The following is a 103,483-nucleotide window of genomic DNA, read 5'->3' on the forward strand; positions in this document are numbered from 1 at the left end:
GAGAGTGCGCTGGGCGACATGCCGATCCGCGGCAACTTCGGCGTGCGCGCGGTCCAGACGCGCGTGACTTCGAACGGGCTGCGCAGCGACCTCCAGGTCATCAACAACCCCGACGGCTCGATCCGCCTCGTCGACAGCGGCGTGTTCGATACGGTCACCATCAAGAGCAAATCGACCCGCCTGCTGCCCAGCATCAACGCGATCTTCGAACTGAAGCCCGATCTGCTGCTGCGCCTTGCCGGTTACCGCGCGATGTCGCGGCCCGCACCCAGCGCGCTCGGCGCAGGGCGGACGATCCAGCTGGAGGACGGCACCAACTTTTCCTCGGTCGCCGATGCGATCAGCCTCATCACCGCCAACGGCTCTCCGCGTCTGAAACCGCTGATGTCGTGGAACGCCGACGCCTCGCTCGAATACTATCTCAACAAGGACTCGCTGTTCTCGGCCACGGTATACTACAAGCAGTTCACCGGCGGCTTCATTCCGGTGGTGCTGAACGAAGATTACGCGATCGGCGGGCAGAACTATTCGATCCCCGTCGTCCAGACCCAGAACAGCAGCCGCAAGAGCCGGGTCTACGGCCTGGAAGTGACGCTGGCGAACCGCTTTTCCTGGTTGCCCGCGCCATTCGACGGGCTAGGCGGCAAGGTCAGCTACAACTACGCCAACTCGAACTTCAGGAACGAGGATATCCGCCTCGGCGCTCTCTACGATCCGGAAACCGGAGATACGACGCCGGGGATGATCCCGGCTGCGAACCTTTCGGGCTATTCCAGGCACGTGGTCTCGGGGCAACTGTACTATTCGCTCGGCAAGCTGAACCTTTCGGCGATCTACAACTATCGTTCGAAGTATTATCAGGACTTCGTCGGCGGGAATTCGCAGCTGCGCTACGTCCGCGGAAACCAGACGCTGGACCTGCGTGCCTCATACGACGTCACGCCCAACGTCCAGCTGCAGTTCCAGGCGGTGAACGTGTTCGACGAACCGAAGATCACCGACATGCCGGTTCAGGGCAGCATCCGGCAGTATCACTACTACGGTTCGCGCTACTTTCTGGGCGTGCGCGCCAAAATCTGATGGCGTAAATGGAAGGGCTGCAGGATTGGTCAGGCAATTGCCTAGCTTTGGCATGGAAGCTATGAGGCAGGCGTGACAACGAGAGAGAAGAATCGCCATGGCTGACAGGTTGTTCCAGGGCATTGCCGACCAGATCGTGGCCCTGATCGACGAAGGCGTATTCCCCCCCGGCACCCGCCTGCCCGGAGAGCGCGAATTGGCCGAGCGGTTCAACGTCAGCCGCGTGACCATCCGCGAGGCCGCGATTGCGCTGCAGGCGATCGGCGTGCTGCGGATCAAGACCGGCTCGGGCATCTACGTAACCGAGCGGGCCAACCGTGCCGACGACGTCCTGCCCGCCGTCAGCGCGCTGGAACTGACTGAGGCGCGCGCTTTGTTCGAGTCCGAGGCGGCGGCGCTTGCGGCCCCGGTGATCTCGACCGAGACGCTGGCGAAGCTGGACGAACTGCTCGCAGCGATGGCGGTGGAGCAGGACGATGTGCGCTCCACAGAGATCGACCGGGAATTCCACATGACGATCGCCTCGGCATCGGGCAATGGGGCGATCACGCATGTCATCCGCACCTTGTGGCGGCTGCGCACCGAATTGCCCGAAGTGCGCCACACGCACGAAAGCGTCTGCCATCATGACGGCATGACCCGGCAGGATGAGCACGCCGCCGTCGTCGAGGCGCTGCGCCGCCACGATCCGCAGGGCGCCCGCGTGGCGATGCGCCAGCACTTCCAGCGCCTGCTCGGCTCGATGCTGGACGCGACCGAGGAACACGCAATCTCGGAACTGCGCCGCAAGTCGCAGGAAAGCCGCGAACGCTTCCTGATGAGCGCCAAGATCGGCTGATAAAGCGGGCATATCGTCGCGTTCGACGAAGTACGGTGTGGTGCGCTGGACATGGTGGTCGGCAGCCGGCGGCAAATGTTGCGGCGGGTGCGCCTCCCCGGAGGATCGCGTGGCGATGCTGGCGCGTCGGCCGTCCGGCCCATTGGGTGACAGGGCAAGCGCGGTATTCAGCGCCGTCGGGATCGATAACGCGCATGTGGGCTGCAATCCCGGTTGCATGGGCCTCCAATTGTTGAGAGTGGAGCGGGCTTGAGGCCCTCGTCGATCAATTACGATCGTGCAGGCAACCTTCAGGGCGGATTAGTTGGGCTTCTGCATGTTGAAGACGGGTAGCTCGGCAGGATCAGAGCCGTCGCTCCTCAATGAACCGGAAGGCGTGGCGCGCTGCAACGACGCTCGCCTGAACGCCGGCGAGGATCATCCGGAACTCTTCAGGCGTCATACGCAACAAGTGCGGGGCGACGGCAATCGCGAGCGGACCAAGCCCGCGCATCCGCTGAGCCAAGGTCGAGAGCGGGCGCATTGGCCAGACCGGCGATGCAGCAAGGCGGAGGCCCAGAGCGTTCATGGCTGGCGCTTCGTGCTTGGCGACACCGGCAGCGCGCCGACGAGAGCGACACCAAGCAGGATCACCGCAAATATGAAGCCGATCGCATCAACCTCGAAAATCGCCGGCTGACCTTTGGTGTTCGTTCGCCATGGAGCGACCAACTCGCGATACTCCAGATTCAGATACGTCACGACCGGCCTCCTTTTCGAACGTCATCGCGAAAGGGCGATCTCGTTCTTGTTGAAGGGAATTTGGCGCACGGTTGGGGTGGCGACTAGACAGCCAGACTGCGTTGCGGGGTAGCTGAAAGTGGAACACCTTCGGGCCGATGCTGGGGTGCCAGCGATCGGAACCCGGCGTGGCGTGATCGGCGTGACTGTGGCTGATGCCAGATGGCATCAGCCACAGTCACTCACTGGGTTCACGCCGCCTTCAACTGGCCGGCTCTCGCTGGCGCTTGCGCGACCTCGGTCGATCCTTCGCCCTCCCGTAGAAGAGCTCGAGCTGTGTCGACGAGCACCAGCCATGCGCCCGCCAGCAGGGCAACATCCTTGAGCACCAGACGGCCCGCGCCAGATAGGTAGGGGAAGCCATGCTGGGCATCGCCTAAAGCCGCCACCCAGGCTTCAGGTGTGGTGAACAAGAACGATAGGGTCACGAACGGAGTGGCAAAGGCCAGGCCCGCACCAATCAGACCGGCCCTTCGCGAGAGCAGGCCTGCAAGCGTAAGGCCGCCAATGATAAGCTCAAGCGTGCCAAGGCCGGTTGAGAAGCCATAGGTGTTATTGGCGGTCTGCCAGGCGCGCTCGACAGGCTTCAATTCGCCCTCGTACGTGAAGTGCGCCTTATACTCTGCCGGGTGTTCATAGAAGAACGACATGACCGGGCTGTTGGCGACGAACGGCGTGATGCTGTCCGCCTCGTAGGGCACGAACTTCAGCGCTCCGATCCAAAGGAAGATGACCGCGATGGCGATCTTCATCGCGCCGATGCCGAGCCGGTTCGAGCGCGGGGCGGCGACGGCCGTAAGGGCGCTGCGAATGATGGCGTTCATGGCTCTATCCTTTCGGTCAGGCGACAGCGAACGCGTCGAGCGTCCGGGTCGAATAGACCAGCGCTGCGCCGGCATTGATGGCGGTGGCCACGCCGAGAGCCTCGGCAAGTTCGCCCTCGGTGACGCCGAGTTTCCTGGCTTCCGCGGCGTGAACGGTGATACAGCCGTCGCAACGCAGGCTGATCGCGACAGCAAGCGCGATCAGTTCCCGGGTCTTCGCATCTAGATGGCCGGTCTTGCCGCCAGCGCCACTTAGAGCCGCGTAGCCCTTGACGGTGTCGGGGCTAAGCTTGGCGATCTCGCCGACGCCGGCGACGACCTGGCCGCGATAGGTGTTCCAATCGAGCATAGACATTTTAGGTTCCTTCTTCGTGTTGATGGAGCCTATCTGGGTCGGAAATCCCTCTGGCGGCATGGCCACGCGGCGCATAGTCATGTCCAGGCGGATCAAAGGAGCGGCAAGGTGTCGGAGGAAGCGGCTGAACTGCTGCAGGCAATGGTGCCGCTGCTGCGGATTCGGCCTGAGATTGAGGATTTCTGCCGTTTTGGCGGCTCCTGGGCGTCTGCGCATGAGCCACGCGGCCCCGGATGGGCACAATTTCATATCGTCACGCGGGGCACTTGCGTGCTTGAGCGCCCCGGCCTTGGCGAACTGACGCTTGAAGCGGGTGACATCCTGCTGCTGCCGCACGGGGACAGTCACGTTGTGCGCAGCAAGGTAAGGGGCGTTTTGCGGCCGATCGCCAGCGACTACCGTAACGGTGTGCGCGACAAAGCCACGGTCGGCGTGGAGGCGGATACCGAGCTGCTCTGCGGGCGATTGCTGTTCGACGCGGGGGACGGCAATCCGCTGCTTGCAGCGCTGCCCGACGAGATCGTGATCCGGACGGCGGGTGAGCCGCTGATGGAGCGGTTTCGTCGGCTGCTGACCGACATTCGCGACGAGCTGGACGGGGCGTTGGCGGGTTCCACCATGATCGCGGCCGACTTTGCCCGTGCGCTGTTCGTGATGATGTTGCGCGACTACCTTGCGCAGTCGCCGGGCGGGGATGCGAAGCTGTCGTTACTGCGCGACCGGACGACGGCGAGAGTGGTACTGGCGATGTTGTCGGACCTCACACGCAACTGGTCGCTTGACGAGCTGGCGGCGATCGGCGTGACCTCGCGCGCCACGTTGGTACGCTGCTTTCGTCAGCATAGCGGGCAGGCGCCAGGGGAGTTTCTATCAGACCTGCGGCTCGCCGTTGCGCGTCAGCGCCTGGCCGGTACGACGGACTCCGTAGCGCAGATTGCCGCGGAAGTAGGCTATGGGTCGGAAGGCGCGTTAAGCAAGGCGATCCTGAGACGATATGGTGTACGGCCGGGGGCCATGCGTGTGGCAGAAGCGACTGCATAGCGCACCAGCCAATCCAGGTAGGTGCTATTTCGCCATGCGCAGAAAGGGTGTGTAGAAGGTCACGTCGAAGCCTTCAACCGATGCGCGAAGAGTGGAATCGGCGTGGGTCAAAACATCCGCTCGCATGTCGCCGATCGCGAGCATGGCAGCGACATTTTCTCCCATGTTGGCCAAGTGCTCGAGCCGCGCTTCGAGGCTGACAAACTCTTCGTAGAAGACCGCTTCGGAACCATCACCGCTCACGAAAATATCGAAACGAACGGTGCCGGTATCTTTTTCCCGGGTCAGCCGGATCATGTCCTCGGCGATGCGCTTGAACTCCTCGCTCTTACCGCGGTGAATGGCGAAGCGGACTACGGCCTGGAAGCGGTTCATGCCGACATTCCCTCCTGCTGGGCCTTCAGGGTCGGGAAGTCCGTGTAGCCCGCTTCGGGGCCTTCGGGCTGGTTACCAAAGAAGACGCCATGGTCGGCCGAATTGAGCGGCGCGTCCGAGAGCACACGTTCGATGAAGTCCGGATTGGCAAGCATGTGGGCGCCGTAGGACTCAAGGTCGGCCAGCCCTGACGCAATGTCCTTGCCGATATCTTCCCGGGGCCGTGCGGGACGGTTGAGGATGATCGCCCGGTTCCAGATCCTGCGGAAGTCATGCAGGATTTCGTCTGCGCCGTAATGGACGATGTGGATGTAGGCGAGGCCGAGCTTGTCCAGTTCGGCTACCAGATAGCGGAACAGGTCCGGCCCTTCAGGGCCGACGTTCAGGCCGAAGCCAGCGAAGCCGGGCGAGAGCCTGATGCCGGTCCGGTCGGCACCGATGCCGGCGATGACGGCCTGGGCGACCTCGATCGCGAAGCGAGCGCGGTTTTCGATCGATCCGCCGTAACGATCGGTGCGCGTGTTGGCGCTGCTCGCAAGGAATTGATGGATAAGGTAGGCAACCCCGTGGATCTCGACGCCATCGGCCCCGGACTCGATCGCGCGCCCGGCGCTGTATGCATAATCCGCGACCGTTGCAGCCACTTCCTCGGTCGTCAGAGCGCGGGGGACCGGAATGTCCTTCATGCCGCCCAGTGTATAGATTTGTTCACCCGGTGCGATTGCGGAGGGCGCAACCCCTTGCCGGTGATGTGGCGTATTGTCGGGATGCGACATGCGCCCCGCGTGCATGAGCTGATGGAAGACATGGCCGCCACGGGCATGAATGGCTTCATTCACCTCGTGCCATCCTGCAACATGGGCATCGGTGTAGATGCCGGGGGTCATGGGATAGCCCTGTCCATCGTCGGACGGCTGCGTTCCTTCGGTGATCGTAAGGCCCACGCCTGCGCGCTGGCCGTAATATGTAGCGGCAAGCGGTCCCGGCGTACCGTCCGCGTTCGCGCGGGCGCGGGTCATCGGCGCCATGACGAAGCGGTTCTGAAGCTCAATCCTTCCGAGCGTGAACGGGGAATGGATGTCGGTCATCGAGGTAATTCCATCATCTTGCGTACGAACAACGGCTCGGCCCGCGCAGATGGCTTACCGTCTGCGCGGGGCTGCTCAGAAGGGCAGCGGGCTGTCGATCTTCACGAGGTCATGGGCGATGAGCGGACCGCCGGGGGACTGGAACAGGCGGCTGCCATGTTCCACGTCGCCCAGGTCCAGACCGAAGAAACCGAGCTGATCGATCAGTCTGGCAACCTCGGCCTTCGCACCCTGGTCGTCGCCGGCATAGAAAAGGACACGTCGCCCGCCATCCGCGTCTGGAGCCTTCTCCAGATTCATGAAGAAGTGGTGGTTGAACGCCTTCACGACGCGGGCGCCTGGCGCCCACTCCTGAACGATCGCGGTGGAGGCACGCCCGCCGATATCGATCGGCGGCAGCGGCGGCTTCTGCATGTTGTTGTTGGTGTCGATGAGAATGCGACCGTTCCAGTCAAGCCCTGCAAGTGCGCTCTGCAGCTTGGGCCAGTTCACGGACACGAACACGATGTCCTTGGCCGCCGCTTCCTCGCGGGTGCCTGCCGTGATAGACGGTCCCGCCCTGGCGACGAGGTCTGCGAGCGTTTCCGGGCCGCGGCTGTTGGCGATCGTTGCCGGGATGCCTTTGGCGCCAAGACGCTGGGCGATGGCCCCGCCGATCATTCCGGTGCCGATGATTCCAATGGTTGCCATAAGTATCTCCAAGTTCATGTTACAAAGAGGGAAGCAGCCAGCGCCGGGGGCAGACCCTGGCTGTGGTGTGGGTAGGTCGAGGGGCCGCTAAAAGGAGGAAGCCCGGTTCAGCCGCGGTAGATGGGGGTCGAACCGGATGCGCGCTGGCGGTCGCCGAGCGAGAAAAGCTGATCCTTGAGCACCTGGATGTTGCGCTCGCCCGTTGCCAGTCCTTCGGCCGTGGCATGCACCGAGTAGTAGCCAAGGTGCAGGTCGTGCGGCGACGGGATTGCCGAACCGAGGACGAACGTCGCCCCGTCCGGCCCACTCTGCAACGCGATCACCCCATCCTCTTCGGAGAAGATCAGCAATTCGCCAGTGGAGGCAGATGCAGGGCCCACTAGGCTGCCCTTCGACAGAGCCAGCCAACTGACGGTGTGTCCGGTGGGCGGCGCGTAGTCCCATCGCTGACCCGGGGCCAGGGTCACGAGCAGGTAATTGATGCCTGCCGGAGCCCTGACCGGACTGGTGACACCGCCATGCGTACCGACGATGACATGGGCCGGACCGACCTGATGCATGTCGGACGCTTCGACATATTGGCTATCGACCGGAGCCAGCTCCAGCTCGGCGGGCAGCGACAACCAGAGCTGGAAACCATGAATGCGCTCGGACTTGCCGGAGGACAGTTCCTTACCGTGCCAGACACCGCCACCCGCGCGCATCCATTCAACGCCGCCGTAGCCGATATAGCCCGAACCGGCCTCGGGATCGTCGAAGTGCACGTCGCCACGGGTGAAGACGGTGACGGTGCCGATGCCGGAATGGGGATGCATGCCGCCTGCGGACGCGAATTCGCTCATCACGCCGCCGAAGCTGTCGAGGAACACGAATGGCTTGAGTTGTTCGCCCAGATCGCTTGGGCTCATGAGGCGGAACACCTCGCCATGACCGCGGCCTGCGGTGCGGTAAATGACTTCCCGACCGCTGGGGGCGATGGCCGTGCTCTTGGCTGCGCGAGTGACGTCGATGGTGGACACGAGCTTTCTCCTCCGGAGCGCCAACGCGGGCACCCCGTTATGATGTTACGATGAAGGTCGAGATTGTGCGGTCAGGCCGCTTCGGTGCGAGCGGCCATGGTGGCTTTGGCCCACCACGCCAGCTCGTCGAGGGCAGTGGCAGCGGACGGCAGGAGATTCCGCTCGATCGTCTCGATCGGCTGGTTGCCGACAGCCGGGAAGACCGTGAAGAAGTCGCTACCACCGATATGCACGGCCGTACGGGTTGAAACCATGTGCATTTCGATGCCGATGAGGCGCAGATGCTCGATCGCGCGGGCCGCGCCCACGCCGCCATAGCCGATCGCGGTGAAGGGCTTGTGGCTCCATTCCGTGTAGGCATGGTCGAGCGCATTCTTGAGCGCGCCAGTGAGCGAGTGATTATATTCGGCGACCACGAAGATGAAGCCGTCGAAGCGGGCGAGGGTCTGCTGCCAGCGGACCGCTTCCGGGCTCTGGCTCGGCACGAAGGCGCTTGATGCAACCTCGTCGAAGAAGGGCAGGTTGAAATCGCGCAGGTCGATCAACTCGACATCCAGATCCTCACGGGCCTGGGCCTGCTTGAGCATCCATTGTGCGGGCATATCGGCGAAACGCGCAACGCGCGTGGAGCCGATGATGAGGGCGATCCTGGGCTTGGCGGTGGCAGTCGACATGGGATGTTCCTTCGCTTTGTGGGGGACAGTGCCGGGGCAATCTCGTTCTTGCTGAAGGCAATCTGGCGCACCGAAAGAGTCGCCACTAGACAGCCAGATCGTTCTGCGGGGTCGCACTTTGAGGAACACTTGGCGCGGCGAATGCTCCAGAAGACGTAACAAAGCCGGGCACACGGAACCGCGTGCCCGGCTTGAAGCGCCGACTTGCGAGTGGGGAGTTAGGCGTTGGCGAGCCCGTTCGGGTAGGCGTGGCGGCTACTCAGATACGCGTCCAGGCTGAAGGCGCCGGCGCCGAAGCTGACGATCTGCAGCAGCCCGCCTGTCATCATCACGTTCTTGAAGAAGTGGACGAAGGTATTCTGATCGGCAAGATTGCTGTGGAAGTAGAAGGCCGTGACGATCGAAAAGATGGCGAGCAGGGCGGCGGCGGGGCGAACCTTGTAGCCAACGACCAGCAGCGCACCACCGACGATCTCGAGTGCAATCGCGCCGATCGCGGCAAGAGGAGGAACCGGCAGGCCGACCGCGCCGATCATGGCGACCGTCGCGCCAAAAGTTGTAGCCTTGCCGAGACCGAAGAGAATGAACGGAAGACCGATCAGAACCCGACCAGCGAAAGGGGCATAACGAACGTCATTCATGAGACATCTCCTGTTTGCAGCAGGATGATTGGTCATCCGCTCGGCCTGGAGATGCGGCAACCCCTGGCTCGCCACTAGACACCGAAGATGCTACCCGGTGTCGCGATTGAAGGAACACCCAGCGACGGCAGGGACGTCGTTGCCGCCGACGGGAGAAGGGCGTGGAAATCGAGGATCTCAGGATGTTCGTCGAGGTCGCGGATGCGGGTGGGATCAACTCCGCAGCGCGTCGGCTTGGGCTGGCGAAGTCGATCGTCAGCCGCCGCTTGCTGCGGCTCGAACAGGAGTTGGGCGCAGAGCTTTTGGCCCGCACGACACGCGGCGCCGTGCTCACTGAAGCGGGCCTGTCGTTCCGAGACCAGGCAGCCGACATCTGCGCAAAGATCGACGCGGCACGGGAGGAAATGTCCCCCAACGGCGACCTCCGTGGGTTGTTGCGGATTGCGGGACCGGCATCGGTCGGCGCGTTCTTCGCCACAGCGCTGGCAGATTTTGCCCGCAGGCACCCGGCCTTGAATGTCCACACCCGCTTTTCCGATCAATATGTCGATCTTGCGGCCGAAGGTTTCGACTGCGCCATTCGGGTCGGCTACATGCCGGATTCCAATCTCATCGCACGCAAGATTGGATCGCTTCCAATGCGGCTCTATGCCAGCCCCGCCTACATCGCGGAGGATGGCGCGCCGCAGTACCCCAGCGATATCCTGAAGCATTCAGCGGTCACTGCCGGCACCGGCACTTGGGTATTCAGCGATGGCGATCAAAGCTTCACCGTGCATCCGCAGGGCAGGTTCAAGGCAGACAACGCCTATGTCCTCGCCGAAGCAGCGGCTGCGGGCCTCGGTGTCCTTGCCATGGGGGAGATGATTGCTGGACCCTATGTCGAGGCAGGGAAGCTCGTTCCCATCATGACGGGATTCACGTTGCCGGACGTCGGCATTTTCATCGTGCGGCCTCCAAGCCAGCATGTGCCGCGCAAGGTTCGTGTGCTGACCGACCTGCTTGCAGAGAGGTTCTCGGGCGGGCACCCGTAATATCGTTGTCACTGGCCCCTACCTCGTCCCCCGGAGCTTCGGGCACCTCATCCGATTTCGTATCCATACATGGATATTTACATTCCATACACTTTCTCTTATGTATGGGTCATCAGAAGCGACTCGGGTGGCATACGATGGCCGAGATCAAAGATGACGGTAAACTTGCGTGGATCCTGCGGAGCGGCTGGAAAGGCTGCTGCCCGCGCTGCGGCAAAGGGCGGATGTTCGCTTCCTGGCTGAAGATCGCCCCTGAATGTGGTGAATGCGGCCTCGATTATCGGTTCGCCAGTCCGGATGACGGGCCAGCCTTTTTTTCCCTGTGCATCGTTGCCTTTCCGCTGACTTTTCTGGTGGTCTGGTTCCAGGTGGCAGTAGAGCCGCCGATGTGGGTGCACCTGTTCACCTCGGTTCCGCTCATGATGGCAGGGTGCCTGTTGCCGCTACGTCCGATCAAGGGCTGGCTTGTCGCCTCGCAATACGTCAACCGCGCGCAGGAAGCCGGGACGGAGAAGCTCTGGGCCCGGCTTCACAATCAGGCGTCTGGCAACGCATTCGGCGACTGATGAGTAATCCCACTCTCGTCAAAGCGCGTCAGGTCGCTGCGGCGCATTTCCAAGATGCGGGCCGGGACGATCTGGCGCGTATGATCCTTGCCGGGGATCTGGACGATCTTCCCGAGCTAGCGATCGCATCTCGTGCGTTGCGCGATCTTGCCCCCATGATCGAGCGGTTCGAACGTGCCCTTGCCGCCTATGCCGACGAAGATTTTTGGGGCGATGGCGAATGCTACTCTGCGCTTGCTTTCCACGACCAGGGCAAGATAGCGCGGGCAGCGCTCTCGGGCGAAGACATCCTCGTTTATACTGCAGGCTAAACAGTCCATTTCCACTCTGTATGGACGCAGAGTAACTTCGTCTGTACGGAAAGATCCATGCAAAGCTGGATACCGGACATCTCGGGCAGTCAAAGCCCCAAATATCTCGCCATCGCGGAGGCGCTGCTGCGAGATGTGGAGGCGAGTAAACTGGTCCCTGGAATGAGATTACCGCCGCAGCGGACGCTGGCTGACGCGCTCGGCGTAGATCTTACGACCATCACCCGGGCTTATGGGGAAGCGCAGCGCCTTGGTCTTATCGAAAGTGATGGGCGCCGTGGCAGCTTCGTGCGGGAGCGGCGCACTTCGGAAATCAGACCGCAACGCGTCGATTCCGGGATGAATGCGCCGCCGGAGCTTGCCGGGGGGCTTCTTTCGGCTGAATTCCGGCGATCAACAGACCAACTGCTCGGCGCCAGCGACGCGCTCGCTCTTCAATATCAGCCGCGCGGTGGGATGCCGGCAGCGCGGGAGGCGGGCGCGCGTCTTCTCTCCGGGCGGGGCATGGACTGCTTGGATGACAGCATAGTCGTCACCGCTGGGGGGCAGCATGCGCTGCATGCGATCTTCAGCGCAGAACTCCGGCCAGGCGATGTCCTGGCCGTGCCGCCATTCGTCTACCCGGGCCTTCTTGCACTGGCGCGCCGGTTTGGCGTTGCTTTGCGCGTGCTGCCGCTTGAGCGAGACGGGATTGATCCTGAGGCGCTCGACGATTTGTGCAAGCACCAACCGGTCCGCGGCCTCTATCTGGTGCCGACCAACGATAATCCCACAACGGTGACGACGAGCCTCGCCAAGCGGCAGGCGATCGCGCAGGTCGCGGAAAGGCATGGTCTGCTCATCATCGAGGACGACGCTTACGGCTTCCTGCCGGACGATCCGCTGCCACCGATCGCGTCCATGGCAGCAGAGCGTACCTGGCACATCGCAAGCGTATCGAAAATTCTTTCGCCGGGGCTGCGGGTGGCCTGGTTGCGTGCGCCGGGAGTAGCTCAGGCTTGGCGCCTGGCAGCCGACCTTCACGAAACCGCCGTCATGGCTCCCCCGCTCAACGCGGCGATTGTAAGCCAATGGGTGAACAATGCGCTGTTCCCGCGGCTTGTCGATGAAGTGCGACGTGAAGCCCACTGGCGGCAGCAGCTTGTTGCCAGGATCCTACCGCCTTCTGCCTTCTGGTCTCAGCAGCACGGCTACCATCTGTGGGTGCCTCTCGAGACGAAGGAAGACGAGAGGCAGGTTGCGGACGCCCTGCAACCTCACGGTCTCTCCGTGATCGGCAGTTCCGCCTTCGCGGCGGTATCCGAAGACCCTGCAGCAGCTGTACGGGTTTCGTTGGGCGGCACGCTTGAGCGCGACCAGTTGGGACGTGCTCTCCGGCTCTTGGGCGCGCTCCTGGAAGCAGGCGGCACGCAGAAGATGTCGATAGTCTGATCCCTCAAGGGCGATGCTTTCGGGGCTGCTCCAGGCGGCGCGTCGTTGCCGCTAGTTCAGCAGCCGGTTTTCGCGCAGCCGGGAGACGGCCAGGTCGACGAACGCGCGAACTTTGGCGGGCGCGTGACGACCTTCGGGGTAGAGGACATGGATGGGGAGCGGCGGCTCCTCATGATCTGCCAGAACGATCTGGAGATCGCCGGCGATCAGCGCCGGGCCGATCTGGTAATGAACGACCCGCGTCAGCCCCCAGCCTTTCTTCGCCGTGGCGATCGCGGCTTCGTTGGTATTGCATTGAAGGGTTGCGTCGATCGTCACCCGCTGGTCACCTGCGAAGCGCCATTCGGGAGAAGCCCAGGCGCTCGTAGAGGCAGCGACACGATGGCCTTTCAGGTCCGCCGGCGTGCAGGGCACACCATGCTTCTCGAAATAGGCGGGCGAGCCGCATATGACCCGGCGCACCGAACCGACTTTGATCGCGGTGAAGCCGGAATCCGGCAGGTGCCCGATGCGGACTGCGACATCGACGCCTTCCTCGACGATGTTGACGGGGCGATCGACGAAAAACGTCCTGCCGCTCATGGTGGGGTAGGTGTCGAGATATTCGGTCATGACCGGAAGCACATACATCTGGCCGAACATCGCCGATGCAGTGACGGCAAGCGTCCCCGCAGGCGTCGCATAAGAGCCTGCTGCGGCGGCCTCGGCCTCGGCAATATCGGCGAGAATGCGCCGGCAATCGTCGAAGTAGCGGGTGCCGGCCTCGGTCATCTTCACCGACCGAGTGGTGCGGACGAACAGGCGCGCGCCGATCAGATCCTCGAGCGATGCCACGGCGCGGGTCACGGCTGGCGCGCTCATGTGCATGAGACGCGCCGTTTCCGCGAAGCTTTCCGTTTCTGCCACTTTCGCGAAAATCCGCATTGCTTGCCATCGATCCATCCGCGACCTCTTCTCGCACCGTATTTCAGATCATCTGCATCAAGGTTGCCGCGTCATCGGCCAGTCCCTCCCGCAGCATGTGACCGTAGTAATCGCAATCCTGACCGTTCAACCTCAGCCTGTCGAGAAATCCTGCAAGGATGGTTGCAATGGACCGCAGTACGGAGGTCGGCGTCGGTCGGGCGGAGAGTGTGGGCGCAATACTAGCCATGACCGTTCGCCTCCCCAGCGGACGCATGGGCAACCGCGATGCCTTCGATCTCCCGGTAAGCCTCTTCATCGAAGCCGGCCTGTATTGCGCGCGCCCGGACTTCGCGATAGTCGCTGCGCTTGACGGCAAGAGCCAATTCAAGGGCTCGGGCGCCGCGCACGTCGAAGCTCCGCCCGGCACGCGCGGCGTCGATCTCTGCCCCGCACAGGCCGATCTCTGTGGCGGCATCGGCCTGCTGGCGGATCAGCGCGGGCGCGCCGCGCTCGCCCGCTAGAGCAATCTCGATCAACAGGCGCGTTCGCGGGTCGAGTTTGGAGATTTGCATTGTGGAATCCTCGGGCGGGGACGACGTTAGACGCACCTGCGCGGACTAGAAGCCGAAATCGCTGAGACCGGGGTGGTCGTCGGGACGTCGGCCAAGCGGCCAGCGAAACTTGCGATCTTCCTCGCGGATCAGATGCTCGTTGATGCTGGCGTGGCGGTGCGCCATCAGGCCGTCCTCTGCGAACTCCCAGTTTTCGTTGCCAAAGGCGCGGAACCACTGACCACCGTCGTCGCGATATTCATAGGCATAGCGGACGGCGATCCGGTTGCCGGTAAAGGCCCACAGCTCCTTGATGAGGCGGTAGTCCAGCTCCTTGTTCCACTTGCGAGTGAGAAACGCCTGCGCTTCCTCGCGGTTGGTGGCGAACTCGACGCGGTTACGCCAGCGCGTGTCGAGGGTATAGGCAAGAGCCACTTTCGCCGGATCGCGGCTGTTCCAGCCATCCTCGGCCAAACGCACCTTCTTTATGGCACTTTCGTGCGTGAACGGGGGTAAAGGGGGGCGGCTCATGGGGAAATCCTCTCTGGCATGCTATTGGAACAGGGGGGCGGGCGGCCGGGGGGGGGCAGTGGCCGCCCGCCGCTACGTCAGGCTGCTAGGCGATCGACCCGGGGGAAGTCGATCTCCGTACCAAGCGCCTCGTTGACGTAGTTCGTGAAGGTGTTGAGCGCGACGTGCGCAATGATCTCGAGGATTTCGGCGTCGCTGTAACCGGCGGCGCGGACCTTCTCGACCTCGGACGGTGCAACCGAACCGCGCGCTGCGGTCAGTGCCTGGGCGAACACCACGGCGGCGGCGGCCTTGGGGTCGCTCGACGTGCCCGCACGTGCGGCGGCGATCTCGGCGTCATCGAGCTTGGCGAAGCGCGAACCGGTGAAGGTGTGAGCCGACAGGCAATAATCGCAGCCATTGGCTTCTGCCATCGTCAGCGCGAGACGCTCGCGCGTTGCGACGGACAGCTTGCCCTTGCCGAGCGCTCCCTGAAAACCGGCGAGCGCGTTGAGCGCAACCGGGCTGGTCGCAACCAGCCGGAAGATGTTCGGCACGGCGCCGAGCTGCTTCTGGACGGTTTCGAGGATGGGACGCGATGCCTCGGGTGCATCGTCGATCGTGGCGGGGGTCGGGATCAGGGACATGCTATTCAACTCCTGGAAGGCGGGATGCCTTCGATAAGTGGAAGATGGGGCATTGCCGGGCGGGTATGAATGTCGAAAAGCCGGAAGGGATTGTTCCACTTGATGATGTAAATGCCGCAGCGAACACCCCGATCATGTAGCTTTGCCCATCCTCTCGTCCTCTCGTTCTCGATCGCAGGCATCTGACTTACAGGATCGTGACAGGAGCGGGGTAATACACGCCAGCCCGGTTCACGGCGCTTGCCCGCTCACAGCTCCAGTTGGATGCGATCTTCTTCGGCCGACTGCTGCTCGGCGGGTACCGCGCTGCAGATCAGCACCTCATCATCGGCGAGGCTCACGCCCGGCTGGCGGATGTGGGTGACGGCCCCGCGCAAGAGCCTGGTCTTGCAGGTTCCGCATGTGCCTTCACGGCAACTGAATTCAGGCGACAAGCCCCGTGCCTCGGCAAGATCCAGAAGCGTGCCCGACTTCGGCGTCCAGCGCGCCTCCTTGGCAGATCCCATGAAAGCGACGGCCACCGGCTTCGTCGAGACAGGCCGCATCGGCGCCTGCGCGGACGCCCCAATATCGGGTGTACGAACCAGGGAAGACGGGCCGAACGCTTCGGCGTGAATGCGGGCGTCGGCGATGTTCAGCGCGCGCAGGCCGTCATAGAGGCTCTGGGTGAAGGCCGCGGGGCCGCACAGATAGAAATCATAATCGTTGAATGGCAGGAAGCGGGTTAGCAAGGCCATGTCGATCCGGCCGGCGGCTTCGTAATCAATGCCTTCAGCGGCATTCGTGATGTCGCTGAGCACCCGGACGACCTTCACGGCATCGAAGGAGTTTTCAGCCAGCGTTGCCAACTCGGAGCCGAACGGGCGTTCCGCCCTGGTCCGGGCAGCATGGAAAAGGTATGTCGGGCGGACCCGCTGTTTGCGGACGCCCTCGTAGACGACGTGGCGCAGCATCGCGAGCATCGGCGTGATGCCGACCCCGCCCGCGAGCAATACCGCAGGGCGCGTGGCACGCGCGTCGATTGTGAAGTTGCCGGCGGGCGCGCGCGCCTCGATCACGTCGCCGACGGCGATGCTATCATGCAGATAGCGTGAGACGGCACCTTCGCGCTTGATGCTGAGGCGATAGAACCCGTCGGAGGGGGCGGCGGACAGTGTGTAGGTCCGGATGACCGGCTTGTCGTCACCGGGTAGCGTCACGCGGATCGGAAGATGCTGTCCCGCTTCATGAGGCAGCAGGCCTGCGCCGTCATCGGGCTGCAGGTGAAAGGATCGGATCGAACTGCTCTCGTCCACGACCTTCGTCACCTTCAGCGAACGCCACCGGCTCGACAGCTCGGCCGCGCGGAGGCGATTGGCGGCTTCGTCCCAATCCCCGGTCATCAGCGAACTGGGCGACCAGGGCTCCGCTTGCATGGCCCAGCGCAGGGCGAGCGCGCCGCATCGGCGCACGATCGTCTCCGCGTTGAACGTCCAGAGCCGCTCCGTGCCCTGAAATGCAGCGATCTCGGGACTGTCGAAGATCACTTCGGCTGTGCCCGTCATCTGGAGCACGTCGCCGCTCGCGTAATCAACGAACAGCAATCCGGCTTTGCCATTGAGCAGGATGTTGCCGAGCGTGTTGAAGAACAGGTTGCCGTCGAAATCGGGAATGGTGAGCGTGCCATCGTCGGCGATGCGGACGAACCCGGCCTTGCCGCCGCGATGCGAGACATCGACCTGCCGACGGTCGTCGCGTTCGGCGTAGGAGGCGACGAAGAAGCTGTCTGCGCCCCCGATCATGGCCCGGGCGCGAGCATCAAGCGCGGTCAGCGCCTCTACGTCGCCGAGATAGGGCGTGCCGGGATCGCGGGCGTAGCTGAAATCGCGAAGCTGAATGTAGCGCGGGCAATTGCCGAAACTCTGATCGACGTCGATCCGGAAACCGTTTGTGGCCTCGCCCACGACACCGTTCATGCGGTTTCGCCGGCGCGTGTGCATCTCGATGCCGAGCAGCCCGATCGGCTTGCCCGGTGCGATCCCGGAAGCGGCGGGATCGGTCGGGTCCGCAGTGGCGCCGATCCTGAGCGTGGTTGCATCAGGCGAGCTGATGAACCCGGAGCCTCCCTCCAGAAACGTCGCCCAGGGTGCGCCCGCCTCATCGACGCTGCCGAGCACGATGAACGGGAGCTTCGCGTAAAACTCGCGGTGCTGATCGGGCATGTAGTCACGGATGACTCGCTGACCGACCGACGCCATGCGCTCTGCGACGCCGACCTTCTCCTGGATGAAGCGCTCGCCCTCATGCCAGACAGGGAGCTTTGTAAAGTTTGACGTCATCGTTTTCGTGCCTCTGCTGGGGGCTGGCGGGCGCGCCATGGCGGAGCGCCCGCTGTCGGCGGCGATTACGCCGTCAGGCCGACTGGAGTCTTGGCGAAGGGCACGAAGCCCGGCAGCGCTTCGACCCGGCGCAGGAAGGCGTTCACGTTCGGGTAGCCCGAAAGATCGACATTGCCCTCCGGCGCACGTGCGACATAGCTGTAGATGGCGACGTCGGCGATCGTGGGCTGCGAGCCGACCAGCCAGTCAGCCTCTTCCAGACTAGCTTCCAGACGGCCGAGCAGGGTATGAGCGCGAGCGATCACTTCGTCTGCGTTGAACCTGGCGCCGAACACCGTGATGAGCCGGGCTGCCGCCGGGCCATAGGCAACCTCGCCCGCAGCAACCGAAAGCCAGCGCTGAACGGCAGCGGCCCCGCGCGGATCTTCGGGAAGCCAGTCCGTGCGGCCGGCCTTCTTGGCGAGGTAGACGAGGATGGCGTTCGAGTCCGCAATGACCGTGCCGTCATCTTCCAGCACGGGGACCTGACCGAACGGATTGAGAGCGAGAAACGCAGGCTGCTTGTGCGCGCCGGCCTTGAGGTCGACTTCGACCAGCTCATGGGGAACGTCGAGCAGCGAGGCGAGCAGCACGGCGCGGTGCGAGTGGCCCGACAGAGGGTGATGATGAAGTTTCATGGCGAGATCCTGCTTGATGGTCGGGTCCATTCCCGATCCGCAGCGCCATTGTGTCTCGATACTAAACCGACGATAACGACACGCCTGTGCACTTCATTGTTCCGCGCAATGTAATGATGAGCGCCATCGCGCTCGTCACCATATTCTCGGCACGGCAGGCGAGAATTCATTAATTATGTGCGAGGCAGATGCCGCAGGTGTAAGCTCCGATGAGGGCGTTCGCAAGCGAGTCGAACAGGGCAACGATTTGCCTCCGGGAAGCATTCCATCCCTCAGGCAACAGGAGCCTACGTCCATTGGGAGAGAACTACCTCAGCGCAGACGATATGATCGTTACCGACCGATTGCGCGAAAGGGTTGGCCGTGCGCCGGACCACGCGACGGAAAATCGCGTTCTCGAAGCATTGGCAAAAGAGCTGGCGGAGCATCCGGAGAACCTGCTTCAGAAGCTGGCTGAGACGATTGTCGACCTGGGTATTGGCGATTCTGCTGGCATCAGCATCGAAGAGATGGCGCAAATCCGGCAGTTCCGATGGGTAGCGCTTGCCGGTGTCTGGGGCCATCTGCGCGGCAGCACCATCCCCTTCGACGCCAGCCCTTGTGGATTGGCGGTCCGGCGCGATGAACTGCTGCTGATCGAAAGCCCGGAGAGATTCTTTGCGGAAGCGCAGGTCCATCCCCTTATCCACGAAGGGCTCTTGTTGCCGTTCCATATAGACGGCCGGCCAGTCGGCACGCTCTGGGTGAACGCGCATAACCCGACACGAAAGTTCGACGCGGAGGACGCCCGACTGCTCAAGAGCCTTGCCCGCTTCGCCGCGGCAGGCTTCCGGACTGTGCAGGCGCTGAACGAAGCACAAGCGGGCAAGGACCAACTCGAGCAGCGCGTTGCAATGCAGGTCGCCGAGCTACAGGCCAGCGAGGAGAAGTACCGGACGCTCTTTGAGAATATGGGCCAGGGCTATGTTCTGGGGCAGGTGATCCGTGACGAGAACGGCCGGGCAATGGATCTGCGCTATCTGGAATTGAACCCCGCCTTCGAGCGCTTGTCGGGCATACCCGTGGTGCAGGCGCAAGGACGCACGGTTCGCGAGGTGTACGGGGGGGTGGAGCCCGAGTGGCTCGAAGTGGCCGATCGCGTGGCGCGCCTGAAAATCCCCGAGCGGGTCGAGTACGAGATTGGCGCAATCGGGCGCTGGTTCCAGACGCACTTCTACCCCGCTGAGGGCGACCGCTACCTTGGGCTCTACGAAGACGTGACGGACCGCAAGCGAGCCGAAGCGGCGTTGCGCGAGAATGGGGAGAGACAGGCGTTCCTGCTCAAGCTGAGCGACGCTTTGCGCCCGCTGGAAGATCCGGTCGAAGTGCAGGCCGTTGCATCGGCCCTGTTGGGAGAACATCTGGGCGTGTCGCTCGCTTACTACGTCGCATACGATGCGGCCAGGCGTGAAGCGACCATAGAGCGCAGCTATGCCGCCAACGGCGCATCGAGCGTGGTTGGACGCTACCGCCACGAGCAACTCTCGACAGTGCTCGATTATATGGAGGAACACGACGAGTGGATTGTGGCCGATGTAGCCGAGGTTGCGCTGCCTCAGGGTGAGCGCGAAATCCTGATCGAGCGCAAAGTCATCGCCTGGATTCAGGCCGTGATCCGCAAGCAGGGCGATCTGCGCGCAGTGTTCTGTGTCGGACAGGATCGGCCGCGCCTTTGGACCAAAGCGGAGGTCGCCCTCGTCACCGAAACAGCCGAGCGCACCTGGGCGGCAGTCGAACGGGCCCGGGCCGAGGCAACGCTGCGTGAGCGCGAGGCCGATCTCACACGAGTGCAACGGATCGGTGAAGTGGGCGGACTTGATATCGATGTCGCTCATGGCCTGCGCAGCATTCGCTCACCCGAGTATCTACGCCTTCATGGATTGCCTCAGGACAGCCGTGAAGAAAGCCACGCAGATTGGCTGGCGAGGCTGCACCCCGAAGATCGCGACGATGCCGAGGGGGCCCTTTTCGCAGCAATGGAAGGAGCTGCCTCCAGCTACGACAGCGAGTATCGCATCGTCCGCCCATCGGACGGAGCGGTACGCTGGATCCACGCGCGCGCCGATATCGAGCGCAATGCAAGCGGCAAGGCAGTGCGGCTGGTGGGTGCGCACACCGACGTGACAGAGCATAAGCAATCGACCGAGGCCCTGCGGGAAAGCGAAGCGCGCCTGGCAGCCGCCTTTCAAAGCGTCCCTGTGGGGGTTGCCGTAATCGACATGTCGGGCCGCGCCCTTCTGTCGAACGCCGAGTATCGTCGCTTTCTGCCCAACGGCATCATGCCGTTGCGCGACGCGCAGAATGTCGCGCGGTGGCAAGCCTGGGATGAGCAGGGCAGGTCAATAGAGCCCAACGATTGGCCAAGCGCCCGGGCATTGCGAGGCGAGACTGTCGTGCCCGGTCAGGAGATGCTGTTCACCGGCGACGACGGACGTGCAATCTGGACTAACGTGGCCACAGCCCCTACGCGCAACAGCGACGGCAACGTGACCGGCATTGTATCCGTGATCAGTGACATCGACTTGGCCAAACGGGCGCAGGACGCGCTGGGCGAAAGTGCGGAGCGGCTGAGCCTGGCAATTGAAATCGGCGCGCTGGCGAGCTGGGACTGGGATTTGCGGTCGGATGAAGTGAAATGGAACGATCGCCATTTTCTCACCCAGGGCTACTCTCCCGGCGAGGTGACTCCCAGCTTCGAAGCCTGGTCCGCACGCGTACATCCGGAGGACCGCGCCGAAACGATCGCGCTGATCCATCGAGCGCGTGATCACAGAGAGACCTATGTCCATGATTTCCGCTCGCTGCATCCCGATGGCGAAATCCGCTGGTGCTCGGCACGGGGAAGCTTCTTCTATGACGACCGCGGCGCACCTTGTCGCATGATCGGCGTGATGGAGGATATCACCGATCGCAAGCTGGCTGAGGATGCGATCAGGGACAGTGAGGAACGGTTCCGGCAGTTTGCTCAGGCATCGTCGGCTGCCCTCTGGATCCGCCATGCTGACACGCTCAAAATGGAATATGTCAGCCCGGCCGTCGCCAGAATCTATGGCGTCGAGCCCGATACCTTCCTTGGTGATGTGAAGAAATGGGCAGCCACGATAGTGCCCGAGGATCGCAGCGCTGCTCTCGAACATATCGAGCAGGCTCGGCATGGTGACGCGGTCGTGCACGAATTCCGCATTCAACGTCCTTCCGACGGCGCCTTCCGCTGGATACGCAATACTGACTTTCCCCTAGCTGGAAACGGCCATGTCACCCGCATCGGCGGCATCGCCGAGGATATCACCGATGCGAAACTGGCGGTCGAGCATCAAGGTGTGCTGCTTGCCGAACTTCAGCACCGCGTGCGAAACATCATGGCGATCCTGCGGTCGATCGCCGCGCGGACAGCCGATGGCGCGGGCAGCGTCGAAGAATACGCGCAGCTGATCGCCGGGCGGCTGAACACCTTCGCGCGGGTTCAGGCTCTTCTTACACGAGCCGCCAATGTCGGCGTGGGGATGGAGACCATCGTCAACGACGAACTACGAGCCCTTGCGGCACATAGGGATCAGTTCGAAGCACATGGTCCCGACGTGGAACTGGCTCCCAAGGCGGCCGAAACGATGACGCTGGCGGTGCATGAGCTTGCCACCAACGCGCTGAAATATGGCGCGCTCTCGGTTCCGGATGGGAAGGTGCTCGTCCGCTGGGAAATCGTGGTCCGGCATGGCCACCAGTGGCTCAGCTTCGATTGGAACGAGAGCGGCGCACCTGCGCCACTGCCATCTGCCAGGCCCCGGCGCGCAGGTTTCGGCAGCGAGCTGATTGAGGCCAGGATTCCCTATGAACTGAAAGGTCGGGGCAAGGTACGGATCGAGGAAGGTGGCGCGCAGTGTCACCTCGAATTTCCCTTGCAGGAAGGCGCCAGCATCCTTGAAACCGGGGCGCCGCAACCAACGACCGTATTTGGTGGAGCCATCGACATGACCAGGCAAGCTGATCTGACCGGCCAACGCATCCTCATCGTGGAGGATGACTATTATCTTGCGTCGGACTCCGCACGGGCCCTCCGAGGAGCAGGTGCGGAGGTCATAGGTCCTTGCCCGACTGAAGCGGCAGCTCGTGTCGAGATGGCCGCCACGGAGCCGACCTGTGCCATACTCGACATCAATTTGAGAGGTGGTAGATCTTTCGACCTGGCCGGCGACTTCATGCGCGACGATGTGCCCTTCCTGTTCATCGCGGGCTACGACCAGGAGGTGATCCCTGACCGGTTTGAAGGGATCACCCGTTTGCAGAAGCCTGTCGAGTTCAGACACATCGTCGAAGCGCTCATCGATACGCTTGCCTTAAGGCGTTAGAAGCTCACGGCTACCCTCGGATGGCCGCCGGCCGCATCTCGCCGACTGACGCCAAACTCATGGCGAGATGCGATGAGTTAATCAGTGCGCGCCGTTAAGGGCAGGTTGGTCAGCCAGCGCGGCGAGGATTGGCGCGCTTTCGGTGCGAACCAGCCAGTCCGGGCTGACATCGATGAAGAGAACTCGTGCGTCCTGGTCAAGAACCAGAACAGCAGGTTTGTCGATCTCGTAGCTGTCGGTGCCCAAAGTCGCGCCTATCCAGTCGGCACCAGGCGTGACCGTCGGCTGGTCTTCAGGAAAAAAGGTGATGCCCAGCTTTCGGGCAAGGGCGTATCCCGGATCGCCAGCGACGGTGAACGTCAGGCCATGGCGGGAAATCAATCCACGATCGACCGGCAACTGCGCGCTTACGGCCACCAGTCGTACGCCGCGACGGGTCAGTTCTGGCAGGAGGGTTTCCTGGTAGTAAGGCAAAGCGATGTTGCAGGCCGGGCACCCTCCGAAGCGAAAGAACACCAGCACGGCCGGACCATCGTTCAAAATCTGCTCGAGCGTAAGATCGCGCCCATCCTGATCGACAAGCGTGAAAGGCGCGATCTTGTTACCTATCGCAGGCAGCGCTGTTGCATCGTGGCGTTCGGCGAGCAGGCGACGCTGGGCGGCGTTACGTTCGAGCTGTTCTGGACTCCAGGTGCGTTCGCGTTCTGCCTGCAGAGAGGCGAAGCGGTCTTTCAGGCTTGCAGTCATGATGATGGCCTCGTTTTGCTGGCGATGACCTGCAGCCTAGAAAAGCAGTGCGGCTCCTTCCAACGAGAAGCCCTCGTGATTGCTTGAGATTATCGAATAAGCCAGCCAACGGCTTAGGCGGGAAGCGCTTCCACCACGTCGCGCGCTAGGCTTGCAAGCTGACCGGCCGGTCCATCCAGCCCGGGAGCGGTGTGCAGGACGCACGCTATCTGCGGCAGCGCGGGTAGCCTGACATCCGCCAAAGGTTCATCGCGCAGGAACAGGCCGGTTCGGCAAGTGATGCCAAGCCCGGCGTCAACGGCTGCGCGCAATGTCGTGAGGTTGGGCGTCTCGACAGTGATTCGATAAGGCAGGCCGGCATCTTCCAGCGCGCGCATCGCGGCTTCCCGAAAGCGACAGGGCGTCTCCAGCACGGCAAGGGGAATGGTGGGCAGGCCAGCCAGTTCTTCCTTGCCGAACCAGGACATCGGCGCGACAGTGATCGCGTTGGAGTCGCTCGGTGCGCCGAAGCCAAGGACGATATCGAGCTGGCGACGATCCAGCAGTTCGAGCAGTTCGGCAGTACCAGCGATGCGCGAATAAAGTTCTGCCTCAGGGTGCAACTCTGCGAACTGCGCAAGAAGGCCGGTAAGCAGGAGTTCGGCAAAGTCCTGCACCATGCCGATCCGCGCTGGTCCCGTGAACTGTCCTGCGGTGACTGCGGCAACCGCTTCGTCATGCAAGGCAAGCACCTTGCGGGAATAGTCCAGCATCAGCTCGCCGTGCGGGGTCAGTGTCAACCTTCGCCCGTCGCGGCGGAACAGCGATTGCTGGAGCAACTCTTCGAGTCTCTTTATCTGGAGGCTCAGCGCCGATTGACTTACGAAGACTTGCTCCGAAGCATGAAGCATCGATCCGGTCTCGACGATTGCCACGAAGCTGCGCAGGAGGTTTGTTGGAAGATTCACGGGCATCGGCACGCCTTTGGCACGAGAGGCAGGAGGTTCCCGCGTCTATGCACCGCTCGGAATCATCAATCAAAATAGCAGAGAGATCAGCATTCAAAGTATTTCTGTTGATGGACAAACAGGGGCTGTGCAAGGCTGCGATTTGCCGCATTTGCGCCACGCATGGCCCTGAGAATGAGCGTTTCGCCGGGCTTGTATTAGCGTAGCTTATAGGCGACCCAAACTTTCTCCATTGAATCGGTAGACATATCGATGTCATCTTGGTCACGTCGCCAATACCGGCGGCAAACCAGGATGGCCTATGTCCCGATTTGCCCTGATCGCCCGAAAACTCGGTGGTGCCCGCTGGCTTTCGCCTCTTCTGCTGTTGGCGGTACTTGAGTTCGGATCGCGGTCCGGGCTGATTCCCGAACGTACGCTTGCCGCCCCCTCGCAGGTGATCGCCACGCTCTGGGCGATGGTCCTGTCTGGCGAACTGGCAGACAATCTTTTCGTATCCTTCCTGCGCATTCTCTTCGGATTGACGATCGGCATCACTGTGGGTGTCGTGCTTGGGCTCGTGGCAGGCCTGTCCCGTCAGGGTGAGGTCGCCGTTGACCCCATCATGCAGATCAAGCGCACGATACCGACGCTGGCGCTGACGCCGCTGTTCATCGTGTGGTTCGGCATCGGCGAGACGCCTAAGGTGGCGCTGATCGCTTTCGCCTCGATCTTCCCGGTCTACCTCAACCTGTATGGCGGTATCCGCGGCACCGACCTTCGACTGCTTGAAGGGGCGCGCAGTCTTGGCCTCAGCCGCGCCGCGCAGATCTGGCACGTCATCCTGCCGGGCGCTTTGCCGCAGCTTCTGGTCGGGCTTCGCTATTCCCTGTCAGTTGCCGTGCTGGTTCTGGTCGTGGCCGAACAGATCAACGCAACAGCTGGGCTCGGCTATCTCATCAACAACGCTCGCGATTTCATGCGCACCGACATCATCCTGGTGTGTCTGATGGTCTATGCCGTGCTTGGCCTCGCTGCCGATGGACTTGTGCGTGCGATCGAAAATCGCGCGCTCGCCTGGCGCCCCGCTATCGTCGCTCAGTAACTCTGCACCCTCACGGAAAGGATTCTGCCGTGGACGCTCGTCTGACCGAGTTCACCTCTCCCGCCTCGCCTGAGAAGACCGTTCCCGCGGTTGTCAGCCTGCGCGACTTCACCCGCAGTTTCGGCGACAACACGATCATCGCCGGGCTCGACCTGGAAATCGGTGCGGGCGAGTTCGTGATCCTGCTGGGCCGTTCCGGCTCTGGAAAGACCACGTTGCTGCGCACGCTCGCCGGTCTGGATCCCGTCGCGGGGCAGGACGTCGTGATCCCGAGATCCCGCGCAGTCGTGTTTCAGGATGCGCGCCTGCTGCCCTGGAAGAAGGTCTGGCGCAACGTCGCGCTTGGACTCAAAACCGGCGACCCACGGGGCGCGGCGGAGCAGGCGCTGCAGGAAGTCGGCCTTGGCCATCGCATAGAGGCCTGGCCGCTTACCCTCTCAGGCGGAGAGGCGCAGCGCGTCGCGCTGGCCCGCGCACTGGTGCGCGAACCACAGCTGCTTCTACTTGACGAGCCCTTCGCTGCACTCGACGCGCTCACGCGTCTGCGAATGCACGAACTGGTCCTCTCGCTATGGCGCCGCCATCGCCCTGCGGTGCTGATGGTGACGCATGATGTTGATGAAGCGATCGCACTCGCGGACCGTGTCGTTCTGCTGGACGGGGGGAAGATTGTCGCTCAGGAGAGGATAACCGCCCCGCGCGGCCCGGAACGAACGACGATTGCCGCGCCGTTGCGCAAGCGTCTGCTTGATGCCCTGGGCGGAGTTATCGTCGAACCGGCAGGCGAAATCGTCGCCTTGCACGCAGGACACGCGGGACACCGCCCGTGAACGCGCTTTCCCAAATTGCACCTTCATCGACCGGGTTTTCAGGCGATCTTTCGCCGCTGCGGCGTTTCGTCGGCGACCTTGCGGTGCTGCTCGACGGGACCGGCGATCTTGACGCGATCCTTGATCGCGGTGGCGCCTTGCTGGCGCGGCTTGTCGAACGTGATGGCTGGCTACCCGATGCCTACTCCGCGCCGCACCCTGACCGTTACCAGCAGTATCTTTTGCACTGCGATAGCCTTCAGCGTTTCAGTGTGGTCTCGTTCGTCTGGGGGCCGGGGCAGACAACGCCGATCCACGATCACCGCGTCTGGGGTCTTGTAGGCGTGCTGCGCGGTGCCGAGACGGTGGAGAGCTTCCAGCACCGCGAGCACGACGGCGCGCTGTTGCCGCACGGTCCGGCCCGGCAATTGCTCGAGACCGAAGTAGAGGCGATCGACCCGCGCGTTGGCGACATTCATCGCGTCTCGAATGCCTATGCCGACCGTACATCCATCTCCATCCACGTTTATGGCGGCAATATCGGCGCGGTGGAACGGGCTACTTACCGCGATACCGGCGAAGAGCGACCTTTCATTTCCGGCTATGCCAACACCACGCTCCCCAACCTTTGGGATCTTTCGAGGACAGTATGACCGTTACCCCTTACGCCGTTCGCAGTGCCCTGCTTTCCCGCCGTGAGATTGTCCTGCTCGACGTGCGCGACGAGGCGCCATTCGCGGCTGGACACCCTCTTTTCGCGGCTCAACTGCCGCTTGGGCGGATTGCCGTCGAGGCCGAATGGCGCCTGCCGCGCAAGGACGTTCAGGTCGTCGTCTACGACGATGGCGAGGGGCTGGCAGCCTTTGCGGTGGAGGAACTGCGCGGGCTGGGGTTCACGCAGGTCGAACTGCTCGAAGGCGGGCTGCAGGGCTGGCGCGATGCCGGGTACGAACTGTTCGAGGATGTCAATTCCTACTCCAAGGCGTTCGGCGAACTGGTGGAACACCGGCGCGGCACGCCCTCGCTTCCGGCGGAAGACGTGCAGGCCCTGATTGACGAGAAGGCGGACATCGCCATTCTCGACGCGCGCCGGTTCGACGAATACGCGACCATGAGCATTCCCGGCGGGCGCAGTGTGCCCGGCGCGGAACTGGTTCTGCGCGCACCTGTCGCCGCGCCCGATCCGGACACCACGATCATCGTCAACTGCGCGGGCCGCACCCGCAGTCTCATCGGCGCCCAGTCGCTGATCAATGCCGGGCTGCCCAACCGCGTTTTCGCGCTGCGCAATGGCACGATTGGCTGGACTCTGGCTGGTCAACAACTCGAACATGGGCGTCAGGAAAGCATTGAAGTCGGTGGCGATGTGGACGCTGCCCGCACCCGCGCCCGAGAGGTCGCCTACCGTGCGGGGGTGCGGCGCATCGATCTTGCCCAGCTGGCCGAGCTGAAGGCGGAAACGCACCGCACGCTCTACTGCTTCGATGTCCGCCAGCCCGACGTCTATGCCGCCGGCCATCTTCCGGGATTTCGTAACGCACCCGGTGGCCAGCTGGTGCAGGAGACCGACCATTTCGCCCCGGTTCGCGGTGCGCGCATCGTCCTTTCCGACGACCTTGGACCACGCGCGGACATGACTGCCTCGTGGCTTGCACAACTGGGCTGGGAAGTTCTCGTGCTCGAAACCGAGTTCTCCGGCCAGCTTGAAACAGGCACCGACGGCGCGCCGCCGCCGCGTGGGCCGGAGGGTCGGTACAAGCGTCCTTATGAGGGCACCGACAATCCTCGGGCCGCGATGGAGGCCTATCTCGAATGGGAATATGGCCTCGTCGCCCAGTTGGAGCGCGACGGTACCCACGGCTTCTTCGTCATCTGATTGCCCATATACCGGAGTGCTCCGCAATGACCGTCAAATTCATCGGCTACATCGGCTTCAACGACACCTCTGAGATCCACAATGCCAGCCGTTCGCGTGTGCTTGATCGCGAATATGTGGACGCTGCTGCGATCGAGCAGGAGAAGGGCGGCTTCGACCGCGTACTGATCCCGTTCGGCTCGGCCTCTCCCGAAAGCCAGATCGTGGCAGCCCATGTAGCGGCCATCACCAGCAAGCTGGGCTTTCTGGTGGCGCACCGCCCCGGTTTCACTCAGCCCACCCTTGCCGCGCGACAGCTGGCGACGCTCGATCAGCTATCCGGTGGCCGCGTTGCCGTCCACATCATCACTGGCGGCGCCGACGAAGAGATGGCGCGTGACGGTGATGTTCACAGTCTGAAGGCCGAACGGTACTTGCGCAGCGATGAATATATCGGGGTGCTCCGCCGGGAATGGACCGAGGCCAAGCCGTTCGACCACTCGGGCCGCTTCTTCGAGGCACGCGGCGCTTTCAGTGCAATCAAGCCCGACAACCTGCCGGTGTTCTTCGGCGGTTCCTCGCCCGAGGCCATTGAAGTCGCCGGTCGCCACGCCGATGTCTATGCGCTGTGGGGCGAGACTCTGGAGCAGGTCGGCGAGGCAGTCCGAACCGTGCGCCACGCCGCTGCGCAACACGGTCGCGATCCCGGCTTTTCGCTTTCCCTGCGCCCGGTCATCGCCGACACGGAAGAAGCCGCCTGGAAGAAGGCCGATGCCATCGTGGAGCAGGTGCGCGCCAACCGTGAGGCGGCCGGGCTGCCGATTTCCGGTCATCGCCCGCCCAACGCGGGTTCGCTTCGCCTTCTGGAAACTGCGGCATCAGGGCGCCGGGACTCGCGTCTGTGGACGGGTGTCGCGGCATTGACCGGCGCGGCAGGTAACTCCACCGGTCTGGTCGGCACGCCCGAGCAGGTCGCGGACGCGATGCTGGAGTATTATGACCTGGGCATCGACCACTTCCTGATCCGTGGCTTCGAGCCGCTAGCCGATGCCATCGACTATGGTCGAGAGCTGTTGCCGCTGGTGCGCGCGAAAGTTGCACAGCGCGATGAGCGCAAGGTTGCACTCGCCGGGTAAATCAGTGCCCGCTCTTTACCTTTCGCGGCGCCACCTCCGACCACTTTCAGGAGGCGGGCGCCAGTAGGTCATGGCGGGCGCTGTCAATCCATTCGCAGAACTCACGCAGGTATCAGTCCTTCGCGTTAGTCTGGCCTCGGTTGGCCGCATAGCCTGAGCCTCGAAATAGGAGGAATTGAAATGGCAGACAGACAGCTCAAGCTCGGCTTCATCCTGCACGGCGTCGGGCCCGGCTGGGATGACTGGCGCCACCCCGAAGCGCAGGTCGATGCCAGCACCAGCCTGCCGTTCTATGTCCGCCAGGCGCAGGCGGCGGAGCGCGGCAAGTTCGACTATCTGTTCGTGGCCGACAGCGTATCGATCAACGCGCGCTCCTCGCCGCATTACCTCAACCGGTTCGAGCCACTGACGATCCTGTCAGCGGTGGCAGCGGTGACCGAACGCATCGGCCTCGTGGCGACGGCGACCGTCAGTTACACTGAGCCGTTCAACCTCGCCCGCCAGCTGGCTTCGCTCGATCATCTGAGCAGTGGGCGTGCGGGCTGGAACGTGGTGACCTCGTGGCTGGCCGGCAGCGCCGCCAACTTTGGCAAGGCGGAGCATCTGGGCCACGCCGAACGCTATCGTCTGGCGGACGAATACCTCGACGTCATCAAGGGCCTGTGGGATAGCTGGGAAGACGATGCGCTCGTACGTGACAAGGCCAGCGGGCAGTTCCTCGATGCCGACAAACTGCACGAACTGAACCACAAGGGCGAGTTCCTTTCGGTCAAGGGGCCGCTCAACATCTCGCGCTCGCCGCAGGGGCAGCCGGTGATCTTCCAGGCAGGTTCTTCTGAAGACGGGCGCACTTTCGCTGCGCGTCATGCCGAAGCAATCTTCACCCATCAGGAAGACCTTGCCGAGGGTCAGGCGTTCTATGCCGATCTCAAGGCGCGGGCCCGTGGCTTCGGGCGCGATCCGGAGAAGCTGTTCATCCTGCCCGGCGCACGCCCGGTGGTCGGCTCGACCGAAGAGGAGGCAGAGCGTCGGTACGAGGAACTGGCGGGGCTCGTCAGCCTGGAAAACGCGCTGCGCGCGCTTGGCCGTTCGTTCAACGACCACAACTTCAGCGTTTACGATCCTGACGGGGCCTTTCCCGCGCACGTCGCGGAGGAAGGGCGCAAGAGCAATCAGAGCGCATCCGAGAAGGTGCTGAAGGCGGCGGGTGAGGGGCTTACTCTCGGTCAGATCGCGCTGCGCTTCGCCACCCCGCGCGGCGGCTTTGTCGGCACGCCCGAGCAGTTGGCCGACCGGTTCCAGCTTTGGCTCGAAGGCCGGGGCTCCGACGGTTTCAACCTGTTTGAATCGTTGCCCGGCCAGTTGGAGCTCTTCGTAGACGAAGTCGTGCCGATCCTGCAGCGGCGTGGGATCTACAAGCAGGACTACGCCGGCACGACTTTCCGTGAGAGCTTCGGCCTCGACGTTCCCGTCAACCGTTACACCGCAGCCCGGCTCGACCGTTCGGCGGCCTGATCAGAGAAAAGAGGAGAAGGACAATGGCCACTTCCGCATCCACTTTCGAAGTCTCCAACGCCGGTCTCGTCATCCGTCCCGTGCAGCCGACGATCGGCGCCGAGATCGAGGGCGTCGATCTGTCCAGGCCCCTGACCGACGACTTGCGCGATGCGATCCGGGCGGCCGTGCTCAAGTGGAAAGTCGTGTTCTTTCGCGACCAGTCGCTTGATGACGCCAGTCAGGCGGCGTTCGCCGCCAACTTCGGCCCACTCTACACCCATCCCACTACCCGGCATGACGCGGCGAACAAGGAAGTCCATGCCATCGCGGCCCAGCATGACCGCGAATACGAAAAGAAGCTGGGCTACAAACTGAAGCCCGGTGAAGCCTATCACACGGACACCAGCTGGCGGCTCGTCCCCACCTGGGGTGCGGTGCTGCGTGACGTCAATCTGCCGGAAGTGGGCGGTGACACGCTTTGGGTGGATGCCAACCTTGCCTATGAGACGCTGCCGCAGGATTTGAAGGACAGGCTTGAGGGTAAGTACGTCACGCATAACTTCGTGCCGTCGCTGGAACTGTCGGGCCACGAATATCCCATCGTCGCGCACAAGATCGTGCGCACGCATCGCGAGACCGGGCAGAAGATCCTCTGGGTCAATTTCCAGCAGCAGCCGCAGATCCTGGGGCTGGAGCTTTCGGAAAGCCGCGAGTTGCTGGACGAAGTGCTGCGCCAGTACAAACGGCCTGATCTTCAGGCTCGGTTCTCGTGGCGGCCGGGCACCGTCGCCTTCTGGGACAACCGTTCGACCGTGCATTTTGCGGTGCGTAACTACGGCGACTTCCCGCGCGAACTCCATCGCATTCTCATCGCGGATGAACCGCTCTGGACGGACCTTTGACATATGATTGACAGACGTGGCCTGCTGGCAGGTCTTGCTGCTACCGCCGCCCTGGCCGCCTGCGGCCGGGGCGCAGGTTCCGGGAACACGCTGCGCGTGGGCAGCCAGAAGGGCGGTACGAAGTCGCTGATGCTGGCGTCAGGTGCGCTTGACGGAGCGCCGTATTCGATCGAATGGTCCGAGTTTCCGGCAGCCCAGAACCTGCTCGAAGCCATCGGAAGCGGTGCAGTCGACGTAGGGCTTGCCGGCGACGCGCCATTCCAGTTCGCGTACCAGGCGGGCAGTCCGATCAAGGCGGTGGGTGCGCAGACGACGCAGAAGAAACTGCCGGGAGCGTTGGCCCTGCTCGTACCGGCCGGCTCACCGATACAAGGCCCCAGCGGGCTTCGTGGCAAACGTATCGCCACGACGCGCGGGAGCGTGGGCCATTACCTGCTGCTTCGCGCGATGCAGGCGGGGAAGCTTGGCACCGGCGATGTAAAGACCGTGTTTCTTTCCCCCAGCGACGCGCGTGCAGCCATGCAGGCACGATCGGTGGACGGCTGGTCTACCTGGCAACCGTATGTTGCCAGCGCATTGGCCGAGGGTGATCGCATCGCCATCGATGGGCGCGATTATAGTGCCGGCTACGGTTTCGATGTGGCGTATGACGGCGCTATCCGCGACAAACGGGCGTTGCTTTCCGATTTTCTGAAGCGTGAGGGGCAGGCAATCGCATGGGCAAGCAAGAACGTGGATGCCTATGCTGACGTGCTTGCGAAGGAAACGGGCCTGCCGCTACCAATCGCGCAGGAGTTCGTGCGCACCAACCAGCGGGTGCCTGTTCCAATTGATCGCGAAGTGATCGAACGGCAGGCGTTAGTGCTCGATACCTTCCGGCAATTCGGTGAAGTGAAGGCCGACCGGCCGCTTAAGGATGCCTTTGTCCTGAAAGTCTGAGGCACCCGGAACCGCGACCATCGCTCTTTGCTGACCCCGCCAGTGCCTGACTGGCGGGGTTTTTGTTTGCCACTGGAAAGCGGGGCTACGGTCAAGAAAAACTTGAGGACGCATAAGTGATACCAATTTCTACTGATTAAGTAGACATGCAATGTGGAGGGCAAGACCACACTCTCAGGGGCTCCATATTCCGTGAAAATCGCTCTCTCCGTCGCGCTCTTCGCCGGCACTTCCGTCCTGCCATTTGCTGCTGCGCACGCTGACGAAGCAGCTCCTGCCGATGCTGCAGAAGCCGATAATGCCATCATCGTTACCGGAGCGCGTGGTCACACCCAGCGCTCGGTGGCTGATAGTCCGGTTCCCGTCGATGTCATCGGCCCGGCAGAGCTGAAGTCCACCGGTCGCACCGGCCTCAAGGAAATCCTGGGGAACATCATACCCTCACTGACGATGCCAGCACTGGGCGGCGGCGGCACCTCGGCCAGTGTTCGCCCGATCGCGATCCGCGGCCTTTCAGGCGACTACGTGCTCGTGCTGGTCAACGGCAAACGTCGCCATACCACTTCCCTGATCAATAACCTTTCGCGCGTATCGGGTGGCTCCACCCCGGTCGATATCGACCTGATCGCGACCAGTGGGGTGGGCCGCATAGAGGTTCTGCGCGATGGTGCGGCAGCGCAGTACGGTTCGGATGCGATCTCGGGCGTCATCAACATCATCCTCGACAACACGGCACAAGGCGGTGACGTGTCGATCACCGGTGGCCAGCAGTACAAGGGTGGTGGCGAACTGTATCAGGTCGCCGGATCCTATGGCGCGGGGCTTGGTGATGGCGGCTTTGTGCGCCTTGCCGTGGAAGCGAAATACCATGACCGCGCCCGTTCGGTCGCTGAAGAGATCCCTTATGTCTATCCGCTGGTGAATGGTCAGCCCGACCCACGAGAAGCGAGCGCCGACCATTTGCTGGCAGGTGGCTATGGTCGCTCCAATCGCGATAAGATCGTCAACACGAGCTACAATGCAGAACTGCCGGTCGGCGACGATACCACGCTCTATTCGTTTTCGACGCTGAGCTATCGCAACATCGCGGATGCCCGCGGCGCTTACACTGCTGCTGCTACGGGATATGGCGGGCAGGCGACCGGCTCTGCATCGTCGGTGCTTCCGCAGATATATCCGGCGGGATTTCAGGCCTATCGCCGCATCTGGGAATGGGACTGGCAAGCTGCAGTGGGCCTGCGCACCAAGCTGGGTGAATGGGCGCTCGACGTATCCACCAGCTACGGACGCGATGCCGTGAAGCTGGGGGCAGAGAACGCGCTCAACCCCTCTCTGGGACCGACCAGCCCGACATCTTTCTTCATGGGCCGGCAGAAGCAGGACCTTTGGGTCAACAATGTCGATGTCAGTCGGGAATTCGACGTCGGTTTCGCCAAGCCGCTCAATGTTGCGTTTGGCGTCGAGCATCGGTGGGAGCGGTTCCAGAACATCGCCGGCGAGCCGGACAGCTATCGGGATGGAGGCTATGTCATTCCGGTTGATGGCACACCGTTCGGCCAACTCTATGGCGGGCGTTCCCCATCGCCCGGGCTGGTGTCTTTCACAGGCACGTCGCCTGCAGACGAGACCAGCATCAGCCGTAACAACGTCGCCGCTTATCTGGATCTGGCGGCGGATGTCACCAAGGGCTGGTTCATTGGCCTGGCTGGCCGCTTCGAGCACTATTCGGACAGCGCCGGAAACACCTTTGCCGCCAAGGCATCCACCCGACTTGAGCTGGCGCCCGGACTGGCGCTGCGCGGTGGCGTCAACACCGGTTTTCGTGCGCCATCCTTGGCGCAGACCGGCTTCTCGACGACCCAGAACACCGTCACGATCATCGGCAACGACCGGGTGAATACGATTTCCAAATTCCTGCCCGTAAATTCGGTGGCGGCGCAGGCGCTGGGGGCAAAACCTCTCAAGCCGGAAAAGTCCCTGAACTTCACCGGAGGGCTGACTTACGAAAACGGCCCGCTTCGTCTGACGGTCGATGCGTATCAGATCAGCATTGACGACCGGATCGTGAAAACGGAGTTTCTGGGTACGGCGTCCAACGGCGGGGCTGCAATCGCGGCGATTCTTCAGGCTAACGGCGTCGACGACGTAGACAGCGCCCAGTTCTTCACCAACGCCATCGACACCCGTACCCGCGGCATCGATGTGGTGGGCGAGTATTCGCTGGATACAGATTCCCTGGGCACTTTCCGGTTGAGTGCGGCCTACAGCTACAATCGAACGAAAATACAGAAGGTGATCGACAACCCTGCCGAACTTAGCAGTCTCAACGTCACGCTGTTCGGACGCCAGGCTCAGCGCGACCTGGTGGTCGCGCTGCCGCGTAGCAAGGTGGTTCTGACAACCAACTGGTCAAGCGGCCCGGTGAGGGCGCTGGTACGTGCGACGCGCTTTGGCGGATATACAGAATCCAGCAACGTAGCCGCGTCTGACCGGACGTTCGGGGCCAAGTGGATTGCCGATGCCGAAGTCGGATACCAACTGACGCCTGCGCTGGACCTGGCGGTAGGAGCGAACAATCTGTTCGATGCACACCCTGATCGCAACGGCCTGATCGCGTGGGATGGATCGGGGGCATATGGCAGCTTTGCTCCGTTCGGTTTGAACGGCGGGTTCTACTACGCCCGTGTCGGCTTCAAGTTCTAAAGGAGACGACAGAGTGCATCTTGCGCTTTTTCTATCGCTGTCAGGATCGCATCTGGCCGGCTGGAGGCATCCGCTGGCCGAACATGGCAATCCGTTCGACGTGTCAAACTACACCCGGATTGCGCAAGCGGCAGAGAGCGCCAAGCTCGACATGGTGTTTGTTGCGGACAAGCTCGCGATCGACGACATCTATGGCAGTTCTTTCGAGGCTGCCGTAAAGCTGCGTCCGGCGATCCATGTCGAGCCGATCACGCTCTTGTCCGCCCTTGCCATGACAACCGAACGCATCGGTCTGGGTGCAACCATATCGACCAGTTATTCGGAGCCCTACCACGCTGCGCGCATGTTCGCGTCCATAGATCACTTCAGCAGGGGCAGGTCGGCATGGAATGCCGTCACATCGGTTAACGATGGAGAAGCGCGCAACTTCGGCCGATCGGAACACTTCGGCCATGCCGAACGCTACGAACGCGCTGCGGAGTTTATCGACGTTGTTCGTCTTCTCTGGGACACCTGGAGCGAGGACGCGATCATCGCGGACAAGGCCGCGGCGCGCTACGCCGATGCTTCGGGTGTTCATTACGCGGACTACGAAGGTAAATGGTTCAAGGTAAAAGGGCCGCTGGGCGCGGTACGACCGCCTCAGGGTCATCCGGTACTGATCCAGGCCGGTGTATCGGGTGCTTTTCAGGCTTTGGCGGCTGAGAATGCCGAAGTCATCTTCCCGGTACAGTCCACGTTGGCAAAGGCACAGACCTTTTACGCAGATTTCAAGGCGCAAGTCGCGGCGGCGGGTCGATCTCCGGATGCCGTGAAGGTGTTGCCTGGCGTAGTTCCCATCATTGCCGACAGCGATGACGAAGCGCGGGAACTGGAAGCGGAACTGGATGCACTCATTGTTCCCGAGACGGGACTGAGCTTCATGTCCGGCAGCATGAACTACGACCTTTCGGTCCATCCGATCGACGACCCGGTGCCCGACATTCGCGATCGGATACGCGGCAGCAAAGGGCGGTTCGAAGTCGTCCTGAAAAATGCAATGGAGCAGGGCCTGACCTTGGGCGATCTGGGGCGCAGTTACGCCAAGGGGCTTGCGTTTGCCAAATTCGTAGGGTCGCCATCGACTGTCGCTGACATGATGGAAGAATGGATCGGGGCGCGCGGGGCAGATGGCTTTGTCGTCATGCCGCCTTACATGCCAGGAGGCGCCGAGCGGTTTTTGCAGGGGGTGGTTCCTGAGCTGCAACGGCGCGGTCTGTTTCGTTCAGAATACTCTGGTCGGACGCTTCGCGACCATCTTGAACTGGCACACCCGGACAATCGCTTCGAAGCGGCGCGGCGATTGCGTATAGGATGATGATCTTTCCGCGATCCGTCCATAAAAAGAAGTGCCCGGATTGCGCACGGACTGCGCTGCCTCAGTAGCTGTAGCGCAACTGGGCCGCTTCCCCGGCGGCAAGCGATCGTGACCATGTGGTGATGCCGTCCGTCTGCGGCAGATTTTTGTCCTGCGCGATGATCTTCTGTCCGGGCGAGCCTATCGGAATTTCTACCGCCACAGGGAAGCGGCTGGCATTGGAAATGGTCAGCAGCCTTTCCTTTTGCGTCAGCGGCTTTTGGGTCACCAGGACTTGCGTGCTTGTCCCGGCGGAGAGGCGGAAGGTTTCTCCCTCCGCCCGGTCAGTCAGCGTGCCCAGGCCCAGAAGCTGTCGCCCTGCTGGTCCCTGCGCATAGAGCGCGGTTGTGCCTTGGGGCAGGGCGAGGCCAAGACCTGCTGCGCTTTCGTTTCGCAAGACCACCACGATGGTGGTCGGCGCGCCGTTCAGCATCTGCCATGGGGAAACGGCCCGGCGATAGCGGCGCTCGAACGGGATGTGCCCGCGTGCCAGCAGCGCGACCTGCTTTTGCGCGCGCGGCGCAACGGTAACCCGTTCCGGTACGCGATAGAGTTTCAGGTCGCCCAGATCCTCGGGCGGAGGCGGCGGAGGTGGGGGCGGCGGTGGCGGCGGAGGGGCCATGGCCAACGGCGCTGGTGCCCCCTCGAACTGCCGGTGCGCCGAGACGATGATCTCCTGCTGCGGCGCCCTTTGCGCGACGAGGTCGGATGTGGTCGTTCCAAGGGGGAAGCAAGAGAGGCGCAGGCGCGCGATCGCGGCCTGCATCTGCGGCGTTGCGACGCGGTTGAGGCGGCCGGCGACGGCATTCACTTCGGCCTGGGCAAACGCCTGCCCGTTGCCGTTCGCCAGCGTCAGCCACGCAAACAGGTCCAGGCTGCGGCCATCACCGGCCTGTGTCGCCACATAGCTCGCGCGCCAGTCGAAGCCGGAGGCAAGGTAGCTGAGCCGCACCGTCACCGTACGGGCAGAGGGACTGTCGGTCGTCACACTCAGCACCGGTTTGCTCGACAGGCCGGCGGGTACGCCGCCGAATGCCAGCTTCTCGGGCAAGCCGGAGCATCGCAGCGCCTCGATACCGCTGGCGGTGCGAAGAATCACGCCCTGTGGTGGGCCAGCGACGATCGTGGCTTCCTCTCTGGTCGTGCGGCCGGTCGCCTTGTCCGTGCGGGTGATCGTCACCTCGCGGCCCAGCGTTCCATCGACCAGCGAAGCAGGCGAGAGCAAACGCGCATCGCGGTTCTTCTCGATCGTGCCGCCGGGCAGCCCCTCGATCACCGCGCTGACTGGAACGATGCCTTCGGCGACGCCCTCGAACCGAAGCTCTGCGCGGCCGCGTGGCAGGCGGACCTTACGGGTTTCGGTGATCATCGCGAAGCCGCGCGGGTTTGCCCGGTCGATCTCGCCCCGGGCGTAGGCTGCGCGATAGACAGTCAGTGCGACCCGTGCTGGACCGGCAGAGACGACGGTCCGCGTATCCTGTGCCATGCCCGCCGATGGTACGATCCCGGCTGCAAGGACGACGGCGAGCTGGAGCCGGGTCATCAGTAACGGGAGTCGAACGTGGCGGTGACCACTGCTTCCCCGTTTGCCGGAACCGGCACCAGCCACACGGCGGTGCCGGCATCGCGGCGCTCGCTCTTGCGGTTCTCTTCGGTGATCCGCGTATCGTTCCAGTCGAGTCCGCCCTGTACCAGTTCCACCGTCACGCCGCGCGCACGCGCGTTGGTCAGGCGATAGCGCATCTGGGTGCGCCAGCGGTTGGGGTTGATACGCGTTCGGGCGACCAGGACGGGCTGCACCTTCACATCGAAGGCATCGCCGGTCGGCAGGGCGATGGTGGAACCCTGTGGCGTGTGGCCGATGGTATTTTCGCCGGTGAACTGCGGTTGCCCGCGCGTGTCCCGGATGTATACGCGCACGGTTCCTGCGGGAAGGGCATCGCCAAGGCCACCCGCGCCCGAGTTGGCGAAGCTGAGGACGCTTTGTGCACTGCGCGCCTCATCCGCGCTGGCGAGCCAGCCGTTCTCGAAGCGATAGCCCGAACTGGCGGTGACGCCTTTCACGTCCAGGAAGCTGACCTGCTTGGTCTGCTTGTCCGCGATCGTTGTCCGCTCCGCCAGGGGGTAGAGGTAGAAGTCGCCGAGTTGTTCGCGCGAGGCGCTTTCGGTGCCGGGGCTGGTACGCGTAATGCGGCGCGGTTGCGGCATGTACATCTCCCCGTCACTGGAGCTTCCGACATCCCCCGCGACCAGCAGAGTCTTCGCATTGGAAAAGGTCGTGCCGCTGCTGTTCTGCAGCGTCACCCAGCCCTGAACGTCGATCTTTCCGGTCTTGTCATCGAACAGCGCCACGTAGTCCGCGTTCCAGCGCAGACCGCCCGTGAGGTAAGACAGCGTAGCCGGTCGCGATCTCGATTGCGCACTGGCCAGCGTGACCGAGAGTGTCGGGCGCGCCCTCAGGGATTCAGGCACCCGATCGAACACGGCGCGAACCGGAAGCCCATCATCGCGCAGCACTTCGATGCGCCCTCCGATATCGAGCACGACGCCGCCGTTCACCGCCAGCACGCGCGCTCGTTCGCGTGTCTCGGCGCCGGTGGCGGGATTGGTGCGGATCAGGGTGATCGTTTCCCCGACCGCTTTTTCCATCAAGCTGGAAGGGGAGAGCAGGTCGTAATCGAAGTTCTGTTCCACGATTGCCGCATCGGCCACGGCAAGCGAAACCGTCGCAGGACGGATCTGGGCGCTGACGTCGGGAAAGTCCTGACGCACGCGCCCGTTGCCCAGGTTCAGGGTACGAATGTCCTGCACCAGCGCCACGTCGCCGTTATAGATGGTGATCGACAGGTCGCCCTGTGCGTTCGGCGTCGTGGGAATGGGCGCTTCCTGCGCCGCGAGTGGGGCGGCAACACAGGTAAGCAAGGATGCCCAGCCAAAGTACCTCTTACGCACCGACTTCCCCTTCGTCTTCGCATTCCGAAGTCGCACAGTGTCGAAGTCGGATTGAAAAGACCAGTAGGTCAGCAAGATTTCGGAACGATTTGAAAGGGGCGGTCGGACGTGCCGACATCGGGAGGGACTTGCGTTGATCGAAGGTCTCGGGCCAGATTGTCGTGAAACATCCGGCGTGACTGACGGGAGACTTGGATTTGGCTATTTCATCCGGAACAGTCGCGCGATGCTGCGCAGTCTTCATGATATCGCTATGCCTCGCCCGACCGGCTTCTGCGCAGACCGGCTCCGATACCGCATCATCATCGGGCGCCGCGTCCGTGGCGGGCGAATACGTGCATTCGCAAATGGAACTGGTGTCGGGGATACGGCTCAACGACGACGGGACGTTCGAATATGCCCTGACGGTCGGCTCGCTCGACGAGCGCGCGAAGGGGCGCTGGAAGCAGGCGGGTGACCATGTCGAACTGACCAGCGATCCGCGCCCTATCGCGCCGACCATCGTTGCCGGGCCCATTGCCGATGCTCCCGGTGAGCCTTTTGCGCTGAGGGTCGTGGCTCCAAACGGAGCCGACGTGCCGGGCGTCGATTTCCGGATCGATTTCGACAGTGGCGAGCCGTTGGAGGATTACACCAATGGCACCGCATGGCAGCTTTCTGCAGACGAAACGCGTGCCCCGCGTTTCGTGACCTTCGCGATGCCGAGCTATCGTCTGCGATCCGAGCGATTGCCGCTCGATGCGCGGGCAGGGAGTGTGGCAACGTTCAACTTGATACCCAACGACTTTGGGGTTGCCGACCTGACCGGTGTGGTCGCGGAAATTTCGGCGGAGGGGCTGACCCTGCATCGCCCGGAGGGCACGATGCTCTTCCGCAGATTGTCCGGTGCGCGGGATTAGCCGGCGGAAGGCCGTCAGAATTGCTCTGAACATGTCTGTCATAGATCGCCCCAAAGAAACTACGGAGCAATCGGTGGAAGATCGAAGTTGCTCGACGAGAGAAGGGCGGAAACTAGAAAACTCGCTCGCCGCGTGTCTGGCGCGCCTTGAGGGCCGCTATGCTTGTGTTGTCGAGCACCATGGACATCTGATCGCGGACGTCCAGCATGAGGTCGCGGATGCGGCATGCGGCTTCGTCCGGGCAATCCGCGCAAGCCTTGTAGGCGGTGCGGCTGGTGCAGGCGATAGGCGCGAAAGAGCCTTCGAGGACGCGGATCACCTGGCCCACGCTAATCCGTTCAGCCGGTCGGGCCAGCACATAGCCGCCGCCGCGCCCCTTCTTGCCGTTGACGAAGCCCGCCCGGCTCAGTTCCAGAAGAATGACGTCAAGGAACTTGCGCGGAATGGTGTTGGTGACGGCGATGTCGTTCGCCAGCAGCGGGCCCTCCGCGCCGGTGAGATACATCAGGGCCTTGAGCCCGTATTTGGACTTGTTGGAAAGCATGGAACCCCGTTGACGCGGCGTTCCATAGTGCTCCGGGCGCGTAAGTGCAATTGCGGGGCTGGCTGTGCGGCTCAGGCGTTCCCGGCCAATTGATAGGCAATGACGAGGTAGAGGCTGGCCGTCCTGCCGCCGAGGTTGCGGTAGCTGTGCGGCACATCTGCCTGAAACTGGACCCAGTCTCCGGTGCGCAGCCGGCGAGGGGGCTCCTTTCCAATTACGAGCTCAACGTGCCCCCGATGGACCGTCAGCGTTTCAAAGGTGCCGGGCGGGTGCGCCTCGAACTGCTGGCAGCTGCCCGACGCCATGTCTATTCCATACAGCTCGAAGGGTTTGCCGCACTGAAAGGGTGACAGCGCGCGGGAGACATAGGCACCGTCCGGCGATAGCAACCGGGGCTCGTGCCCGGCCCGCGACAGGGCGAATTCGGGGGTGTAGCCGTAGGCGACGAGCGATCCCGGCCGTACGTCGAGAGCATTGGCGATCTTCCACAGGAGATCTATCGAGGGCTGCCATTCGCCATCAATGATCCGGACGAGCCCATCGGCATCCAGCCCGGTACGTGCAGCAAGGGCATCGATGTCAAGTGCGCGGCGCTGCATGTGATGGGCGATCCGACGCCCGACCGGGACCGGGAGCGCTGCCATTTCGTTGGGCAAGGATGGCTTTTGCTGACGGGCACTCATCGGTCGGCTCCGGAAGATTGTCGTGGCGCAGTGAACGCCACGACAAGAGAACATATTGTCTATTTTAGAAGTAGACAATTAATCTTGACCCTGTGCAAGCCTCGCTTCAGCGCACGCCAACGGCTTCCAGCGTGGTACGCATCTGCACCGGATAACGCGATCCTACCGTGGTTCCGATCGGGAATGCTTCGTTCAGTTCGGCCAGTGTCGCGGCATCGAGGACGAGGTCGTTGGCATCGAGGTTGGCCTCAAGGTTGGCGATGCGGCGCGTCCCCGGGATAGGTACCACGTCGCGCGAGAGCAGCCATGCGAGGCTGACCTGTGCCACGGTCCAACCAAGGCGCTGCGCGACACCTTCGATTACGGTGAACCGGAGGCTGTTGGCCTGCAGCGCATCCGCCTGGACGGGGGGGCAGGTGGCGGCGGTCGTTCTCTTCTGTCGGGCGGCTGCCCGCCAGGAATCCGCGGCCGAGCGGGCTGTAAGCGACGAAAGCGATGCCCAGTTCGCGCGTCGTTGCAAGGATATCCTCCTCCACCGTACGCTCCCAGATCGAATATTCGCTTTGCAGCGCGGCGATCGGGTGCACTGCATGCGCACGGCGGATCACGTCGGAGGGCGCTTCCGACAGGCCGATGGCGCCGATCTTACCTTCATCCTTCAGGCGGACGAGTTCGCCCACGGTATCCTCGATCGGGACGAGCGGATCGACGCGGTGGAGGTAGTACAGGTCGATATGGTCAGTGCGCAGGCGCTTCAGGCTCTCCTCGATGCGGCGGCGGGCATAGGCCGGCTCTCCATTGACGTGACGGCTCTCCGGATCGTCGCCGAACCGCAGGCCGAACTTTGTGGCGAGCACAACTTCGTCGCGTTTTCCTTCGAGCGCGCGAGCGACGAGTTCCTCGTTATGGCCCTGACCATATACGTTGGCGGTGTCGATAAGGGTGACGCCAAGATCCAGAGCACGGTGGATCGTGCGGATCGAATCCTCATCCTCTGCCTGACCATAGCTGTGCGAAAGGCCCATGCAGCCGTAGCCTTGCTTGCCGATTACGCTGCGGGAAAATGCAGTCATTACCGTTTCTCCTTGAAAACCGGAAATCTCAGATTTCGTCGAACGATGCGTAATTGTGGCGGTGCAGGTCGGCGTAGAGGCCGCCGCGCTCAAGCAGTTCCTGGGGCGATCCCTGTTCGAGTATCGCGCCGTCCCTGAGGACGACGATGCGGTCGGCATCCTTTACCGTGGCCAGGCGGTGGGCGATAAGCACACTGGTGCGCCCGCGCATGAGGACGCGCAGCGCCTGCTGGATCTGCGCCTCGACAAAGCTGTCGATACTGGCGGTGGCTTCGTCGAGTATGAGCACGGCGGGATCCGCCACTAGGGCGCGGGCGAAGCTTATGAGCTGGCGTTGGCCGACCGAGATGTTCTGGCCCCGCTGGTCGAGCATCGTTGCGTAGCCGTTGGGCAGCGCCTCGATGAAGTCGTGTGCCTGCACGGCTCTGGCCGCGCGCACGATGTCCTCGTGGCTGACATCCGGCGTCGTGAAGCGGATGTTCTCCTCAATGGTGCCGGTGAACAGGAACGGTTCCTGCAACACCATGACCACCTTTCGAGCGATGGACTGCTGGCGGACGTTGCGCACGTCCTGTCCGCCGATCACCACGGCGCCCTGCCATACATCGTAGAGGCGGCAGATGAGCGCGGCGATGCTGCTCTTGCCGGAGCCTGTCGGGCCGACCAGCGCGACCACCTCGTGCGGGGCGATGTCGAGCGAGAAGTCCCTGAGGATAGGTTGCCCGGCGCGATAGCCGAAGGTCACCTGGCGCAGTGAGATCGACGGCTCCTTCGCCTCCAGCGGCGGTGCGAACGGTTGCTCGGATATCTCCACCGGCACGTCGAGCACTTCGAAGATGCGGTGCGCCGCCGTCGTAGCGCGCTGGGCGGCGGTGTACTGCTGGGCGAGCGTGCGCACCGGTTCGAAGAAACGCTGCACGTAGAAGATGAAGGCGACCATGACGCCGATGTCGGTCCCTCCGCCGAGCGCCAACCACGCGCCACCGAGCGCGACGATGGCAAGGGCGATTCCGGTCAGGGTGTCGATCGTTGGCACCATGATCTGCGCCATCCACGCGGCGGTGACCTGCGCATCCCGGTTGTCGGTGGCCTTGCGGTTGAAATCGGCCAGGTTGATCGCCTCGCGCCGCGCAGCCTGAACGACGCGCACGCCGTTGATGTTCTCTGCCAGGGCACCGTTCACGATCGAAGATGAATCGCGTGCGGCAGTGAACACGACCCGCGCCCGTGGCAGCCAGAGGGCTCTGACGCCCAGCAGCACGGGCACCAGCAGCAGCGTAAGCAGCGCCAGTCGCCACTCCAGCGCGAAGAGCACGCCAACGATGCCGACCAGCAGCGCCATATCGCCCACGGCGGGCACCGACGTCTCGAAGAACTCCTGCAGCGCATTCACGTCGCCCTGCAGACGCGACATGATGCGGCCGACGTGGCTGCGGTCCATGAAGCTCTGCGAGACGCGCTGAAGATGCTCGAACATCGCGCGTCGCAAGTCGAAAATGATGCGCTGGGCGAGACGCGCGGCGGTGACGTCGGACCAGTAGTTCGTCAGGCTGTTGAGCACGATCACTGCTGCGAATGCGGTGACGATGGATGATAGCGCCCAGCTGCCCGCCTGCCCGGTCAGGCTGTCCACTGCGGCTTTGATGAGCAGTGGGATCGCCAACTGCGCGCCGACGAAGAGCAGGATCGTCGCGAGCGCAGCCAGCGCCAGACGCCGGTGCGGGCGGATGACCGGGCCGAGGCGTTCGACGACGCCCGAGGTGATCGGCACGAACATTTCGTCGCGCTCCTCGCGAGCCGCGATCCGGTCGGGGTCTGTGGCGGTGATCGCGTTCATGCGTCGATCTCCTCGCGACTGCGGTCGCTTCCGGCATCGGGCGCGCTTGTCTGGAGCTTGTGCAGGGTGGCATAGTAACTTCCGGCATCGAGCAACTGCGCATGCGTCCCGCGCTCGATGATGCGGCCTTCGTCGAGCACGATGATCTCGTCCGCGTGCATGAGGGAGGAAAGGCGGTGCGAGATGATGATCGTCGCCTTGTCGCCGGTTGCTGCACGCAGGGCGTGGCGCAGGCGGTGTTCGGTCGCGGCGTCGACGGCGGAAGTCGCATCGTCGAACACCAGCACGGCGGCGTCGGGCAGCAGGCCGCGGGCGATCGAAGCGCGCTGGCGCTGGCCCCCCGAAAGGCGCGACCCACGCTCGCCGATACCGGTGCGATATCCGGCGGGCAGGTTCTCGACATGGTCATGCAACTGCGCCGTCCTCGCCGCTGCGCGCACGTCGGTACGGCGGCTTTCCGGCTCGGCATAGGCGATGTTGCGCTCGACGCTGTCGTCGAACAGGAACACGTCTTGCGCCACCAGAGCGACAGTGGTGCGCAGCGATTCGAGCGTGACCGCGCACACGTCCTGTCCATCGACGAGAACCCGGCCTTCCTGCGGATCGTAGAACCGCACGGCTAGGTGGGCGAGGGTGGTCTTGCCCGCTCCGGCGGGGCCGACCACGCCAAGTGTGCGCCCCGGCCCGACCGCGAAACTCACGCCCCGCAGTGCCCACGGCGCATCGTCGGCATAGCGGAACGAAACGTTATCGAAGCGCAGTTCGCCGTTACCCCGTGCCAGCGCCCTCGTGCCGGGTGCGTCGGCGATGACCGGCTCCCGGTCGAGAATCTCGAACAGGCGTGCGCCGGATGAAACCGCTCGCGCGGCGGCGTTCATTATCATGCTGGTCTGGCGCACCGGCATCTGCAGGATGGTCATGAAGGCGAGGAACTCGGCAAGTTGCCCGATGGTGATGGCGCCTGCCGCGATGCGATGGGAACCCAGCCACAGCACCAGCAGCATCGCCGAATAATACGCGCCGTTGATCTGCGACATCGACCGTGAGCGGATGCGGATGCGCTGGTTGGCGTAGGCCAGCGCCGCGTTTCCCGCCCGGTCGAACGCCGCCATCTGGTGCGCGCGCGCAGGAAAGGCACGCACCACACGGGCGCCTTGCAGGTTCTCCTCCATGACAAGGGTCAGTACTGCCATGCGCTCCTGCAACCGTGTCCAGGCGAGGCGAAGGCGCAGGCCCATGCGTCCGGCAAGGAGCGCGACCAGCGGCAGGAACAGCAACGTCACCGAGGCAAGCACCGGATCGCGGTCGAACAGCAGCCAGCCGCCTACGCCTGCCAGCAGGACGAGTTGCACGATCCGCTGCAGCCCGAGTTCAAGGAACCCGCGCACGCCCTCCAGATCGAGCATCCCGCGTGTAATGAGGTCGCCCGAGTGAATGCGGTCATGGAAAGCGAAGTCGAGGCGCTGGAGCTTCTCGAAGAACGCAAGGCGCAAATCGCGGCCCACGCTCTGCCCGACGACTTCGGCATTGTAGCCTGCGGTCATCTGCAGAACGCCGCGCAAGGCGCTGGCGCCGATCAGCAGCGCGGCGGTCCCGGCAACGGGAGTGAGAGGTTCAGTGCCTGCGCCTTGGCGGCCAACGATCTCGACCGTCTGGTCCACGGCGCGACCCAGCAAGCGTGGCAGCGCAAGGTTCGCCAGTGCGGCTCCCAGACATGCGCTCATCGCAACGGTAAAGCGCCAGCGGTAACGCAGCGTCTGCGCCACGACCCGCTTAAGGATCGCCGGCGCGCGCACCTTGTCGATCCCGAGCGCGACGATCGCCTCGCCCGCCGACCAGTTCTGCGGCTGCTCATCTTTCACTGTCGATCCTGCCCCTGCTGCATGGAGTCATTGATTGATAAAGTCGGATTATGCGCCTTGTAAAGGCACACAGAGAACTTGTCGGCGTGCCTGGGCAGTCAATTAACATGAATTAAATCAACAAGATAAAGAAGCTATGCTGTCGACACAGTCCGTCATGCTAGATTCTCTATCAAATCAGTAAGGAATCATTTATTGATCAAGACGGTAGGGATATGGCCCTTTGAATGCGGCCGCAGACCCCACCACCGGATGCTGGCAGACATCAGGTTCCAAGGGGGGCAGTTTGCTCATGTCGTTCAAGTTCCGATCCAGTTTTCCCAGATCAGCAGTTACCGTCAGATTGACCCATGCTGCGTCCGCACTGGCGCTAGCCGTCGCATGGACGAACGGCGTCCACGCGGAGGAAGCGGCCGTCGCTGCGCCCGCCGCTGCCGACGATGCGGATCCGGCCGGCACCATCGTTGTTACCGGCTCCAGCACGATCGATGCCGCTCGCAAGCAGATTTCCGAGATTCCTGGCGGCGCGGGTATCGTCGACCAGACCGAGGTTGAGAAGGGCCGTGTCCTGACCAACCAGGACGTGCTGGCATTCCAGCCGGGCGTCTTCGCGCAGTCTGCCGGTGGCGCCGATGGTCTGAAGATATCGATCCGCGGTTCCGCCGTGAACCGTGGCACCAACTTCTTCCGCACCGGCATCCTGTTCCAGTTCGACGGACTGCCCGTCACCGGGCCGGGCGGCACGCCTTACGAACTGTTCGAGCCGCTTGGCCTCAAGTACACCGAGGTGCTGCGCGGCGCGAACGGGTTCGATCAGGGATCGTCGTACCTTGGCGGCGCGATCAACTACGTCACCAAGACAGGCCGCGATGACGCAAGGCTGCTGGAGGCACGGGTCGAAGGCGGCTCGTTCGGCTACCAGAAAGGCCAGCTCGCCAGCGGCGGGCAGTACGGCAACGTCGATTACTACGTCAGCGCCACCTACTCGCACCGCGAAGGGTTTCAGCAGCAGTCCGAAGGGCGCAGCTTCGGCGTGCTGGGCAACATCGGCATCCAGCTGACCCCGGATATCGAGACGCGCTTCTACGTCCGTTATCGCGAGACGGCGAACGAGACACCTGGTTCGCTGACCCGTGCGGAGATCAGCAACAATCCTAGCACGGCCGAACCGGCCAACGTGGCGCGAGATGCCAAGCGCATTCAACCCGGCTCATGGTGGATCGCGAACAAGACGACCTTCACGCTGGGAGACGACTCAAACCTGTCGGTCGGCTTCGTCTATCACGATTATCCCATCGACATCCGCAGCCAGAACATCGCCAAATGGGGCTACACGACGCTGAGCGGCGTGATCGACTATACCCGCAGCGACACCCTGTTCGGCCGCGACAGCGTGACGCGGATCGGCCTGCTGACCTCCGACAATGTCAGGGCCTGGCAGAAGACCTACAACCGCTACACCGTGGACCCCGCGACGGGCGGCCCGCACGTATCGAGGACCACGGCAGGCACGTTGCTGCGCACGGCGCATTACGACGGTGCCGACCGCAACCTGCACATCAACAACACGTCGGAGCCGGCGCCCGGCCTGAAGCTGACGCTGGGCGGCGCGCTGCTGAACATCTACCGCGCCACAAAGGTCGTCTATCCGGCGACATACGAGACGGCGGTGGGATCAGGGATCTTCCTGCCAACTGAGCCTTACAGCCGTAACAGCTGGGACTATACCGTCCGTTCGGGCCTGCAATACGCGGTGACGCCGGACATTCAGCTCTACGGCAACTTCAGCCGATCGGTGGAGCCCGCGAACGACTGGTCGCACCTCAGCACGGCGGCGGGCACCTTCATCAGCGGTCCGGCGATCACGCAGCCGGTGCGCGGGCTTGCGCTCAAGGACCAGACTGCCTGGACCGGAGAGATCGGCGCCCGCGGTACGTCGCCGATCTTCGGCAACTGGGAAATCAGCGCCTACCGCGCCTGGGTGAAGAACGAACTGCTCTCGGTGGTCATCCAGCAGACCCCGGTGCTGATCACCGCCGAATCCAACGCCAGCCCGACGATCCACCAGGGCATCGAGGCAGGCTTCGAAACGACGCTGTGGCGCGCTTCCCGCGATCCGGGCACGAACATCTCCACCCGGCATGCCTATACCTACAGCGACTTCCACTTTCGCAACGATGCGCAGTGGGACAAGAACACGCTGCCCAGCCTGCCGCCGCATTTCTACCAGGGCGAGTTGAGCTTCAATCACTCCTCGGGCTTCTACGTTTCGGGAGATGTGCAGGCGTCCAGTGCCTATTACGTGGATTACGCGAATAGCTTCAAGACGCGCAGCTACGTGATCTTTGGCGGGACGCTGGGTTACGCGCCAAAGGATGCGGACTGGAGCGCGTTCATCGACTTCCGCAACATCGGCGACAAGGGCTACGTTGCGGCCGTATCGCCGGTCTACAACGCGGCGGGTCTCGATGGGCGCCGCTCCAACCCGGGCGACGGGTTCTCCATCATCGGCGGCATTTCCGTGAAGCTGGGCCGATGATCGTGGGCGGCGCATCCCGCATCATCCTGACGGGTGCTCTTGCCGGCGCCATTGCGGGATGCGCCGCGCCGCCTCGGGCGGCACACCAGGATGCCGGATTCGCGCTGTCGCAGGGTGACTACCGGGAAACCGATCACCCCGCGAAACCGGGGCAGCGCGACGGCATCCTGCGTGTCTCGGCGGCGGCCGACACTGGCACGCTCGATCTTCATTCGATCTCGCACGGCAACGCCCAGTGGCTGGGACGACTGATCTTCGACAATCTCATATATCTCGACGACAAGGGCTTACCGAGCCCATGGCTGGCACAAAGCTGGGATGTGTCGCCGGACGGCAGGACTTACACCTTCCATCTGCGCAAGGGCGTTACGTTCAGCGACGGTGCCCCGTTCGACGCCGAGGCGGTGCGCCTGAACCTTGAGCACATGCGCGACCCGGCAACCAAGTCACCGCTCGCCGCAGCCTACATTGCTCCATACGAACGCGGTCGGGCGATTGATCGCTATACCTTCCAGGCCACTCTGCGCGCGCCTTATGCGCCGTTCCTCAACGTGCTGGCGCAAAGCTGGCTAGCAATGATCTCGCCCAAGCAGATTCGCGAAGCGCCCAAGACCATCGCCTCGAACCCGATCGGTTCCGGCCCCTTCATGGTCGAGACCTATCGCCGCCAGCAGGGCATCCGCCTCGTTCGCCGCGCGAATTACGATTGGGCCCCGGCTTTCATCGGTCATGCCGGGGCTGCCTATGTCGGGCGGATCGACGTGGATTTCGTGCCTGAAGGACTGATCCGGTATACCGCGCTGGCATCCGGGCAATACGACCTCACCATGGATGCGCCGCCGCAGAATGCCGCTGCGATCCGGGCGGACAGCAGCCTCGTACTCGATAATCGGGTGCGGACGGGGATCATCTCGCGCGCGGTGAACTTCAACGTCGATCGCGCGCCTTTCGATGACATTCGCGTGCGGCAGGCTCTGGCCTTCGCGGTGGGGCGCAACGGAATCGCGAAGGCCAACGGCTTTGGAGAGTTCCGCCCCAAGACGGATTTCCTGGCGTCGAACACTGCAGATTACGATCCCGGCGCAGCGGGCCGGCTGCGGCAGGATATCGTGCGCGCCGGACGCCTGCTGGATGAGGCCGGCTGGATCGGGCGCGATGCACAAGGGTATCGGACCAAGGCAGGCCGGCGCCTGGGCGCGGATATCCTCATCACCGAATCCGGCATGCTCAGTTCCGTCATCGTCGCGCTTCAGGCCGATGCACGGGCGGTCGGCTTCGATTTCCGGATCGTCCAGTTGACCCTGCCCATGCTGACCAAGCGGCGCATGGCGAACGACTATCAGGCGCTTGCCGGCGGCGTATGGCACACGAACACGCCCGATGCGCTTTACATCAATTACCAGGGCACAGAGGTCGCCTCGAAGAAGCGGATCGGCCAGAACGTGTCGCGCCTGCGCGATCCGCAGATCGACGCCTGGCTGGAAGCCGCGCGCGAGAGCCAGGATCCCGCCGAACGCCGCCATCTTTATGCACTTGCCCAGCGGCGGCTGGTCTGGCTCGCACCCGGCATACCCCTCTATGAGAACCACACGATCACCGCTCACCGACGTGCGGTTCATGGCGTCCTCTACGACACTTCGCACAACACGCCGGTTCTGACGGCCGCCTGGGTGGAGGGCCGGTCGTGAGCCGCGCCGTCCTTCTGGGGGCGCTGCTGCTGACGGGCTGCGCGCCCGCTGCCACGCCGCAGGCCGATCCGGCGCGGGCGTCGTCGGGCCAGGCCTTCACGTACGATCGCAGCGATTACGTGGAAACCGAAAGCGGCCGTCCCGGCGGCACGCTGCGTATTTCGACAGCCAGCGATACCGGTACGCTCGATCTCCAGACCATCGCGGCGACCAACCCGAAGTGGCTGGGGCGGCTAATGTTCGACAACCTCGTCTACCTTGACCACAAGGGGAACATCACGCCCTGGCTGGCGGAAAGCTGGGACATCTCGCAGGACGGGAAGACTTACACCTTCCATCTGCGTCACGATGTTACCTTCAGCGACGGTACGCCCTTCGACGCCGAAGCCGTGCGCGCCAACCTCGACCGCGTGCGCGATCCGAAGACGCGCGCGGCGATGACCACCGCCTACATCGCGCCCTACCAGAGTGGGCGCGTGGTCGATCGATACACTTTCGAGGCGCGGCTGTCCGAGCCCTACACGCCGTTCCTGAACGTTCTGGCCCAGAGCTGGCTAGGGATGCTCTCGCCCGCAGTGTTGAAGAAATCACCTGCGGAGATCGCCAGCCATCCGATCGGTTCCGGCCCTTACGTCGTCACCAGCTATCGGCGCCAGGAGGGCATCGTCTTTACCAAGCGCCCCGATTACGCATGGGCACCTGAGTTCCTGCGGCACAAGGGCCCGGCCTATATCGATCGGATCGAGGTGGGCTTCGTGCCCGAAGCGCTGATCCGTTACGTGTCGCTGGCTTCGGGCCAGTACCAGCTGACCATCGATGCGCCGCCGCAGAATGCGCGGGACATCAGGGCCAATCCGGAACTGGTGCTGGGCAACCGCGTGAACCTCGGCAATCCGACGCGCGCGATCACCTTCAACGTATCACGCGCACCGTTCGACGATACCGTCGTGCGGCAGGCCTTCGCCCTCGCCATCGACCGCACGGGGATCGCGCGGATGAGTGGCTTCGGCGAGTTCGCGCCGACCGGGGCCTTCCTGTCCGCCAACACGCCTTACGCCGATCTCGGCGTGCGGGCAGGGGGGGCGGACCTCGAGCGGGCCGGACGCCTGCTAGACCGCGCCGGATGGACGGGCCGCGACGAAGACGGCTACCGCACCCGTGGAGCCGACCGGCTGGAGGCCACGGTCCTGCTGACCGAGGCGGCAATGCTGAGCCCTGTCGTCGTTGCCCTGCAGGCCGATGTGAAGCGGATCGGCTTCAAGCTCGACATAGAACAGGTCACGACGCCGCAACTGACCGACCGGCGCAAGCGCAACGCCTATCAGGCGCTGGGCCCCGGCTACTGGCACACCAATACGCCGGACGGGCTGTTCATCGTCTACCACGGCAAGCAGATCAGCACGCCGGCTTTCATCGGCCAGAACACGGCGATGCTGCACGATGCGCAGCTGGATGTGCTGCTTTCGGCCGCCCGTGCGAACAGCGATCCGGCTGAACTGGCGCGGCTTTATGCCGCTGCGCAGAGACGGCTTGCCACGCTGATGCCTGCGGTGCCGCTCTACGAGAACCACACGCTCATCGCCTACCGCCGCTCGCTGCGCGGCATGGTCTACGACACATCCCACAACATGCCGTTCCTGACGACGGCCTGGCTCGCGGAGAGCAGCTCATGAACTTGCCCCGTTTCCTTGCCGGCCGCCTGTTCACCGGCGCCATTGTGCTGTGGGGAGCGGCGACGCTGACCTTCATCATGATGCATCTGACCAGCGGGGATACCGCAATCGCTATCCTTGGCGGCCCGGATGCCATGCCCACGGCGGAACAGATCGCCGCCGTGCGGGCTGAGTACGGCCTCGATCGTCCCTTCCTCGTCCAGTACGGCGACTGGCTCTGGCGATTGCTGCATGGCGATCTCGGCCAGTCCTATCGCCTTCGCATCCCGGTGAGCGAAGCGATCGGCGACCAGATCTGGCCGACCCTGCAACTGGGCCTGACATCTGCAGTATTGGCGTTCGTTCTCGCGATCGCGTCGGCCACGCTGACCGTTCGCCGCAAGCAAGGCTGGATCGGTACGCTGGCCTCGGTCGGTGAACTGGTACTTGTCGCCATGCCGGTCTTTGTCATCGGCATCGCGCTGCTGCTTGTCTTCGCGTTCTATTTTCCCGTGCTGCCGGTGGCGAATGCTCCGGGGCTGGCCGGGCTGGTGCTTCCGGCGCTGACGCTGGCCCTGCCGATGGCCGCGACGCTGGCGCAGGTGCTGCGTCAGGAACTGGAAGACGTCCTTGAGCAGCCGTTCATCCTTACCGCCCGAGCGCGGGGTCTATCTGACCTCGGCACCCGTTTCGGCCATGCTTTGCGCCATGCGCTGATGCCGGTCATCACGCTGTCGGGCTTCTTCCTGGCTGCGCTGATCGCGGGGGCGGCGATCACGGAGTCGCTGTTCTCCCGTCCCGGTGTCGGCCGCCTGCTGGTGGATGCCTCGAACACGACCGACGTTCCCGTGGTCATCGGCATCACCATCATCAGCGCCCTTTTCTACGTCATCGCCAGCATCGCCGTCGATCTTGTCGGCGCCGTCGTCGACCCGCGCACGGTCGCCCGCTGATCCCTCAAGAACTCTCGCAAGAACAGGTGAAACTCATGAGTGTCGTCGAACTGCGCAAGCCCGAAGTCAGGAACGCACCGTCCATCGAACCGCCCGTCTGGGAAGATCTTGCTGCCCGCTTCCGGCCGATCTTCGCGCGCATCGCCGAGGGCGCCGTCACCCGAGAGATCGAACGCCGCCTGCCGCACGAAGAAGTGAACTGGCTGCGCGAGGCGGGCTTCGGCGCTGTCCGCATCCCCATTACCGAGGGCGGCAGTGGCGCGACCATCGCCCAACTGTTCCGCCTGCTGGTGGAACTGGGCGAGGCGGATTCCAACCTTGTCCAGATCCTGCGCGCGCACTTCGCCTTCGTGGAAATCCGCCTCAACGATGACGAGCAGCCGGAGGTACGGCGTACCTGGTTCGAGCGCATCGTCGCGGGGGCTCTCGTCGGCGCGGCCATGGCGGAGCGGACCAGCGCCACCGAGACCACGCTCGAACTCGTCCGTGAGGACGATCACTACCGGCTGAACGGGCGCAAGTACTACTGCACCGGCACCCTCTACGCCGACTGGGTTTCCGCCGCCGCCAGGGATGGTGAGGCGCGTGTCAGTGTCCTCGTCCCGACCGATGCCGAAGGCGTCACCCGCATCGACGACTGGGATGGCTTCGGCCAGCGGCTGACTGGCAGCGGCTCGACCGTGTTCGACAATGTTCGGGTAGAGGAGGCGCAAATCCTGCGCCGCTTCAACCCGGGCGAATTCCGTGCCGACAGCTACATCACCGCCTTCTACCAGCAATTCCATCTATCCGCTCTTACCGGCATCGCGCGGGCCGTGAAGCGGGATGCGATCGCTTTCGTCCAGGCGAAGACGCGCACTTTCGGCGTTCCGGGCAACAGCGATCCGCGTAACGACCCGCTCGTCCAGCGGGTCGTCGGCAAGATCGCCAGCCATGTCTTCGCTGCCGAAGCCATCGTCGATAGCGTCTCCGCCGCCCTCGATGCCGCCTATGCCAGCTATCTTGCGGGCGCGCCGGACGACGACCTTTTCCTGGAGGCAGACCGTCGTGCCTATCAGGGCCAGCAGGTTCTGGTCCATTCGGTGCCGGAGATCGCCGCGCTGCTCTTCGAGGTCGGCGGATCGTCTGCCACGCAGGAAAGCCGCCGCCTCGATCGGCACTGGCGCAATGCGCGGACCCTCGGCTCACACAACCCCGCGATCCTGCGCGAGAAGGTGCTGGGCGATCATTTCCTCAACGGTACTGATTTCCGCAAGCAATGGGCCGAGCAGTGGAACCCGGCCAAGCCGGAGGATTCCGACGCTGAGGCTACCCCTGAAACAACCGCCGTCGGCGCGGCCTGAATGGGAGACGGGTCATGAGCAAGTCGCCACGGCAGATGAGTATCGGCATGAACATCCTCGGGCATGGCGGCCATGGTGCCGCGTGGCGGCTGGGTGAGGTCGATCCCCGCGCCTGCATGGACGTGAGCTATTACCAGAACATCGCGCGCATCTCGGAACGGGGGACGCTCGATGCGATCTTCCTCGCAGATGGTCCGGCGCTCGGCGGCGATGTCGCCAGCCAGCCCGCCGGGCGGCTGGAGCCGACTGTCCTGCTGACTGCCGTGGCGCTGGCGACCACACATATCGGCGTGATCGCGACCTGCTCAAGCTCATACAACAGCCCGTTCAACCTAGCACGGCGGTTGCAGTCGATGGACCACATCAGCGGTGGCCGTGCCGCCTGGAACGTCGTCACCAACGCAGGCGATGCCGCGGCCCAGAATTTCGGGCTTACGGGCGCCCCCGTTCATGCGGACCGGTATGGACGGGCGGACGAGTTCGTTGATGTCGTACTCAAGCTGTGGGACAGCTGGGAGGACGACGCGATTGTCGCAGATCGTGAGGATGGCCGTTTCGCCGATCCGTCCAAGGTCCACCGCATCGACCATGAAGGCACGCATTTCCGCGTGAGCGGGCCGTTGAACGTGTCACGTTCGCCTCAGGGCCGCCCCGTCGTGGTTCAGGCAGGATCGTCCGAAGGCGGCAAGGCGCTGGGGTCGCGCTGGGCGGATGCGATCTTCACCACGCAGACGACGCTTCCGGATGGCATTGCGTTCTACAACGAGATGAAGGCCCGCGCACGCACCTGGGGTCGTAATCCCGAGCATCTCAAGATCATGCCCGGCCTGTCCACCGTGATCGGCAGCACCGAGGAAGAGGCACAACGTCGCTGCGATGCGCTTGATGCCTATCAGGGCGAAAGCGGCCTTGCCGGACAGATCGCACAGCGGATCGGCGTGCCGGTGTCGGACCTGGATCTTGATGCCCCGCTGCCGTTCGAGAAGCTTGGGAACGTGGTCGATTACGAGCGCGGGTCGCACGGTTTCTTCGAGGCGCAGGTGAACCTCGCCCGGCGCGAGGACCTGACGGTGCGCCAGCTCTCACGCCGCATCCGCAGCGGTCACCGGCTTGTCGTGGGCAGCCCGGAACAGGTGGCCGACACGCTGGAGGAGTGGTTTCGTGCCGGCGCGGCAGACGGCTTCAACCTGATGCCGGACATGTTCCCCTCCGGCGCCGAGATTTTCGTCGACGAGGTCGTGCCGATCCTGCGCAAGCGCGGCCTGTTCCGTCACGAGTACACCGGGACCACACTGCGCCACCATCTTGGCCTGCCGCACCCGGACAATCGCTACGCAAGCCCCGCGCGCGAAGCAGCGCTCGCATCCTGACCGGACTGGAAGGAGCACGATCATGACGCCACCAGCAGCTACCGCCGCTCTCGCCCATACCCATTTCACGCCCGATGGGACGACCATCTGGCTGCCGCCTCGCACTGGGCAAACCGCGCCGGAGGCAACCGCGCTGGTACAGCGGCTGAAAGCCGTTCATCCCTCGCTTGCACTGGCCGCGGTTTTCACCGTGCTGCTCGCAATCGCTGCTCTTGCGCCCGGGCTGCTGACTTCGGTGGATCCGCAGGCTGCCGACGCGAACCTCGCCTTCCTGCCTCCCGACGCGCAGCACTGGCTTGGAACGGACGAGAATGGTCGCGACGTGCTGGTGCGACTGATACATGGCACCGGGGCGTCGCTTGGCCTCGGGGTCGCGGCGATGGCGATTTCGCTCGGGATCGGGATCGTCGTTGGTCTTTTCGGCGGGCTTGGTGGCAAAGTGACGGACTCCGCGTCGATGCGCTTTGCAGACGTCATGGCGGCGCTACCCAGCATCCTCTTCGCGCTGCTCGTCATCACGCTCTGGGGACAGAGCACGACCAACGTGATCGTCGCCATCGGCATCGCCACGATGCCGCGCTACGCCCGATTGGTGCGCACGACCACGCGCACGATCCGCAATGCGCCGTTCGTGGAGGCGGCGACCACGCTCGGCCTGCGCCGCGCGACGATCGTGTGGAGGCACATCCTGCCGAATGCGGTGAAGCCCGCGCTGCTGCTGGCGGTGATCGGCATAGGTGACAAGATTGCCTTTGCCGCGGCGCTGAGCTTCCTCGGCTTCGGCGCGCCGCCGCCCGCGCCGGAATGGGGCGCGATGCTGGCGGTGGGACGCAATTTCGTGTCCGTCGCGCCCTGGCTCGTCGCGGCGCCTGCGATCCTCGTGACGCTTACGGTTCTGGCCGTTTCCGCCATCGGGCGCGAGGTCATCCGCCGTGGGGAGGGCAAGACGGCATGAATGCGCTGACGCCTTTCACAGAGACCCCGCTTGTCGACATACGCGACCTGACGGTGCGCTTCACCGAGACCGGACCGGCGCGGGTCAGCGGCATCTCTCTGTCGATCCGGCGAGGCGAGTGCGTCGCGCTGGTGGGTGAGTCCGGTTCCGGCAAGAGCGTCACCGCGCGGACCATCATCGGGCAGACCGGCCCGGGAGCACGGATTTCCGCCGACGCTGTCCGCTTCGACGGTCAGGATACCAGCTCCTTCACCGAGACCGACTGGCGACAGGTACGTGGGGATCGCATCGGTTTCGTGATGCAGGACGCGCTGGGATCGCTCGATCCGCTGCGGACCATCGGGCAGGAGGTGGGCGAGCCGCTGCGGTTGCACACCTCGCTCGGCCGCCGGGCGCGGCAGGAGAAGGTGCTCGACCTGCTGCGTTCGGTGGGCGTGCCGGAGCCGGAATTGCGCGTTTTGCAGCGGCCTTCGCAGCTTTCCGGCGGGCAGCGGCAGCGGGCGTTGATCGCTTCGGCGATTGCGTGCGATCCTGAACTGCTGATTGCGGACGAGCCGACCACGGCGCTTGATGCGAGGGTTCAGGCGCAGGTCGTGCGGTTGCTGGAGACATTGCGAAGGCCCGATCGGGCGATGCTGATCGTCAGTCACGACCTGGCCGTGGTGGCTCGCCTGGCTGACAGAATTATCGTTATGAACCATGGTCATATCGTGGAGGAGGGGCCTGCTGCGCGCATCCTTTCCGCGCCCGATCATCCCTATACCCGCGAGCTTCTGGCAGCGGCGCGGGCGTTGCATGCTAGTTCGCGGGGCGTGGTTCCGCTGCGTTTGGTGCGGCCGCCGGAGGGTGAGCCTATCGTGGAAACTCGCCGCATTTCAAAGAGTTTTGTTGGGCCTGACAAACGTTCTCGCGCCGCTGTGAATGACGTTTCGTTCACCCTGCGAAGCGGAGAAACGCTTGGGGTGGTGGGAGAATCCGGTTCGGGCAAGACCACGCTGACGCGGCTGGTGCTGGGGCTGGAGCAGCCCGACGCAGGCGAGGTGCGGCTGCGGGGAAAGCGCTGGCGCGACCTTTCCGGGGCCGAGCGCCGCACCCAGCGCAAGAAAATTCAGGTTGTTTTTCAAGATCCCCTGGCCAGCTTCGACCCTCGCTACACTGTCCGCCGGGTGCTGGAGGAGGCCATTGCGGTGGCCGGTACTGAACGGGATCTGGACCGCGCAGAGCGTGCCAGAGAGCTGCTTGAACTGGTCCAGCTCGACACTTCGGTGCTCGACAGGCGGCCCATCGAGCTGTCGGGCGGGCAACGCCAGCGCGTGGCCATCGCCCGCGCCCTTGCTCCCAAGCCCGATGTGCTCGTCTGCGACGAACCCGTTTCCGCGCTCGACGTCTATGTCCAGGCGCAAGTGCTCGACCTGCTGGCCGATCTGAAAGAGCGGCTCCGCCTGTCCTGCCTGTTCATTTCGCACGACCTTGGCGTGGTGCGCCGCATTGCCGACCGTGTGCTGGTGATGAAGGACGGCGTCGCCGTCGAGCAAGGGGGCGTCGAGGAGGTCTTCGCCCGTCCCGCCCATCCTTACACCCGCGCGCTCATCGACGCGGTGCTTCCCGTCGATCCCAACCGGAGCCTTGAACATGCCTGAACCCAGGAAGCTGCACGTCAACCTGTTCGAGATGAACTGCGTCAGCCACATCGTCCACGGCCTGTGGCATCTTGAGGGCAACAACCGCCACCGCTTCAACGACATCGAATACTGGACCGAGGTCGCCCAGCTGTGCGAGCACGGCGCGTTCGATGCGATCTTCCTGGCCGACGTGGTGGGTGCCTACGACCGCTTCCGCGGTGGCCCCGAAACCTCGTTGATCGAGGGGCTGCAGATTCCCAACAACGACCCGCTGCTGGTGATCCCGGCGATGGCGGCGGTCACGAAGAACCTCGGCTTCGGCGTCACCTTCTCCACCACGTACGAGCCGCCCTTCGCCTTCGCGCGGCGGATGAGCACGCTGGACCACCTTACGAAAGGCCGGGTTGGCTGGAACATCGTCACCTCGTACCTCAAGAACGCGGCCGAGAACTTCGGCCACGCCGAAGAGGTCGCGCACGATCACCGCTACGAGATCGCCGACGAATACCTCGACGTGCTCTACAAGCTGTGGGAAGGATCGTGGGACGACGACGCGGTGATCCAGGACCGCGACAATCGCATCTATACCGACCCTGCCAAGGTTCGCTACATCCACCACAAGGGCGAGCATTTTCGCGTCGCCGGGCCGCACCTGTCGCAGCCGTCGCGTCAGCGTACCCCGGTGCTGTTCCAGGCGACCGGATCGCCGGCGGGCATGGAGTTCGCCGGGCGTCACGCCGAGGTCGTCTTCACCGGCGGCCTCACCACCGAGCAGGTGCGCCGCAACATCGCCAACATGCGCGCCCGAGCCGCCGCGCACGGGCGCGATCCGGCCTCTATCCGGTTCATCGTGCAGGCCGGCGTGATCGCCGGGCGCAGCGACCTTGAGGTGACGCAGAAACTGGAGCGCTATCGCCGCAACCTGTCGGTGCAGGGCCGCCTTGCGCATGCCCAGTCGGCGATCGACTATCTGGCGTTCCCGCGTGACGCGCGGGTGGCCGACATCGCCGCCACCGACCACCGCTGGAACCATCAGATCGACCGCAGCAAGCCCGACCAGACGGTGGGCGACGTGATCGACAACCTGTCCGGCTTCAACGAAGATCGCTTCTTCGTGGCGGGTACGCCGACGGTGGTCGCCGACGAGATCGAGCGCTGGCTGGATGTCGACGGGATCGACGGCATCAACCTGCGCCAGTACCACAGCTTCGACACCGCGCGCGATTTCATCGAACTGGTCGTGCCCGAACTGCGCAGCCGTGGCCGCTACCGCGAAAGCTACGCCGGGGGCGAGACCCTGCGCGAGCGCCTGTTCGGCGCCGGTCCGCGTCTTCCCGCCGAGCACTTCGGCACCCGCTACCGCGACCCCGCAAACCTGCGCGTTCCGCCCGAGCCGCTGCGCTTCGACGCGCTGGCCAAGGCGGACGCGGCCTGACACTCCTCACATAGACGGACGACACGACATGAGCCTCAAGTTCCACTGGTTCCTTCCCACCTATGGCGACAGCCGCTTCATCGTCGGCGGCGGTCACGGCGTGCCTGCGGGCGTCGCCGGGGGCGCACGCCCGGCGACCATCTCCTACCTCGGCCAGATCGCCCGCAGCGCCGAGCAGATCGGCTTCGAGGCCGCGCTCACCCCGACCGGGGCCTGGTGCGAGGATGCCTGGCTGATGACCGCAATGCTGAACGAGGTAAGCGATCACCTGAAGTTCCTCGTCGCCTTCCGCCCCGGCATCATGTCGCCTACGCTGGGCGCGCAGATGGCCTCTACCTTCCAGAACGCGTCGAAGGGACGCCTGCTGCTCAACATCGTGGTCGGTGGCGAGGATCACGAGCAGCGCGCCTATGGCGACTTCCTCGGCAAGGACGACCGTTACGCCCGCGCTGACAAGTGGCTGCAGGTGGTGCGCCGCCTTTGGGCCGGGGAAGAAGTGACCTACAAGGGGCAGCACGTCCACGTCGAGGGCGCGCATATCCCGCGCCTGCCCGATCCGATCCCGCCGTTCTACTTCGGCGGTTCCTCGGCGGCGGCGGGTGCGGTCGCGGCGCGGCACAGCGACGTCTACCTGACCTGGGGCGAACCGCTGGAAGCGGTGGCGAAGAAGGTGGAATGGATCCGCGGCCTCGCTGCCGAGCAGGGGCGCAAGGTGCGCTTCGGCATTCGCCTTCACGTCATCGCCCGCGATACGTCGGAGGCGGCGTGGGCGGAGGCGCAGCGGCTGCTGGACGCGATCGAACCGGAGACGATTGCCAACGTCCAGTCAGGCCTCTCGCGCAGCCAGTCGGAAGGGCAGAAGCGGATGCTTGCGCTCCACGGCGGCAGCAAGGACAACCTGCTGGTCGGTCCCAACCTGTGGGCGGGCGTCGGCCTGGTGCGCGGCGGCGCGGGCACCGCGCTGGTCGGCAGCCACACCGAGATCGCCGAGCGGATCAAGGAATATGCATCAGTGGGCATCGAGGAATTCGTGCTCTCGGGCGTGCCGCACCTGGAGGAAGCCTACTGGTTCGGCGAGGGCGTGCTGCCCGTGCTCCAGCGCGAGGGCCTGTGGCAGCATCCACGTGGAACGGTGAGCACGGCATCGGCGAACGTGCCCTTCGCACCCGTAGCGAAGCCTGACCTCAAGATCGCGGCGGAGTGACGATGGCGACGGCAATCCAGAGGCAATCGGCTGACAGGCAGGCGGCGCGCGTTATCGCTTCCGACGCGGAGGCGCTGGACGTTGCGCGGCAACTCGCGCGGCGGCTGGCGGAAGGCGCCTCGGAGCGGGATCGTCTGCGCACGATTCCCTTCGAACCGCTCGACTGGCTATCGGATGCAGGGCTGTTCGGCATCACCGTGCCGCGCGAGCATGGCGGCGCGGACGTATCGTTCGAGACGCTGGTGAAGGTGTTCCAGATCCTGTCGGCGGGGGATGCGGCGGTTGGGCAGTTGCCGCAGAACCACTTCGTCTTCGTTGATGCGATCAGGCAGGACGGGACGCGGGAGCAGAAGGCGTTCTTCTTTGCTGAACTGCTGGCAGGCGCGCGCTTCGGCAATGCGCAGGCGGAGCGGGGCGGTTCCTCGGCGCTAGACCTCAAGACCCGACTGACGCGGGGGACTGACGGCGGTCTGCGGCTGAACGGGCGGAAGTTCTACTGCACCGGGGCGCTGACGGCGCACTGGATCCCGGTGGCGGCGCTGGACGAGGCGGAGCGGCTCGTTCTCGTCTATGTGCGGCGCGATGCGCCCGGAGTCACGGTGGAGGCGGACTGGAATGCGATGGGCCAGCGCACGACCTACAGCGGCACCACCGTGCTGGATGACGTGGCGGTTGAACCCTCGCAGGTCGTGGAGCACTGGCGCCTGTTCGAGCGGCCGAGCCTGTTCCATAGCCTTGGCGCGCTGCTCCACGCCGCGATCGACGTGGGCATTGCGCAGGACGCCCTGGCTGAAGCGGTTGGCGTGATCCGTGGGCGCGGGCGGCCAAGGCTGGGTGCGCCGGTGGCTTCGGCCAGCGAAGACCCGCTGCTGTTGCACCGGCTGGGGCAGCTCTCTACCCGCTACCATGCCTCCGAAGCGCTGCTGGAGCGGGCCTCGCGCAAGCTCGATGCGGCGAATGCGGACCTGACGGCGGAAACCGCCGCGCTGGCGGCGGTCGCCGTGGCCGAGGCCAAGGCTTTTGCCGAGGACGTCTCGGTGGAGATCGGCAACGACGTCTTCGCCCTGATCGGCAGCGCGAGCACGGACGAGGGGCTCAACCTCAACCGCCACTGGCGCAATGCCCGCACACATACCGTCCACGATGCCAACCAGTGGCGCTATCACGCCTCGGGCAACTGGCTGCTCAATGGCGTGGCGCCGGGCAAGCCGGTGCGCAGAGCGGCAGATTGGCAGGAACAGCGACAACTTTGAGCGCCACTTTAAGACTGCAGAGCGTCAGTTGGAAGCGATGGCGGTCCTTTGAAAACTGCTGGCGTCTTCGTAGTAAACGGTTGGCGCTTTTAATCTCGAAAGCGGACCGTCTGTAACTCGGCAGGAAAAATCCTCTGCGGATGTTCGCTATGAGCCGGATTGGAAACTCCAGCATCCATGCCGAGACGGACAAAAATGGCTGGAAGAGGCTGTTTCTGGATGATGTGAACTGTGGCTCGGGCCCTTAATGCGCAGCCAAATTACGTTACGTGAGAGCTGCTCCAGTTCCACCTGACAAGCCGACTTTGCCATGATAGTCATGGCTGATGTTCGCGCAACTTCTGACACCTCCTTACATTCCTTTCACATTTTCGTTTTTGATCATGGTTGGAATTGGTTTGATTGAGGTCGTCGGGCTAGGGCTGGGCCATCTCGACCTCGATGGGGATGGACCACCCGATGCCGGGGACAGTGTTCTTGCCTGGCTCGGGTTGGGTGGTGAGCTTCCTGTCCTGATTTGGCTCACATCTTTGCTGGGGTGCTTCACGGTGACTGGCCTTGCGGCTCAACAAACCATGACTGCACTTTCTGGTGCGCCACTTCATCCAGGCCCTGCAGCCGCCGCGGCGTTGCTCATCGGCACGGTGCTGAACACCTCTGCAGCGAACGGGCTGGCCCGTGTCATGCCGAGGTTCGAGTCGACGGTTGTGTCCACTGACGATCTGCTGAGGCGGCGCGGCACGGTCCTCGAAGGCACAGCTCGACGCGGGTTTCCTGCCCGGGCAAAAGTAATAGATCATCATGGACAGGCTCATTTCGTAATGCTTGAGCCGCACGAGGACGACGACACCATCGGTACCGGCGAGTCGGCGCTTCTCGTACGTCGCGAAGGCAAGCTATTCTTTGCGATGGCGGACCGGCCCACATCCTTGAATCCAATCTGAGTTCATATTCTGCGCACATTCTCCGGGGGAATTTCATTGTGCCTGCATCACTTCTGAACATCCTGATCTACGCTGGCATCGTCCTTGTCGCACTTGTCGTAATCGGGATCATCCTGACCCGTCTCTATCGGCGCGCCACCAAGGACGTCGCGCTCATCCGAACCGGATTTGGGGGCGAGAAGGTCGTCCTGAACGGTGGCATCATGGTCATTCCGGTGCTGCACGAACTTATGCAGGTACGCCTGACGACGGTGAAGCTTGAGGTGTCGCGCCTCAACAAGGACGCGCTGATCACGCTGGACAAATTGCGCGTCGACGTGATCGGTCTGTTTCACATCAAGGTGAAACCGGATGCGCAATCGATCGCCGCTGCCGCGCAGACACTGGGCGATTCAGTCAACAGCGCCGATGCCGTAAAATCCCTGCTCGACGGCAAGCTGGTTTCAGCGCTCCGGTCGGTTGCCGCGACGATGACCATGGAGCATCTGCACGCCAATCGCGCCGATTTCATTCAGAAGGTGCAGGAAGCGCTGATGACCGACCTCGATATGAACGGGTTCCAGCTCGAATCGGTCAGCATCACCCATTTCGATCAGACCGCGTTCGAACACTTCAACGAGAACAACGCCTTCGATGCGGAAGGCCTGACCGTACTCACGCGCACGATCGAGGAACGCAAGAAAATCCGCAACGACATCGTTGCGACGAACCGCGTCGAGATCGAACAGCGAAACTTGGAGGCGAACAACCAGTCGCTCGAGATCGCTCAGGCTGCCGAACAGGCGCGTCTGACCCAGGAGCAGACGCTGGCCGCTCGCCGCGCCGAACAGGCAACCGCGATCGCGACAGCCGAGGCCGAGCAGACCCGGCTTGCCGAGATCGCGCGGATTACGGCGGAACAGGCACAGACCGTAGCGCAGACGGAAGCGGACAAAGTCATCCAGACTGCCACCATCGCGCGCGACGGCGCCGTTCAGACAGCGGCCATCGAGCGCGACCGCACGATTGAGATCGCCCGTATCACCACCGCCGTGCAGACAGCACAGAAGTCGGAGGAAGAATCGACGGCGACGGCCGCTGCAAATGAGGCTCGCGCGCTTGCCGTAAAGGCTGAAGAAAGCGTCGCCACAGCCAAGGCGACCGAAATCGCCAATCGCAACAAGAACGTTGCGGTGATCGCCGCTACTCAGCGCGCACAAGAGGATGCCGTCGGCATCACCGTGGCGGCTTCGGCGGAGAAGGAAGCGGCTGAAGCGCGGGCGAGCGCTCTCCGGACGGAGGCGACCGCCGAGGCCGATGCAGAGAAGGCACGGGCTCAGGGTCGCCAGGCGGCCTTCGAAGTTGATGCAGCGGGTCAGGCCGCGATCAACGAAGCGACCAATTTGCTCAACGACGCGCAAACCGCTCTGCTGCTTCGCAAGGCAATGCTGGAGGCCCTGCCTTCAATAATCACGGCCGCAAGCAAGCCCATGGAAAATATCGACCGGATCAGCATCGTCGATGCGCGAGGGCTTCATGGAAATGGCATTGCGGAAGGCACAAGTGTTGGTGGGCGTGAGAACCTTGCTGATGCAGCCGTTGCCGCGGCGCTTCGCTACCGGGTAGGCGGACCGCTCATTGATGGTCTGATGGCGGAGCTCGGAATGAACGGCGAATCCCTGAACGGTATACTGGCTGGCGGTAGCGCCACGCCTGCGTCGGCGGCGGAAGACCGATCCTCGAGCTCGGAAACACCGCCTACGTCAGAGCACCCTTAGGTGGAAGACGTCCGAACATTGGCGGACGGTGGCCAATGGCGGGTTTCGACACGAGCCATAGCCCACAACTCGAACTGAGCTGCGTCGATCGTTCGCTACTCCCGCCAACCTGCCGGTCCGCACCTGGGGACCGGCAATCGTCTCTTGAGCAGCCGCAAGGGTGAGGCCGTGATAGAGATATGGCTTGAGGCATTCCTGCCACAAAATTCGGGGTAACCGAACGGTAGCTTTCAATCATAGCTGCAGAGGCCAGGCACGGCACGCTGTCAGCCGTCCAGTCGATTTCGTAGGCCGCAGGCACCGGCCTTGGCGCCTTCGCGGGCGATCCTCGTCACTCGGATCGTAGGTTATCCAGGCCATGCTGCTGTCGAATTTGGCGATCCGGCCATTGTCACGTCGCGCGGTTACGGCATCGACTTCCTTCTGTTCGACCCGCAGGCCCCTGACCTGTCATCGAGGTGAACCTCAGTGTTCGGCTGACGGATGAACACTGCGCCTACGGCAACGCGGCCCGTTTGCGGCCCGGTGCAGCGGTAGTCGTGACGGCGCCGGGGCGCCGCGACGAGGCTACTATCCGGTTCCTCTCGCCGGTGCTTGATCTCGAAACCCTCTTGATTCCGGCAATAGCCACGCTCGATAACCAGGAGGGCCGGTGGCGCGTGGGAGAGACGGTGAACGCTGAAGTGGCGCTGCCGTTGGAGGTACGGGCAAAGGCCATTTTGGTTCCGCAAGGCCGCCATCCAAACCATCGATAGGCGGCCAGCCGTCTTCGTGTGTACGGCGAAAGGGAGATAATGTCCTCGTCACGCGCGGCCTCAAGGGCGGAGAGCGGATCGCCGCGACCGGGTCTTTCATGCTCAAGGCCGAACTCGGCAAAGGCGAGGCGGAGCACAAGCGTTGAGCCATGGTCAATGCCATCGTTTCCTTTTCTGTCGCGCGGTGCTGGCTGGTGCTGCTGCTGACCCTCATCGCCTGCCTTGTCGGCTGCTGGTCGCTCAAGCGCCTGCCGATCGGCGCGGTTCCAGACGTCACCAACAATCAGGTCCAGGTCAATGTAAGCGCGCCTGCGCTCTCGCTCGAACAGGTCGAAAGCCAGGTGGCCTTCCCCATCGAGACGGCCCTTTCGGGTATTCAGGGGCTTGAACATACAAGGTCGCTCAGCCGCAACGGCTTTGCCCCAGGTCACCGCCGTCTTCACGGATGCCACCGATATCTACTTCGCGCCAGCAGGTGAACGAACGGCTGGCGACGCTCGACGGCACTCTGCCCGAGGGCGTCGCGCCCGAGATGGGGCCGATCGCCACGGGCCTAGGCGAAGTCTACATGTGGCCCGTGCGCCTCGATCACCGCGCGGACGACCGCCATGGTTTTCATCGTCGGCCCCGTCAGCTCTGAAACCTGACGTTGGACAGCTTCGGAAACACATGTGTTCGAGCGTGCACAGCCATTGGCCCTCGTGTTTTCATTGCGCCAGGTTTTGCGTTGGGCAGCTAGAACGTTGGCTGTGGCTTCCTTGAAGGTGGAGAAGCCTTCAGCCTTCCGCCGCTCGAAGACGGGATTGAGGCCGAGTTTTACCCAGCTGCAGATTCCTCGGGCACGGTCGTGGGTCCGGGCAAGAGAAACCTTCGCAGCGCTTTCAATTCCAAAGTCAGGACTGTTGCTGTGCTTCTGGACCCGGCACACCCAGTTCTTGCTGCCACCGGGTAATAGTCCATCACCATCGCCAAGCCGGTTCGGCTTGGTGGCATTCCTAACAGCGGTCGCAGAGAGCTTACCCATCCAATATTTATCCCGTACTTTATACTACACGACAAATCGGTTGCGGGCGAACAGGGGCAGATGCGGGTGGACGCGAATCACCCGAAAGACCTGATTTTTCAGAGCCTTATCGGATGGTCGCGAATGTGCCTGGATGAGCCGGTGGCGGAGACGCCGACCTTACCACCTTTCAGTATATCGTTCTGAAATTGAACATAAAAGATAATACTGAAATATTCAATACCACACCTTATCCCACGCGCATCAATATATCGCGCCTGAAACCTGTAAATACATTGTCATTATTCCGCGTCTTTGTCCATACCTATCCTTCGTTGTGCAGCAGTGATTGTTGACGAGACGTCAACACTATCGAACAAACCATGTCGTTCAGCGATGCCGCTGCAAACGCCCGCTTCCAGCAACAGCTGCCGTTGCCGAGCGAGCGGAAATGGGACAAAACTGATGGGGTGGACGCCCCCCGACAGCCTTTATGGCAAAGTGGAGGTGTTGAAGCACCACTGAGGAGGCGTCCGTGTCACAGGTTACCACAATCGGTCTGGATATCGCCAAGAACGTTTTCCATGCGCATGGCGCTGACGAGCGAGGTGCGATGGTTTTCAGTCGGAGGCTGACGAGAGGCAAACTACTCGAGTTCTTCGCCGGTCAGCCAGCCTGTGTGGTGGCGCTTGAAGCGTGCGGTGGCGCCCATCATTGGGCGCGTCAGCTGCAGACAATGGGGCACGATGTGCGGCTGATCCCGCCATCTTACGTGAAGCCATTCGTGAAGCGGAACAAGAACGATGCGATTGATGCTGAAGCGATTGCCGAGGCTGCGCAGCGCCCAGGCATGCGCTTCGTGGCGGTGAAGAGCGAAGAGCAACAGGCCGCAGGACTCGTGTTCCGCACACGTGACCTAGCGGTGCGGCAGCGCACTCAGCTGATCAACGCCATCCGCGGGCACCTAGCGGAGTATGGTTGGGTAGCACCGCGCGGCACAGCGCATATGACAATGCTCGCCGACCTGCTCGAGGATGAGGAAATGACTTCAAGTCTGCCTGCAGCGGCACGGCCTATGTTCAAGCTGATGGTCGACATGCTGGCCGATCTCGACAAGCAGGTTGCCGTGCTGGACCGTGAGATCGCACGGCGTGCTAAGGAGGATGAAGCGGCTAGGCGGCTAATGACCATTCCGGGGATCGGTCCTATTGCGGCGACCGCCATCATCGCACTGGCCCCGCCGGTCGAGACGTTCCGTAAGGGCCGCGACTTCGCGGCTTGGCTTGGCCTCGCCCCCCGTCAGCACTCGACCGGCGGCAAACAGCGGCTTGGCAGCATATCGAAGATGGGCGAGCGGACGATCAGACGACTACTGATCATCGGCGGCAGCTCAATGGTACGCCAGGCATGCCGGTTTGGCGCGCCTGCCGGCTCGTGGCTTGAGCGGATGCTGGCGCGCAAGCCGCGCATGCTCGTCTCGGTAGCGCTCGCCAACAAGATGGCGCGCATGGTCTGGGCGCTGCTCACCAAGAATGAAGATTACAGAGCTCCGACAGCTGTCGCGGCGTAAGCCAAGACTGCGGTCAGAGGCGTCGGGGACGTAGGCGGTCGAAGGAGGGTATGGCACAACAGTCGGCGAGACGGGGCTGGAAGAACCAGGGAATGGCAGAGCGCTAGCCAAGCGCGTAAAACTGTAATGGATCCAGTCCGCGAACTCCCATACTGGCCCGCAGCTTATGGCGCTGCTCATCGAGGCCGGACAGATGACAGCATCCGACTACGTGCCAACATACCCCGATTTACTGCTTGCATTCGAAGGGGCGTCCACAGATGCCGTTCGCGAGCCGCGCCGGGAATAGCAGGTCCCTATCCAACACCTGCCATTCTTGGAGCACGGCTGATCGTTCCCGGAACCCGTAAGAAGGGCCGATTGCCGACCGTCCGGTTCAGCGCACGATTTCGAGAATAGCTGCCATTCACGCACTGTGGGCTGCTGACCAAAACGGCCTTTGCAGTTTTGGGAAAACAATTTCGATTCTGCAACGCCAAGGTAAATCATTGGTTGTGCCACATGGAAAGCGTGCGCTTACCGCCAATTACATTTCTCGATCTGAAAGAATTGAATGCCGACTTTTCTCGTTGCGCAAAGTGAGCTTCCGGAAGGTAATTGCTCACGTGGCTGGCAAAAAGAGGTTGCGCGGTCTGGCAATGCCTGATTCACCCTGTGTATGCCGCCGCCACCCCTTCATGTCCTGAGCGAAGCCGAGAAGAACGAACTTCTGCTCGCACAGCACGATATGATCGAGCGTATGGCAGCGCGGATTTCCGAACTGGAGGAACTGGTCGGCAAGCCGCGCAAGACGTCGAAGAATTCCCATGTGCCGCCCTCGAAGGATGATTTCGGCAAGGGTGGCGGCAAGGGCCGCAAGGCAAAGGCGGGCAAGCGCCCTTCTCGTGAAGGCAGGCATCGCCCACTTGCAGAAACGCCGGACAAGATCGAGCGGGTCATTGCTGCTGCCTTCGGCCATTGCGGAGGCGACGTTTCCGGCCAGACCCAGCGGTGCCGGCATCGTTACGATCATATCGCCCTGCCGCCGATCCGTCCGATCGTGACCCGGGTGGAACTGCTGGGTGGGCGCTGCCGGGGATGCGGGCATCGCTACCGTGCGCAGGCTCCTGCCGGCATGGAGCCGGGAACCCCGTTTGGACCGGGCGTCCGCTCCTTGCTCGCCTATCTGCACCACAGCCATCACGTCAGTTTCGAGCGCCTGTCGCGCATTGCATCGGAGGTGTTCGGCCTGAGCATATCACAGGGCGCCATCGCCAATGCCTTTCGGCGCATGGAAGCCGGCATGGCATCGGCGACCCGCGCGATCACCGACAAACTGCTGACCGCACGGGTCATCGCATCCGACGAGACCACCACCCGTACCAACGGCATCATCCACTGGCAGTGGGTCTTCCTCTCGAAGGACGCCGTCCTGCACAGGATCGCCCGGCGCCGGGCGCGCAGTGTTGCCGAGGAGGTTCTGGGCGGTCATCAGCCCGATGTGTGGATCTCGGACCGCTATGCCGGACAGCAGGAACTGGGCAAGGAGCACCAGGTCTGCCTCGCTCATGTCCTGCGCGACGTTCAATATGTCATCGACTGCGGTGACCGGGCCTTTGCCCCGAAGGTCCGCGATCATCTGCGCTGGGCCATCCGCATCGGAAAGCGACGAAGCAGCCTGAAGGATGCGACCCTGGCCGCCTACTGTGCCAGGGCCGACACCGGGCTGACCCGCCTCATGCGGATGCCGATCGCGCATCCCGCAGGCAAGATCCTGCTCAAACAGATCAAGGCCTGGCGGGGCAAGTTCTTCGTCTTCCTCACCAACCGCGACGTCCCTGTGACCCACAACATATCCGAGCGTGAGATCCGCCCCTCGGTCGTGTTCCGCAAGGTCACGAATGGCTTTCGGTCCGACTGGGGCGCCCAGATCCACGCCGGCTATCGATCCGTAACCGGCACCGCACGCCTGCAGGGAAAGTCAGCCCTTCAGGCCGTGCGCGAACTCGTCGAGGGCAGATTCGCCGTCGCCTGAGCATGCCACGCTTGGCCAACCCCGTGAGCAATTACCGCTGGGTTATCTCGCATTCTTGGGAGAACGGCTTGACGAAATATAAAAGCGCTTATACATTGTGATTATGACGACACCATCTCCGACGTTAGGCACCCTCATGAGGCACCTGCTCGAACTCCTCGATCGAGACGTCGAAGCGGCGTATAAGACCTCAGGCCTGACCTGGCGGCCGCGTTATACACCGGTCTTGCGCTTGCTGATGGCCGATGGAGAAGCGTCGATCAGGTCGATGTCACGCAGGATCGCTATTTCCCATTCGGCGGTGAGCCAGACCGTGTCGCAGATGGCGCGAGACGGTCTTGTCGAACTGCGTCCGGGCAGCGATGCGCGTGAGCGCATTGTGGCACTTACCGACAAGGCGAGGGACATGATCCCGGCGCTGAAGCGTCAATGGGCGGCAACCAATGCCGCAGCCGACGAACTGGATGCCGAACTTACGGCGCCGTTGTCCAGGATTGCTGCCGAGGCGATCGACGCCCTGACGCAGCGTCCGTTCGGAGAACGGATCAGAGCGGCAGCCCTGTCCCCAGAGGTCTAAGCCCCAACCCTAATCTACACCCCTAGCGGAGTTACTCATGCGCTTGAACCTCGTTTCAGCCGTAACCTTGGCGCTCGCCTTCACTACGGCCAGCAGCAATGCCTCTGCCCAGATTCGGACGCCGGGGTCCGACGCGCGCGTGCCGCAAGCTTTGTCGTCGGCGCAGCGGGACGCCGTCATTGCGGCGATCGGCACGGCGTTTCGCACCTCCTACGTCTTCCCGGAGAAGGTGCCTGCCATCGCCGCCAAGCTGGACCGCGCCAGAAAGGCTGGGCGCTATACGGTGACGAACCCGAACGAGTTTGCCGGCCTGATTACCGCCGATCTGCGCGAGGCGAGCCATGACGGTCATGCTTTCCTTGCCTACGATCCCGCCCGTTTCGCCGCCGCGAGCGCGGTTCCCGCCGGAGCACCGGCGCAAGATCTTGCCGACTTCGACACAGCCGTTGCCCGCCGAGACCATTACGGCCTGGCCGAACAGCGCATTCTGGCCGGCAACGTCCGCTATCTGAAGATCGCCGGGTTCGAGTGGGTAAGCGACGAGACCGGTAAAGCCTATGACGACGCGATGCGGTTCCTCAAGGGCGGCGACGCCGTCATCATCGACTTGCGCGGCAATGGCGGCGGATCGTCCGAGGCTGTGCAATATCTGGTCAGCCATTTCCTGAAGGCGGGAACGCTGGAGATCACCTTCCTGGAGGCCGGGCACGATCCCGTACAGACGCGCGTGCTCGACAATCTCCCCGCCGGACGCATGATCGGCAAGCCGCTCTACGTGCTCGTCGATCAGGGCTCCGCCTCGGCTGCGGAGTCGTTCGCCTACGATGTCCAGCAGTTCAAGCTGGGCCAGCTCGTTGGCGCGACCACAGCCGGTGCCGCCAACAATAATGCCTTCGTGCCGATCGCGCCGGGCTTCATGCTCAGCGTCTCGATGGGCCGGCCCGTCCACGCCGTCAGCAAGACCAATTGGGAGGGCATCGGCGTGGCGCCCGATGTCGCTGCGGTCCCGGCGCAGGCCTTGGACCAGGCCCATCTACTCGCTGTGCAGGCGCTTCGGGCGTCACCGGCCTCTGCGGAGATCGCCGGCGATTATGCTTGGGCGCTTCCAGATATCGAGGCGCGCCTTCACCCCGTTGGCCTTCCGGCCGCAGCCGCTACCGCTCCGGGCACTTATGGCAAATATGTCGTGACGCGCGACACCACCGGCCTCTGGATCGCGCGTCCAGGTCACCCGCTCTGGCCCGCGCCGCGGCGGTTGACGCCGCTGAACGGCGATGGGCTGTTCGCAGTCGACGGCATCGATATCCTGCGGGTCGCCATCAAGCCGGACACGCTCGAACTGTTGTGGAAGGGCGAGGAAACTCCGCGCGTACTGAAGCGCGTCTGATCGACGGCAGCAGCCATTATCGACGTTACGACAGGGGGCCAGAGTGCTGGAATTGAAAGACGTCGCCAAGCGCTATGGCGGCAAGCGTATATTGGAGGATGTCAGTCACGGTTTCTCGCCGGGCCTCACCCTGCTTACCGGCCAGAGCGGCGCCGGCAAGTCGACGCTACTGCGCCTCATTGCAACGGCGGAGCGCCCGAGCAGTGGCGACATTGTCTGGAATGACGTGTCCATCCGCCGGACCATGCGCGCAGTGCGCAGCACGCTCGGCTACGCGCCGCAGGCCGTCGATTTGCCGGACGACCTCACTGCGCGTGAGTTCGCGCTGCACATGGCGGCGTTGAAGGGCTTGGAGCTTAAGGCCGCAGGACAACAGTTCGCGGCGATCTGCAAGAGCGTCGGGTTGCTCGCTGACGTCGACAGCCGCATCGGCACCTTCTCGGGCGGGATGCGACGGCGGCTGATCTTCGCGCAGGCGATGCTTGGCGCACCGCGCCTGCTGGCGCTCGACGAACCGACATCCGAGCTCGACAGCGACACCGCGCGAGGGGTGATCGAGGTCGTCCGCGAGCGGGCTCGGCACGCCGTCGTCGTGATGACCACGCATCTGGTCGATGAACTGGTGCCGTATGCGGCTTGCGTGCTGAACGTGGAGGCGGGATCGATCCGCGCGATGCCGGGCGGATCGGCATGAGCGGCACGGCTTTAGGCGTTGTGCGTTCCGCGTTTGCGACGTCGCTTGCCCGCTATTCTCGTAGCTGGGGCATCTGGGCACTGATGCTCTTGGCGCCGATCGCCGCACGATTATGGATCGGCGGCAAGGGCGATGCCCATGCAACGATTGCGATCAACGACAAGGCACCATTGATGACGTCCGCCATGCTCGGCGTGTCGCTCGGCGTCGTCGTTTCAACCCTCTTGCTGCCGATCGCTTTCGTCTACTTACGGTCGAGTGTCACCCGCCGCCAGCCTTGGCAGGTCGAAGAGACGACCGCGGCGCCTCGGGTGGCGATCACGGCTGGACGTTTCCTCGCGGATATCGTGGTGATGCTTGCAGCGCTGCTCGCCCTGACGATGGCAGGGGGCGTGATCGGTGTTATAGCCGAATCCCTGCGTGGATTTCATCCGCTCGACCTGATCTTCGGACTGTGGGTGATCGCGGGCCCCGCGCTGATCGTCGTCGCCGCCTTCCGCAGCGTGTGCGACGCTCTTCCCGGCACGCGCCGTGCGCTCGGTGAGATACTCTGCCTCGCCCTATGGGTAACGGTGCTGGCAGCACCGGCCGCGAATACCGGCACGCAGCCGGGGTTCGTGGCGAGCCTTGAGGACATGGCTGGCTTTACGGCCCCCCTGACCGCATCACTGCCCGCGAGGCCCCATGACGTGCGGATCGGAGGCGGTCCGGCGACCAACGGCGTCATTGCGCTCGACGTCACCGCCGGGCTGATGTCCGACGGCTATCTCGCTTCCCGCCTCGTCTGGGTAGGGATTGCGCTTGCCATGGTGCTGGTCGCGGGTGTCGTCTATCGACCGCATCGTCTCCGCAACCGGCCTGGGATCTTGAAGCAGAGGCGATGGTCCGCGCGGGCATCATCAATACGCCTCGACATCGACATCATGGCAGCACCGGCCCGGCTGGTGCTCCACCCCTTCCTCGGGCTGGTGGTGGCCGAGTTCCGCCTTATCGGTTCGGGGCATTTGTGGCGGGCGGCGGCAGTGCTGGTCGCGATCGCCGGTACGGTGGTAGATTATCGGTATGCGGCCAGCCCTGCCGTGCTGCTGTTGCTGATCTTCGGGTTGACGGCTCAAGCTGCGCGCGCCGAACAGCCACGGCTGATTCACCTGACGTCCACGACGATGCTTGGCGTCTGGGCGCGACGCATGGCCTTCGTTCTCGCCGGAACGGGATGGGTCGTAGTGATCGGCCTACCTGCGATCGCGCGCGCGCTCGTCAGTGGCTCGGCGGGACCGCTTCACCTCGCATTGAGTACCGGAGCTGCGGCTGCTCTTGTTGCAGCAGTGTTGGCATCGGTGACCCGTAGTGCTTTCGCGCCCCGCCTCATGCTGTTGCTCGCTTGGTATGTCTGGCTTTCTACATGATAGCAGTAAAAACTCGTGGGTATGTCGCCACTTAAAACGGTCCGTGCGGTTCGCTTCGCATCCCGCGGGCACGACTGACTTTGGAAATTCCTCGCATTCCCAGTTCTGATCCCTTGTCAGACGAACTGAGAGACTGACCCCCTGCCGAATCTGAGAACTGCCCCCCTTCGGCTGAAGAGGGAAAGACAGATGACAAAAGGGATTTCAGAGTTTCCCGCACAGACGTTGGCTGTGCAGGTAGAAGATATGCTTCAACCCGACGAGGTGGCAGCGATGGTGCGGCTGCATGAGCTTGGCTGGGGAGCGAAGCGGCTCGCAAAGGAGTTTGGTTGTGCCCGTAACACGGTGCGCCGCTATCTTCGCGCGGGTGGCGCGGTGCCGTTTGCGAAGCCGCAGCGTAAAACGGCGTTCGATGGGCTCGACGACTGGCTGCGGGAGCGCTTCTTCCGGCATGGCGGCAACGCCGATGTCATAAGGCAGGAACTGGCGAGCGAACATGGTGTCGTGATCGGCCTGCGCTCAGTAGAGCTTCGGGTTCAGCGCTGGCGGCGAGAACTGAGAGCACAGAAGAGGGCGACGGTGCGCTTTGAGACACCGCCCGGCCATCAGCTGCAGATCGACTTCGGTGAATCCCGGGTGTGAATCGGTGACGAGCGTGTGCACGTCCATCTATTCGTGGCGACACTGGGGTATTCGCGCCGGATGCACATCCAGGCCTCGCTGCGAGAGCGGCAGGTGGATTGGTTCGCAGGAATGGAAGGGGCGTTCCTGCGGTTCGGTGGCGTTCCGGCTTAAGTCCTGGTCGACAATGCCAAGGCGCTGGTCGAACATCATGATGCGGCGACACGGGAGGTGCGGTTCAATGCCCGTCTCCATGCCTTTGCGCGCTATTGGGGCTTCTCGCCGCGAGCCTGCGCTCCATACCGAGCGCGAACCAAAGGCAAGGATGAGCGAGGCGTCGGATATGTGAAGCGTAATGCAGTAGCTAGTCGCCGCTTTGTGAGCTGGGGCGCCTTCGTTGCGCATCTCGATCAATGGAACCGCGAGATTGCCGACGTGCGCGTGCACGGGACCACGGGCGAACTGCCGCTCGTTCGCTTCGCCGATGAGGCCGACGTGCTTCGTCCGCTCGGTGGCCGTGCTCCGTTTGGGCAGCTGCGTGACCTGATCCGCAAGGTCCGACCCGACTGTGCCATTGACCTCGACACTAACAGCTACTCGGTTCCTTGGCGTCTGGTCGGCGAAACGGTCCAGGTCGTGGTCCTCGCCGGCCGGGTTATCGTGCGCCACGCTGGCGAGGTTATAGCTGACCATCCCATCTGCGAGGGGCGCCGGCAAAGGGTCATGGACCGGACACATCTGGCGGGCCTGGTTGGCACTGGCCCCTTGCGTGCCGCGACGTCACCGCCAATGCCATCGCCAGCGTTGCTGCGTCCGCTTTCTGAATACGAGGCTGTGGTTGGAGGAGGTTGGTGATGACGGCCATCGATCATGAGACGCTGGTAGCGATGCTGGACCGCCTCAAGCTCTCGGCGATCCGGGATCAGCTCGACACACTGCTCGACGAGGCGGCACGCTCGAAAATGACCCTGCGCGAGGCACTGGCATTCTTCGTGTCCCGGGAGATTGCGCGACGCGATGAGCGGCGTATCTCCATGGCAAGCAAGCTTGCCCAGTTCCCGTTCGTGCGCGAGATCGACGGCTTCGAGTTCGATGCCCAGCCCTCGCTCGATCCCAGCCAGATCCGAGAGCTCGTGACCTGTCGCTGGATCGCCCATGGCGACACGACCTTGTTCCTGGGCCCTCCGGGAACAGGCAAGACGCACTTGGCGGTGGCATTGGGCAGGGAAGCGATCCGGCAGAACTACTCGGTCCAGTTCGTTACCGCAGCGACGCTGGTCGCCATGCTGGCGAAGGCGCATGGCGATGGAACGCTCAACAAGCAGCTGACGCTGCTGGCACGGCCCAAGCTGCTGATCATCGACGAACTCGGCTATCTGCCCTTCGAGGCCAATGCCGCGCATCTTTTCTTCCAGCTGGTATCGCGCCGCTACGAAAAGGGTGCGATCCTGATCACCTCCAACCGGTCGGTTGGGGAATGGGGCGGCGTCTTCGGCGATCCGGTGGTGGCCACGGCGATCCTGGACCGGCTGCTTCACCACTCCGCCGTGATCACCATCCGCGGCGATAGCTACCGACTTCGCGAAAAGCGTAGGTCCGGCCTTCTGCAGAAGGCCGGACCTACGCTTGAGAACACCGAAACCACCGCGCCGTGACCGGGGGGTCAGTTCCTCAGTTCGACGAAGGGGTCAAACCTTCGGTTCGGTTGACATCCCTTTCGGGACATTCGCAATTGGCAGCACTCAACCGAACCCGCCGCTCGGCGCGGGCGCTGCGGATGACAGGATTGTCCCAGGCTCTGCCTACCGCAGTCGACCAACTTACGCCGTTGCAGTGCGGCCGCTGGAACGTCTGGTGACACTGGAACCGGTCCTTCGCCCGTTGGACGGCTGCCGGTCGGCTACGCGCCCATCCACGCCGTTAAATCATGAAACCGGCGCGCCCATAAGCGGTCAGTCCGCTCGCGACCGGAGCTTAAAACTTCCTGCCTGCCGCTGTCGCTTATGGGAACGTCGGGTTAAACCGAAACCGGTCATCCTGAGAGCAGCGCAAGCTGCCGCTGCTTTGATCGAAATTGGGAACGATCCGGAACGGCGGCTTCAAGAGAACTAGCGCGAGATGAGAGACATTTCACCCCGCACGCTCATCTCCTCTCCCTTTGGAGTGCCATACTGGCAAATCTTCAATTGTTCCTGCTAGTCCTCATTTAAGGGCAGGAATCCGCCATTAGTATAGATGAACGGCCGGCTGCCGCGAGTGCCATGCTTAATGAACGATTTGTGTGATGGGGGGTTACACAGCTAGGCGATCTTCGCCTTGGAGCGTGATATATGGCATTTATCGAAGCGAAAGACGGCACCAGCTTGCATGTTAAAGACATGGGGCACGGCAAGCCTGTAGTCCTGATTCATGGCTGGCCCCTCACGGGTGACATGTTCGAATATCAGACCCTCGCTCTTCTGGAGAGCGGATATCGCGTCATCACCTATGACCGCCGCGGCTTTGGTCAGTCGGGGCATGGAGCCACGGGCTACGACTATGATACATTCGCTGACGATCTAGCTGCGGTGCTCGACAATCTGGATCTCAACGGCGTCACGCTCGTGGGTTTCTCGATGGGGGGCGGCGAGATCGCACGGTATCTGACCCGCTATGGATCGGCTCGCATCGCCAAAGCCGCCTTGGTCAGCAGTGTTGTTCCGTATCTGCTCAAGAGTGACGATAATCCAGATGGCGTTGATGGTGGTGTGTTTGACACGATGAAGGCACAAGTCCGCGAGGACCGGTTCGCCTTCCTGCAGGACTTCGCCAAGCAGTTTTATGGCGTCGGCTTTATCTCTAGCCCAGTCAGTGAAGGAGTTCTCGATTGGAGTTTCCTGCTCGGCTCAATGGCAAGCCCGAAAGCCACCGTCGAATGCATCGACGCCTTTGGCCGTACGGACTTCCGCCCGGACCTTGCGTCCTTCACGATACCCACGTTGATCATTCATGGCACAGCCGACAAAACGGTCCCTATCGAACCTGCAGGTAAGGCGGCCGCTGCTGGCATCCCCGGCGCCCATTTCATCGAGTATGAAGGGGAACCGCATGGCCTCTTTGCGACTGCGCCGGCCAGGTTGAACGACGACCTTATCGGCTTCATCGGGTAATCATCATGCCGGGTTTCGCTACGAGACCCGGCTACCATTTACTAATAAGTGCGACCACGCGACTCGTTCTACCGTGCCAGCAGCAACGCGCCCATTCAAGCCTTTCAATGGAGAAATCAGCGCGCCTATAAGCAGACATTCTGATTATCCGCGAGGCTGGGACAAAACTGCCAGTAGACACAGCTACAGGTACCGTCCGGTTATTCAAAGTGCGGCCAATCAACACCGAGACGCTGGCGGAAAGACCTATAGTCCACGCTTCGCTCTTTCGTCCGCCAACCGAAGCACATTGCGGCCATCTTGCTTCGCTATGTACAGCGCGTCATCAGCACGCTTGAGAAGGGAGTCGAACGTCTCGCCCAAACTTGCCTGCGCAACGCCAAGGCTTATGGTCACCCGGGGATTTACTCCTCCATCCTCGATAGCCGATCTGACGCGCTCCGCCACATTCGCGGCAATCTCCAAATCTGCTCGCGGCAGGATTATGACAAACTCCTCGCCACCGATCCGTCCAAGTAAATCCTCCGATCGCAGGTGCGCCATTGCGTCCGAAGCAACGCGTCGCAGAACCTCATCGCCGCTTTGATGGCCAAGTGTATCGTTGATAGCTTTGAAGTTATCAATGTCGAATATGACAACACAGAGGGGATCCCCCTTGCTGTGAAACCTGAAAATCTGCCCTTGTAGAAAGGACGTTGCCTTGCGACGATTGGCGATCCCCGTCAGTTGATCCGTCTCAGCCAAGGCCTTTGCCGTCCGGGCGGATCTTTCAGCCGTGGCCAATGCATGGCTGAGAGCGTTTTCGCGATCGACTTGCTCCGTTATGTCCTTGATGATCCCAAAAAGTGACGGTTCTTCAGCATTGCCGTCCTGGATCACTTCCCCTCGGCAGAAAACGTGTCTGACTTCTCCATGCGGTCGAACGACTCTCGCCTGGAACGAAAACTCCCTCTTCTTTTTCATGGCCACTTGAATGTTGAATGCGACTAATGCCCGGTCGTCTTCATGATAGGCATCGATCGCTTGTTGAAGATTGGGCGCCACGTTCGTTGGCAGACCGTAAATCTGGTACACACCACGGGACCAGTTCAAAACATCGGCTTTCGTGTCAAGAAACCAATGTCCGACATGGGCCGATCGCTCAGCCATCTCGAGCAGGCGCTTGCTCTCGGCCAAACTGTCAGAAATCCCGGCGCGGGCTTTCAATATGGCTGCAACAGGAATGGTCGATGCGAATATGCTGAGGTAGTAAAACTGGATGAAGATCAATTTGTCGAAATGACTGCCTTCAATGAGCGCAAAAGGTCCACGCTCATGATAATCCGCAGCCGAACCTACGATTGTTATAATGAAAACCGAAAAGACCGCACCCAGTGATCCCAATCTTATTGTCGTGAATATGGCGGCGATCGCGGGGACAAATAGAACGGGATATTTATTTTGGAGGAAACAAACGGCAGATGTTAGCGCGACACCAAAGAGTGGCGCAGCCACTCTGTCGAAGTCCGCTCCGAAAATCCGCCCCTGTCTGCGGATAAAAGCGCTATGCGACAGCAAAATTATAGGGGTTATGATCAATATTCCAAGGAGGTCTACCATCACCCAGGAACACAGATAGACAAGCCTTTCGTTCGACTGGAACGCACAGCCGATAATGCCGCTTATGAGTGTTGAAATAATAGCCGCACCGCAAAACAAACGAAGGCTCGCCGGATCGGATATGACGATGGGCAGCGCCTTTCTGGCGCGCAGAAGATACGCTGCAACCAGCGGCTCAATCATATTGGCCACCGTCAATCCAAGCGATACAGCCCACGTATTGCCGTCATTGTGATTGAATATCAGGCTGGCGACCGCCGCCGCACCTACATGCGGCCAGATGCGGCCTGACAAGTTCAGCAAAACAACTGCCAGCAAGACACCGCTCGGCGGCCATATCGTGACGAACGATGATCCACTTTTTGTCAGCAATTCGGATAGATACGCGGCAAGGTAGTAAGCTAGTCCGGTCATCGCCGAAAGCGACGTAGAGCGAAGCATGGCAAAAGCGCGGATCGCGGAAAAGCGCATTGACGGGTTCTAACCCCAAGCGATTAAAGCTTGGTAAGCCAAAAGCAGTTACACGTTTCTTGTTCCTCGGCTCCCTTTCGATCCCCCGCCTGCCATCCATTTCGCTGACTGCACAGCGAAGTGCAGCCCCGCGAAAGCTGCTGAACCGTGCGCCATGGTCGCACCATGGGTACGCATCCGGCGAAGGCCCTCTATCGCTGATCGGTGCGTCCTGAGAGGTTAGCCATGTGGCACCGGCAGCTTACCCTGGCTGGACTGGCGTGCTGGGCGCGTGAAGATCTGGGCACCACTTTCGTCAGGCGAACAGTGCGCGGTGCTTTCTCCCGCGGGCGACCTTGCCAACGGCCTGGTGCTGCCGGGCCTGTGGTCCGACGCAAACCCCGCCCCCTCTTCCGATCCTCATCTGTTCCTGATCGAGTTCAATAACGGCGCGCAAATCTCCTATCACTTCGCCACGGGCAAGCTGACCATCACCTTGCCCGCTGGCGGCGCCGCTGACGTCTCCGCGCCCGGCGGCCTGACGATCAACGCTGACGTCACGATCAATGGCAACGTCATGATTGAGGGCGAGGCCGACGCCTCGCAAGACGTCGTCGGCGGCGGCATCAGCCTCAAGGGCCACAAGCACACCGGTATTCAGGCGGGCGGCGCGCAAAGCGGAGGGCCGGTCTGATGGCTGGCATGTCCCGCATCGACGGCACCGCGCTCGATGGCGTCGAACATATCGCGCAGTCCGTCCGCGACATACTTGGAAAACCTCGCGTTGACCTGCCGTGCCTTCCCGGTCCCGATCTTGTCGACAGCGGTCCTCATGTTGTCGAAGATGCCGCGCTGGGGCACGCCGCCCAGCACCCGGAACGCCTGCGTGAGCGCGTCGAACAGCATCTCATGGGTCTGGAGCAGATAGGCTCGCACAATGAAGGCGCGGCTACGCGCCAGCTAGGTATGGGCAACCTGCAGCTTCGTGGGCTTGCCGCCCAGCACGGCATAATCCTCGCTCCAGTCGAACTGGAACGCCTCGCCAGGCTGGAAAACCAGAGGCACGAATGTCCCACGCCCACTGATCTGAAGCTCATACTGCAGTTCGGTTCGCCATCGTCGGGCAAAAGCCGCAACCCGGTTATAAGAGCCATCATATCCCAGCTCTACCAGATCGGCGTGCAACTGCTTGGCGGTCCGCTTCTGTTTGCGGGACTTCTTGGACTACACCCGCAGCCAAGCAGTCAGCTTGTCCGCGAAGGGATCGAGTTTGCTCGGCCGGACCGGAACCTTGAAGCTGGGCTCAACCGCGTCGGAACGAAGATACTTACGGATGGTGTTGCGGGACAGGCCGGTCCGGCGCTTGATCTCCCGAATGGTGATCTTCTGCCGGAAATGCCAACGGCGGATCACACTGAGTAAGTCCATGTCGATCACTCCACGACCCTCCGACTGGCAGCCGGAAGGGAGGAAAACATGGGTCAATTCTCAATGGTAATTTATACGCCCCCCGGGTCACTTCTCAGCGGCAATCAACAATCTTCCCGGCGGTGCTTCAGCGGTTGCGAGAGAAGGTCGAGATCATACGCGATCTGGTCTGCATCGAGGAAATCGACCTGAACCATCCTAACGCATGGGAGCGCCTGACCGCTGCTGCCAACAAGAACGAACCTGACGACCAGCTGCAGCTGGCGCTTACGCAGCTGTGATCAAGAGGTTTGCCATCAGGCCCTGGCCCGGGGTGCTGATGACGGTGGGTGCGGTAATCCGCACGCCGCACCCACATTTTTGTACAGAAAAGACGGGGAGATAACAAAACTTTCCGCTCGGCACGGGCGATGTCCATCGCTACCCCACTACCCATGGTATATGTAAATCAGCTCAAGAAAGTCGAGTTTCGTCGGCACGAGTATCTAGCGAAGGCGAATCAGGTCCAGCAGCAGATCATTCGCGTGGAGGAGGGCTGGGCATTCCAGTATGCGGAGGCTTCCCCTGGCGTCAGGCAGATCACCGCTTTCTACCTTCCTGGCGAGTATTGCGAGCCGGAAGTATTCTTGTCGGGAAAATCGGTTCTGCCTATCAAGGCCATTACCCGTGTCGTCGCTTCCGTCATTCCCTTAAGCGGCGCCCACGGGAAAGGGGGCGCTGACGTCACTGACATGCTCCGCGCTGTCCTCGAGAACAGCCGGCGGCAGACTTCGCTGATCGTTTCACTGGGACGCCGCAGCGCAGCAGAGCGGTTATGCTATCTCACTTTGAACTTGTACAACCGAATGCAAGAGGCAGATAAGGTAATTGATAACCGCTGCAACTTCCCTCTGACGCAGCAGGAAATCGCAGACGCGACGGGGATGACATCCGTTCACGTTAATCGTGTTCTGCACGAATTGGGCGGGCGAGGAATCATCAGTGTGACTGATAAAACGCTTATGGTGATGGATTTGGACGCCCTGAAGAACAAAGCTGGGCGCCTCTGACCGTTGTCAGCCTACAGACTATCCATCCTTTATCGGCGAGCAAGGTCGCGCCTTGTTTGTGTGTTGTTGTGCATGACAAAACTGTCCCCTTAGCCACCCGCGGCGAGCGCGGCGACTTGCAGGGGTTTGCCGCGCTCGCGACGAACTTAGCCTAGCTGAGTTGGTACGATAAAAGGTTCATGCGTAGATTGATGGTCCTGCTTCTCGGGCTCCCATAGCGGCGCAAGCTCAAACCATCGCCGCCAGCCATCTACCGTTCGCTCCCAAGCCTGACTGCAGTTGGCGCAGAGATACTGCCGAAATTGGCCGGAAGGAGTAACCCTGGTGCTCGCGATCATGCAATCGTGAGGTGCATCTTCCCGCGGAGCGCCGTCATGGTGGCAGCAGTATTCGCAAAACCACGGATGCACTGACATAGCCACCTTTCTCCAGTTCCATTGCCTGATGGGAATCAATGTCATTCGTCACATTCGGTTCCTCAAATGTGGATACGCTTCGAGGAACTGCATAGGCGCGGGGGAGTGGCATCCGGCCGGCGAAACGAAGGCTCGCCAGTGAGGTGTCGCAGCTCCATTTTCCTTAGTTGCCCATTACGTAAACCACGGATAAGTACTGAGCGTGCCAGGCCGAGGTTCCACCAGTCACTCGGCTTGGCACTTTCATCCATATTTTCAGCGGCAGCTGGTCCTGATGAAGCGTCGGTTTTTGGATCGATGAGACCAAGGGCACGAGCGCAGCGCTGGTCGAAAAAAAGGGCTGACCCTAAAATCAGCCCTTCTGAAAGTTTGGGAGAGGATGCCCAAAGGGCACCTCTCAAATGCACCCATTTCCGTCGCTACAGCAAGCGCGAAGAACGCTGCCCCGGTGCTCTCATTTTTGCACCGCCCTATCAGGCAGCGAACACAGTGACCCCTTTCACTTTTTTAACTCGCCTGCACCCCGCTGCCGTTTAGGCTCAAGGTGAAAGACAAGAAGGGGAGGCGAATTGTTTCATCTGCAACCCATTACCGAACAAGATGTGTTAGATGCATTTGAAGCATCAGCGGTGATGACCTTCCCGCAGGACGAGAGCGGGCTCGCCGCATTATACAATTTCATATTGGAGAAGAAGCTAATCGATAGCGTGCCGAGCGAGCCACGGTTCACGATAAGTCGTTCGGACAAAAATCGTAGGCATTCCCGTCCGTTCGTAGAACCGACATAGCCTCATGCCGGCGGCATGCAGCCGATCGCTCCAGCCTTTTAAGGCGCTGTTGTAGCGGGCGTGCGCAGCGGGATCGGTTAGGATTTCCGGCCTCGGCCTTGGCTTTTCCTCCATCACCGCCGCGACGTCGTTCGGGTAAGGATAACCGCCAGTGGTCTCGCATCCTGACAAAGCCAGTCCGTTAACAAACGTTAAAGCTTTTAGTGCGATGGTCAACTTACCGCGCAGGTAAGCTGAGCTACCTGCGGTACCCGGTCGTGTCAGGCCAACTTGTGACCCCCTGTCTTTCGTTGGCCTGACACTCAATGGCATTTTTTTGATATGCTTGGACCTTCGCCAGTTCGGCGGCGCTTTAGGCTTGGCGCAGCCGTTCACAGTTCAGCGCGATCGTGGTCGGCGGCAGCGTGGCGCGCTGCTGAGGCGGCTTCGCCTGCTCAGACGCTGCGGCTTTGGCGATCTCCGTCTCACGCGCTTTGCTGGCGATAGTGCCTTGCATGGCGTCGTCGGAACGCTCTTCGGCGCTGCGTCCTCCTGCGTCGGCTGTCTCAGCCTGCTGCTTCTTGCGAATCACCCATGCGCCTCGCATCCAGGATCTGCCGGACCGGTATAAGTCGCCGCTGCGCGAGCGCGTGCTGACCATGGACGAGATGGTGCGAATCGCCTGGTACGCCAGCCACAACAAGGCGCTGTTCCAATTCGTCGCGCTGCAATTCGCCACGGCTGACTGTCACCTCCCGTCGTTAGATGGCCTGACATTGATCGGCACTACTCTTGATACGCGGGCGTCGTCGCGAGCTGGGCGGCGGTGTACGCCGTCCGCAGTCGTTGGCGGTTCAGCACAATGGTGGTCGGTGGTAGCGTGGCATTCGCCTCGGGCGGCTGCGCTGCTTCATATGCGGCCGCCTTCGCAATCAGTGTTTCGCGCGCCTGGCTGGCGATCATGTCTTAAAAGGCCTCGTCAGCCCGCGCCTCAGCGCTGCGCTTTGGCGCGTCGGCTGTCGTGGCTTGGTGCCTCACCTGTTCTACGCGCACGGCGTCGGCGCCCTCACCATCGAGCCGATTTTTCCAAGCCCGACATCCAGCGGTAAGTAGGATGCTCATGCACACGACCGCCGCGAAGGCCAACAGGGCATATGCTACAGGCTTGCCGAATCGCTCCTGCATCAAGCCGCCCTGCAAGCGTGAGGAGGAATGTTTCGATCATGGCTTGCCCTTCACCGGCCCTGAGCGGTCGGCTTGGTTCTTCTAGCCTTTGAGGAAGCCCTCAGCCGAGGGAGATGAAGTCCTCGAGCTGCTCGCTGTCCTGGCGGCCGCTGGCGCAGTCACCAAAAGTACCGCAATCGACAGCACCTACATCATAGCCCAGCGCTCAGCATTTGGCGGGGAAGGGGCGGGCAGACCCAGGCGATCGGTCATTCCTGTGCGACGGGCTCATTTCTGTGCCATCCGTGGGTGGGTCGCTGCAGCCGAGTCCGCGCGATGACATTGAGGTCGAAATTGGTGGAGCTGTGACCCGGATCGGGCAGGCAGCCCGAACCTGACCTCATCGTGACCATCACCCAAGCTCTTCAAAAGGCTGCTACGTGATGCTCGGAATCGGCCCGGGCGCCAGGGTTGTCGCGCCAGAGAAGTGAATCACCTCATGTCGTCAGAGGACGCGAGTCTCTTATAACGTTCATCTTTTATTCACCTGTCCAAATTGCGCCTTCTGCCGGCGTGGCGTGCTATGAAAACCTAGTCATGCGAAGCAGCTGCTTGAATCCAGTTTTGTTCGACATGACATCAACTGCCATACACTGCGCCAAATTAACATCAGTCAAGCGGGACCGCGGCGGTATCGGCGGCAACCTTTGAGTAAAGGGCTACGCACCGGTCCAGCCAGCGGTCTCGAGTAAAGAGACGTGCCACCCGATCACGCGGCACTGTACGTGAGATCCCCATTGCCATGTCGATTGCCGCTGCCAGCCCCATGATGTCACCCGCCGTTGAGAAGGCACCTGCCTCACCGATAACCTCTCGCGCAGCGCCCATGTCGAACGCTGCGACGGGCAAGCCGCACGCCATTGCTTCGGCCGCCGCGAGGCCGAAGGGCTCGTCCCAGCAAGGAGTGAAGATAAACACTGATGCGCGCCCGAGTTCCACGGCCAGTGCTTCCGCATCAAGGTGACCGCCATACGCGACGCCGCTCCCGATAAGCGGAGCGACTTCCGCATGCCAATAATCCAAATCTTCAATCACGCCGAACAGCGTCAGGCCTATGCCTGCCGCCTGAGCAGCGCGCGCAGCGAGATGAGGCCCTTTATTAGGCGTTATCCGCCCGCACCATACCGCCTCGCCATTGCCACGATGGACGAACGGCCAACGCTCTATTGCAATGCCATTATGAAGGACCGACGCTTGGGGTGGGGCGCCGTTCGGCCACCAAGCTGCGAGCTGGCTGGTTGAAGTGACCGTGAGAAGATGCTGTGCCGACGGACTTTGGGTGACGAACCCGTGCAAAGCATCATACGGCGGGACGTGTAGCGATGTGACGGTCGGCACCACCGCTGTCCGTCGCTGCTCCAGTGGGAAGCGATGAAGGCTATTATTGTGAACCACGTCGAAATTGCCCTCGGCGATCCGGTCGCACGATGCAGCGTAACCAGCGTCGAGATGCGTAACCAAAGGGAGGGATCCGCGATGTTCAGCCCAAGGATAAGTGACCTCGTAATGTTCGTTGATCACGGGATCGATAGTAAAACGTGGATCGCTGTCGCCCGAGGCAAACAGCACGACTTCGTGACCGCGATTTTGCAATCCTTCGGCGAGTTCCCAGCAATGGGCCTCCATCCCGCCCGCGAAGGGCTGAGCGATGCGCTGACGGACGTGGGCAAGGATCGCAATCTTCACGCCGCAATGGAACCTTGCGGTGTCAGCGCCGCTTCGAGCTGGCGGATAACGCGGGCGGTATTAGCATAAGGCTGATGGCTCTGCTGGCCGGTCAGCATATAGTCGTCATCAGTTGCTTCGCGCAGAATGCGAATAGGAAGGCCCGGCGTATCGTCGATGATACCCATAAGGCGAAAGGCATGCAGCCAATGCCCCATTGTACGGTAACCCCATTTTTCTTCGAAAAGCTGCGCGTTGCGTACGACGCTGTGAACATGATGCACCGGCGGCATGTGATGTGGGTGATATTGATGATAGGCGAGACCGCCCTTTATCCATGCTATCGATACGCCCGCAGCGCTCACCGTTTTTCCGAAATCGGTGTCTTCCCCGCCGTAGCCGAAATAGCGCTCATCAAATCCGCCTACGGTAAGAAACGTCGATCGCCGCATCGCAAAGTTAAGCGACCAGAAGCAGCGATAATCCGAGCAAATCTCCCAGCCTTCTGGTGGAGGCCCGCGGCGATCTGAATGCTTTTCCGCTACCTTGGCAAAGCTATCATAGGTCCAGTCACCGCAGGTGGCACCGCCTGGCAGATACATCACTTCGCCCATTAGCAACGCATCTACCTCGCTCGAAAAGCCGGCGTAATCAGCGATGAGGGTCGGCGTGGGAATGCAATCAATATCGAGAAAAACGATGACGTCGCCGATCGATGCTTGCGCCGCGGCATTGCGTGCGGCAGCCAATGGCAACATATCAGACGCTACATTCATTTGCCGGATGGGAAAGGGTGCGTCAGGCAGGACGTACGGCTCATCCTGCATTGATGCGACGATCAATTCGTCAGGCAGCTGGGTTTGACGCATCAGGCCGCGGACCACGTTAACAAGATGATCGGCGCGGCCTTTGGCCAACGTTACGACGGAGACAGATGTCATTGGTGAAGCTCCATATCAGGGAGAGATTGGGGAGAGGTGGGCATCGGTGCCCAAAGCCGATCGGCGAGGGCCTCCAGCCATAGAGCGACGCGATCGGCCGGAGCATCATCTATCATGGCGCGCTGAAGATCGGGACGATGTCCGGCCACAGCCTCGTTTAGTGCGGCAGTCCAACCCTGGGCTGAAGAAGGCAAATGCGTCCTGACGGAAGCGACGCCCGCCGTAGAAAGAGCGGCAGCTTTGCAATGCTGTTCGTCAAAATAGCGCCATTCGGGGATCGCTAGCCATGGCTTTCCGGCGGCAAGGATCTGCTGACAGGTCGTGTTACCTGTCGACGCGACGATAAGATCTGCAGCAGCAATATAGTCCGCCGAATTGTCCACCCACCCTCGATGCTCGATATTGGCTGGTTCAGTCGCATGCCAGTCGCGCTGTACCTTTCCAATGGTGATCCACCGGGCGGACGGTCGTGAGCGCGCACCAACGCCAAGTGGCGCTTGAGAGAAACCTTCGCCGCCGCCGCCGGATAGAACGAGGATCAATTCTTCGTCCGACGCAACCCCGATCCTCTGGCGTGCGAGCTCGCGTTCCGGCATGCGCAAGTCCACCCCCAGACCACCTGCAAAGAAGGCTTTGGCGCGCATCTCGGCATCCCAATCCGGTTGGCAGAGGTCGGCGTGGAACGGGCCGAGAAGGCCAGCGGCGCCGTCATAGGCGGCGCGGTGCCCGGGATCGCTACGATCTCCGTGCTGCAGGATCTTGACGTGAGGCACGGAGCAAATTCGTGCAAGTTGTGCGATCTCAGCCGATACGTCGCAGATCATAAGTGCGGGATTGGCGGTGTCGAACCAGGCAGTTAAGGTAGCCATCGCTTGGCGGATGCCCGGCCAGCCCAGCGGAGCGCAATGAAGCGTTTCTGGAGTTGCCACCCAGTCCATCGTTTTGGATTCGCCACCGGTAGGTTCGAAAAGCGAAGGAATACGAACAATCTCGATCCGATCGGGCATCGGGGGAAAGATATCGTCACGAGCGCAAAAAACCGTCATCGGTCTCGACATCGGCAAGGCATGAGCGATAGCTGCACAACGCTCTGCGTGGCCGCGCCCCTGGTGGTGCACAAAATAGCCGAAGGGCGCCGTCATGCCGCTGCCGCCGCGCAGGTCGATGCGTCGGAAGCCATATCGACTGCAAAGGAGGCCATACCAAGCCCAAGAGCGTCCAGGCCTTCTAAGACACCGGCAGCATGGCTAGCCTTGCTTCGGCGCAACCCCCTCCGCATGGGTAGGTCGTTCAGTTCGTAACTTGCGTTTCCAACAACAATGGCGTGGCCGCAGGCTGCCAGCATATCTGCATCGTTCCCACTATCACCGGCTGCAAGGCAGTCGGCGAGTGTCAATCCGTGACGCGCTGCGTAAGCCGCGATTGCCTGTGCCTTGCCCCCTGCAGGTGCTACCACGTCGATCAGTCTTCCATGAGAAAAGATCACGCGCGCGGCCAATCCCGCTTCTGCAAGCCGGGCACGTATGCACTCCGCATCATCGCTTGTACCGTAAAAGCTGATCTTGTGCGGCCCGTCAGTAGTTTTTGGTTGCCGCGTAACGCCAAGCGGGGCGAGCGCGGCAACGACTGCGGCGCGATTCCACCCTGCGTCGAGCGATCGAGCATAATCTTCGCAATCTCTCCATCCACCCCCACCATCGGCGATCATCAAGCGGGTGCCGACATCAACGATAAATGCGTCGGGCTGGGGAAGACGCCAACGACTTAAAATCATACGCGCGGCGTCGAAACTGCGTCCCGTTGCGACAATGAACGGAAGCGTCGATCGTGCGCGCCAAGCAGTGAAAGCCGCAGCTGCATCTGGGCAGCCAGTCAGGGTGTTGTCGATATCGGAGGCAAGCAGCTTGGGCGTCGCCGCAGCGCGATAGATATCGTATGTAGCATTTGCATAGCGATCCCAGCAGTAAAGAGCCACCCCGGCGGTAGCGGCAGCAGCGAAGCGGGCATGTCTACCGGCGTCGCCGATGATTGATCGGATAGCGGCGGCGATCGCGATAGAATCCTGAGGGTCTACAAGTAAGCCATGCCCAATTGTCTCCATGATTTCGGCGGATCCACCGTTGCAGGTAGCCACCACCGGCACAGCGGCGGCAGCAGCTTCCACCAAAGTCAGGCCGAACGGCTCGTGTAGAGCTGGATTAACAAAAACGCCGCCTCGCGCAGCTAACCCATAAAGCGCCGCGACATCGTTAGCGTCGTGGCTCTGGGGCAAGGCAACCCGGCCCTGGAGTGCGGGATCGGCTGCCAAGCTGTGTAGTTTATCGAGAACCAAGCGCTCATCATGTGATGCATGCGCGTGTTGTCCAGCCAGGATAACAAGATTAGCGGCTTCCCGAAGCGCACAATCGCTGCGATAGGCACGGATCAGCCCAGCCAAGTTCTTTTTTTCTACTGGCCGCGCGACGGCCAAAATGATTGGTAGCTCAGGTCGATTGAACCATGCGCTCAGCTTGTCAGCAAGCGTCGGGCCAGTCGGTACGAGGTCCCGACGGGGTACGCCAGGCGCAACGGTATGAACCCGGCCTCCAAGCGCGACCCCATAACCGCCAAGCTGCCGGGAAGCCTCTTCGTTGGTCGAAACCACAATAGCCGAAGCAGCGGTAATCGCCGATCGTTCGCTTTCTATTCGAGCATCAAGTCCTTCACAGCTGATCTGCTGCGCACGCTTGTCGATACCCAGCGCATGGGGCGTATAAACGAAGGGAATGCCAAACCGACGCTGCGCCGCCATTGCGACGGCCGCGGCATCGGCAAAATGCGCATGAATGACGTCCGGTCGGCGGACTGCCTTGGCCAAATGCGTACAGAAGGCCTCGGTAAAGGCGGGAAGATCGGCACCGAGCGCTTCTTTCTCAAGATATCGCCGGTCGGCCCCAGCAATCCGCTCGATACTTAATTTGGGAGTGATAACTTCGCTGGGCATTGCATAGGTCGTACCAAGCCTAGCGTCCTCAAATAGACGCGTGGCGATGACGACCTTATCGATATGGGGCAACTGAGCTTGATGGCATGCAGCATCGAGAACATAAGCGATGTGACCGCCAGTATCCGCCGTGATCCCAAAATCTGTAGGTGGTGCTTTAAGACAACCGCCCAGAGCCAAGTGAAGTATGAACATGCTTGCCCCTAAATGTGATGGATTATAGACCGTAAGTCTGTTGATTTTCTGTTCTGTCGGGATCAACGACACTGGACAGGTGCGGGGGGGCTGCGCCTTGGGTCTTTTCAAGAGGCTGTTCGGTCATGCATGCCTAGGCGCTGGAGGAAAGCCTGCTCCAAAGCGCTGGCCGATGAGCAAATAACACGCTATTATCTGGATGGTTTCACAGGCCTATTCCTGCCTAATTTTAGACAGCAGCGGTGAGCGTGAAGGCCGGGATCGAGGTTATCGTCAGCGTGCAGCTTTGCGACCTTCAAGGGGTTTAGCGCCGGCCATCTCATCGAGCGGACGATCAGATGATTGCGCGGATTTGGATCGCAGCCGGAATTAGTTCAAGTCCCTTGGCTCGCATCAACGGGATAGGGCACATCCCCATCGCGATAGGCGGCAATCATCGAGTGAATATCAGTCTTCGCCTGGAGCTTTGCTGCTAGAAGAGCGGTTCCACTGACCTTGCGCTGGACAAACAGGGTATCGGTGGGCGGCAGATGCCAAGTGGCTCTGTCACCCGCCAAAGTCATGGCCTGCTCGCGCAAAACCTTGATAAATGCCCTATCGCCAAAATCGAACGGCCCCTTCTTGGCGAGTTCGCCCAAGATTACTTCGATCATTTGGTCGACCACGACACGGTGCTTTTGCGCTGCGGGACCGCCGACAAACCCCGCGTCGACAGCCGCTACCCGAACAGCGTCACGATCGCCGTCGATGGCGGCCATCAGTAGGGCGCGGTACCCCTCCACGGTGCTGAAGGGCACTTCACGCGCCGCACCAAAGTCCAGCAGAACGAGCTTTCCGGTGGCTTGCTGCCAGCGATAGTTCGCGAAATTGGGGTCGGTCTGCATGACCCCCCACTCAAAGAGTTCGCGCAGGACCAACTGAACCATGGCCTTCGCTATTGCATCGCGCGTGTCTTGCGGCGCGGCGACCACGTTCTCTATGGGACCTCCTTCGATAAAATCCATCGCAAGAATACGCTCGGTCGTCAGCGCGGCGATCGGTTTGGGCACGAGATAAGCTGGATCGTTGCCCAACAACTCCCCATACCGTTCCATCATCCACGCTTCGCGCAGGTAATTCGTTTCCTCGTGAAGCTGGCGCTTGGCTTCCACCAACAGCGGAGCGATCTCCAATTCGCGCGGAACAAGCCCTGTGACCCGCAGCAAAGTGGCGACGTTATCGACATCGGCGTCGATACTGCGGACTATCCCGGGATATTGAATTTTGATGGCGATCTCGCGGCCGTCGAGCAGTCGGCCACGATGAACCTGACCGATTGAGGCGGCCGCGAGCGGGGTTCCCTGGAAGCCAGACAGCTGCTGACGCCAATCGGCGCCCCATTCCGCCGTCAGGACCGAATTGAGCTGGCGCTCGGTCATATGATGAGCCTGGTCGCGCAGTCGCGCGAGCACCTCTGTGAATTCCGGAGGCAGGATGTCGCCGGCATCCATTGAGATCATCTGCCCTAGCTTCATGGCGGCACCCCGCAGGTGGGACAGCTGATCGGCAATACGCAATGCGTTGCCTGGAGTAAGGAGCAAGTCGTTCATGCGCGGGGGCTCGCCAGAAGCCAAGCGCCGCACCCCTTCAGCCATGACGCCGCCAGCGATACCACCTGCCAGTCTTCCGAAGCGGCTTAGGCGGGATAATCGCCCGGTCGGGACCATTCGCCCGCCGGGCCGTTTGTCATCCGTCATAGCGCTCCTCAAAAATACAGCGCTTAGATGGCCTTTATGCCAAAGGCTGCCGGGTCCGTTGCATACTAAGCGATTGAGCGAGGTTCTCGTTCTCTTACGCAACAGCCAGCCCGGACGTGGTGTTCCCTACAGCATCTACCGCATCGATATTCGAGCCCGTACCCAACGGCACTTTGATGATTTTGTGGGGATCAAGTTTGCGACGATCAAAAAAAGCGGCCAACATGACGACCGTCTCCGTGCAGCATATCGCAGGTCAGGATCGGCTCCGGCAGACAGCAGAAGCCGAGCGATAGAGGGTGGCTTTGAACGCAACCCCCATCAACGGGCAGCCGCTAGCAGTGATACTGGTGGAACTTGTGCCGAGGGAAAGCTGCAGAGCACAAGTCGCCTCGAAGCCAAGATAGCTGGCAAGAACGGGCGGCGTGAGCCCCTTTACGGGCAGTGTAACAAGCCGCGCGTTTATGGTTCGGAGAGGGCGATCACACGGACCCCTTAACGCCGTCAGGCGTGGTGACTAGCCAGGCTTCCTCGAGCGTAGCGGCGACCTGCGATGCAGCGCGTATGGTTATCCTCACATGCCTTTGGCGTGCGAATATCAGCTGGTATCGCTACAGCGTTTCGCCCGCCTTGACGGATCAGATCCACAACTTCGCGAGCGTCCGGCCCCTCATTCGGATAATAGTTGCTCGCATTATCAGCGCCCTCGCGTGAGGCAAATATGGGAACACGTGCTCCATACGCGTGTTTTATAAATATCCCGTTTGAAGGAGATTAGCATGAGCATCGAAGGCAAAGCCAAGGAAGCCGCCGGTTTCGTCAAGGAAGAGATGAACGAGCACGGCGACACGCCCGAAGCGAAGAGGAAGGCCCAGGAAGGCCGTGATCTTCGCAACGAAGGTCGTGTCGAGGACGGCAAGGCCCCCAAGACAACCGAGCCGGGCACCGGAGCCAAGGAATAGAGCTCCCACGAGTTTCAGGACGTCGCCCTTTCGAGGGCGGCGTTTTTGTATCTGCTGCTGTTTTCTAAAGCTTCAGTATGTGGTCCAGCCCATCGGCATTCCCAGCCATCCCTGGCACCTCTTCGAGCTGCCGCAGCGCTGTAAATTTGCCACGGTCGTCGCGATAACGCACGATCTCGAAGCTGTGCCCTTTAAGCTGGGGCACAGTATCCAGTTCTTCAGCAGTCGCGGTATTGACAGCAACCTGCATCATAAATTGGCTTGCTCCTCTGCGCCATAAATGACCGTGCCGATCTTCAACCAGATCGACGCCATCGTACACGTCACGCATGGCTGAGGCGTGAAATAGAGCATTGCGCAGCGCAGTTCCATTTCGCCGGTATCTTCGCGCCCCCGCCAGATTTCCATCGCCTCGGCGTGCGCCTTAGCAGCAGGCAATTTCTCGGGCTGATTGCGGCCGCCAGCATGGATCCTGCCAGCAAGAACGATTAGGCACCCCAACAGCGAAGTTGACGGGTCTGTGCTCTTGGAGCGCGCGGTTTCGATCGCCTTGCGCATCCATCCTTCGTCGTGTTCTGCTTGGGGCATTCAACTGCCATCGATCCTGCGCGGTAAAGTGCAGGGGCACGGGGCATCGCCCTGAGCCCCTGCAAGGTTTGTTAGGCGACGCCAGCGCCGCCAGTGGCTCCATACACCTCCCCAGTGATGTAGCTGCCCTCCTGGCCCGCCAGCAGCACGTAGATCGGCGCGATCTCCACAGGCTGGCCAGGCCGACCGAACGGGGTCTGTTCGCCAAACTTCATCACTGCGTCCTGCGGCTGTCCGCCCGAGGATTGCAGCACGGTCCAGAACGGCCCTGGTGCCACGACATTGGCGCGAATGCCCTTTTCCATGAGCTGCTTCGACAGCGCCTTGGTGTAGGCGACGATCCCGGCTTTGGTCGTCGCATAGTCCAGCAGGATCGCGGAAGGGTCATACGCCTGAATCGACGCGGTCGTGATGACCGATGCGCCGGCGGGCAGGTGTGGCACCGCCGCCTGCGTGATCCAGTGCATCGCATACAGGTTAGTCTTCAGCGTCTTGTCGAAATCCTCCGATGACACCTTCGAAATGTCCTCACGGTACTGCTGCCTGCCCGCATTGATGACGAGGATATCGAGGCCGCCAAGCTTCTCGACCGCCTGCGCGACCAGATCGCGGCACCAGTTCTCGTCGGTGACGTCACCGGGCAAGTCGATCGCCTTGCGGCCCTCCGCTTCGATGAGCTGGATCACCTCGGCCGCGTCTGCCGCCTCGCTCGACAGATAGGAAATGGCGACATCAGCGCCTTCTCGGGCATAGGCAATAGCCGCGGCGCGACCGATGCCGCTGTCACCGCCGGTGATGAGAGCCTTGCGGCCTTGGAGCTTGCCTGAGCCCTCATAGCTCGTTTCGCCATGATCGGGCACCGGGTCCATCTTCCCTGCTTCGCCGGGGACGGGCTGAGGCTGGCGGGGAAAGGGGGGCTGAGGATACTGCTTGCGCGGATCCTGCATCGTGAGACGATCGCTCATTGGTGAACTCCTTGGGTTGGGGATTTTTGATCGCAGTCCGCTTCGCCCGTCAGGACGGCAGCGGCCATGATATGGGCGAGATGGCTGAGGCCCTGCGGCATGTTGCCGAGAAACACACCGCTCTTCGGGTCGATCATCTCGGCCAGGATGCCGTGGCCGTGTGCAAGGCCGGTCTTCAGCCGTTCCATACGCGCTCGCGCTTCGTCGCGTTCGCCCAGAAGCGCCCACGCCTCCGCCATCCAGAAGGAACAGGCGAGGAAGCAGCCTTCTTCCCTGTCCATGCCGGTATAACGATAGTGGAAGTCACCGGCGCCCAGCTCGCGATCAATCGCAGTCAATGTCGCACGCAGGCGCTCATGCCCATCGAAGCGGAACCGTACCGCCAGCGCCACGGAAGCGTCGAGCATGTCGCTGCCGGGGTACATGGTGAAGGCCTGCTTGGTTTCTGACCAGCAATAGGTTTCCACCCATTCGAAAACGCGGTCACGCTCGCGCGCCCAGCGGTCCCGGCAGGTCGTCGGCAACTGACCGTCATCAGCCAGCTCGACCGCGCGCGCGAGCGCCTGCCAGCAGCTGATCTTCGACATCGTATAATGCTGTTCGTCCTCCAGCTCCCACATGCCAGCGTCAGGCATTCGCCATATGTCTGCGCATTCGTCAGCAAGGTCAGAAAGAAGCTCGGCACTGACACTGTCGAGGATGTTGCCGCAGCCGACAAAGCGACTTGCCGTCTCAAAGATGTCGCCATAGACGCCGTGCTGACGCTGGTCGGTCGCCTGATTGCCCGCGATAACGGGGGTCGATCCGCGATAGCCTGGCATCCGCCAATACTTTTCATCGGGAACCAGCTTGCCGTCGAGGGTGTAGCAAACCCTTGCACCGTGGGCACGAAGCTGACTTAAAAGCCAGGTAAAAGCTGCTTTTGCCTCGGCTTGGGCATTGGCAGCCAGAAAGGCTTCGATCGTGTAACCTGCGTCGCGAACCCAAGCATAGCGATAGTCCCAATTCTTGGAACCGCCGATACCCTCGGGAAGCGAGGTCGTGGCAGCAGCAGCGATCGCCCCCGACGGTGAGTAAAGCAGCAGCTTGAGCGTCAGCGCGCTGCGCAAAAATGCTTCGCGATCATTACCATCGTAGGAGACCGATTTGCACCAGTCGCGCCATTCCTTGTCAGAGATGTCGATACGCGCGTCGATTTCATCGATACTGGGCGCGACCAAGGGTTCGTCGGCGCCCGCAACGATGGCCACGGTTCGCCTGTGCCCAACACTGAGCGCGATCGTACCGGTGATGCCTTCGTCCGACCATTCGCACGCGATATCATCGCTCTGAATGAAGAGGCCGAGTACGCGATCGACATGGAATACAGTGTGCCTCCCAATCTTGGAATGATAGGGATTGACGGTGTCGCCGCGCCGGCCCGGCCGCATTGTCAGCTTGAAGTTGATGCTGCCGTCCAAACCATCGATCCGCCGCGCCAGTTCGGCCCACGGCAGCCGACCGGCATGGCCGCTGTTGAGGGATTCGGTGAGTTTCGCGCGCCCGCCCGCAGTGGTGAAGATCGTTTCGAGGACATTGCTGTTTTCGCGATAGCGCCGTTCCACAGTGTAGGGCGCATCCGGCTCAATGCTGAAGACGCCGCCATTCTCGCTGTCGAGCAGACGATCAAACAGAGGCGGGGAGTCCATATTGGGCACGCACCACCAGTCGATAGCGCCGTCTATGCCGGACAACGCCACGGAGCGGCCGTCGCCCAGCGCTGCATATTGTTCGAGTGGCAGATAGCCGTCGGTACGCTGACCCAACGGAGCAGGTTCGTTGGAAGCCAGACGCAGATTGTCGAATAGCGCTTTCAACGCAGGAGCCTCGCAAGCCCGCGGGAAAGGCCAAGTCCAGCTAACGCGCCGAGACCCAACAATCCGCCGGTCGCGGTCATTTTGAGAATGTCACGGTGGCGCGACGTAAAGAATTCGGACCGTGTATCAATCACGCGATCCTTCGCATCGCCATCGATCAGAGCCGGTCCTGTGACAGCTTCGTCGAGATTACCCTCGCGCGGTTCCATCGGCGCACCGAGCTGGGCTGTGACCATTTCGGCAGCCTTGCGATCGGAATATGCAGGCGCGATCCGCTGGCCGAGCGCCATCATTGCCGTGGTGCGCCCGACCCAAACCTCGCGCTCCGGATCCTCGACCGTAGCCCATACCGCCTCGGCGCAAAGCCGTGGATCGAAAAGCGGATCAGGAATGACCTGCTCATGGCCTGATCGGTTGCGAGACCATCCAGGTTGCGGTGTGTTGACGCCGGGCAGATAGACGACGCTGAGCGCGATCGGCGAGGCTTCATCGATCAGCTCAGCCCGCAGAGAATCGGTAAACCCGGTCACTGCAGCCTTGGCACCACAATAGGCGGCTTGAAGCGGAGCCGAGCGAATAGCGAGGCCAGAGGAAATTTGAATGATTGTGCCGCGCCGCGCGCTTCGCATATGGCGAAGTGCCGCCAGTGTGCCGTAGACTTGAGATAGATAAGTTGTGGCAGTGACCCGCTGATATTCTTCTGGGGTAATTTCGCCAGCGCGTGCGACCACCGTCGACATCGCATTGTTGACCCAGGCGTCGATGCCACCCAATTCAGTTGCTACGCGATCGGCAGCGGCATCTAGGGCTGCAGGATCAGCTACATCTGCGCACAGGGCAATCACTTTGCCGCCATGCGCTTCCAGAAGGCGTTTAGCACTTTCAAGACGCTGAGGTTCGCGTGCGATGATGCCGACTTGCCAACCGCCTCGTGCAAAACGCTCGGCGATAGCAAGACCTATTCCGGCGCTGGCGCCGGTCACAATGATTGAAGACAAATTGCAGACCTTTCCGGTGCGCAGACCGGAACTCCAGTCGGCATCTGATCACAGCCTATCAATGCCGAAGGACTAAATAAGGTTCACGCTGCAACGCAAAAACTCGTGCTAGAGCCTGCTGGCACGAGCACCTCAAAGACAATTACCGCTTTGTCGGGACGTACCTACCTAATAAGTCACATGCGGTTTTGGAGGCGGCATAAGATACTATCCCAATTGCTGCTCCTACGGTAACATCGGAAAGATAATGCTTGCCTCTCGCTACCCTCAAGCCACCGACGAGACCGGTTAGGCAAAACGATACCATACGAAATTGTGGATACTCGCGGACAATGGGCAAGCTCGCTGCAACGATGGCAGCCGTGTGCCCAGACGGGAAGCTCGTCATTTCCTTTTGATCGCTATTGCCCGCTTCAAATCTGTATGGGACGTTGCTGGCGACAGCATGAGGTCGCGTTCGGTTAACCTGCGATTTTATGGCGTTTTTTAGTTTGGTGGCGAGGAATGTGCTCGTCAGCATACGGATGCCCAGCGACGTCGTCTGGGGCCTATTCAATATTAGTCCGCTAGCCACAACTACCACCGACACCGCAAGCAGTGGCGGTTGATCGGCAGCTTTAGTCAAATTGTTAGCTGCTTTTATCGCTGGAGTATCGAAGTAGGGGACTGCGTTCTCCGAAACTAGAAGATCGAATTTTTCAACGCCGGAAAGTTGGCTTGCGGATTCGCCCGTGTGAGTTTGCGGATGTATCAAGGTAATTGTCTCGTGATCGTGGGATGCGTGGTTGTCATCTCGGAGTAAGATGTATCAGACCGGAGCGATGATTTTAAAGGTCTCAACCAATTTTTGATCGTCAACTGGCTTGTAAAGGACCTTCATTTCAGGTTGGGGCGGCTCAAATGGTTGAGGCTCGCCCGTGACGAACATAACGGGTCGCGTGCCAATTGCCTCGAAAATTCGCATCACTGCAGAGGGGCCGGTACCGTCGCCACGAAGATTAACATCAGAAACGATAACTGCCGGAGGAGCCGCTATCGCCGAAGCCACCGCATCGTCCTCAGTCGCTGCGAAGGCCACCGACAGTGCCCCGGCATCCTCAACGAGACCACAGATATGGTCTGCAATCAGCCAGTCATCCTCGATCACCAGTACATGGCACATGACAAACCCTTTGTCGTTTAAGGGTTAATGCCTGCGCTGGCAGAAGGGTGCCATCTTTTCTCGTATCTTTCAGTTTTGCGACGACCTGTGCTCACAAGGGCACGTCTACACCTAGACGATAATGTCCGCTTCGAACCGTACGCCTGCGGCGAGGTATTGGATAGTCGCATTCCCGCGCACGTGTCGCCCAAGCATCCGCTCGATCATTTTCGTTCCAAACCCTGATTTCGTCGGTTCGATTACGATCGGACCGTCCTTCTCCTCCCAGTAAAAGGAAAGGTGGCGGTCCCCCTCATCATCGATAATCTGCCAGTTGATCTCGACGAAGCCTGCCTCGCTGGAGAGGGCACCATATTTGACAGCGTTCGTTGCAAGCTCATGCAGGGCCATCGAAAGCGCGAGGGTGATTTCTGGAACAAGCCGGACATTTGGTCCTGCGATAGAGAAGCGGTGGCCTTCGCGGTCGGTAAACGGTGCGAGGCCTTTGCGAACGATATCGCCGATACCGGCGCCTTCGACTTCGTCCCGCACCAGGAGCTCGTGCGCGGTGGCCAGGCTTGCTATCCGCCCGGATACGGTGGACTTGGCATCCTCCAGTGAGTTGGCATCCCGCAGGGTCTGGGTGACGACAGCGTTCACGGTCGCGAGCGTATTCTTGACGCGATGGGTCAGTTCCCGCGCCAGCACCTCGCGATGTTCTTCCGCGAACTTGCGCTCGGTAATGTCGGTCGAAAAACCGCTCATTGCCAATGGTGAGCCATCGGCGCGATGCTGCAACTCGCCCTGGATCGCGACCCAGCGCTGCTCGCCGTCAGGTGTAAGTATCCGGTACTCGACCTGATAGGGGACGCCGGTCTCAACCGTATCGCCCACAGCGGCACGCATCATGGGCAAATCAGCAGGATGAATTGCTGCGATCAGTTCCTCATAAGTGAATGGCTCGCTGGTCGGTCGGCCGAAGTTGCGCTTGCAACTGGTCGATGCTGTCAGCACTTGTTCGGGAAGATCAAGGGTCCAGCTGCCAAGGCCGCCCGCCCGCAGCGCCATCCGCAGCTTCGCATTATGCGCCGCGAGGTCCGCATCTCGCTGTGCTACCTCGGCAGCAAGAGCCTCCCGGTCCTCTTCCAGCTTTACAACCCGGTGGCGCTCGATAGTGACATCCAACTGGGAGGCCACGAAATAGCGCAGGCTTCCGTCATGCGCAAAAACCGGCGCGACCATCAGCCGATTCCAGAATGGCGTACCGTCACGTCGATGGTTCAGCAAATCGAGTTCGATCCGCGTACGATTGGCGATTGCCGCACGGAGCCGATCGACATCATCCGGATTTGTCAGAGGTCCCTGCATGAAACGGCAATTTCGCCCCAGGATTTCCACGGGGGCGAAGCCGGTCAACGCCTCGAAGCTGGCGTTGGCGTAGATTACGGGATTGTCCGGGAGCGTCGGATCGCAGACCACCATTGCCATCGGGGTCATGTTGAACCCCATGAGGATAGGGTCCGACGCATCGAGACGCTTGGCGAAATCGCTGATAGCTGCCGCTACATCTTCCGATGGCTCGAACGGTTGCAACGGGGAAGGGGCGCGCGGAGATCGGTCCAAAACAAGAACGGACTAAATCATCTCGCCCCGAGCAGCAAGCAATATCGTCATTGCTTCGCTGCCCGAATCTCGCTGTGCCGGGCTGCGCGCTCAGCCATGACAAGCCAAGCCTCGGCTGAGCGTTGGCATCGCTCCCTCACCTGCGGCAATGTCGCTTCGGCAGCCTCCGCCAGGCACTCGTTCATGCGCTCGCGATAGATCGTTTCCATAATCAACCCCCGTGTGTGCCTATGCCGGTCGGCCCATCGATGACCTGCCGGACCTTGGTCGCAAGTTCAGTCCGTTTGTAGGGCTTTTGTATCAGCTCGAACTCCGCGCCGCGCGCATCTACGCGCTCGATCGACGATTCGGCATACCCTGTGGTCAGCAGCACACGCATACGCGGTCGTCGCTGCTTGACTTCGCGGGCAAGCATCACTCCGTTCATGCCGCCAGGCATGATGAGATCGCTGAAGAGCAGGTCGATCTTCCCGGCGCCATCAAGCAGCTCCAGCGCCTCCTTTGCGTTGTCGGCGCGCAAGACGGTGTAGCCGAACTCAGCAAGCACGGTCTCGGCGTAGTCGCCGACATCGATCTGGTCTTCGACCACCAGGATCGTTTCACTGCCGCGCTTGTCATCATGCGAGCCAGGGGCTTTTGCCCCTTGAGGCTCGACCTTGGCGTTTTCGCAAGGGAAGAGCATGCGGACCGTCGTGCCGTGGCCTTCCTCGGAATAAATCCGCAGGCTGCCCCCGGATTGCTTCATGAAGCCATAGACCATGGAAAGGCCAAGGCCGGTACCCTTGCCCTGATCCTTCGTCGTGAAGAAGGGCTCCGTCACCCGCTTGAGCACCTCTGGTGACATGCCGGTGCCTTCATCCGTGATGGTCACCATGACATAATTACCGGGTTCCATTTCGCCGAAGCCCTGATCACCGGTGTCGAGTGAACGGTTCCGAACATCGATCGTAACATTACCGCCGCCGGGCATCGCGTCGCGGGCGTTGAGCAGGATATTCATGATCGCCAATTCGGCCTGCGTAGGATCGATCCTCGCGTTGCAAACGGATTCCTGGTGAGTGATGTCGACCTTGACCGTACCCCCCGCCGTCCGTTCGATCAGGGGGCGCAAATCATCGATCATATCGATGATGTTTACGACCCGGCCCTGCAGCTTTTGCTTGCGCGAGAAGGCTAGAAGTTGCTGCGTCAGCGTAGCGCCGCGTTCCGAAGCCTGAAGAATCGCTTTCATCGAGCGCGCTGCTTTTTTGCGGTCCAGTTCGCCATCGCGCTCGAGGTTATTCAGCACGATGTCCGCAAAGCCTTGGATCACAGTCAAAAGGTTGTTGAAGTCGTGTGCGACGCCCCCTGTGAGCTGCCCAACGGCCTCCATTTTCTGAGCTTGGCGAAGCCCTTCTTCCGCATCGCGGCGGCGAGTTACGTCGAGCTGAGAGCCAAAGAAATAGATGAGGTTGCCGTCGCTATCGAAGACAGGTGACATGAACAGCGCGTTCCAGAATGCGGCACCATTCTTTTTGTAATTCAAAATCTCAACCGCAGTCTCCCGGCGCTGCTGGATCGCTCTACGCAGCTCAGTGACGGTATCTCCGTCGGTGTCAGGCCCTTGCAACAATCGGCAGTTTTTGCCGATCAATTCCTCTGGGCTGTAACCCGTCATGCCCATGAATGCGGGGTTCGCGAATACGATGGGATTATCAGGCTGATTGGGATCGGTAACGATCATCGGCATGCGCGTGGTCTTCACCGCAGCAAAGAAGATGCTGTTGCTGTCGTCGCTCATGTCGTGATTGGCAGCGCCGGCCAAATGCGGCGGAGGCGCGCCGTTGAGCGTTTCGGGGGTTTCGTCGGGCATGCAAGTCCTTGGCTCGAGGTGTGGCACAGCCCCGGAGCGCTCAGCCTTCTCCACAGAAAGCGATATGACGCTTTTACGTTCCCTCGGCACTAAATGCCGGATCCGGGAGTCTTATCGGCCACATCCGGCTGGTAGGCGACCGCCGGTTCGAAACCGAATTGCGGGGATAGTTGACTTTCCTCGGCATTGGCTGCCGAAGAGTTTCAGCCGTCCACGGTCAGTCAGCAGTGATTCCACCTGCGCCGAATTCGTTGAAGGCGGATCGCTCTTCGGCGACCTTCTCATCGTTATCCAAGTCCACGGAAAGGCTGATCCGGCCCGCAAAAGCTCTGTTGTCGCGCTCATCGAACCCCGACTGGGCTGCTTCTACATCCAAGCCGGCAATTTCTTCGCCGAAGCTGTTTTCTTCGCCCTCGGGTTCAACGAAAATGTCAGTACGCTCGACGCCCCATTCGTACGCATCCGTTGAGCGGCGCCTTGCCGGTGGGATGATGGACCGGTCTTAAGGTCGCAGTTATTTGCGAACTTAGGAGCGGTGTTTGTGGGAC

Annotated in this window: 91 protein-coding genes and 3 pseudogenes (1 of these 94 only partly in view); 47 read left to right on the forward strand and 47 right to left on the reverse strand. The window is 62.1% G+C overall.

What is annotated here, in order from left to right; genetic code table 11:
* Together GGR40_RS10360 and GGR40_RS10365 are read left to right on the forward strand one after the other, a co-directional pair.
* A protein-coding gene (locus GGR40_RS10360; RefSeq protein ID WP_429276160.1) for a TonB-dependent receptor crosses the window boundary here: on the forward strand, window positions 1-1,080 show its final stretch. The gene continues 1,788 nt to the left of window position 1, outside the view; the window shows 1,080 of its 2,868 coding nt (coding positions 1,789-2,868); its start codon lies beyond the left edge, outside the window; its stop codon occupies window positions 1,078-1,080.
* A gap of 97 nt (window positions 1,081-1,177) precedes the next feature.
* On the forward strand, window positions 1,178-1,918 hold the full coding sequence (locus GGR40_RS10365; protein WP_429276161.1) for a FadR/GntR family transcriptional regulator: 741 nt from the start codon (window positions 1,178-1,180) through the stop codon (window positions 1,916-1,918).
* Between the two features lie 343 nt (window positions 1,919-2,261).
* On the opposite strand, the gene GGR40_RS10370 is transcribed toward GGR40_RS10365, so the two are convergent.
* The 4 genes from GGR40_RS10370 to GGR40_RS10385 all read right to left on the reverse strand — a co-directional run bounded on the left by GGR40_RS10370 (window position 2,262) and on the right by GGR40_RS10385 (window position 3,973).
* The gene (locus tag GGR40_RS10370) at window positions 2,262-2,486 is read right to left on the reverse strand and encodes a hypothetical protein (protein WP_429276162.1); all 225 of its coding nucleotides are present in this window, start codon (window positions 2,484-2,486) and stop codon (window positions 2,262-2,264) included.
* On the reverse strand, window positions 2,483-2,659 hold the full coding sequence (locus GGR40_RS10375) for a hypothetical protein (RefSeq protein ID WP_429276163.1): 177 nt from the start codon (window positions 2,657-2,659) through the stop codon (window positions 2,483-2,485). Before GGR40_RS10375 ends, GGR40_RS10370 begins: the two co-directional genes overlap by 4 nt.
* A 230-nt stretch (window positions 2,660-2,889) precedes the next feature.
* Window positions 2,890-3,522 carry a reactive chlorine resistance membrane protein RclC gene (gene rclC, locus GGR40_RS10380; RefSeq protein WP_429276164.1) on the reverse strand — a complete coding sequence of 211 codons (633 nt, stop codon included), beginning with the start codon at window positions 3,520-3,522 and terminating at the stop codon, window positions 2,890-2,892.
* A gap of 16 nt (window positions 3,523-3,538) precedes the next feature.
* A complete protein-coding gene (locus tag GGR40_RS10385) occupies window positions 3,539-3,973 on the reverse strand; it encodes a carboxymuconolactone decarboxylase family protein (protein WP_429276165.1) in 435 nt (144 codons plus the stop codon).
* 12 nt (window positions 3,974-3,985) lie between these two features.
* Here GGR40_RS10385 and GGR40_RS10390 point away from each other — a divergent pair, with 12 nt between their 5' ends.
* Window positions 3,986-4,918, forward strand: coding sequence for a cupin domain-containing protein (locus GGR40_RS10390; protein ID WP_429276166.1), 933 nt, complete (start codon window positions 3,986-3,988; stop codon window positions 4,916-4,918).
* A 24-nt stretch (window positions 4,919-4,942) separates the two neighbouring features.
* Here GGR40_RS10390 and GGR40_RS10395 read toward each other — a convergent pair whose 3' ends face one another.
* From GGR40_RS10395 to GGR40_RS10420, 6 genes are all read right to left on the reverse strand, one after another.
* Window positions 4,943-5,293, reverse strand: a complete 351-nt coding sequence (locus tag GGR40_RS10395) for a putative quinol monooxygenase (RefSeq protein WP_429276167.1) — start codon at window positions 5,291-5,293, stop codon at window positions 4,943-4,945.
* Complete coding sequence (locus GGR40_RS10400; RefSeq protein WP_429276168.1) at window positions 5,290-6,381, reverse strand: alkene reductase; 1,092 nt, start codon at window positions 6,379-6,381, stop codon at window positions 5,290-5,292. Before GGR40_RS10400 ends, GGR40_RS10395 begins: the two co-directional genes overlap by 4 nt.
* A gap of 75 nt (window positions 6,382-6,456) precedes the next feature.
* A complete protein-coding gene (locus GGR40_RS10405; RefSeq protein WP_429276169.1) occupies window positions 6,457-7,071 on the reverse strand; it encodes an NADPH-dependent F420 reductase in 615 nt (204 codons plus the stop codon).
* A gap of 107 nt (window positions 7,072-7,178) precedes the next feature.
* On the reverse strand, window positions 7,179-8,090 hold the full coding sequence (locus tag GGR40_RS10410; RefSeq protein ID WP_429276170.1) for a pirin family protein: 912 nt from the start codon (window positions 8,088-8,090) through the stop codon (window positions 7,179-7,181).
* A gap of 71 nt (window positions 8,091-8,161) precedes the next feature.
* On the reverse strand, window positions 8,162-8,764 hold the full coding sequence (locus GGR40_RS10415) for an NADPH-dependent FMN reductase (protein WP_429276171.1): 603 nt from the start codon (window positions 8,762-8,764) through the stop codon (window positions 8,162-8,164).
* 218 nt (window positions 8,765-8,982) lie between these two features.
* Complete coding sequence (locus tag GGR40_RS10420; RefSeq protein WP_429276172.1) at window positions 8,983-9,405, reverse strand: DoxX family protein; 423 nt, start codon at window positions 9,403-9,405, stop codon at window positions 8,983-8,985.
* A gap of 161 nt (window positions 9,406-9,566) precedes the next feature.
* Here GGR40_RS10420 and GGR40_RS10425 point away from each other — a divergent pair, with 161 nt between their 5' ends.
* The 4 genes from GGR40_RS10425 to GGR40_RS10440 all read left to right on the forward strand — a co-directional run bounded on the left by GGR40_RS10425 (window position 9,567) and on the right by GGR40_RS10440 (window position 12,747).
* Complete coding sequence (locus GGR40_RS10425) at window positions 9,567-10,439, forward strand: LysR family transcriptional regulator (protein WP_429276173.1); 873 nt, start codon at window positions 9,567-9,569, stop codon at window positions 10,437-10,439.
* Between the two features lie 137 nt (window positions 10,440-10,576).
* Window positions 10,577-11,005 carry a DUF983 domain-containing protein gene (locus GGR40_RS10430; protein WP_429276174.1) on the forward strand — a complete coding sequence of 143 codons (429 nt, stop codon included), beginning with the start codon at window positions 10,577-10,579 and terminating at the stop codon, window positions 11,003-11,005.
* A complete protein-coding gene (locus tag GGR40_RS10435; RefSeq protein ID WP_429276175.1) occupies window positions 11,005-11,316 on the forward strand; it encodes a hypothetical protein in 312 nt (103 codons plus the stop codon). The genes GGR40_RS10430 and GGR40_RS10435 overlap by 1 nt, the downstream gene beginning before the upstream one ends.
* 57 nt (window positions 11,317-11,373) lie before the next feature.
* Window positions 11,374-12,747 (forward strand): aminotransferase-like domain-containing protein, encoded by a 1,374-nt coding sequence (locus GGR40_RS10440; protein WP_429276176.1) that lies wholly within the window; start codon window positions 11,374-11,376, stop codon window positions 12,745-12,747.
* A gap of 51 nt (window positions 12,748-12,798) precedes the next feature.
* Here GGR40_RS10440 and GGR40_RS10445 read toward each other — a convergent pair whose 3' ends face one another.
* The 7 genes from GGR40_RS10445 to GGR40_RS10475 form a co-directional block, all read right to left on the reverse strand.
* Window positions 12,799-13,689 carry a LysR family transcriptional regulator gene (locus GGR40_RS10445; protein ID WP_429276177.1) on the reverse strand — a complete coding sequence of 297 codons (891 nt, stop codon included), beginning with the start codon at window positions 13,687-13,689 and terminating at the stop codon, window positions 12,799-12,801.
* A 25-nt stretch (window positions 13,690-13,714) separates the two neighbouring features.
* Entirely contained in the window at window positions 13,715-13,900 is a 186-nt protein-coding gene (locus GGR40_RS10450) for a hypothetical protein (protein WP_429276178.1), read from the reverse strand.
* Entirely contained in the window at window positions 13,893-14,225 is a 333-nt protein-coding gene (locus GGR40_RS10455) for a hypothetical protein (RefSeq protein WP_429276179.1), read from the reverse strand. Before GGR40_RS10455 ends, GGR40_RS10450 begins: the two co-directional genes overlap by 8 nt.
* 45 nt (window positions 14,226-14,270) lie before the next feature.
* Window positions 14,271-14,735 (reverse strand): nuclear transport factor 2 family protein, encoded by a 465-nt coding sequence (locus tag GGR40_RS10460; protein WP_429276180.1) that lies wholly within the window; start codon window positions 14,733-14,735, stop codon window positions 14,271-14,273.
* 77 nt (window positions 14,736-14,812) lie between these two features.
* Window positions 14,813-15,361, reverse strand: a complete 549-nt coding sequence (locus GGR40_RS10465; protein ID WP_429276181.1) for a carboxymuconolactone decarboxylase family protein — start codon at window positions 15,359-15,361, stop codon at window positions 14,813-14,815.
* 248 nt (window positions 15,362-15,609) lie between these two features.
* Window positions 15,610-17,679 carry an FAD-binding oxidoreductase gene (locus tag GGR40_RS10470; RefSeq protein ID WP_429276182.1) on the reverse strand — a complete coding sequence of 690 codons (2,070 nt, stop codon included), beginning with the start codon at window positions 17,677-17,679 and terminating at the stop codon, window positions 15,610-15,612.
* A gap of 65 nt (window positions 17,680-17,744) precedes the next feature.
* On the reverse strand, window positions 17,745-18,386 hold the full coding sequence (locus tag GGR40_RS10475) for a glutathione S-transferase family protein (protein WP_429276183.1): 642 nt from the start codon (window positions 18,384-18,386) through the stop codon (window positions 17,745-17,747).
* Window positions 18,387-18,652: 266 nt separating this feature from the next.
* Between GGR40_RS10475 and GGR40_RS10480 the strand changes: the two genes are divergently transcribed.
* Entirely contained in the window at window positions 18,653-22,741 is a 4,089-nt protein-coding gene (locus GGR40_RS10480; protein ID WP_429276184.1) for a PAS domain-containing protein, read from the forward strand.
* 81 nt (window positions 22,742-22,822) lie between these two features.
* Here GGR40_RS10480 and GGR40_RS10485 read toward each other — a convergent pair whose 3' ends face one another.
* Complete coding sequence (locus tag GGR40_RS10485) at window positions 22,823-23,488, reverse strand: peroxiredoxin-like family protein (RefSeq protein ID WP_429276185.1); 666 nt, start codon at window positions 23,486-23,488, stop codon at window positions 22,823-22,825.
* A gap of 113 nt (window positions 23,489-23,601) precedes the next feature.
* Entirely contained in the window at window positions 23,602-24,441 is an 840-nt protein-coding gene (locus GGR40_RS10490) for a LysR substrate-binding domain-containing protein (RefSeq protein ID WP_429276186.1), read from the reverse strand.
* Between the two features lie 295 nt (window positions 24,442-24,736).
* On the opposite strand from GGR40_RS10490, the gene GGR40_RS10495 reads away from it, so the two are divergent.
* The 10 genes from GGR40_RS10495 (at window position 24,737) to GGR40_RS10540 (ending at window position 36,717) form a co-directional block, all read left to right on the forward strand.
* Window positions 24,737-25,519: an ABC transporter permease gene (locus GGR40_RS10495; protein WP_429276187.1), complete on the forward strand. Its 783-nt coding sequence runs from the start codon at window positions 24,737-24,739 to the stop codon at window positions 25,517-25,519.
* A 29-nt stretch (window positions 25,520-25,548) separates the two neighbouring features.
* Entirely contained in the window at window positions 25,549-26,349 is an 801-nt protein-coding gene (locus GGR40_RS10500; protein ID WP_429276188.1) for an ABC transporter ATP-binding protein, read from the forward strand.
* Window positions 26,346-26,981: a cysteine dioxygenase family protein gene (locus tag GGR40_RS10505; protein WP_429276189.1), complete on the forward strand. Its 636-nt coding sequence runs from the start codon at window positions 26,346-26,348 to the stop codon at window positions 26,979-26,981. The genes GGR40_RS10500 and GGR40_RS10505 overlap by 4 nt, the downstream gene beginning before the upstream one ends.
* A complete protein-coding gene (locus tag GGR40_RS10510) occupies window positions 26,978-28,204 on the forward strand; it encodes a rhodanese-like domain-containing protein (protein ID WP_429276190.1) in 1,227 nt (408 codons plus the stop codon). The genes GGR40_RS10505 and GGR40_RS10510 overlap by 4 nt, the downstream gene beginning before the upstream one ends.
* A 26-nt stretch (window positions 28,205-28,230) precedes the next feature.
* On the forward strand, window positions 28,231-29,319 hold the full coding sequence (locus GGR40_RS10515; RefSeq protein ID WP_429276191.1) for an LLM class flavin-dependent oxidoreductase: 1,089 nt from the start codon (window positions 28,231-28,233) through the stop codon (window positions 29,317-29,319).
* Window positions 29,320-29,499: 180 nt separating this feature from the next.
* Complete coding sequence (locus GGR40_RS10520) at window positions 29,500-30,834, forward strand: LLM class flavin-dependent oxidoreductase (RefSeq protein WP_429276192.1); 1,335 nt, start codon at window positions 29,500-29,502, stop codon at window positions 30,832-30,834.
* 23 nt (window positions 30,835-30,857) lie between these two features.
* Window positions 30,858-31,718: a TauD/TfdA dioxygenase family protein gene (locus GGR40_RS10525; protein ID WP_429276193.1), complete on the forward strand. Its 861-nt coding sequence runs from the start codon at window positions 30,858-30,860 to the stop codon at window positions 31,716-31,718.
* 96 nt (window positions 31,719-31,814) lie between these two features.
* Window positions 31,815-32,657, forward strand: a complete 843-nt coding sequence (locus GGR40_RS10530) for an ABC transporter substrate-binding protein (protein ID WP_429276194.1) — start codon at window positions 31,815-31,817, stop codon at window positions 32,655-32,657.
* A 192-nt stretch (window positions 32,658-32,849) separates the two neighbouring features.
* Window positions 32,850-35,360: a TonB-dependent receptor plug domain-containing protein gene (locus GGR40_RS10535; protein ID WP_429276195.1), complete on the forward strand. Its 2,511-nt coding sequence runs from the start codon at window positions 32,850-32,852 to the stop codon at window positions 35,358-35,360.
* 13 nt (window positions 35,361-35,373) lie between these two features.
* Window positions 35,374-36,717, forward strand: coding sequence for an LLM class flavin-dependent oxidoreductase (locus GGR40_RS10540; RefSeq protein WP_429276196.1), 1,344 nt, complete (start codon window positions 35,374-35,376; stop codon window positions 36,715-36,717).
* A 61-nt stretch (window positions 36,718-36,778) separates the two neighbouring features.
* Here GGR40_RS10540 and GGR40_RS10545 read toward each other — a convergent pair whose 3' ends face one another.
* Both GGR40_RS10545 and GGR40_RS10550 read right to left on the reverse strand, forming a co-directional pair.
* Window positions 36,779-38,299 carry a DUF4139 domain-containing protein gene (locus GGR40_RS10545; RefSeq protein WP_429276197.1) on the reverse strand — a complete coding sequence of 507 codons (1,521 nt, stop codon included), beginning with the start codon at window positions 38,297-38,299 and terminating at the stop codon, window positions 36,779-36,781.
* On the reverse strand, window positions 38,299-39,708 hold the full coding sequence (locus tag GGR40_RS10550; protein ID WP_429276198.1) for a DUF4139 domain-containing protein: 1,410 nt from the start codon (window positions 39,706-39,708) through the stop codon (window positions 38,299-38,301). The genes GGR40_RS10545 and GGR40_RS10550 overlap by 1 nt, the downstream gene beginning before the upstream one ends.
* 320 nt (window positions 39,709-40,028) lie before the next feature.
* On the opposite strand from GGR40_RS10550, the gene GGR40_RS10555 reads away from it, so the two are divergent.
* Window positions 40,029-40,607 (forward strand): hypothetical protein, encoded by a 579-nt coding sequence (locus tag GGR40_RS10555; RefSeq protein ID WP_429276199.1) that lies wholly within the window; start codon window positions 40,029-40,031, stop codon window positions 40,605-40,607.
* A 112-nt stretch (window positions 40,608-40,719) separates the two neighbouring features.
* Here the strand turns inward: GGR40_RS10555 and GGR40_RS10560 are convergent, their stop codons facing one another.
* The 6 genes from GGR40_RS10560 to GGR40_RS10585 form a co-directional block, all read right to left on the reverse strand.
* The gene (locus GGR40_RS10560) at window positions 40,720-41,151 is read right to left on the reverse strand and encodes an RrF2 family transcriptional regulator (protein WP_429276200.1); all 432 of its coding nucleotides are present in this window, start codon (window positions 41,149-41,151) and stop codon (window positions 40,720-40,722) included.
* Window positions 41,152-41,222: 71 nt separating this feature from the next.
* Window positions 41,223-41,834, reverse strand: coding sequence for a helix-turn-helix domain-containing protein (locus tag GGR40_RS10565; protein WP_429276201.1), 612 nt, complete (start codon window positions 41,832-41,834; stop codon window positions 41,223-41,225).
* 106 nt (window positions 41,835-41,940) lie between these two features.
* A complete protein-coding gene (locus GGR40_RS10570; protein WP_429276252.1) occupies window positions 41,941-42,195 on the reverse strand; it encodes an aldo/keto reductase in 255 nt (84 codons plus the stop codon).
* A complete protein-coding gene (locus GGR40_RS10575) occupies window positions 42,083-42,907 on the reverse strand; it encodes an aldo/keto reductase (protein ID WP_429276202.1) in 825 nt (274 codons plus the stop codon). The genes GGR40_RS10570 and GGR40_RS10575 overlap by 113 nt, the downstream gene beginning before the upstream one ends.
* Window positions 42,908-42,935: 28 nt before the next feature.
* Window positions 42,936-44,744, reverse strand: coding sequence for an ABC transporter ATP-binding protein (locus GGR40_RS10580; RefSeq protein ID WP_429276203.1), 1,809 nt, complete (start codon window positions 44,742-44,744; stop codon window positions 42,936-42,938).
* The gene (locus GGR40_RS10585; RefSeq protein ID WP_429276204.1) at window positions 44,741-46,606 is read right to left on the reverse strand and encodes an ABC transporter ATP-binding protein; all 1,866 of its coding nucleotides are present in this window, start codon (window positions 46,604-46,606) and stop codon (window positions 44,741-44,743) included. Before GGR40_RS10585 ends, GGR40_RS10580 begins: the two co-directional genes overlap by 4 nt.
* A gap of 343 nt (window positions 46,607-46,949) precedes the next feature.
* On the opposite strand from GGR40_RS10585, the gene GGR40_RS10590 reads away from it, so the two are divergent.
* From GGR40_RS10590 to GGR40_RS10660, 15 genes and pseudogenes are all read left to right on the forward strand, one after another.
* On the forward strand, window positions 46,950-49,145 hold the full coding sequence (locus tag GGR40_RS10590) for a TonB-dependent receptor family protein (protein ID WP_429276205.1): 2,196 nt from the start codon (window positions 46,950-46,952) through the stop codon (window positions 49,143-49,145).
* Window positions 49,146-49,147: 2 nt separating this feature from the next.
* The gene (locus GGR40_RS10595; protein WP_429276206.1) at window positions 49,148-50,833 is read left to right on the forward strand and encodes an ABC transporter substrate-binding protein; all 1,686 of its coding nucleotides are present in this window, start codon (window positions 49,148-49,150) and stop codon (window positions 50,831-50,833) included.
* Window positions 50,830-52,506: an ABC transporter substrate-binding protein gene (locus GGR40_RS10600; RefSeq protein ID WP_429276207.1), complete on the forward strand. Its 1,677-nt coding sequence runs from the start codon at window positions 50,830-50,832 to the stop codon at window positions 52,504-52,506. The genes GGR40_RS10595 and GGR40_RS10600 overlap by 4 nt, the downstream gene beginning before the upstream one ends.
* The gene (locus GGR40_RS10605; RefSeq protein ID WP_429276208.1) at window positions 52,503-53,438 is read left to right on the forward strand and encodes an ABC transporter permease; all 936 of its coding nucleotides are present in this window, start codon (window positions 52,503-52,505) and stop codon (window positions 53,436-53,438) included. Before GGR40_RS10600 ends, GGR40_RS10605 begins: the two co-directional genes overlap by 4 nt.
* Window positions 53,439-53,473: 35 nt before the next feature.
* Complete coding sequence (locus GGR40_RS10610; protein WP_429276209.1) at window positions 53,474-54,781, forward strand: acyl-CoA dehydrogenase family protein; 1,308 nt, start codon at window positions 53,474-53,476, stop codon at window positions 54,779-54,781.
* Between the two features lie 14 nt (window positions 54,782-54,795).
* A complete protein-coding gene (locus tag GGR40_RS10615; RefSeq protein WP_429276210.1) occupies window positions 54,796-56,151 on the forward strand; it encodes an LLM class flavin-dependent oxidoreductase in 1,356 nt (451 codons plus the stop codon).
* Window positions 56,152-56,173: 22 nt separating this feature from the next.
* Window positions 56,174-57,106, forward strand: a complete 933-nt coding sequence (locus GGR40_RS10620; RefSeq protein WP_429276211.1) for an ABC transporter permease — start codon at window positions 56,174-56,176, stop codon at window positions 57,104-57,106.
* Window positions 57,103-58,746 carry a dipeptide ABC transporter ATP-binding protein gene (locus GGR40_RS10625; protein ID WP_429276212.1) on the forward strand — a complete coding sequence of 548 codons (1,644 nt, stop codon included), beginning with the start codon at window positions 57,103-57,105 and terminating at the stop codon, window positions 58,744-58,746. The genes GGR40_RS10620 and GGR40_RS10625 overlap by 4 nt, the downstream gene beginning before the upstream one ends.
* Window positions 58,739-60,163, forward strand: coding sequence for an NtaA/DmoA family FMN-dependent monooxygenase (locus GGR40_RS10630; RefSeq protein WP_429276213.1), 1,425 nt, complete (start codon window positions 58,739-58,741; stop codon window positions 60,161-60,163). The genes GGR40_RS10625 and GGR40_RS10630 overlap by 8 nt, the downstream gene beginning before the upstream one ends.
* 28 nt (window positions 60,164-60,191) lie before the next feature.
* Window positions 60,192-61,367, forward strand: a complete 1,176-nt coding sequence (locus GGR40_RS10635) for an LLM class flavin-dependent oxidoreductase (protein WP_429276214.1) — start codon at window positions 60,192-60,194, stop codon at window positions 61,365-61,367.
* A 2-nt stretch (window positions 61,368-61,369) separates the two neighbouring features.
* Window positions 61,370-62,620: an SfnB family sulfur acquisition oxidoreductase gene (locus tag GGR40_RS10640; protein WP_429276215.1), complete on the forward strand. Its 1,251-nt coding sequence runs from the start codon at window positions 61,370-61,372 to the stop codon at window positions 62,618-62,620.
* A 326-nt stretch (window positions 62,621-62,946) separates the two neighbouring features.
* Window positions 62,947-63,564, forward strand: coding sequence for an OB-fold-containig protein (locus GGR40_RS10645; RefSeq protein ID WP_429276216.1), 618 nt, complete (start codon window positions 62,947-62,949; stop codon window positions 63,562-63,564).
* Between the two features lie 38 nt (window positions 63,565-63,602).
* Window positions 63,603-65,321 (forward strand): flotillin family protein, encoded by a 1,719-nt coding sequence (locus tag GGR40_RS10650; RefSeq protein ID WP_429276217.1) that lies wholly within the window; start codon window positions 63,603-63,605, stop codon window positions 65,319-65,321.
* A gap of 458 nt (window positions 65,322-65,779) precedes the next feature.
* Window positions 65,780-66,076, forward strand: coding sequence for an efflux RND transporter periplasmic adaptor subunit (locus tag GGR40_RS10655; protein WP_429276218.1), 297 nt, complete (start codon window positions 65,780-65,782; stop codon window positions 66,074-66,076).
* A gap of 149 nt (window positions 66,077-66,225) precedes the next feature.
* Window positions 66,226-66,686, forward strand: a pseudogene (locus tag GGR40_RS10660) (efflux RND transporter permease subunit); the annotation flags it as partial.
* On the opposite strand, the gene GGR40_RS10665 reads toward GGR40_RS10660, so the two are convergent.
* Window positions 66,630-67,100 carry an integrase arm-type DNA-binding domain-containing protein gene (locus tag GGR40_RS10665; RefSeq protein WP_429276219.1) on the reverse strand — a complete coding sequence of 157 codons (471 nt, stop codon included), beginning with the start codon at window positions 67,098-67,100 and terminating at the stop codon, window positions 66,630-66,632. The pseudogene GGR40_RS10660 and the gene GGR40_RS10665 overlap by 57 nt on opposite strands.
* Window positions 67,101-67,614: 514 nt before the next feature.
* Between GGR40_RS10665 and GGR40_RS10670 the strand changes: the two genes are divergently transcribed.
* The 9 genes and pseudogenes from GGR40_RS10670 to GGR40_RS10710 all read left to right on the forward strand — a co-directional run bounded on the left by GGR40_RS10670 (window position 67,615) and on the right by GGR40_RS10710 (window position 78,497).
* Window positions 67,615-68,649 carry an IS110 family RNA-guided transposase gene (locus tag GGR40_RS10670; protein ID WP_429276220.1) on the forward strand — a complete coding sequence of 345 codons (1,035 nt, stop codon included), beginning with the start codon at window positions 67,615-67,617 and terminating at the stop codon, window positions 68,647-68,649.
* Between the two features lie 658 nt (window positions 68,650-69,307).
* Window positions 69,308-70,663, forward strand: coding sequence for an IS66 family transposase (tnpC, locus tag GGR40_RS10675; protein WP_429276221.1), 1,356 nt, complete (start codon window positions 69,308-69,310; stop codon window positions 70,661-70,663).
* 136 nt (window positions 70,664-70,799) lie between these two features.
* Window positions 70,800-71,240: a MarR family winged helix-turn-helix transcriptional regulator gene (locus GGR40_RS10680; protein ID WP_429276222.1), complete on the forward strand. Its 441-nt coding sequence runs from the start codon at window positions 70,800-70,802 to the stop codon at window positions 71,238-71,240.
* A 37-nt stretch (window positions 71,241-71,277) separates the two neighbouring features.
* Window positions 71,278-72,627 carry a S41 family peptidase gene (locus GGR40_RS10685; protein WP_429276223.1) on the forward strand — a complete coding sequence of 450 codons (1,350 nt, stop codon included), beginning with the start codon at window positions 71,278-71,280 and terminating at the stop codon, window positions 72,625-72,627.
* A gap of 43 nt (window positions 72,628-72,670) precedes the next feature.
* Window positions 72,671-73,321, forward strand: coding sequence for an ATP-binding cassette domain-containing protein (locus tag GGR40_RS10690; protein ID WP_429276224.1), 651 nt, complete (start codon window positions 72,671-72,673; stop codon window positions 73,319-73,321).
* A complete protein-coding gene (locus tag GGR40_RS10695; protein WP_429276225.1) occupies window positions 73,264-74,727 on the forward strand; it encodes a hypothetical protein in 1,464 nt (487 codons plus the stop codon). Before GGR40_RS10690 ends, GGR40_RS10695 begins: the two co-directional genes overlap by 58 nt.
* 189 nt (window positions 74,728-74,916) lie before the next feature.
* Window positions 74,917-76,203, forward strand: a pseudogene (gene istA, locus GGR40_RS10700) (IS21 family transposase).
* The gene (gene istB / locus GGR40_RS10705) at window positions 76,203-77,003 is read left to right on the forward strand and encodes an IS21-like element helper ATPase IstB (RefSeq protein WP_429276226.1); all 801 of its coding nucleotides are present in this window, start codon (window positions 76,203-76,205) and stop codon (window positions 77,001-77,003) included. The pseudogene istA (GGR40_RS10700) and the gene istB overlap by 1 nt, the downstream one beginning before the upstream one ends.
* Before the next feature lie 675 nt (window positions 77,004-77,678).
* Complete coding sequence (locus GGR40_RS10710; protein WP_429276227.1) at window positions 77,679-78,497, forward strand: alpha/beta fold hydrolase; 819 nt, start codon at window positions 77,679-77,681, stop codon at window positions 78,495-78,497.
* A gap of 246 nt (window positions 78,498-78,743) precedes the next feature.
* Here GGR40_RS10710 and GGR40_RS10715 read toward each other — a convergent pair whose 3' ends face one another.
* The gene (locus GGR40_RS10715; RefSeq protein ID WP_429276228.1) at window positions 78,744-80,567 is read right to left on the reverse strand and encodes a sensor domain-containing diguanylate cyclase; all 1,824 of its coding nucleotides are present in this window, start codon (window positions 80,565-80,567) and stop codon (window positions 78,744-78,746) included.
* Window positions 80,568-80,817: 250 nt separating this feature from the next.
* Between GGR40_RS10715 and GGR40_RS10720 the strand changes: the two genes are divergently transcribed.
* The gene (locus tag GGR40_RS10720) at window positions 80,818-81,240 is read left to right on the forward strand and encodes a phage baseplate assembly protein V (protein WP_429276253.1); all 423 of its coding nucleotides are present in this window, start codon (window positions 80,818-80,820) and stop codon (window positions 81,238-81,240) included.
* A 77-nt stretch (window positions 81,241-81,317) separates the two neighbouring features.
* On the opposite strand, the pseudogene istA (GGR40_RS10725) reads toward GGR40_RS10720, so the two are convergent.
* Window positions 81,318-81,974: pseudogene (istA, locus tag GGR40_RS10725) on the reverse strand (IS21 family transposase); the annotation flags it as partial.
* A gap of 122 nt (window positions 81,975-82,096) precedes the next feature.
* Here istA (GGR40_RS10725) and GGR40_RS10730 point away from each other — a divergent pair.
* Together GGR40_RS10730 and GGR40_RS10735 are read left to right on the forward strand one after the other, a co-directional pair.
* The gene (locus GGR40_RS10730) at window positions 82,097-82,255 is read left to right on the forward strand and encodes a hypothetical protein (RefSeq protein WP_429276229.1); all 159 of its coding nucleotides are present in this window, start codon (window positions 82,097-82,099) and stop codon (window positions 82,253-82,255) included.
* Between the two features lie 129 nt (window positions 82,256-82,384).
* Entirely contained in the window at window positions 82,385-83,023 is a 639-nt protein-coding gene (locus GGR40_RS10735; protein ID WP_429276230.1) for a Crp/Fnr family transcriptional regulator, read from the forward strand.
* A gap of 1,556 nt (window positions 83,024-84,579) precedes the next feature.
* On the opposite strand, the gene GGR40_RS10740 is transcribed toward GGR40_RS10735, so the two are convergent.
* The 7 genes from GGR40_RS10740 to GGR40_RS10770 form a co-directional block, all read right to left on the reverse strand.
* The gene (locus tag GGR40_RS10740; RefSeq protein WP_429276231.1) at window positions 84,580-84,945 is read right to left on the reverse strand and encodes a hypothetical protein; all 366 of its coding nucleotides are present in this window, start codon (window positions 84,943-84,945) and stop codon (window positions 84,580-84,582) included.
* A 47-nt stretch (window positions 84,946-84,992) separates the two neighbouring features.
* Complete coding sequence (locus tag GGR40_RS10745) at window positions 84,993-85,169, reverse strand: hypothetical protein (protein WP_429276232.1); 177 nt, start codon at window positions 85,167-85,169, stop codon at window positions 84,993-84,995.
* 870 nt (window positions 85,170-86,039) lie between these two features.
* The gene (locus GGR40_RS10750) at window positions 86,040-87,116 is read right to left on the reverse strand and encodes a glycosyltransferase (protein ID WP_429276233.1); all 1,077 of its coding nucleotides are present in this window, start codon (window positions 87,114-87,116) and stop codon (window positions 86,040-86,042) included.
* On the reverse strand, window positions 87,113-88,036 hold the full coding sequence (locus GGR40_RS10755; RefSeq protein WP_429276234.1) for a glycosyltransferase family 2 protein: 924 nt from the start codon (window positions 88,034-88,036) through the stop codon (window positions 87,113-87,115). Before GGR40_RS10755 ends, GGR40_RS10750 begins: the two co-directional genes overlap by 4 nt.
* Window positions 88,033-89,178, reverse strand: coding sequence for a glycosyltransferase (locus GGR40_RS10760; RefSeq protein WP_429276235.1), 1,146 nt, complete (start codon window positions 89,176-89,178; stop codon window positions 88,033-88,035). The genes GGR40_RS10755 and GGR40_RS10760 overlap by 4 nt, the downstream gene beginning before the upstream one ends.
* Window positions 89,175-91,286 (reverse strand): HAD-IIB family hydrolase, encoded by a 2,112-nt coding sequence (locus GGR40_RS10765; protein WP_429276236.1) that lies wholly within the window; start codon window positions 91,284-91,286, stop codon window positions 89,175-89,177. Before GGR40_RS10765 ends, GGR40_RS10760 begins: the two co-directional genes overlap by 4 nt.
* A 302-nt stretch (window positions 91,287-91,588) precedes the next feature.
* Window positions 91,589-92,950, reverse strand: a complete 1,362-nt coding sequence (locus tag GGR40_RS10770) for an ABC1 kinase family protein (RefSeq protein WP_429276237.1) — start codon at window positions 92,948-92,950, stop codon at window positions 91,589-91,591.
* Between the two features lie 779 nt (window positions 92,951-93,729).
* Between GGR40_RS10770 and GGR40_RS10775 the strand changes: the two genes are divergently transcribed.
* Window positions 93,730-93,912, forward strand: coding sequence for a hypothetical protein (locus GGR40_RS10775; RefSeq protein WP_107126566.1), 183 nt, complete (start codon window positions 93,730-93,732; stop codon window positions 93,910-93,912).
* 64 nt (window positions 93,913-93,976) lie between these two features.
* Here the strand turns inward: GGR40_RS10775 and GGR40_RS10780 are convergent, their stop codons facing one another.
* The 10 genes from GGR40_RS10780 to GGR40_RS10825 all read right to left on the reverse strand — a co-directional run bounded on the left by GGR40_RS10780 (window position 93,977) and on the right by GGR40_RS10825 (window position 103,311).
* Complete coding sequence (locus GGR40_RS10780) at window positions 93,977-94,165, reverse strand: helix-hairpin-helix domain-containing protein (RefSeq protein ID WP_429276238.1); 189 nt, start codon at window positions 94,163-94,165, stop codon at window positions 93,977-93,979.
* Window positions 94,162-94,500 carry a deaminase gene (locus GGR40_RS10785; RefSeq protein ID WP_429276239.1) on the reverse strand — a complete coding sequence of 113 codons (339 nt, stop codon included), beginning with the start codon at window positions 94,498-94,500 and terminating at the stop codon, window positions 94,162-94,164. Before GGR40_RS10785 ends, GGR40_RS10780 begins: the two co-directional genes overlap by 4 nt.
* Before the next feature lie 71 nt (window positions 94,501-94,571).
* On the reverse strand, window positions 94,572-95,465 hold the full coding sequence (locus tag GGR40_RS10790) for an SDR family oxidoreductase (protein WP_429276240.1): 894 nt from the start codon (window positions 95,463-95,465) through the stop codon (window positions 94,572-94,574).
* Complete coding sequence (locus GGR40_RS10795) at window positions 95,462-97,321, reverse strand: glycoside hydrolase family 15 protein (RefSeq protein ID WP_429276241.1); 1,860 nt, start codon at window positions 97,319-97,321, stop codon at window positions 95,462-95,464. The genes GGR40_RS10790 and GGR40_RS10795 overlap by 4 nt, the downstream gene beginning before the upstream one ends.
* Window positions 97,318-98,319, reverse strand: a complete 1,002-nt coding sequence (locus GGR40_RS10800; protein WP_429276242.1) for an SDR family oxidoreductase — start codon at window positions 98,317-98,319, stop codon at window positions 97,318-97,320. The genes GGR40_RS10795 and GGR40_RS10800 overlap by 4 nt, the downstream gene beginning before the upstream one ends.
* Before the next feature lie 142 nt (window positions 98,320-98,461).
* Window positions 98,462-98,839 (reverse strand): phosphatase PAP2 family protein, encoded by a 378-nt coding sequence (locus tag GGR40_RS10805; RefSeq protein ID WP_429276254.1) that lies wholly within the window; start codon window positions 98,837-98,839, stop codon window positions 98,462-98,464.
* Window positions 98,840-99,127: 288 nt separating this feature from the next.
* Window positions 99,128-99,481, reverse strand: coding sequence for a response regulator (locus GGR40_RS10810; RefSeq protein WP_429276243.1), 354 nt, complete (start codon window positions 99,479-99,481; stop codon window positions 99,128-99,130).
* Between the two features lie 111 nt (window positions 99,482-99,592).
* Window positions 99,593-101,053, reverse strand: coding sequence for an HWE histidine kinase domain-containing protein (locus tag GGR40_RS10815; RefSeq protein ID WP_429276244.1), 1,461 nt, complete (start codon window positions 101,051-101,053; stop codon window positions 99,593-99,595).
* 241 nt (window positions 101,054-101,294) lie between these two features.
* On the reverse strand, window positions 101,295-102,935 hold the full coding sequence (locus GGR40_RS10820; protein ID WP_429276245.1) for a histidine kinase famiy protein: 1,641 nt from the start codon (window positions 102,933-102,935) through the stop codon (window positions 101,295-101,297).
* Window positions 102,936-103,152: 217 nt separating this feature from the next.
* The gene (locus GGR40_RS10825; RefSeq protein WP_429276246.1) at window positions 103,153-103,311 is read right to left on the reverse strand and encodes a hypothetical protein; all 159 of its coding nucleotides are present in this window, start codon (window positions 103,309-103,311) and stop codon (window positions 103,153-103,155) included.
* Window positions 103,312-103,483: the final 172 nt, after the last annotated feature.

Origin of the sequence: Novosphingobium gossypii (assembly GCF_050433305.1) — a bacterium.
Taxonomy (GTDB): Bacteria; Pseudomonadota; Alphaproteobacteria; order Sphingomonadales; family Sphingomonadaceae; genus Novosphingobium; species Novosphingobium gossypii.

Bases quoted from the DNA above. Each gene is read 5' to 3' on its own strand.
- GGR40_RS10365 (WP_429276161.1), top strand. From the start codon at position 1,178: ATGGCTGACAGGTTGTTCCAGGGCATTGCCGACCAGATCGTGGCCCTG.
- GGR40_RS10370 (WP_429276162.1), bottom strand. From the start codon at position 2,486: ATGAACGCTCTGGGCCTCCGCCTTGCTGCATCGCCGGTCTGGCCAATG.
- rclC (WP_429276164.1), bottom strand. From the start codon at position 3,522: ATGAACGCCATCATTCGCAGCGCCCTTACGGCCGTCGCCGCCCCGCGC.
- GGR40_RS10395 (WP_429276167.1), bottom strand. From the start codon at position 5,293: ATGAACCGCTTCCAGGCCGTAGTCCGCTTCGCCATTCACCGCGGTAAG.
- GGR40_RS10400 (WP_429276168.1), bottom strand. From the start codon at position 6,381: ATGACCGACATCCATTCCCCGTTCACGCTCGGAAGGATTGAGCTTCAG.
- GGR40_RS10405 (WP_429276169.1), bottom strand. From the start codon at position 7,071: ATGGCAACCATTGGAATCATCGGCACCGGAATGATCGGCGGGGCCATC.
- GGR40_RS10415 (WP_429276171.1), bottom strand. From the start codon at position 8,764: ATGTCGACTGCCACCGCCAAGCCCAGGATCGCCCTCATCATCGGCTCC.
- GGR40_RS10420 (WP_429276172.1), bottom strand. From the start codon at position 9,405: ATGAATGACGTTCGTTATGCCCCTTTCGCTGGTCGGGTTCTGATCGGT.
- GGR40_RS10430 (WP_429276174.1), top strand. From the start codon at position 10,577: ATGGCCGAGATCAAAGATGACGGTAAACTTGCGTGGATCCTGCGGAGC.
- GGR40_RS10435 (WP_429276175.1), top strand. From the start codon at position 11,005: ATGAGTAATCCCACTCTCGTCAAAGCGCGTCAGGTCGCTGCGGCGCAT.
- GGR40_RS10440 (WP_429276176.1), top strand. From the start codon at position 11,374: ATGCAAAGCTGGATACCGGACATCTCGGGCAGTCAAAGCCCCAAATAT.
- GGR40_RS10445 (WP_429276177.1), bottom strand. From the start codon at position 13,689: ATGGATCGATGGCAAGCAATGCGGATTTTCGCGAAAGTGGCAGAAACG.
- GGR40_RS10450 (WP_429276178.1), bottom strand. From the start codon at position 13,900: ATGGCTAGTATTGCGCCCACACTCTCCGCCCGACCGACGCCGACCTCC.
- GGR40_RS10455 (WP_429276179.1), bottom strand. From the start codon at position 14,225: ATGCAAATCTCCAAACTCGACCCGCGAACGCGCCTGTTGATCGAGATT.
- GGR40_RS10460 (WP_429276180.1), bottom strand. From the start codon at position 14,735: ATGAGCCGCCCCCCTTTACCCCCGTTCACGCACGAAAGTGCCATAAAG.
- GGR40_RS10465 (WP_429276181.1), bottom strand. From the start codon at position 15,361: ATGTCCCTGATCCCGACCCCCGCCACGATCGACGATGCACCCGAGGCA.
- GGR40_RS10470 (WP_429276182.1), bottom strand. From the start codon at position 17,679: ATGACGTCAAACTTTACAAAGCTCCCTGTCTGGCATGAGGGCGAGCGC.
- GGR40_RS10475 (WP_429276183.1), bottom strand. From the start codon at position 18,386: ATGGACCCGACCATCAAGCAGGATCTCGCCATGAAACTTCATCATCAC.
- GGR40_RS10485 (WP_429276185.1), bottom strand. From the start codon at position 23,488: ATGACTGCAAGCCTGAAAGACCGCTTCGCCTCTCTGCAGGCAGAACGC.
- GGR40_RS10490 (WP_429276186.1), bottom strand. From the start codon at position 24,441: ATGCCCGTGAATCTTCCAACAAACCTCCTGCGCAGCTTCGTGGCAATC.
- GGR40_RS10495 (WP_429276187.1), top strand. From the start codon at position 24,737: ATGTCCCGATTTGCCCTGATCGCCCGAAAACTCGGTGGTGCCCGCTGG.
- GGR40_RS10510 (WP_429276190.1), top strand. From the start codon at position 26,978: ATGACCGTTACCCCTTACGCCGTTCGCAGTGCCCTGCTTTCCCGCCGT.
- GGR40_RS10515 (WP_429276191.1), top strand. From the start codon at position 28,231: ATGACCGTCAAATTCATCGGCTACATCGGCTTCAACGACACCTCTGAG.
- GGR40_RS10520 (WP_429276192.1), top strand. From the start codon at position 29,500: ATGGCAGACAGACAGCTCAAGCTCGGCTTCATCCTGCACGGCGTCGGG.
- GGR40_RS10525 (WP_429276193.1), top strand. From the start codon at position 30,858: ATGGCCACTTCCGCATCCACTTTCGAAGTCTCCAACGCCGGTCTCGTC.
- GGR40_RS10545 (WP_429276197.1), bottom strand. From the start codon at position 38,299: ATGACCCGGCTCCAGCTCGCCGTCGTCCTTGCAGCCGGGATCGTACCA.
- GGR40_RS10560 (WP_429276200.1), bottom strand. From the start codon at position 41,151: ATGCTTTCCAACAAGTCCAAATACGGGCTCAAGGCCCTGATGTATCTC.
- GGR40_RS10565 (WP_429276201.1), bottom strand. From the start codon at position 41,834: ATGAGTGCCCGTCAGCAAAAGCCATCCTTGCCCAACGAAATGGCAGCG.
- GGR40_RS10575 (WP_429276202.1), bottom strand. From the start codon at position 42,907: ATGACTGCATTTTCCCGCAGCGTAATCGGCAAGCAAGGCTACGGCTGC.
- GGR40_RS10580 (WP_429276203.1), bottom strand. From the start codon at position 44,744: ATGAACGCGATCACCGCCACAGACCCCGACCGGATCGCGGCTCGCGAG.
- GGR40_RS10605 (WP_429276208.1), top strand. From the start codon at position 52,503: ATGAACTTGCCCCGTTTCCTTGCCGGCCGCCTGTTCACCGGCGCCATT.
- GGR40_RS10610 (WP_429276209.1), top strand. From the start codon at position 53,474: ATGAGTGTCGTCGAACTGCGCAAGCCCGAAGTCAGGAACGCACCGTCC.
- GGR40_RS10615 (WP_429276210.1), top strand. From the start codon at position 54,796: ATGAGCAAGTCGCCACGGCAGATGAGTATCGGCATGAACATCCTCGGG.
- GGR40_RS10620 (WP_429276211.1), top strand. From the start codon at position 56,174: ATGACGCCACCAGCAGCTACCGCCGCTCTCGCCCATACCCATTTCACG.
- GGR40_RS10625 (WP_429276212.1), top strand. From the start codon at position 57,103: ATGAATGCGCTGACGCCTTTCACAGAGACCCCGCTTGTCGACATACGC.
- GGR40_RS10630 (WP_429276213.1), top strand. From the start codon at position 58,739: ATGCCTGAACCCAGGAAGCTGCACGTCAACCTGTTCGAGATGAACTGC.
- GGR40_RS10635 (WP_429276214.1), top strand. From the start codon at position 60,192: ATGAGCCTCAAGTTCCACTGGTTCCTTCCCACCTATGGCGACAGCCGC.
- GGR40_RS10640 (WP_429276215.1), top strand. From the start codon at position 61,370: ATGGCGACGGCAATCCAGAGGCAATCGGCTGACAGGCAGGCGGCGCGC.
- GGR40_RS10645 (WP_429276216.1), top strand. From the start codon at position 62,947: ATGTTCGCGCAACTTCTGACACCTCCTTACATTCCTTTCACATTTTCG.
- GGR40_RS10665 (WP_429276219.1), bottom strand. From the start codon at position 67,100: ATGGGTAAGCTCTCTGCGACCGCTGTTAGGAATGCCACCAAGCCGAAC.
- tnpC (WP_429276221.1), top strand. From the start codon at position 69,308: ATGCCGCCGCCACCCCTTCATGTCCTGAGCGAAGCCGAGAAGAACGAA.
- GGR40_RS10680 (WP_429276222.1), top strand. From the start codon at position 70,800: ATGAGGCACCTGCTCGAACTCCTCGATCGAGACGTCGAAGCGGCGTAT.
- GGR40_RS10685 (WP_429276223.1), top strand. From the start codon at position 71,278: ATGCGCTTGAACCTCGTTTCAGCCGTAACCTTGGCGCTCGCCTTCACT.
- istB (WP_429276226.1), top strand. From the start codon at position 76,203: ATGACGGCCATCGATCATGAGACGCTGGTAGCGATGCTGGACCGCCTC.
- GGR40_RS10710 (WP_429276227.1), top strand. From the start codon at position 77,679: ATGGCATTTATCGAAGCGAAAGACGGCACCAGCTTGCATGTTAAAGAC.
- GGR40_RS10715 (WP_429276228.1), bottom strand. From the start codon at position 80,567: ATGCGCTTTTCCGCGATCCGCGCTTTTGCCATGCTTCGCTCTACGTCG.
- GGR40_RS10735 (WP_429276230.1), top strand. From the start codon at position 82,385: ATGTCCATCGCTACCCCACTACCCATGGTATATGTAAATCAGCTCAAG.
- GGR40_RS10745 (WP_429276232.1), bottom strand. From the start codon at position 85,169: ATGATCGCCAGCCAGGCGCGCGAAACACTGATTGCGAAGGCGGCCGCA.
- GGR40_RS10755 (WP_429276234.1), bottom strand. From the start codon at position 88,036: ATGACATCTGTCTCCGTCGTAACGTTGGCCAAAGGCCGCGCCGATCAT.
- GGR40_RS10760 (WP_429276235.1), bottom strand. From the start codon at position 89,178: ATGACGGCGCCCTTCGGCTATTTTGTGCACCACCAGGGGCGCGGCCAC.
- GGR40_RS10770 (WP_429276237.1), bottom strand. From the start codon at position 92,950: ATGACGGATGACAAACGGCCCGGCGGGCGAATGGTCCCGACCGGGCGA.
- GGR40_RS10775 (WP_107126566.1), top strand. From the start codon at position 93,730: ATGAGCATCGAAGGCAAAGCCAAGGAAGCCGCCGGTTTCGTCAAGGAA.
- GGR40_RS10780 (WP_429276238.1), bottom strand. From the start codon at position 94,165: ATGATGCAGGTTGCTGTCAATACCGCGACTGCTGAAGAACTGGATACT.
- GGR40_RS10785 (WP_429276239.1), bottom strand. From the start codon at position 94,500: ATGCCCCAAGCAGAACACGACGAAGGATGGATGCGCAAGGCGATCGAA.
- GGR40_RS10790 (WP_429276240.1), bottom strand. From the start codon at position 95,465: ATGAGCGATCGTCTCACGATGCAGGATCCGCGCAAGCAGTATCCTCAG.
- GGR40_RS10805 (WP_429276254.1), bottom strand. From the start codon at position 98,839: ATGCTGACGAGCACATTCCTCGCCACCAAACTAAAAAACGCCATAAAA.
- GGR40_RS10810 (WP_429276243.1), bottom strand. From the start codon at position 99,481: ATGTGCCATGTACTGGTGATCGAGGATGACTGGCTGATTGCAGACCAT.
- GGR40_RS10820 (WP_429276245.1), bottom strand. From the start codon at position 102,935: ATGCCCGACGAAACCCCCGAAACGCTCAACGGCGCGCCTCCGCCGCAT.